At 66.1% G+C, this 103,642-nt stretch carries 97 protein-coding genes and 1 pseudogene (1 of these 98 running past the window's edge); 62 read left to right on the top strand and 36 right to left on the bottom strand.

The window, feature by feature from the left end:
* The 7 genes and pseudogenes from JYP50_RS16455 to JYP50_RS16425 all read right to left on the bottom strand — a co-directional run.
* Positions 1-324: pseudogene (locus JYP50_RS16455) on the bottom strand (transposase); the annotation flags it as partial.
* 32 nt (positions 325-356) lie between these two features.
* Positions 357-920 carry a hypothetical protein gene (locus JYP50_RS16450; protein WP_206561642.1) on the bottom strand — a complete coding sequence of 188 codons (564 nt, stop codon included), beginning with the start codon at positions 918-920 and terminating at the stop codon, positions 357-359.
* Positions 921-1,201: 281 nt separating this feature from the next.
* Positions 1,202-1,819, bottom strand: coding sequence for an energy transducer TonB (locus JYP50_RS16445; protein WP_206561641.1), 618 nt, complete (start codon positions 1,817-1,819; stop codon positions 1,202-1,204).
* A gap of 88 nt (positions 1,820-1,907) precedes the next feature.
* Positions 1,908-3,098 (bottom strand): M56 family metallopeptidase, encoded by a 1,191-nt coding sequence (locus JYP50_RS16440; RefSeq protein WP_206561640.1) that lies wholly within the window; start codon positions 3,096-3,098, stop codon positions 1,908-1,910.
* 10 nt (positions 3,099-3,108) lie between these two features.
* A complete protein-coding gene (locus tag JYP50_RS16435; protein WP_206561639.1) occupies positions 3,109-3,498 on the bottom strand; it encodes a BlaI/MecI/CopY family transcriptional regulator in 390 nt (129 codons plus the stop codon).
* Positions 3,499-3,626: 128 nt separating this feature from the next.
* Positions 3,627-4,307, bottom strand: coding sequence for a GTP cyclohydrolase I FolE (gene folE / locus JYP50_RS16430; RefSeq protein ID WP_206561638.1), 681 nt, complete (start codon positions 4,305-4,307; stop codon positions 3,627-3,629).
* An 87-nt stretch (positions 4,308-4,394) separates the two neighbouring features.
* A complete protein-coding gene (locus JYP50_RS16425; RefSeq protein WP_206561637.1) occupies positions 4,395-4,781 on the bottom strand; it encodes a hypothetical protein in 387 nt (128 codons plus the stop codon).
* A gap of 325 nt (positions 4,782-5,106) precedes the next feature.
* Here JYP50_RS16425 and JYP50_RS16420 point away from each other — a divergent pair, with 325 nt between their 5' ends.
* The 3 genes from JYP50_RS16420 to JYP50_RS16410 are packed head-to-tail and all read left to right on the top strand — an operon-like array spanning position 5,107 to position 7,138.
* Positions 5,107-5,511: a bactofilin family protein gene (locus JYP50_RS16420; protein ID WP_206561636.1), complete on the top strand. Its 405-nt coding sequence runs from the start codon at positions 5,107-5,109 to the stop codon at positions 5,509-5,511.
* Between the two features lie 53 nt (positions 5,512-5,564).
* Positions 5,565-6,134, top strand: coding sequence for a hypothetical protein (locus JYP50_RS16415; protein WP_206561635.1), 570 nt, complete (start codon positions 5,565-5,567; stop codon positions 6,132-6,134).
* A 26-nt stretch (positions 6,135-6,160) separates the two neighbouring features.
* A complete protein-coding gene (locus JYP50_RS16410; RefSeq protein ID WP_206561634.1) occupies positions 6,161-7,138 on the top strand; it encodes an LLM class flavin-dependent oxidoreductase in 978 nt (325 codons plus the stop codon).
* A gap of 15 nt (positions 7,139-7,153) precedes the next feature.
* Here the strand turns inward: JYP50_RS16410 and JYP50_RS16405 are convergent, their stop codons facing one another.
* The 5 genes from JYP50_RS16405 to JYP50_RS16385 form a co-directional block, all read right to left on the bottom strand.
* Positions 7,154-7,588: a cupin domain-containing protein gene (locus JYP50_RS16405; protein WP_206561633.1), complete on the bottom strand. Its 435-nt coding sequence runs from the start codon at positions 7,586-7,588 to the stop codon at positions 7,154-7,156.
* A gap of 26 nt (positions 7,589-7,614) precedes the next feature.
* Positions 7,615-8,982, bottom strand: coding sequence for a Na+/H+ antiporter NhaC family protein (locus JYP50_RS16400; RefSeq protein ID WP_206561654.1), 1,368 nt, complete (start codon positions 8,980-8,982; stop codon positions 7,615-7,617).
* The gene (locus JYP50_RS16395) at positions 8,982-10,868 is read right to left on the bottom strand and encodes an NAD(P)-binding protein (RefSeq protein WP_206561632.1); all 1,887 of its coding nucleotides are present in this window, start codon (positions 10,866-10,868) and stop codon (positions 8,982-8,984) included. The genes JYP50_RS16400 and JYP50_RS16395 overlap by 1 nt, the downstream gene beginning before the upstream one ends.
* Before the next feature lie 10 nt (positions 10,869-10,878).
* Positions 10,879-13,326, bottom strand: a complete 2,448-nt coding sequence (locus JYP50_RS16390; RefSeq protein ID WP_241263219.1) for a TonB-dependent receptor — start codon at positions 13,324-13,326, stop codon at positions 10,879-10,881.
* 308 nt (positions 13,327-13,634) lie between these two features.
* Complete coding sequence (locus tag JYP50_RS16385) at positions 13,635-15,239, bottom strand: tetratricopeptide repeat-containing sulfotransferase family protein (RefSeq protein WP_206561631.1); 1,605 nt, start codon at positions 15,237-15,239, stop codon at positions 13,635-13,637.
* Positions 15,240-15,512: 273 nt separating this feature from the next.
* Here JYP50_RS16385 and JYP50_RS16380 point away from each other — a divergent pair, with 273 nt between their 5' ends.
* Positions 15,513-16,841, top strand: coding sequence for an MFS transporter (locus JYP50_RS16380; RefSeq protein WP_241263218.1), 1,329 nt, complete (start codon positions 15,513-15,515; stop codon positions 16,839-16,841).
* 71 nt (positions 16,842-16,912) lie between these two features.
* Positions 16,913-17,656 (top strand): transporter substrate-binding domain-containing protein, encoded by a 744-nt coding sequence (locus JYP50_RS16375; RefSeq protein ID WP_206561630.1) that lies wholly within the window; start codon positions 16,913-16,915, stop codon positions 17,654-17,656.
* 51 nt (positions 17,657-17,707) lie between these two features.
* On the opposite strand, the gene JYP50_RS16370 is transcribed toward JYP50_RS16375, so the two are convergent.
* Both JYP50_RS16370 and JYP50_RS16365 read right to left on the bottom strand, forming a co-directional pair.
* The gene (locus JYP50_RS16370; protein ID WP_206561629.1) at positions 17,708-18,619 is read right to left on the bottom strand and encodes a VOC family protein; all 912 of its coding nucleotides are present in this window, start codon (positions 18,617-18,619) and stop codon (positions 17,708-17,710) included.
* Positions 18,620-18,801: 182 nt separating this feature from the next.
* Entirely contained in the window at positions 18,802-19,734 is a 933-nt protein-coding gene (locus JYP50_RS16365) for a YgfZ/GcvT domain-containing protein (protein ID WP_206561628.1), read from the bottom strand.
* 126 nt (positions 19,735-19,860) lie between these two features.
* On the opposite strand from JYP50_RS16365, the gene JYP50_RS16360 reads away from it, so the two are divergent.
* Entirely contained in the window at positions 19,861-20,124 is a 264-nt protein-coding gene (locus tag JYP50_RS16360; RefSeq protein WP_206561627.1) for a succinate dehydrogenase assembly factor 2, read from the top strand.
* Positions 20,125-20,146: 22 nt separating this feature from the next.
* Complete coding sequence (locus JYP50_RS16355) at positions 20,147-20,500, top strand: protein YgfX (RefSeq protein ID WP_206561626.1); 354 nt, start codon at positions 20,147-20,149, stop codon at positions 20,498-20,500.
* Here JYP50_RS16355 and nadB read toward each other — a convergent pair.
* The gene (gene nadB / locus JYP50_RS16350; RefSeq protein WP_206561625.1) at positions 20,497-22,089 is read right to left on the bottom strand and encodes an L-aspartate oxidase; all 1,593 of its coding nucleotides are present in this window, start codon (positions 22,087-22,089) and stop codon (positions 20,497-20,499) included. The genes JYP50_RS16355 and nadB overlap by 4 nt on opposite strands.
* Before the next feature lie 272 nt (positions 22,090-22,361).
* On the opposite strand from nadB, the gene rpoE reads away from it, so the two are divergent.
* The 17 genes from rpoE (at position 22,362) to JYP50_RS16265 (ending at position 38,607) form a co-directional block, all read left to right on the top strand.
* Complete coding sequence (rpoE, locus tag JYP50_RS16345) at positions 22,362-22,946, top strand: RNA polymerase sigma factor RpoE (RefSeq protein ID WP_206561624.1); 585 nt, start codon at positions 22,362-22,364, stop codon at positions 22,944-22,946.
* A 51-nt stretch (positions 22,947-22,997) separates the two neighbouring features.
* Entirely contained in the window at positions 22,998-23,609 is a 612-nt protein-coding gene (locus JYP50_RS16340; RefSeq protein ID WP_241263217.1) for a sigma-E factor negative regulatory protein, read from the top strand.
* A complete protein-coding gene (locus JYP50_RS16335; protein ID WP_206561622.1) occupies positions 23,609-24,583 on the top strand; it encodes a MucB/RseB C-terminal domain-containing protein in 975 nt (324 codons plus the stop codon). Before JYP50_RS16340 ends, JYP50_RS16335 begins: the two co-directional genes overlap by 1 nt.
* A gap of 1 nt (position 24,584) precedes the next feature.
* The gene (locus JYP50_RS16330) at positions 24,585-25,061 is read left to right on the top strand and encodes a SoxR reducing system RseC family protein (protein WP_206561621.1); all 477 of its coding nucleotides are present in this window, start codon (positions 24,585-24,587) and stop codon (positions 25,059-25,061) included.
* A gap of 58 nt (positions 25,062-25,119) precedes the next feature.
* Positions 25,120-26,523, top strand: coding sequence for a DegQ family serine endoprotease (locus JYP50_RS16325; RefSeq protein WP_206561620.1), 1,404 nt, complete (start codon positions 25,120-25,122; stop codon positions 26,521-26,523).
* A gap of 214 nt (positions 26,524-26,737) precedes the next feature.
* On the top strand, positions 26,738-28,537 hold the full coding sequence (gene lepA / locus JYP50_RS16320; protein WP_206561619.1) for a translation elongation factor 4: 1,800 nt from the start codon (positions 26,738-26,740) through the stop codon (positions 28,535-28,537).
* 2 nt (positions 28,538-28,539) lie between these two features.
* Positions 28,540-29,379: a signal peptidase I gene (gene lepB, locus JYP50_RS16315; RefSeq protein WP_206561618.1), complete on the top strand. Its 840-nt coding sequence runs from the start codon at positions 28,540-28,542 to the stop codon at positions 29,377-29,379.
* A 66-nt stretch (positions 29,380-29,445) separates the two neighbouring features.
* Positions 29,446-29,832 carry a DUF4845 domain-containing protein gene (locus JYP50_RS16310; RefSeq protein ID WP_206561617.1) on the top strand — a complete coding sequence of 129 codons (387 nt, stop codon included), beginning with the start codon at positions 29,446-29,448 and terminating at the stop codon, positions 29,830-29,832.
* A 20-nt stretch (positions 29,833-29,852) separates the two neighbouring features.
* Positions 29,853-30,554 carry a ribonuclease III gene (gene rnc / locus JYP50_RS16305; RefSeq protein ID WP_206561616.1) on the top strand — a complete coding sequence of 234 codons (702 nt, stop codon included), beginning with the start codon at positions 29,853-29,855 and terminating at the stop codon, positions 30,552-30,554.
* Positions 30,547-31,464 carry a GTPase Era gene (era, locus tag JYP50_RS16300; protein ID WP_206561615.1) on the top strand — a complete coding sequence of 306 codons (918 nt, stop codon included), beginning with the start codon at positions 30,547-30,549 and terminating at the stop codon, positions 31,462-31,464. Before rnc ends, era begins: the two co-directional genes overlap by 8 nt.
* Before the next feature lie 25 nt (positions 31,465-31,489).
* Complete coding sequence (gene recO / locus JYP50_RS16295) at positions 31,490-32,215, top strand: DNA repair protein RecO (RefSeq protein ID WP_206561614.1); 726 nt, start codon at positions 31,490-31,492, stop codon at positions 32,213-32,215.
* Entirely contained in the window at positions 32,212-32,583 is a 372-nt protein-coding gene (acpS, locus tag JYP50_RS16290; RefSeq protein WP_206561613.1) for a holo-ACP synthase, read from the top strand. Before recO ends, acpS begins: the two co-directional genes overlap by 4 nt.
* A gap of 80 nt (positions 32,584-32,663) precedes the next feature.
* Positions 32,664-33,560 carry a cysteine synthase CysM gene (gene cysM, locus JYP50_RS16285; RefSeq protein ID WP_206561612.1) on the top strand — a complete coding sequence of 299 codons (897 nt, stop codon included), beginning with the start codon at positions 32,664-32,666 and terminating at the stop codon, positions 33,558-33,560.
* Between the two features lie 14 nt (positions 33,561-33,574).
* The gene (relA, locus tag JYP50_RS16280) at positions 33,575-35,806 is read left to right on the top strand and encodes a GTP diphosphokinase (protein WP_206561611.1); all 2,232 of its coding nucleotides are present in this window, start codon (positions 33,575-33,577) and stop codon (positions 35,804-35,806) included.
* Positions 35,807-35,817: 11 nt separating this feature from the next.
* The gene (mazG, locus tag JYP50_RS16275) at positions 35,818-36,624 is read left to right on the top strand and encodes a nucleoside triphosphate pyrophosphohydrolase (RefSeq protein ID WP_206561610.1); all 807 of its coding nucleotides are present in this window, start codon (positions 35,818-35,820) and stop codon (positions 36,622-36,624) included.
* 133 nt (positions 36,625-36,757) lie between these two features.
* Positions 36,758-37,405 (top strand): adenylate kinase, encoded by a 648-nt coding sequence (gene adk / locus JYP50_RS16270; RefSeq protein ID WP_206561609.1) that lies wholly within the window; start codon positions 36,758-36,760, stop codon positions 37,403-37,405.
* 371 nt (positions 37,406-37,776) lie between these two features.
* The gene (locus tag JYP50_RS16265) at positions 37,777-38,607 is read left to right on the top strand and encodes a hypothetical protein (RefSeq protein ID WP_206561608.1); all 831 of its coding nucleotides are present in this window, start codon (positions 37,777-37,779) and stop codon (positions 38,605-38,607) included.
* 265 nt (positions 38,608-38,872) lie between these two features.
* Here the strand turns inward: JYP50_RS16265 and mobA are convergent, their stop codons facing one another.
* Positions 38,873-39,451 (bottom strand): molybdenum cofactor guanylyltransferase MobA, encoded by a 579-nt coding sequence (mobA, locus tag JYP50_RS16260; protein WP_206561607.1) that lies wholly within the window; start codon positions 39,449-39,451, stop codon positions 38,873-38,875.
* A gap of 103 nt (positions 39,452-39,554) precedes the next feature.
* Here mobA and tsaB point away from each other — a divergent pair, with 103 nt between their 5' ends.
* The 6 genes from tsaB (at position 39,555) to JYP50_RS16230 (ending at position 45,400) form a co-directional block, all read left to right on the top strand.
* The gene (gene tsaB, locus JYP50_RS16255; RefSeq protein WP_206561606.1) at positions 39,555-40,295 is read left to right on the top strand and encodes a tRNA (adenosine(37)-N6)-threonylcarbamoyltransferase complex dimerization subunit type 1 TsaB; all 741 of its coding nucleotides are present in this window, start codon (positions 39,555-39,557) and stop codon (positions 40,293-40,295) included.
* Positions 40,295-41,089, top strand: a complete 795-nt coding sequence (locus tag JYP50_RS16250; RefSeq protein ID WP_206561605.1) for an undecaprenyl-diphosphate phosphatase — start codon at positions 40,295-40,297, stop codon at positions 41,087-41,089. The genes tsaB and JYP50_RS16250 overlap by 1 nt, the downstream gene beginning before the upstream one ends.
* A gap of 118 nt (positions 41,090-41,207) precedes the next feature.
* Complete coding sequence (locus JYP50_RS16245) at positions 41,208-41,798, top strand: TetR/AcrR family transcriptional regulator (protein ID WP_206561604.1); 591 nt, start codon at positions 41,208-41,210, stop codon at positions 41,796-41,798.
* A 53-nt stretch (positions 41,799-41,851) separates the two neighbouring features.
* Entirely contained in the window at positions 41,852-43,168 is a 1,317-nt protein-coding gene (locus JYP50_RS16240; protein ID WP_206561603.1) for a M18 family aminopeptidase, read from the top strand.
* 4 nt (positions 43,169-43,172) lie between these two features.
* Positions 43,173-44,300: a tRNA-queuosine alpha-mannosyltransferase domain-containing protein gene (locus JYP50_RS16235; protein WP_206561602.1), complete on the top strand. Its 1,128-nt coding sequence runs from the start codon at positions 43,173-43,175 to the stop codon at positions 44,298-44,300.
* A gap of 83 nt (positions 44,301-44,383) precedes the next feature.
* Complete coding sequence (locus JYP50_RS16230) at positions 44,384-45,400, top strand: tryptophan--tRNA ligase (protein ID WP_206561601.1); 1,017 nt, start codon at positions 44,384-44,386, stop codon at positions 45,398-45,400.
* 9 nt (positions 45,401-45,409) lie between these two features.
* Here JYP50_RS16230 and JYP50_RS16225 read toward each other — a convergent pair whose 3' ends face one another.
* A complete protein-coding gene (locus tag JYP50_RS16225; protein WP_206561600.1) occupies positions 45,410-47,473 on the bottom strand; it encodes a TonB-dependent receptor in 2,064 nt (687 codons plus the stop codon).
* Between the two features lie 93 nt (positions 47,474-47,566).
* Positions 47,567-48,559, bottom strand: coding sequence for a phospholipase A (locus tag JYP50_RS16220; RefSeq protein ID WP_206561599.1), 993 nt, complete (start codon positions 48,557-48,559; stop codon positions 47,567-47,569).
* Between the two features lie 200 nt (positions 48,560-48,759).
* On the opposite strand from JYP50_RS16220, the gene JYP50_RS16215 reads away from it, so the two are divergent.
* Together JYP50_RS16215 and JYP50_RS21875 are read left to right on the top strand one after the other, a co-directional pair.
* On the top strand, positions 48,760-49,863 hold the full coding sequence (locus JYP50_RS16215; RefSeq protein ID WP_206561598.1) for a phosphoribosylaminoimidazolesuccinocarboxamide synthase: 1,104 nt from the start codon (positions 48,760-48,762) through the stop codon (positions 49,861-49,863).
* Between the two features lie 7 nt (positions 49,864-49,870).
* Entirely contained in the window at positions 49,871-51,094 is a 1,224-nt protein-coding gene (locus JYP50_RS21875) for a TSUP family transporter (RefSeq protein ID WP_241263215.1), read from the top strand.
* A 64-nt stretch (positions 51,095-51,158) separates the two neighbouring features.
* Here JYP50_RS21875 and JYP50_RS16200 read toward each other — a convergent pair whose 3' ends face one another.
* Positions 51,159-52,253 carry a saccharopine dehydrogenase gene (locus tag JYP50_RS16200; protein WP_206561597.1) on the bottom strand — a complete coding sequence of 365 codons (1,095 nt, stop codon included), beginning with the start codon at positions 52,251-52,253 and terminating at the stop codon, positions 51,159-51,161.
* 162 nt (positions 52,254-52,415) lie between these two features.
* On the opposite strand from JYP50_RS16200, the gene JYP50_RS16195 reads away from it, so the two are divergent.
* Genes JYP50_RS16195 through JYP50_RS16185 form a run of 3 tightly spaced genes read left to right on the top strand, consistent with a single transcriptional unit; the run spans position 52,416 to position 55,149 of the window.
* Positions 52,416-53,747, top strand: coding sequence for an amidohydrolase (locus tag JYP50_RS16195; protein ID WP_206561596.1), 1,332 nt, complete (start codon positions 52,416-52,418; stop codon positions 53,745-53,747).
* Positions 53,748-53,750: 3 nt separating this feature from the next.
* Positions 53,751-54,461 (top strand): NUDIX hydrolase, encoded by a 711-nt coding sequence (locus tag JYP50_RS16190; protein ID WP_206561595.1) that lies wholly within the window; start codon positions 53,751-53,753, stop codon positions 54,459-54,461.
* A 16-nt stretch (positions 54,462-54,477) separates the two neighbouring features.
* Positions 54,478-55,149, top strand: coding sequence for a cytochrome b/b6 domain-containing protein (locus JYP50_RS16185; protein WP_206561594.1), 672 nt, complete (start codon positions 54,478-54,480; stop codon positions 55,147-55,149).
* 166 nt (positions 55,150-55,315) lie between these two features.
* On the opposite strand, the gene JYP50_RS16180 is transcribed toward JYP50_RS16185, so the two are convergent.
* Positions 55,316-55,798 carry a c-type cytochrome gene (locus JYP50_RS16180; protein WP_206561593.1) on the bottom strand — a complete coding sequence of 161 codons (483 nt, stop codon included), beginning with the start codon at positions 55,796-55,798 and terminating at the stop codon, positions 55,316-55,318.
* Positions 55,799-56,013: 215 nt separating this feature from the next.
* Here JYP50_RS16180 and JYP50_RS16175 point away from each other — a divergent pair, with 215 nt between their 5' ends.
* Positions 56,014-57,741: an FAD-binding protein gene (locus JYP50_RS16175; protein ID WP_206561592.1), complete on the top strand. Its 1,728-nt coding sequence runs from the start codon at positions 56,014-56,016 to the stop codon at positions 57,739-57,741.
* Here the strand turns inward: JYP50_RS16175 and JYP50_RS16170 are convergent.
* The 3 genes from JYP50_RS16170 to JYP50_RS16160 all read right to left on the bottom strand — a co-directional run bounded on the left by JYP50_RS16170 (position 57,738) and on the right by JYP50_RS16160 (position 59,924).
* On the bottom strand, positions 57,738-58,325 hold the full coding sequence (locus JYP50_RS16170) for a HupE/UreJ family protein (protein WP_206561591.1): 588 nt from the start codon (positions 58,323-58,325) through the stop codon (positions 57,738-57,740). The genes JYP50_RS16175 and JYP50_RS16170 overlap by 4 nt on opposite strands.
* 6 nt (positions 58,326-58,331) lie before the next feature.
* Entirely contained in the window at positions 58,332-58,916 is a 585-nt protein-coding gene (locus JYP50_RS16165) for a HupE/UreJ family protein (protein WP_241263214.1), read from the bottom strand.
* Positions 58,917-59,003: 87 nt separating this feature from the next.
* Entirely contained in the window at positions 59,004-59,924 is a 921-nt protein-coding gene (locus JYP50_RS16160) for a LysR family transcriptional regulator (protein ID WP_206561589.1), read from the bottom strand.
* A 129-nt stretch (positions 59,925-60,053) separates the two neighbouring features.
* Here JYP50_RS16160 and JYP50_RS16155 point away from each other — a divergent pair, with 129 nt between their 5' ends.
* Both JYP50_RS16155 and JYP50_RS16150 read left to right on the top strand, forming a co-directional pair.
* Positions 60,054-61,382: an aspartate aminotransferase family protein gene (locus tag JYP50_RS16155; protein WP_431311305.1), complete on the top strand. Its 1,329-nt coding sequence runs from the start codon at positions 60,054-60,056 to the stop codon at positions 61,380-61,382.
* 30 nt (positions 61,383-61,412) lie between these two features.
* Positions 61,413-62,381: an AEC family transporter gene (locus tag JYP50_RS16150; RefSeq protein WP_241263213.1), complete on the top strand. Its 969-nt coding sequence runs from the start codon at positions 61,413-61,415 to the stop codon at positions 62,379-62,381.
* Between the two features lie 63 nt (positions 62,382-62,444).
* Here JYP50_RS16150 and JYP50_RS16145 read toward each other — a convergent pair whose 3' ends face one another.
* The gene (locus tag JYP50_RS16145) at positions 62,445-63,581 is read right to left on the bottom strand and encodes an acyl-CoA dehydrogenase family protein (protein WP_206561587.1); all 1,137 of its coding nucleotides are present in this window, start codon (positions 63,579-63,581) and stop codon (positions 62,445-62,447) included.
* A 171-nt stretch (positions 63,582-63,752) separates the two neighbouring features.
* Here JYP50_RS16145 and JYP50_RS16140 point away from each other — a divergent pair, with 171 nt between their 5' ends.
* From JYP50_RS16140 to JYP50_RS16120, 5 genes are all read left to right on the top strand, one after another.
* Positions 63,753-64,766 carry an AraC family transcriptional regulator gene (locus JYP50_RS16140; protein WP_206561586.1) on the top strand — a complete coding sequence of 338 codons (1,014 nt, stop codon included), beginning with the start codon at positions 63,753-63,755 and terminating at the stop codon, positions 64,764-64,766.
* Between the two features lie 76 nt (positions 64,767-64,842).
* On the top strand, positions 64,843-66,270 hold the full coding sequence (locus JYP50_RS16135) for an aldehyde dehydrogenase family protein (protein WP_206561585.1): 1,428 nt from the start codon (positions 64,843-64,845) through the stop codon (positions 66,268-66,270).
* Between the two features lies 1 nt (position 66,271).
* Positions 66,272-67,762: a glycerol kinase GlpK gene (gene glpK, locus JYP50_RS16130; protein WP_206561584.1), complete on the top strand. Its 1,491-nt coding sequence runs from the start codon at positions 66,272-66,274 to the stop codon at positions 67,760-67,762.
* 86 nt (positions 67,763-67,848) lie between these two features.
* Complete coding sequence (locus tag JYP50_RS16125) at positions 67,849-69,129, top strand: pyridoxal phosphate-dependent aminotransferase (RefSeq protein ID WP_206561583.1); 1,281 nt, start codon at positions 67,849-67,851, stop codon at positions 69,127-69,129.
* 62 nt (positions 69,130-69,191) lie between these two features.
* On the top strand, positions 69,192-69,377 hold the full coding sequence (locus JYP50_RS16120; RefSeq protein WP_206561582.1) for a hypothetical protein: 186 nt from the start codon (positions 69,192-69,194) through the stop codon (positions 69,375-69,377).
* A gap of 18 nt (positions 69,378-69,395) precedes the next feature.
* On the opposite strand, the gene JYP50_RS16115 is transcribed toward JYP50_RS16120, so the two are convergent.
* Positions 69,396-70,058 (bottom strand): TetR/AcrR family transcriptional regulator, encoded by a 663-nt coding sequence (locus JYP50_RS16115; protein ID WP_206561581.1) that lies wholly within the window; start codon positions 70,056-70,058, stop codon positions 69,396-69,398.
* Positions 70,059-70,216: 158 nt separating this feature from the next.
* On the opposite strand from JYP50_RS16115, the gene JYP50_RS16110 reads away from it, so the two are divergent.
* From JYP50_RS16110 to JYP50_RS16100, 3 genes are read left to right on the top strand one after another with little or no spacing between them, the layout of a single operon-like run.
* Positions 70,217-71,296 (top strand): HlyD family secretion protein, encoded by a 1,080-nt coding sequence (locus tag JYP50_RS16110; protein WP_206561580.1) that lies wholly within the window; start codon positions 70,217-70,219, stop codon positions 71,294-71,296.
* The gene (locus JYP50_RS16105; RefSeq protein ID WP_206561579.1) at positions 71,296-72,873 is read left to right on the top strand and encodes a DHA2 family efflux MFS transporter permease subunit; all 1,578 of its coding nucleotides are present in this window, start codon (positions 71,296-71,298) and stop codon (positions 72,871-72,873) included. The genes JYP50_RS16110 and JYP50_RS16105 overlap by 1 nt, the downstream gene beginning before the upstream one ends.
* A gap of 1 nt (position 72,874) precedes the next feature.
* The gene (locus tag JYP50_RS16100) at positions 72,875-74,320 is read left to right on the top strand and encodes an efflux transporter outer membrane subunit (RefSeq protein ID WP_206561578.1); all 1,446 of its coding nucleotides are present in this window, start codon (positions 72,875-72,877) and stop codon (positions 74,318-74,320) included.
* Positions 74,321-74,336: 16 nt separating this feature from the next.
* Here the strand turns inward: JYP50_RS16100 and JYP50_RS16095 are convergent, their stop codons facing one another.
* The 4 genes from JYP50_RS16095 to pspF all read right to left on the bottom strand — a co-directional run bounded on the left by JYP50_RS16095 (position 74,337) and on the right by pspF (position 79,069).
* Positions 74,337-75,656, bottom strand: coding sequence for an aminotransferase class III-fold pyridoxal phosphate-dependent enzyme (locus tag JYP50_RS16095; protein ID WP_206561577.1), 1,320 nt, complete (start codon positions 75,654-75,656; stop codon positions 74,337-74,339).
* 25 nt (positions 75,657-75,681) lie between these two features.
* The gene (locus tag JYP50_RS16090) at positions 75,682-77,145 is read right to left on the bottom strand and encodes a succinate-semialdehyde dehydrogenase (RefSeq protein WP_206561576.1); all 1,464 of its coding nucleotides are present in this window, start codon (positions 77,143-77,145) and stop codon (positions 75,682-75,684) included.
* A gap of 80 nt (positions 77,146-77,225) precedes the next feature.
* A complete protein-coding gene (locus JYP50_RS16085) occupies positions 77,226-78,059 on the bottom strand; it encodes a LuxR C-terminal-related transcriptional regulator (protein WP_206561575.1) in 834 nt (277 codons plus the stop codon).
* A complete protein-coding gene (gene pspF, locus JYP50_RS16080) occupies positions 78,056-79,069 on the bottom strand; it encodes a phage shock protein operon transcriptional activator (RefSeq protein ID WP_206561574.1) in 1,014 nt (337 codons plus the stop codon). Before pspF ends, JYP50_RS16085 begins: the two co-directional genes overlap by 4 nt.
* Before the next feature lie 222 nt (positions 79,070-79,291).
* Between pspF and JYP50_RS16075 the strand changes: the two genes are divergently transcribed.
* From JYP50_RS16075 to JYP50_RS16055, 5 genes are all read left to right on the top strand, one after another.
* A complete protein-coding gene (locus JYP50_RS16075) occupies positions 79,292-79,498 on the top strand; it encodes a hypothetical protein (RefSeq protein WP_206561573.1) in 207 nt (68 codons plus the stop codon).
* Positions 79,499-79,510: 12 nt separating this feature from the next.
* Positions 79,511-80,203 carry a phage shock protein PspA gene (gene pspA / locus JYP50_RS16070; protein ID WP_206561572.1) on the top strand — a complete coding sequence of 231 codons (693 nt, stop codon included), beginning with the start codon at positions 79,511-79,513 and terminating at the stop codon, positions 80,201-80,203.
* A 69-nt stretch (positions 80,204-80,272) separates the two neighbouring features.
* Positions 80,273-80,530: an envelope stress response membrane protein PspB gene (gene pspB, locus JYP50_RS16065; protein ID WP_206561571.1), complete on the top strand. Its 258-nt coding sequence runs from the start codon at positions 80,273-80,275 to the stop codon at positions 80,528-80,530.
* 66 nt (positions 80,531-80,596) lie between these two features.
* Positions 80,597-81,085, top strand: a complete 489-nt coding sequence (locus JYP50_RS16060; RefSeq protein WP_206561570.1) for a PspC domain-containing protein — start codon at positions 80,597-80,599, stop codon at positions 81,083-81,085.
* Positions 81,086-81,257: 172 nt separating this feature from the next.
* Positions 81,258-81,434: a hypothetical protein gene (locus JYP50_RS16055; protein WP_206561569.1), complete on the top strand. Its 177-nt coding sequence runs from the start codon at positions 81,258-81,260 to the stop codon at positions 81,432-81,434.
* 84 nt (positions 81,435-81,518) lie between these two features.
* On the opposite strand, the gene JYP50_RS16050 is transcribed toward JYP50_RS16055, so the two are convergent.
* Positions 81,519-82,205, bottom strand: coding sequence for a GntR family transcriptional regulator (locus tag JYP50_RS16050; protein ID WP_206561568.1), 687 nt, complete (start codon positions 82,203-82,205; stop codon positions 81,519-81,521).
* Between the two features lie 349 nt (positions 82,206-82,554).
* Here JYP50_RS16050 and JYP50_RS16045 point away from each other — a divergent pair, with 349 nt between their 5' ends.
* The 8 genes from JYP50_RS16045 to JYP50_RS16010 all read left to right on the top strand — a co-directional run bounded on the left by JYP50_RS16045 (position 82,555) and on the right by JYP50_RS16010 (position 94,040).
* On the top strand, positions 82,555-84,207 hold the full coding sequence (locus tag JYP50_RS16045) for an amidohydrolase family protein (RefSeq protein ID WP_206561567.1): 1,653 nt from the start codon (positions 82,555-82,557) through the stop codon (positions 84,205-84,207).
* A gap of 12 nt (positions 84,208-84,219) precedes the next feature.
* Complete coding sequence (locus JYP50_RS16040; RefSeq protein ID WP_206561566.1) at positions 84,220-85,311, top strand: YkvI family membrane protein; 1,092 nt, start codon at positions 84,220-84,222, stop codon at positions 85,309-85,311.
* Positions 85,312-85,390: 79 nt separating this feature from the next.
* On the top strand, positions 85,391-86,398 hold the full coding sequence (locus JYP50_RS16035) for a DUF1611 domain-containing protein (protein WP_206561565.1): 1,008 nt from the start codon (positions 85,391-85,393) through the stop codon (positions 86,396-86,398).
* 35 nt (positions 86,399-86,433) lie between these two features.
* Complete coding sequence (locus JYP50_RS16030; protein WP_206561564.1) at positions 86,434-87,411, top strand: dipeptide epimerase; 978 nt, start codon at positions 86,434-86,436, stop codon at positions 87,409-87,411.
* 38 nt (positions 87,412-87,449) lie between these two features.
* On the top strand, positions 87,450-89,636 hold the full coding sequence (locus JYP50_RS16025) for a TonB-dependent receptor (RefSeq protein ID WP_206561563.1): 2,187 nt from the start codon (positions 87,450-87,452) through the stop codon (positions 89,634-89,636).
* Positions 89,637-89,784: 148 nt separating this feature from the next.
* On the top strand, positions 89,785-90,654 hold the full coding sequence (locus JYP50_RS16020; RefSeq protein WP_206561562.1) for an alpha/beta hydrolase: 870 nt from the start codon (positions 89,785-89,787) through the stop codon (positions 90,652-90,654).
* A 66-nt stretch (positions 90,655-90,720) separates the two neighbouring features.
* Positions 90,721-92,274 carry a serine hydrolase gene (locus tag JYP50_RS16015; protein ID WP_206561561.1) on the top strand — a complete coding sequence of 518 codons (1,554 nt, stop codon included), beginning with the start codon at positions 90,721-90,723 and terminating at the stop codon, positions 92,272-92,274.
* Between the two features lie 47 nt (positions 92,275-92,321).
* Positions 92,322-94,040: an N-acyl-D-amino-acid deacylase family protein gene (locus JYP50_RS16010; RefSeq protein WP_206561649.1), complete on the top strand. Its 1,719-nt coding sequence runs from the start codon at positions 92,322-92,324 to the stop codon at positions 94,038-94,040.
* 26 nt (positions 94,041-94,066) lie between these two features.
* Here JYP50_RS16010 and JYP50_RS16005 read toward each other — a convergent pair whose 3' ends face one another.
* The 6 genes from JYP50_RS16005 to JYP50_RS15980 all read right to left on the bottom strand — a co-directional run bounded on the left by JYP50_RS16005 (position 94,067) and on the right by JYP50_RS15980 (position 100,414).
* A complete protein-coding gene (locus JYP50_RS16005) occupies positions 94,067-95,287 on the bottom strand; it encodes a CynX/NimT family MFS transporter (protein ID WP_206561560.1) in 1,221 nt (406 codons plus the stop codon).
* A gap of 17 nt (positions 95,288-95,304) precedes the next feature.
* Complete coding sequence (gene fghA / locus JYP50_RS16000) at positions 95,305-96,159, bottom strand: S-formylglutathione hydrolase (RefSeq protein ID WP_206561559.1); 855 nt, start codon at positions 96,157-96,159, stop codon at positions 95,305-95,307.
* Entirely contained in the window at positions 96,159-97,265 is a 1,107-nt protein-coding gene (locus JYP50_RS15995) for an S-(hydroxymethyl)glutathione dehydrogenase/class III alcohol dehydrogenase (protein WP_206561558.1), read from the bottom strand. The genes fghA and JYP50_RS15995 overlap by 1 nt, the downstream gene beginning before the upstream one ends.
* Before the next feature lie 74 nt (positions 97,266-97,339).
* Positions 97,340-98,443, bottom strand: a complete 1,104-nt coding sequence (locus tag JYP50_RS15990) for a PA0069 family radical SAM protein (protein ID WP_206561557.1) — start codon at positions 98,441-98,443, stop codon at positions 97,340-97,342.
* A 104-nt stretch (positions 98,444-98,547) separates the two neighbouring features.
* Entirely contained in the window at positions 98,548-99,657 is a 1,110-nt protein-coding gene (locus JYP50_RS15985; RefSeq protein WP_206561556.1) for a sugar-transfer associated ATP-grasp domain-containing protein, read from the bottom strand.
* Positions 99,658-99,664: 7 nt separating this feature from the next.
* A complete protein-coding gene (locus JYP50_RS15980) occupies positions 99,665-100,414 on the bottom strand; it encodes a methyltransferase domain-containing protein (protein ID WP_206561555.1) in 750 nt (249 codons plus the stop codon).
* 209 nt (positions 100,415-100,623) lie between these two features.
* On the opposite strand from JYP50_RS15980, the gene JYP50_RS15975 reads away from it, so the two are divergent.
* The 3 genes from JYP50_RS15975 to JYP50_RS15965 all read left to right on the top strand — a co-directional run.
* Complete coding sequence (locus tag JYP50_RS15975; protein WP_206561554.1) at positions 100,624-101,463, top strand: alpha/beta fold hydrolase; 840 nt, start codon at positions 100,624-100,626, stop codon at positions 101,461-101,463.
* Complete coding sequence (locus tag JYP50_RS15970; RefSeq protein WP_206561553.1) at positions 101,463-102,692, top strand: nucleoside recognition domain-containing protein; 1,230 nt, start codon at positions 101,463-101,465, stop codon at positions 102,690-102,692. The genes JYP50_RS15975 and JYP50_RS15970 overlap by 1 nt, the downstream gene beginning before the upstream one ends.
* Before the next feature lie 179 nt (positions 102,693-102,871).
* On the top strand, positions 102,872-103,642 hold the 5' portion of the coding sequence (locus JYP50_RS15965; protein WP_206561552.1) for a universal stress protein. The gene runs 99 nt beyond the window's last position; 771 of the gene's 870 nt are visible here — the first part of the coding sequence; the start codon lies at positions 102,872-102,874; its stop codon lies beyond the right edge, outside the window.

Raw genomic sequence — 103,642 nt, 5'->3', positions numbered from 1 at the left:
TCTTCTTGTGTCGGGTGATGAACGCGTATTTCACCGCGTTTCCTTGGCAAAGAAGACCGTTGCCTTTTTTAAGATGTCTTTCTCCATCTTTAAGCGGCGATTTTCTTCCCGGAGCTTCCTGATTTCAGCCTGCTCCGCTGTGAGTTTGCCATTGCCACGAAAGGCCTTTCCATCGTCCTCTGTGTGTTCTTTGATCCAGCGGCCCAGCATATTGGCATTGATCTCCAGGCTGCGGGCGGCTTCCGCACGGCTATAGCCTTGCTCCAACACGAGGCTGATCGCGTCCAGCTTGAATTCCTTCGAATATTTCTTTCTCGACTTCATGTAGTACAGTCTCCAGTTGAGGGTATTGTCCCTTAACTGGGCTGGTCACATCCATTGAACCACTCCATTTGTATCTCTACGCAATCAAAGCCAGCCTTGACCGCAACTTCAGCTGCACCGCAGTAATCCGACAGCAGGCCCTGGATCTGCTTGTGGGACATACCAATTGCAAATGGTCTACCGTTGGGTGCTCCGAGTTTATTGAAATGAAATGAGGGTGCTAAAGTGAAGCGAGTGCTTCTCGGTTTGTTCTGTTTGAAAAATCCACAGTGTGTCAATTGAGCGGATATCTTGGCGCCGGCACTATGCACTTCATCGCTGAGTTCCTTTAGACTCTGATGTAGGCCTGAGTGTAAATACATCTGGTTGTCTAGGTTTCGGGCATCTACAGATACATTGCAGCACCCCACGGTGGTCATGGCTACGCCGCCGCGAGCAAATTCTGCATGAAATTCTATGAGTGCTTTGGTCGGATGTCCTTCGGGAGTTTTCCCTTCGAAAGTTGCTGATTTTATCACGCGGTTCTTGAGAATAATTGGACCTAATGCGGTTGGGCTGGCCAAAACCTCTAACCCTTCAACGGTCATGGTGGTCATTACATTTCCTAAGCCTTGCTGTGATTTCCTTTGGTTAGCTTAAGAGCAGTACTATGGAGTTTCATGGGCCATTTGGCCTATCTGGAACGGTAGGGTGTATGAGGCGGTAGAGGCCTTTAGTAGGCACAATACGGTCCCGCGTCATAGCATAATGTGTCTATTACGGACATTTTATGTTGGAAGCGAAATCTACCACCTCAGGCGAACCGTCGCTTGGTCGGCCCCCGGACGCCTGAACTGCCCGGGGGCCGGATTAACCCCACGAAGCCCCCACCGTTTCCTCACTCCTCCAAGCGAAAACTGATACGCGTGGTCATATCCCTCTGGCCATAGGGCACCCCGTCCTGTATTGGCGGCTTGTACTTCCACTTGCCTAAAGTACGGATGGCGGCGTTTTCGAATACGCCCTCGGGCTGCGCGTCTAGCACCCGGATGTTTTCGGTTTTGCCGCTGGCGGAGACGTCGAAGATCAGGTCGACATGGCCCTCGATGCCGCGGCGCAGGGCCCGGGGCGGGTAGTCGGGGGCGATGCGGAAAACCGGGACGATGGTCGAGGAACCGCTGCCGGCGTTGATGTCGCCCACATCTGTCGGGGGTTCAAAATTGCCGACGCGGGTGAGGGGGCCGTCGATCAGGTCGGTTGTCGTGGTGGGGGTTTCCCACTTGGGTGTCTCCTCCGGTTTCTCGGGCTTCTCCACCCGTTCGTCGGGCCTGACCTCCGGCGGTTTTCTTTCCGGCATGGTCACGTCCGGGCGCAGCGGCACCGACGACTCCAGTACCGGAACCTCGGTGGCGATCAGCGCCTGCATCAGCAGGAACAGGGTGGCGGTGACGGCCACCGACAGGGCGGCGGATGCGCCGCGGCGCAGGGCGATGGGTGCGTGGATTGTGGTGCTCATGCTCAACTCCCCGGGCACGGGGGTGCCCTCCAGTAAAAATCCGGTGACAACTGCATGTTGTGAAAGGGGTGATGCGCCGGCGGCGCCGTCAGGGTGGCTTGTCCGGGGTGGCGATATCGCTCGCCGGGAACTGGAATGTCACCCGCCAGTTATTGCCGATGGGTGATGGCGGTGGTGCCGAGCCCCGTGCCGTAAGCGCGTCCGGCCGCTCGGGCTCCACCGCGGGCGGTGGCAGGGGGCGCGGCCGCGGCGAGGCGTACTCGGTCAGCGCAGCGGTGGCGTCGCTGGTGGCGGTCGACCACGGTTGCAGGGGCCTGGACGGGGAGCGCTCCCGGGCCTCGGCCGGCGCGGGGGCGAGCTGCAGGCCCGCCAGGGGCAGGGTCAGCAACAGGCACAGCGGCAGTAGCCAGGGCCAGCCGGTGTTCATCACCGAATGGTCGTGGCCCGCGGCACAGATGTTGCGAATGCGCACCGCCAGCTGCGACTGGCGGCTGAAGGGCACCGCGGCGCGCAGCCGGTGACCGCGGGCCTGGGCCAGCAGCAGGGAGGCGTAGTCGGGGGCATGGTCGGGGGCATTGTTGTCCTGGGCCAGCACGTGGTTGTCGCAGGCTTGCTCGGATTCCAGGGCCAGTTGCGCCAGGGTGTGGCGCAGGCCGGGGATGGGCCAGTAGAGCACGCCCACGATCCGCCCCAGCAGGTGCGCCAGCCAGTCACCGCGGTGTACGTGACCCAGTTCGTGTTGCAGCGCCATGCGCTGCTCCCGGGGGCTCATTCGCGCGGCGAGGGGTACCAGGATGACGGGTTTGAGGTAGCCCCAGGTGAGCGGCGAGTCTATGGCCGCGCTGGCACGCAGGCGCAAGCGGGCGGGCGGGTCCAGGGCCGCGAATTGTCGCCGCCACGCCAGCGGGGCGGGCGCGGAGCGCAGCGTTGTTATCAGCAGGGCAAGCAGGTCGCGCAGCAGTTGTCCCCCTCGCCAGGCCACGCCGGCGAGATAGGCCAGCAGCAGTAGGGCCAGCAGTTTGTCGAGCGGGCCCGGCGCGCCCGCGGTACCGGTGTGGAGCGCGGGCAGTTGCCAGCGGGGCGCCACCCAGGCCAGCAGCGGCAGCAGCGCCAGGCAGAGCAGGGTGGCGAAGCGGGCGCGGTGGCGCACGGCGGCGGCGCTCAGGCCGACATCGTCGGCGAGCAGGGCGCCCAGCAGCAGGATCAGCAGGGCCTTGGCGAACAGCAGCAACAGGCCGCCGCCGGGGAGCAAGGCCTGCACATCCGTGATCCAGCCCATGATCATCCCCCTACTGGCGCCGCCGGGCGCGTTCCCGCTCGATCAGCGTGGCCAGCTCGTCCAACTCCTCGTCTTTCATCTGCGGCGCGCCCATGCCCAGCAGGGCGTTGGCGGCGCCCAGCGTGGAGCCGCCGAAAAAAGTCTTGATCAGTCGCCGCAGGGCGCCCTGGCGGGCGTGGTTGAGGGGTTGCACGGGGGCGTAGATATAGCGGGCCCCGTCCTGGCGGAAGCTGGCCTGGCCCTTGTCCACCAGGATGGCCAGCAGGGCGCGCACCGCGGAGTAACTCGGCGCCTCGGGCAGCGCGCCGTGGATATCCCGGGCGGAAGCCTCTCCCCGCTCGTAGAGCAGGTCCATGATCTGCCGTTCGCGCCTGCTCAATTGTTGAGCGGTCTTTGCCATAGGTGCCTGCTAATTTATTAACACTGTGCTAATAATTTAGCAGGCGCGACCGGCTTGTCAAGCGCCTCGCCAGGCGCCTCGCCACGCCCCAGGGTGAGTGCAAGCGCTGTGCGGGGGCGGGGCCGCCGCTAGCGCAGGAACTCGTTGCGGGTACTGGCGTCGTTTTTGAATGCGCCGCCCAGGGCGGTGGTGCGGGTGCGGGAGTTGCCGTCCATTACCCCGCGCGCCTTGACGCAGTAGTGCGTCGCGTTGATGGTGACCGCCACGTCCTCGGTGGCCAGCAGGGTTTGCAGGGCCACCAGGACCTGCTGGGTGAGGCGCTCCTGCACCTGCGGGCGCTGCGCGAAAAAGCGCACGATGCGATTGATCTTCGACAGGCCGATGATGCGCTCGCCCGGGATGTAGGCGACCCGGGCGCTGCCATCGATGGTGACGAAGTGATGTTCGCAGGTGCTGACCACGCCGATGTCATCCACCAGCACCATTTCCTCGACGCGCATTTTGTTTTCGATGACCGATACCCGCGGAAATTGTCGATAGTCGAGCCCGGCAAACAGTTCGTCCACGTACATCTTCGCGATGCGCGCCGGGGTGTCGCGCAGGCTGTCGTCGGTCAGGTCGAGGCCCAGGGCCGTGGCGATGTCGGTGAATGCCTCGCGGATGCGCCGCCGCCTGTCCCCGCTGTCGAGGTGGTTGGCCACCAGTGGCGTCTCCAGGCCGCGCGCGAGGAGGGCGGATCGCACGCGATGGGCGTCGTCTGTCAGGTCGTCATCCAGGTGTGGCAGGTTCCGGGCGAGGGCGGCTTCCATGATTTACTCCTTGTCGGTGTCCGGTTTGGTACGCGGACCCGGCGGGAGTGGATTCCAGGGGCGGTGGAAAAGGGCCGGGCGTTCGGGTCAGGAGTCGTAATCCAGGCGCCGGCGGCCCCGGTTGTGGCGCTGTTCCGGGCCGTCACAGCGCGCGCTTACAATGGCGTCCAGGATCTGCAATTCGCGGCGGTCGCCGTTGGTGCGTCGGTCCGGGTGGTGGGCATAGGTACAGTGGCAGCGCTCGCGGTCGCATTCCGGTAGCGGCAGCATCGGGGGCGTGTCCAGCAAGAAACGCCGTCCGCGCAGCGCCTGCGCCGGCGCGCAACCGCGCTCCCCGGGGTGGATGGAAACCGCGCGATAGCGGAAGGGGGCCGCGCGAGCCTGGCGCCGGTGGGAGTTCCCCTGGCGGCCCCGCGCAATCAGTATCAACAGCAGGGTCGCCGCCAGGGCAAAGAGGCCGAGCAGTACCGCCACGCAGACCGCCTTCCCGCAAGGGGTGGATAAAAACTGTACAGTAGGCAAGTTTAGGTGACGGAGCGGCGCTGTCCCGGGGGTCGGCCCTTAATCCGGAAAAAGTGTGATTTGGATCACAGAATGCTAGAGATGGCGTTGACAGGCTGATAGCATTATTCGCCCACATTGAGTGAACGTGGTAGTGCTTATGTTTGATCGCAACAAAGACAAGGGCAAGCAGGCCGGGCGACAGACGCCCCCGCCTCCACCGGAACCGGCTGCCCCGGCTCCCAGCCCGTCTCCCGCCCATAATTATGCAGAGTTGTCGCCATCCAGGAGTGCCGCAATGATTGGACCGAGCATCAAAATCAAGGGAGAGGTTACCGGCGACGAGGACCTGGTGATCCGGGGCAGCGTCGAGGGCACCATCGACCTCGCCGCGCACGAAGTCACCGTCGGTGAATCCGGCAAGGTCAAGGCGGATATCAAGGGCAAGGTTGTCACCGTCAACGGCGAGGTGACCGGCGACATTACCGGCGGCGAGAAGGTTATCATTGCCAAGACCGGCCATGTGCGCGGCAATATCGTCGCGCCGCGCATGACCCTGGAGGATGGCGCGGTGTTCAAGGGCAGCATCGACATGGACCCGGGCGAGGTCGCCAGCCGCAAGGGCCCGACCCCCGCGCCCCAGCCCAAGGCCACCACCTCCGCCAACAGCGAGGCGCCCAGCCTTGACCTGAAAAGCGGTTGACCGCGGTCGTTTCTCCCGGCGGGTCGCCAGCGGGCGGCTCGCCGGGCAGTAGCATGAAAACCCAGGCTTCGCGGCTATTGCCGTCGCTGTTCGAACAGGTCGACCAACAATGGCCGCTGACCGTGTTGAACGTGGGGCCGGCATTGCCGGAAACCGTGGAGTTTTTCTCCGCCTACCGCTGCAAGATTCACTTCGCCGACCTCTACCCCGAGCTGCCGCTGCGGGCGGACGAGGACCGGGGCATCACCCTGGACCGGTGCCTGGAGGATGCGCTGGAGCTGCCGGGCGGCGCCTTGTTCGACCTGTGCTTTTTTTGGGATGCCCTGAACTTTCTCAGTAACGAGGCGGTGGGTGCGCTGGCGGCCAAGCTGCGGCCGCACCTGCACCCCGACAGCCGGGCCCACTGTTTTGCGGTGCACAACAGCAAGACCCCGGCGGCCACCACCTTTCACGGCATCGCCGACGCCGGGCATTTCAGCGTCCGCACCCGCGTCGTCCAGCCCCCGGATTACCAGCCCCATCCCCAGGGAGAGTTGGTATCCCGCTTGCGTTTTTTCCAGGTGGACCGCAGTGTGTTGATGCCGGACAGGCGCATCGAGCTGGTGCTCAACGCGCGATTGTAGTTGTTAGTCAATCCCCTGGATCATTCATGAAGTTATCGGTACTGGACCAATCCCTGGCGCGCTCCGCCGACGAGCCCGACGTGGCCCTGCAAGAATCGCTGGACATGGCGCGCTGGTGCGAGGCGCTGGGCTATGAGCGCTTCTGGGTGTCCGAGCACCACGCCTTCCCGGCGGTGGCGGGCAGCGCGCCGGAAGTGCTGCTGGCGGCTCTGGGCGCGGCCACCTTGCGGATTCGCCTCGGTTCCGGCGGCATCATGCTGCCGCACTACAGCCCCTACAAGGTCGCGGAGTGTTTCTCCCTGCTGGCCAACCTCTATCCCGGGCGTATCGATTTGGGAGTGGGGCGGGCGCCGGGGGCGGATATGGCCACCGCGGTGGCGCTGGCGACCGACGGGCGCCCCAAGTTCGAGCGCTTCCCGGAGCTGGTGACGCGCCTGGACGACTATTTGCGCAACCCGGCGGCGCGGCCCCTGGTCAGCCCGCGGCCGCCGGCGGATTTGCCGCTGTGGATGCTGGGCTCGAGCCCGGACAGCGCGCTGCTGGCGGCGGAGCGCGGCCTGCCCTACAACCTGGGCCTGTTTATCAACCCCCAGGCGGCGCCGGAACTGGTTCACCTGTACCGGGCGCGGTTTCGTCCCAGCGCCCGGCTGGGCGCGCCCTACGCGATCATTACCACCAGTGTGTTCTGCGCCGACGACGAGCCGCGGGCGCGAGCGCTGCAGCTCACCTACGATCTCAACCTCTACCGTTTCGTGACCGACCAAAGCATTGGCCGCTCACTGACGCCGGGCGAGGCCCTGGACTACCCGCTGGGGCCGCGGGAGCAGGCCTTTATCGCCAGCCGCGGCAGCAACCGTGCGGTGGGCACGCCCGGCCAGGTGCGCGGGCAGCTGGAAGCCCTGGCCGAGCGCTTTGCGGCGGACGAGATCATGGCGGTCAGCAACATGTACTACCTGGAGGACCGCAAGCGGTCCTTCGAGCTGTTGATGGACGCCTTTAAATAGCCCGCCAGGCTCCCGTTAAAGCCCGGAGCCGTCCTGGGAATAGATAACCCAGATCTTGGTATAGCCCTCGGTTTCCCACATCCCGGTCCACTCTTTGGGAATGGTGACCGCCTCGCCGGCCTCGATCACCTGCACGCTGCCGTCGGCGGAAGTCAGGGTGACACTGCCCTCCAGGAAATACATGAATTCGTCGACGCCGTAGGGCTCGTCGATTTCCCAGCGCGAGGGTCCCGCCCGGTACATCCCCGAGGCGAACTTGCCGTCGCTGCTGAGCAGCGAGGTGACATCCAGTACCTCGTGGCCGTTGCGTTCGGTCTTTTCCGTGTCGGGGTGTTGGAACAATTTGCCGTCGAGGTCCGCCCGATTCATCTCGGCGGGTTTGACGGTATCGCCGGCAAAGGCGATGGCGCTGCCGAGCAGGGCGGCGCAGGCGGTGGTGACGATACGCATGGAGCTCTCCTTGTGTTGGCTGATGGCTACAGGTAGGCGATGCCCAGGTAGCCGATCACGGTGATCAGCGCGGCAATCAGCGCGTAGGGAATCTGGGTCAGGGCGTGTTGCAGCGGCGTGCAGCCGGTGGCCTGGGCGGTCAGCACGGTGGCGTCGGAGTAGAAACAGGCGTGGCTGCCGAAGGTGCTGGCCGAGAGCGTGGCGCCGATCACCAGGGTCATGTCGGCGCCCAGATTGTGCGCGAGGCTGGTGACGATGGGCAGCACGATCACGAATACCCCCCAGTTGGAGCCGGTCATGAAGGACACCAGGCCCATGCTGACGAAGATCGCAGCGGGTAGCAGCTCGGCGGTCAGCAGCGGCTCCATGGTCGACACCACATAGGCCGGCAGGCCCAGGGCGTCGTTCACGTCCTTGAGGATAAAGGCCGCCACCAGTACCGCCAGTGGCTCGATCATGGTCTTGAAGCCATCGATGACGGTGTCGAAGGTTTCGTGCAGATCCAGCAGGCGCAGCCCCAGCACGATGGCCACGGTCGCCCCGAGGGTGATGTAGATGCCGATCAGGAAGTCGTTGTCGAAGGCCATGGTGGTGCCCACCAGGGTCAGCATCGGCAACACAAACAGCCACACCCGCGGGCGAATGCCGGGCTTGGGCTGCACCGCCTGGTTGGCGCGCTCAATGTGCGCCGCCTCCGGTGGCACGGTCACGCCGGTCTCCCGCGCCCGTTGCTCGGCGGCCTTCATCGGTCCCAGGGCCGGCAGTCCGCCGCAGATGGCCACCGGCACCAGGATCACCGCCACCCAGGCGTAGAACATGTAGGGAATCGCCGAGATGTATACCGCCAGGCCCTGGCCTTCCCCGGCCAGGCCGTTGGCCACCAGCAGGCCGCCGAAGAAAGCGCCCCAGGTGGAATAGGGGATGATGACGCTGATCGGCGCGGCGGTGGAGTCGACCACGTAGGCGAGCTTCTCCCGCGATACCCGGAACTTGTCGGTCAGGTTGCGCATCGCCGCGCCCACCGCCAGGGAATTCAGGTAGTCGTCCACGAACATGAAGATGCCCAGGCCCCAGGTGGTGAGCAGGGCACCGCGGGCGGTGCTCACCCGGTCCGCCAGCGCCGCGGTAAAGGCGCTGGTGGAGCCGGTGCGGATCAGCAGGGCGATCAGGCTGCCCATGAAACCGCAGACCAGGATTACCCAGGCCACGTCCTCGTCGGTGAGTACGCGCAGGGAGGTGTCGGCGAAGCCACTGACAAAGTCCGCCCCGTGCAGCATGCCCAGCCCCGCGAGGCCACCGCAGATCAGCGACTCGATGGGGCGCCGGGTCCACACCGCCAGCACGAAGACCAGGGCGGTGGGCAGCAGGGAGAGCAGGGTACCGCTGGCTTCCATCACGCGACCCCCAGTTGTTCGCCGGTGGCGCGCCAGGCGGCGTCGATGGCGCCGTCGACGAAGGCGTAGGCCGCGGCGTCGGAGTTGGCGATGGAGATGCGGCCCAACTGCCGCGCCCCCAGCAGGTGGGGGCCGTTATCGGGCCCGTATTCCGGCGGGTCGGAATACTCGTTGTATTCGTAGGCGTAGCCGTGGGGCCAGCGATTGACCGTAATGGCGGCGATGTCCCGCTCCGGGTCGAAGCCGCCGCCGGCCAGGGCGCCGCCCAGGGTGTCGACGATGTGCGCCTCGAATTGCGCGAAGGAGGTTTCGTACACCGCGCGGCGGCCGATGACGTGCTGCTCCCTCGCGGAGAGCCCGCGGTCCGGCGCGCAGGGTACGTAGGAACCGTGCAGCACCGTGGGGCGGTCCGGGTTGCCGGCGTAGCGGTAGCCGCCCATGCTCACCGGGAAGTCCAGGCCGATGGAATGCATCATCTGCGGCCGGGGAATGCTGAAACTGCTGTAACCCAGTTCGGCGAAGGCGCGCCAGTTGCGCACCGCGACGCTCATGTACACCAGCGGCACCTTGGTGGAGTAGTCGATGGCCTCGCGCTGCTCGGCGGGCAGCTCCGGGCAGATGTGGGGAATGATGTCGTTGTAGCAGGCGAGCACGGTGTGCCTGCCGCGCACGCGGTGGACATTGCCCCGGTTGACGTAGGTGATGTCCACGTGGCGTTGGTCCGCGGTGTGCCGCACATCGACCGCGGTGCTGTTGAGGCGGATGCGGCAGTTGGACCCGGCGAGGTCCAGTTTGCCGTAGTCCGCCCGGGCCAGCACCAGGTCTTCCATGCTGCTGCCGGGAATGGCGTCGGGCAGCAGGGCGCGCACCAGGGCGCGGGCGACCCCGGCGTTGCCGTCGGGGAAGTGGAAAATGTAGGGCTCGTCGCGCTCCGGCTCGCCGTTGGCGTCGATCTCCCCGAGGTCGAGGGCGGCGGTGCCGGGCATGCCCATGCGCGCCGCCTCGAGGGCGGACTGGGCGTCCCAGCCCACGCCCCACCAGCCGCGTATGTTGTCGCGCAGCAGCAGGTAGACCGGCTCGGGCACGCCCGCGTGATCCAGCAAAAAGTCGCGGTAGGTGATGCCGCGCAGGTAGTCGATCTTCTGTTCGCGGGTGCGTGGCGCCAGGACGTCCCGCGGTGCGTCGAGCAGTTGCAGCAGGGCCGTGCGCGAGGCCGCGTCCAGCGGGTAGCGCGCCACCTGCGCCGCGTTGTGGGCGGCGGCTTCCGGCGAGCCGTCCCGCCGCAGCTCCGCGGCCACCGCGTGGCGCCCGTAGCTGGCCTCGCTGAAGTACAGGCCGCGCTGTAGCTTGTGGCGGTCAGAGAATTCCCGGTCGAAATACTCGTAGAAGCGGTCGGTGTGGATGCCCACGTCGCGCAGCAGTTGCGCGGCGGCGGGGGAGTAGCTGCCGGGGGTGTCGATGGACTGGCTGCCGCCGTAGCCAATCAGCTGCTCGCCATCGACGTTGAACTCGTTGCGCTTGGCGTGACCGCCGAAGTCATCGTGGTTGTCGAGGATCAGGATACTGGCCCCGGGTCCCATTTTCTGGCGGTAGAAGTGGGCCGCGGCGAGGCCGGAAATACCGCCGCCCACCACCACGAGATCGTAAACCGGATCGGTGAGCCGCGCCGGCGCCGGGTAGCGCTTGCCCGCCCAGGCCACCGAGTGGGCGACCTCGAAGGAGCCCGGGTGGCTGCCGCGCATGCCGGTGAGGGATGGCGGGTAATCGGCGCCGCCGGATTCCGCCGGCGCGGCCATGCCGCGCAGCGGTCCGAGGCCGGCGGCGGAAGCGCCAAGCGCCAGCCCGCCGAGAAAGTCCCGGCGGGTGATGTGCAGTAGTTTCGACATACCCGCCCCGTCAGAGTCCGTAGGAAAAGCGCAGGCCCACGGTGCGCGGGCGGCTGGGGCCGATGTCCGATTGTACGTAGGGGGAAGAGGCGGATGTAATGCCGTTGCCGCTGTCGTAGTACTCGTCGTCGAACAGGTTTTCGACGTAAAGCGCCAGGGCCCAGCCAGTCGGCGAGCGATAACCCGCGGTGGCTTGCACTTCGGTATACTCGCCGACTTCGCGCCAACCGGCGGCGCGGGTTATGGCATTTGACGGCTCCCAATCAGCGGGGGCGCCATCTTCCCAGCTGGCAACAACGTTGCCGAACAACTCGCCGTTGTCCAGCGGATAGTTGCCATTCAAGCTTGCGAACGCGGTGTATTCCGGCACGCCCGGGATTGGCGAGCCCTCGCAGGCCGAGGCATCGTCGAGCCATTCCTCGCCGCCACTACAAAACGCCTCGATGCCGCTGCCTTCGCTGTCGAACCAGGAAAAGCCCACGCCCAATTGCCAGTTATCCGACAGCGCCAGATTCCAGTTGCCCTCCAGTCCCTGGCCCTTCACCTCACCGGTGTTGCATACCACAACCACCGGGGAGCCCGGTTCGCTGCAAGTGGCTTGAAGATCCTCATACTCGTAATAGAACGCCGTTAACTGCAGTTGGCTCATGCCGTCCCACTGGCTACCCTTGTACCCGATTTCGTAGGAAACCACGGTTTCGGCGTCAAAGGTCGACGGTACATGCACGCCGGGAAGGGCTTCGACGCCGCTGAATGGACCGCCGGGATCGACTGAATAGCTGTTGTAGCCGCCTTGTTTGTAGCCATTGGTGATGCTGAAATACAGCAGTTGATCATCCCCGGGATGCCAATTGACGACCGCCCGATAGGTGGGTTCACTCCAGGACTGGGTATCGGATACCGGGCCTTGCGGCGTGGTAAAGCCGGTCTGTACCACCTGGCCGAGAATGCTCTGGTTGCGGCCGGCCAGCACCTCTTGCGACATCTCTTTTTCGTCGTCGTTGTAGCGTACGCCGATGGCGGCATCCCACTGCTCGGAGAACTGGAACTGCAGGTCGATATAGGCCGCCCAGCCGGAGAAGGTGCCCTTGGTGCGGTTCCAGTCGTCGATCAGGCCGTTGGGGCTCGGGGTCCATTGATAGGTGCCCCAGTAGTCGTAGAGGATGTAGGCGTAGGCGCCGTCGTAGTAGATGTTGTTGTAGTAGTCGAAAACGTCCTCGCAGGCTTGGCCCCAATACACGTTGCAATACAGGTCCTCGTCCTGCTGGCCGAGAAATTCGGTGTCGATTTCCTCCCGGTAGTAGGACACACCGGCGTACCAGTTGAACATGCCCTCGTTCTGGGAGGTCAGGCGCAGTTCCTGCTCGAAGTACTCCCCGGACTGGATCTGCTCGTAGTTGAAGATGGTGATCGCGGTGGCGTCGAAGTCCTCGGTGTAGTGGTAGTCGTGGTCCTTGTAGCCGGTCAGCGAGGTCAGGGTGGCCCAGCCCAGGTCGTAGTTGACATCGAGGCCGACGCTCCAGATTTCGCCGTTGTCGATAATGCCGTTGCGGGGCTCGTCAATGCGCACGTCGCGGAAGTCTCCCGGCAGCGGGATATCGCCGTAGATGTCTTCCAGGAACTGATAGGACGGACCTTTTCCGGTCGCGCGGTAAATCGTGCCCGACTGATCGCGGTCTTCGTATTCAAGGTACAGGTTGGCTGTCAGCGCGCCACCCGCGTCATACGAGCCCGTGACTCGAATACCGGCCTTGTCGTGTTCAATGTGTTCCTTTCCGGTGATTTCATTGTCGACATAGCCGCCCTCGGTGGAGTAGAAGCCCGCTACGCGAATGGCCAAGTCATTGGTGACATCGAAGTTCGTGCCGCCCTCGACGCGAAGAATGTCGCGTTCCGCGATACGCAGATCGAGATAGGTTTCGCTTTCGCCCTGGGTGGGTTTGCGGGTAATGATATTGAGTGCGCCAGCGATGGAGTTGCGGCCAAATAGAAAGCCTTGGGGCCCCCGCAGAAATTCCGATCGCTCCAGGTCGTACAGGCTGGTCACCCCGGAGCCATTGCGCCCCTGGTAGAAACCGTTCTTGTACACGCCGAGGGAGGGGTCGCCGCCGTTGCCGAAGTCGTTGGTGACAATGCCGCGCACCGCGATGGAGTCGAGGAAGCTGTCCTTGGAATTGCCGGTTACGCCCGGAGTAAAGAACACCAGGTCCTTGACGTCGTCGAGATTGACGTCGCGCACGAAATCGCCGGACAGGGCGGTGACCGCCAGCGGCACGTCCATCACCGATTCCGCGCGCTTGGTGGCGGTGACGATCACCTCCTCCAATTGCTGCGCCTGGGCGGAGCCGGCCACCAGCGCCGCGGAAACGGCAGCGGCGAGGCCGCGTCGCGGGCTGCGTGGCGGACGGTATAGTGGCGCGGACACTGGCCGGCCGCGTTGCAATGGATTCTTGCTCATGACTCCCCCTCTCTATCGAGAACACGTCTATCGAGAACACGACCCCGGTCCCTCGAGGGGCGGGGGCATAGACTGATTGTCGCGGGCGTCATCACTTCCCACCCGAAACGTTATATTGCATTTATCGTCATTTCGGCGGGCTAAACCTGCTGTTGTACAGCTTTAAGTCATGTTTTTGGTTTAGCCCAATCGGGCGGATTTCAGGCTACGAAATCGACCGGGGCAATGCAATACGCCGGGCACAAAAACCCCTACCCCCTTGGGGGTAGGCGTCGAAGGGGGGCGAGAGCCGTGCCCGGGGCGGCGGGTCAGCTGCCGGTCTCGAGGGGGATGTCCAGCGCCGTCAGCGCCTGGCGCAGCGGCGCCAGCTGTGTTTCGTAGCGATGCCAGCGCCCCACCGAGCGGGTGTGGGCCGCCTCTCGCACCTGCACCACGCTGGCGGTGGTGACCGCCCCTTGCTGGCGATGGAAATCCAGGCAGGCGTCCTCCCAGGGGAGTTCAAGGAATTCCAGCAGCGTCCTGGCGTGGGGTTCCGGATTCGCGGCCACGTCCTCGTAGCGCAGCTCGAGGAAGCGTTCGCCAAAGCGATCGCGCCAGCATGCCATCATGCGGTAGTAGCGCGCGTGGTGGCGCGCCATTTCCGCCTGGTCGTAGGAGTGGGGGTAGGCGTCGGCGAACAGCTGCTTGAAGCTGGCGAAACAGGCGTCCATGGGGTCGCGACGCAGGTGGATGATCTTGGCCCGGGGCAGCGCCGCCAGGATCAGCGGCAGGTAGCGGTAATTGGTGGGCAGCTTGTCGACGAAGCGCGGCAGTTCGCCGCGCAGCTTGCGGCTGGTACTGAGGTAGGCCTCGCCCAGGCGCCGCATGTCGATGTCGCTGGCGGCGTGGGCGAGCGCCGCGCTGTGGCGCGCGTTGCCGCGGTAGTTGACCAGGCGGCGGATGGCGCCGTCGAACTGCCGCAGTTCGCCCGCTGAATGCACCTGGGAGTGACTGGTGATGATGCGCTCCACCAGGGTCGTGCCGGTGCGCGGTTGGCCGACAATGAAGATCGGCGACGGGTCCGGGCAGCCGGCGGGTCGCGCGTCCAGCCATTGCCGGGTGAGCACCTCCTGTAGCGCGTCGAACATGGCCACTTCCGCGGCTTCGTCGTAATCGAGTGTGCGCCGGCGCGCCGCGGCGCCGGCGGCGAAAGCCTCGAAGGCGGCGGGCCATTCGCCGAGGTCCTCCAATTCCTTGCCCAGGCCGTAGTTCAGGTAGGCGAGGTCGCGGGGGTTGCCCGGGTTGTCGGCGAGCAGGCCGCGCAGTTGCTCCACGTGTTCGCGATCGTCGGCCTTGCGCAGGTTGGACAGCAGCCAATGCGCATTGGCGTTGCGGGGGTTCACCGCCAGGGCGCGCCGCAGGCAGTCCTCGGCGGCGTCGAAGTCGCCCAGGAACATCTGGTTGTTGGCGCGGTTAACCAGCAGGGGCAGGTTGTCCGGCTGTTGTCGCAGCGCCCGCTCCAGCCACGCGGCGGACTCCTGCTGGTCGCCCAGCTGGCTGTACACGGTGGCGATGGCATCCTGCACCACGGGATTGCCGTCCTGGTGTTGCACCGCTTTGGCGAGGGCGTCGTCGGCGCGATTCACATGCCCCATGCGCATGAACAGCCGCGCGAGTTGCGCCCAGGCGGCGCCGTGTGACGGGTCCAGTTTGGTCACCGAGCCGAATCCCTGTACCGCGGTGCGCAGGTCGTTGCCGTCCTGGGCCACCAGTCCCACCAGGAAGTGGGCCTCGGCGAGGTCGGGCCTGGCGGACAGCAGCTTGCGGCAGCATTCGGCGGCGCCGCGGTGGTCGCCGCGGCCCAGGGCGGTGTAACCCTGGCGCAGGGTGTCTTGCATCCAGGGGGCGGTGGCGGGTGTTTGGGCTCGATTCATGTCGACTCTTATCGCTATGGGTAAGGGCGGAAGCTCCGGCCGCGTGCCAGTCGCCGCCGGGGACGAGGGCGGCGACGCGCCCCCGCGTGTGGCGTTTGCCGCCGCTGGCGCGGCGCACGGCGGCGGGGCGGCTCCCGATTATGCCAGCCAGCGGCCGCGGCAGTCACCCCGTGCCCGGCCGCGAACTTGCCGCGAGGCGACGCGGCATTGCAGAATCGCTGGAGCGCGGGGCGCCAATCCGGCGCGGGTCACTCCACGTAGTCAGGGACAATGATGAACAAACCGGCATTTTCCGAACGTGTGTACAGCGTCCTGGTGGAGGAAGAGGACGCGCGGGTATGCCGGGACATCCCCGAGGCGGCCTGTAGCGGCCAGCCTCTCGCCTTCACCCGGCAACTCGCCGCGCAGACCTGCACCAAACTGGGGGACGCCCTGACCAGCAGCCGCCTGGTGCTGGCCTGGATGCTGTCGTCGCTGGGCGCGCCGGCGGTCTTCATCGCCCTGTTGGTGCCGGTGCGCGAGTCGCTGTCACTGTTGCCGCAACTGTTTGTCGCCCAGGCGGTACGCCGGCATCCGATCCGCAAGACTTTTTGGGTCTGGGGCAGCATGGGGCAGGGCGCGTGCCTGGTGCTGATGGTGGCCGCGGTACTGTTGCTGGAGGGGGCGGCGCTGGGGGTGGCGGTGATCGGCCTGCTGGCGTTGTTCAGTCTGTCCCGCGGCGTGTGCTCCGTCGCCGCCAAGGATGTGCTGGGCAAAACCGTGTCGAAAACGCGCCGCGGCAGGCTCACCGGCCTCGCCGCCTCGGTATCGGGCGCGGTGACCCTGTTGGTGGCGGCGGTACTGATGTTGGCGCCGGCGGTTCTGCCCGGCGGCCAGTCGCTGGCGGGTCCCGGCCTGTTCGCGGCGATCCTCGGCCTGTCGGCGCTGTTGTGGTTCGCCGCCGCGGCCATCTATGCCGGTGTCCCGGAAGTGCCCGGCGCCACCGGCGGTGGGGGCAATGCCTTTACCGAAGCCCTGCGCAGCCTGGACCTGCTGCGCAGCGACCCGCGGTTCCGGCGCTTTGTGGTGGCGCGCATGCTGCTGGTTTCCACCGCCTTCGCCATTCCCTACCTGGTGGTGCTGATTCAGCAAAATGCCCGCTCCGGCACCGCGGGCTTCGCCGCGCTGCTGCTGGCGGAGGGTGCCGCCGGCCTGGTGTCGGGGCCGCTCTGGGGGCGTTGGTCCGACCGCCAGTCGCAGCGGGTGATGGCCGCCGCCGCGGCGCTGTCCCTGTTGCTGATGCTGGCAACACTGGCGCTGGCGGCCTGGCATGCCAGCTGGCTTGGCTTGCCGCTGGTGGCGGGGGCGCTGCTGTTCGTGGCGGCGGTGGCCCACCAGGGAGCGCGGGTGGGCCGCAAGACCTACCTGGTGGACATGGCCACCGGCGACAACCGCGCGCAGTACACGGCGGTGAGCAATACCGTGATCGGGCTGTTCCTGTTCAGCGGCGCCGCCCTGGGTTGGGTGGACACGGCTTTCGGCACCGCCAGCGTGCTGGCGCTGCTGGCGGGTGTGGCGGCGCTGGCCACGCTGCGCTGCGCGGCACTGCCGGCGGTGGATTGAGGCGTTGATTGCCGTGCCGAGCCAAGTCTCATACCATGCGGACTGTGCCTTTATCGGTGGAATCTATGAATGTGCTGCGACTGTTAATGCTTATCTCCCTGCTGGGAGCCGCGCCACTGCATGCCCAGGTGTTGAAGGTGGGATTGTCGCCGGACTATCCGCCGCTACAGTACCGGCAGGAGGGGCGCATCGTGGGTATCGAGCCGGACAACGCGCGGGCGGTGGGCAAGATTCTCGGCCGCGAGGTGGAGTTGGTGCCCATGCCCTTTGCCCAGCTGCTGAGCGCCCTGGAGGCGGGGCGCGTGGACGTGGTGATGTCGGGGCTCAGCGTCACTGCGGAGCGCAGTGCGCGGGTGGCCTTCACCGAGCCCTACCTGCGGGTGGGCCAGATGGCCATCCTGCACCTGGACAAGGTCACCCGTTTCGCGCAGCCCTGGGCGGTGTACCGCGAGGGGGTCAGGGTGGGGGTCGAGCCGGATACCACCGGAGACGCCTTTGCCAAACGCGAACTGCCCGACGCCGAGGTGAGTTACTTCGATAACCCCGATAGCGCCTTCGCGGCGCTGCGCGAGGACCGTATCGATCTCTACGTTCACGACGCCCCCACCAGCTGGCAGCTGGCCAACGACAGTCGCAACGGCGACCTGATCAGTCAGTACAGCCCGCTTACCGAGGAAATGCTGGCCTGGGCGGTGCGCGGGGACGACCCGCAACTGCAAGGCGACCTGAATCGCGCCCTCAACCTGATGCGCGCCAACGGCACGCTGTCCTATATCCTCAACCGCTGGATTCCGGTTCAGGTCGAGGTGAACTGAACTGAGCTGAAGGGAGCGAGACCCCGCGAACACGGGGCCCGGAGTGAGGCGCTAGTCCGCGCCGGGGAAGTTGTACTCGTGGCCCCACAGGTCGCCCTCGGTACTGACCGTGGGGGTGTGGTTGTCCCAGTCCACCAGCAGCCCGTCGTAGCCGTATTCCACCGGGATGCCCCCCGGCGCCAGCACGTAGAACGAACACATATTGTCGTTCACGTGGCGGCCCAGGCTGGCCAGCAGCGGGTGGCCGGCGGCTTTCACCCGGTCCAGCGCGAGGCCCACTTCGTCCAGGGTGCTCACTTCCACCATGATGTGCACCACGCCGATCGGGCTCGGCTGGTTATACAGGGCCAGGGAGTGCTGGCGCGGGTTGTCGGCGTGCATGAACACCACCCGGGATTCGGGGGCGCCCTCGGGCATCGGCGGGTAGAGGTCGTCGCTGATCGCCAGGCCGATCAAGCCGGTGTAGAAGTCGATGCTGGCCTCGATGTCCGGGGCGGGCACCACCGCGTGGCCGAAACCCATGTCGCCGGTGAATTCGTCGCCGGTGACGAAAGCCGAGACGCCGGCCGGCGAGTTCAGGGGCACGTAGTCGAGCAGGCGGCCGTAGTACAACTCCAGTGTGTTGCCGCCGGGGTCGGTTACCGTGGCGAAACCGCTGACGCAGCGCCGTTTGGCCTCGGCGGCGTCGCCGTCGCGGACCTCGAAGCCGGCGTCGCGCAGGTCGGCGCAGACCGCCTCCCAGTCCTCGCGGCTGCGGTACTCCAGGCCGCAGGCCAGCAGGCCGTCGCCGTCGCCGGGCTCGATCATGAAGCGGAAGGGGTGGTCGTCCATGCGCAGGAAACGCGCGCCGGCGCTGTCCTCGCGCCGCGCCTCCATCAGGCCGAGGACGTCAGTGGCGAATGCCATCCAGGCGGGGACGTCGCTCGCCTGGATCCGTAGGTAGCCAATACTTGCCAGAGCCATCAGTTCACTCCTTTTGCGGGTGGGTGTTGCGCATGGGTACGCCGCGGCGGGGCGCCGCGAGCCGGGGGCCATTATCCGGCCTTTGCCGGGCCTGTTCAGCCCCGTTCGGCCAATCCACCGTTGCCGGTATAGCTATGGTGACCGGGCTGGCCGGGTATCGTTCCATGCCGCCCGCGGCGACCCTATGGCGCGGCTTCCAGCGGGTAGGGCGGGTTGGAGATCGCCAGCTCGGGACCGGACCCGCTCCCCAGGCGCAGCGAGCCGGCGAGGGATTTTTCCGCCACCGAGGCCAGCAGGTGAACCTCGCCGGCCGCCGCGGCAACGGCGTTGACCACCGTGCCCACGACCTGTTCCTGGGCGGTGTAGACGCTGTCACCCGCCGCCGGCGGGGTTTGAGTGCCGACCCGGGCGATATACATGCGGCGCTTGGATTGGCCCCGGTAGTGCAGGCGGGCGACCACCTCCTGGCCGGTATAGCAACCCTTGCGGAAGCTGACAAAGTCGCAGAGGTCGTAGTTCAGCGCCTGGGGCAGGAAGCTCTCCACCGTGGCCGCTTCCACCCGGCCGATACCCCGTGCGATCTCCAGGGCCCGCCAGTCGTCCGCGGAGCCCGCCTGGGCGGTGTCCGCGAGCGCCCGCGGGAGGTCGGCGCGGGCGGCCGTGTCCAGGTAAAGCTCAAACTGGGCGCCGCCTTCGTCCACCTGCACCAGGTGGAAGCCCTCGCCGCCGACGCAGTCGTGGCGCTCCCGCGGCAGCTCGCCGACAAGCGGCAGCAGGGTGTCGCCGGCGCCCGCTCCCCAGCAGCCGAAGACCCGCCAGTCGCCGGCCGGCGCCAGTTCCGCCTTGGAGAATACGATGTACTTGCCCAGGCGCGCCGCGGTCGCTTCGGCGATATCCGCCCGCAGCCGCAGGCCGTAGTGCCCGGGCCCCAGTTGCAACAGCAGGAAATCCGCCAGCACGCGCCCCTGGGGGGTGCACCAGGCTCCGGGCCGCGCCCGCCGGGCGTCGACCTCGCGCACATCGCAGGTGGCCTGGCCCTGCAGGAAGTTGGCGGCGTCCGCGCCGCTGACCTGCAGTAGCGTCTCGTGGTTCAGGGGGCTGAAAAATGCGGGCAAAACAGTACGCTCATCGGGCAGTAGGAGCCGCCATGGTAAGGCCAGTCAACCGTGGCCGGCAATGCGTGGCCGGTAATGTATGTATAATGCCGCGATCTGATGTTTTGTGGAAAAGCTCCCCGCACTATGATCCAGGAAGAAGAAATCAAGCGCATGCGCTGGGCCAGCCGCCGCGGCATGCTGGAACTGGACCTCGTTCTGGAACCCTTCGTCAACGACTGCTACCCGCGGCTCGACGAGCGGGACCGGCAGCGCTACCGGCGGCTGATGGAGTGCGAGGACCAGGAACTCTTCGCCTGGTTCCTGCGCCGCGAGGAGCCGGAGGATGCAGAACTCGCCGCCATCGTCAGGCAGGTTCTCGAGCACAAGCGAGGTGCGGCTGGCGCTTAGGCGCTCCCGTATCGGCCTGTTAATGCAGCTGGCTTTTTGGCTGGCACTGTTGGCGGTCCCCGCACTGGTGTACCGCGACGGCTACCCCTTGCTCGCGGCGGCGACGGCGGCCTATCTCTGTGGTTGCCTGCTTGTGTCGCGCCGCTCCCGGCCGCGGGCCTTGCTCTGGCGGCGCGGCGCGTGGCTGTTCGATCTGGGCGCGGCGGGCTGGTGCGAGGTGGAGTTGCTGCCGCCGGCCCACTGCCTGCCGTGGCTGGTCTGCCTGCGCTGGCGCCGGCCGGGGCAGGGGGGCGGGCGGTGGCTCTACCTGTGGCCGGACAGCGCCGACCCCGATGCCTTGCGCCGGCTGCGCAAGCGCCTGCGCCTGGCCCGCTAGGCTGTCTCCCGGGCGCTGTTGGGCGGTACCAGCACGGTGTCGCCCGCTTCCGGCAGCAGGTCGGGGTAGTCGAGGGTGTAGTGCAGGCCACGGCTTTCCCTGCGCGCCATCGCGCAGCGGATCATCAGCTGCGCCACCATGGCCAAATTGCGCAATTCCAGCAGGTCGTTGCTGACCTTGTAGTTGCTGTAGTACTCGGCGATCTCCGATTGCAGCAGTTCCACCCGGTGTTCTGCCCGCTGCAGGCGCTTGTTGGTGCGCACGATGCCCACATAGTCCCACATGAAGCGACGCAGCTCGTCCCAGTTGTGGGAGATCACCACATCCTCGTCGGAGTCGGTGACCTGGCTCTCGTCCCAGGAGGGGACCGGTTTGGGGGACGGGGCCGCGGCGATGGTCTCGGCGATGTGGCCGGCGGCGGATTCGGCGTAGACGATGCACTCCAGCAGGGAGTTGCTGGCCATGCGGTTGGCGCCGTGCAGGCCGGTGCAGGAGGCCTCGCCCACGGCGTAGAGGCCGGCGAGGTCGGTGCGGCCGCGGGTGTCCACCACGATGCCGCCACAGGTGTAGTGGGCGGCGGGCACCACGGGGATCGGCTCCGCGCTGATGTCGATGCCAAATTCGCGGCAGCGCTTGCTGACCGTTGGAAAGTGCTCCTCGAGAAAGGCCCTGGGCTTGTGGGAGATGTCGAGGAACACGCAGTCCGCCCCCAGGCGCTTCATCTCGTGGTCGATGGCGCGGGCGACAATGTCCCGGGGCGCGAGTTCGCCGCGCTCGTCGAAGCGCTGCATGAAGGGCTCGCCGTCGGGCAGCAACAGCCGCCCCCCCTCGCCGCGGATCGCCTCGGTGATCAGGAAGGATTTGGCCCGCGGATGGTACAGGCAGGTGGGGTGGAACTGGTTGAACTCCAGGTTGGCCACCCGGCAGCCGGCGCGCCAGGCCATGGCGATGCCGTCGCCGCTGGCGCCGTCCGGGTTGCTGGTATAGAGGTAGGCCTTGCTGGCGCCGCCGGTGGCCAGCACCACGGAGCGGGCCAGGAACAGCTCCACCCGGTCGCTCTCGCGGTTGAGGATATAGGCCCCCTGGCAGTGCCCGTCCTGGACCACCAGGTCCACCGCCACCCGGTGGGTGAAAATCTCGATATTGCCCGCCGCCTGCGCCCGTTCGGTGAGCACCTCGGAGATGGCGCGGCCGGTGCGGTCGGCGGCGTGGATAATGCGGCGGTGGCTGTGCCCGCCCTCCCGGGTGAGGTGGAATTCATCGGCGTGATCCGGCCTGAGGTCGAAATCCACGCCCTGGGCCACCAGCCATTCGACGCAGCGGCGGGAGTTGGACACGGTGAATTCCACCGCTTCGCGCTTGCACAGCCCGCCGCCGGCGATCAGGGTATCCTCCACGTGGGAGTCGACGCTGTCCTTGGTGTCGAGTACCGCCGCCATGCCGCCCTGGGCCCAGTAGGTGGAGCCCTGGTTGAGGTCGGCCTTGGACAGCAGGGCGACGCGCAGGTGGGACGGCAGGCGCAGGGCGAGGCTGAGGCCGGCGGCGCCGGCGCCGATAATCAGCACATCGTGTTGATGGGTGGTGGACATGGGCTGTGCTTGCTGCCTCTCCCGGTGACTTATATGATGCCTGTCAATGACTTACGCAGTGGGCAGTGTGGCCCCCGCGCCGGCGAGTATAAAGCACCGGGCGCGAATTAAGGAAATGCAGCATTGGGGAACTTTTTTAGTTCTGTTACCTCACAGTGTCGGTCCCGTGACAGCGGGAGCGAACTTTCGCCTGTCCGCGCGGTCTATCGGGGCAGCAGTTGCTTGAGTGTTACCAGGGCAGGAATGTCTGGGACTAGGGAGGGGTACGGGACTTGACTGCCGCAGTGACGGACCAGCAGCTTGTTGCCAAGGTGCAAAAGGGTGATTCGCGCGCCTTTGACATGCTGGTTCTCAAGTACCAGCACAAGATTCTGGGATTGATTAGCCGCTACGTACATGATGCCGATGAAGTGCAGGATGTCGCCCAGGAGGCCTTTATCAAGGCCTACCGCGCGCTGCCCAACTTTCGCGGCGACAGCGCTTTCTATACCTGGTTGTACCGCATCGCCATCAACACGGCGAAGAACCACCTGGTGTCCCGTTCCCGGCGTCCGCCGGGCTCGGACGTCGAGGTGGAGGACGCCGAGTACTTCGAGGGCGGCGGCGCGCTGCGCGATATCGAATCCCCGGAGTCGGCCCTGTTCGGGGCCGAACTCAAGGAAGTGGTGGAGCGGGCGATCCGCGAATTGCCGGATGATTTGCGCACAGCGGTAACTTTGCGCGAATTTGATGGTCTGAGTTATGAAGACATCGCCGAGATCATGGCGTGTCCGGTGGGAACCGTGCGCTCGCGCATATTCCGGGCCAGGGAGGCCATCGACAAACAGGTCAGGCAGCAGGTTGACGGTCATGGCTGATGCGGTTTTCATTTACCAACGTTTCGCGCCGGCGCGCGGAGGATGCAATCAATGACTGAGAGAATGCGGGAGTCCCTCTCCGCCATCATGGACGGGGAAGCGGACGACCTGGAGCTGGAACGGGTACTGCGCCAGATCGGCGAGGACTCCGAACTGCGCCAGACCTGGATGCGTTACCACGCGGTGCATGCGGCATGCAGCAGCGCGGCCGGCAATGTCCAACATTTCTCCGACCTGTCGATCGATATTTCGTCCCGGGTACGGGACGCCGTCGCCGGCGAACAAACCGCGGGCGCTTCGCGATGGCAGGGCCTGGTGCGCCCGGTGACCAGTTTCGCGGTCGCCGCCTCGGTCGCCGCCACGGTGGTGTTCGGCGGCCAGCAACTGGCCCAGCTGGGCGGCGCCGCGGAGTCCGCCGATGCCGCGACTATCGCCGGGGGCGTGTCGCCGGTGGGTCTGGTCAACAGCCTCGGCGCCACCTCGGTGCAGGCCAGCCTCGGAACCCAGCCGGTGCCGGTGCTCGAACCGGCAACCCGCACCGCCTATCGCGAGCTGGCGCGCCAGCGTCTGCACCAGTACTCCCAGGAACACGCCGAGCAAGCGGCGCTCAACACGCCCCAGGGCCTGCTGCCCTTCGCGCGCGTGCACCGCATCCAGGAGTGATGCCCGCCTTGAGTACCTGGCGCTCGCAACGACTCCCCCGTACCCCCCGGCGCGGCCGCGCGCTCGCCCTGCTGCTGGCCGCCGCGCTGCCCTTGCCCGGCCTCGCCGCCAGTTGTCCCGAGGCCGATCCCGAAGCCCTGGAATGGCTCGACAAGATGTCCCGCAGCAGTCATCACACCGCCTACCACGGGGTGGTGACCCTGCAGCGCGGGGAGGATATGCAGGTGATGCAGATCTCCCACTCGGTATCCGGCGGGGCCAGTTCGGAGCAGCTCACCAAGTTGACCGGCCAGGGCGCCCAGGTGGTGCGCGAGGAACATCCGCTGAATTGCGTGCATACGGGGCACCGCCTGCTGCAATTGGGCGCCAGGCTGGAGTCCGGAGAGTGCGGGGTGGCCAGCTATTACCGTTTTCAGGTCGCGCCGGGCGAGCGGATTGCCGGTCGCAAGGCGGTGCAGGTCAGGGTGGAACCCCGGGATATGTACCGCTACGGCTACCTGTTGGAACTCGACCGCGAAACCGGCCTGTTGCTGCGTTCCAGTACGCTGGGGCGCGGGGACCTGGTGCTGGAACGCTTCCAGTTCGCCAACCTGTCCTTCGGCGCGCCGATGCCCTCCAGTGGCGATATCGACGTGGTCTACGAAGCCGGACACCCGACACCGTCGCTGGATACCGGCGAGGTTGGTGTCACCTGGACCATCGGCTGGCTGCCGCGGGGCTTCGCCCCCACCGAGAGCGGCCCGGCGGTGTCGGGGCGTCGCACCTACACCGATGGCCTGGCGGCGTTTTCGGTGTTTCTCGAGCCCCTGTCCCGGGATATCCGCTCCGGGGAGGGTGTGGCCCGGGAGGGCAGCACCACCTCCTATACCCGCGGCCTCAGCCTGTCGGGCCAGCCGGTGCTGGTCACGGTGATCGGGGAAGTGCCGGTCAATACCGCCCGCATGGTCGCCGACTCCGTGCGCTGGACACCCTGAGATGCTTGTCGAGAGCGGCGAGGTGGTGGCGGTGGAGCCCGGGGCGGTGTGGGTGGAAACCCTGCGCCGGAGCACCTGCAACAGTTGCACCGCCCAAAAGGGTTGCGGCCACGGCCTGTTAAACCGGGTCGGCGCGGGGCGCCGGCACTATATTCGCGTACTGCCGGGCCGGGTGCAGCCCGCTCAGTGCCGGGTTGGCGATACCGTTGAAATCGGCCTGCCCGAGACCGTGATCCTGCGCGGTTCCCTGTTGGTTTACCTGCTGCCCCTGCTCGCGCTGCTCGCTGGCGCCGCCCTCGGCGGTGCCCTGTGGCCGCAGCAGCAGGACCTGGCGGCCCTCGCGGGCGCCGGGCTGGGGCTGTTTGCCGGCCTGTTGGCGGTGCGCCTTCACGCCGCGCGGCACCGGGAGGACCCGGCCCTGCAACCCACGCTACTGTCCCGCCGTGACACCGGCGCACAGGCGGTGGAGCTGGCCTGAGCGGTTCGCCGCCCCATTCAATTCGTATTTTTTTCAGCAAGGAAGTCCGGACTGACGTATGAAACGACTGAGCCAAACCTTTGCCCCCCTGTTGTTGCTCTGCACGCTGCTGGCCGCCGCTGGCGCCCGCGCCGCGGAGCTGCCCGATTTTCGCGACATCGTCGAGAAGAATTCTCCGGCGGTGGTGAAAATTATCGTCGAGCACACCGGCGACAGCGCGCGACGCGGCCAGGGCCCCGAGGAAATCCCCGAGTACCTGCGCCGTTTTTTCAACTTTCCCGAAGCGCCACCCAGCCAGCGCCGGTCGATGGGCATGGGGTCGGGCTTTATCCTGTCCAGGGACGGCTATATCGTAACCAACAACCACGTGGTGGAGGGGGCCAGCAGCGTGCTGGTGCGCCTCATCGACCGGCGTGAATACAACGCCGAGGTGGTGGGCACCGATCCCCGCTCCGACCTCGCCCTGCTGCGCATTGACGCCGAGGACCTGCCGGTACTCGAGCTGGCCGGGGACGAGGAGCTCAAAGTCGGGGAGTGGGTGCTGGCCATCGGCTCTCCCTTCGGCCTCGATTACTCGGTCACCGCGGGCATTGTCAGCGCCAAGGGGCGCAGCCTGCCGACCGAGCAGGGGGAGAACTACGTACCCTTTATCCAGACCGACGTGGCCATCAACCCGGGTAACTCCGGTGGCCCGCTGTTCAACCTGAAAGGCGAGGTGGTCGGCGTTAACTCGCAGATCTTTACCCGCAGCGGTGGCTCCATAGGCCTGTCCTTCGCCATCCCGGTGAGCGTGGTGCACAATGTGGTGGAGCAGCTCAAGGCCGAGGGGCGGGTGACGCGCGGCTGGCTCGGGGTGACCATCCAGAACGTGGACAAGACCCTGGCGGAATCCTTCGGCCTGGATCGCCCCCGGGGCGCGCTTATTACCCAGGTGGCCGAGGACGGGCCCGCCGACAAGGCGGGGCTGGAGGCCGGCGACGTGATCCTGCGTTTCGATGGCCGTAAAATCGACACCTCTTCCGATTTGCCTCACGTGGTGGGCCTTATCGCCCCCGGCACCAAGGTGCCGGTGGATATCGTGCGCGAGCAGAAGCGCCGCAGCATCAAGGTCACGGTGGGCGGCCTGGACGCCGAAGACAGCTTCGCCCTGACCCCGGGTGGCGAGCGGGAGCAGCAGGGGGGCCGCCTGGGCCTGATGGTGGAACCCGCCAGCCCCGACACCCTGGAGCGCTGGGGCATCGGCGGTGGGGTCCTGGTGCGCCAGGTGAAGCCCGGTTCCGTGGCCGCCGAGGCGGGCATCGTCCCCGGCGACGTTATCACCCTGATCGGCTCCAGGCCGGTGACCAGCGTGGAGGCCTTCGAGCGCGCCGCCGACGACCTCAAGCCGGGCAGCTCGGTGCCCCTGCGGCTAATCCGCCGTGGATCGCCACTGTTTATCGGCCTCAAGCTCGAGGACGAGTGACGCCGGGCCGTTCACGCCGGCTTGTCCGGGGCCGGCCGCCGGGCGGCATGGCCCCGGGGCACGCATTGGGGTACAATCGCGCGTCTTTTGGCTGCCCCGGCGCATGCTCAGGGGGTGCTCGCGCCGGTGCGCCGTTCGCCCTCCGTATGCCGCCCCGCGTTCCGGCGCGGGGTCGCTAGGCAGCCGCAACCGGCCTACTACCGAGCGTTACTGAGTGAGCGACCTCCAACACATCCGCAACTTCTCCATCATTGCCCATATCGATCACGGCAAATCGACCCTCGCCGACCGCTTTATCCAGCACTGCGGCGGGCTCTCCGACCGGGAAATGGCCGAGCAGGTGCTGGATTCGATGGACATTGAGCGCGAGCGCGGCATCACCATCAAGGCGCAGAGCGTTACCCTGGACTACATCGCCCGCAACGGCGAAACCTACCAGCTGAACTTCATCGACACTCCCGGACACGTGGACTTTTCCTACGAGGTGTCCCGTTCCCTGGCGGCCTGCGAGGGCGCGCTGCTGGTGGTCGACGCGGGGCAGGGCGTGGAGGCCCAGTCGGTGGCCAACTGCTACACCGCCATCGAGCAGGGTCTGGAAGTGCTGCCCATCCTCAACAAGATGGACCTGCCCCAGGCCGATCCCGACAAGGTCAAGCACGAGATCGAGGAGATCATCGGTATCGACGCCACCGAGGCCTGCCCGGTCAGCGCCAAGACCGGCATGGGCATCGAGGACGCGCTGGAGTACCTGGTCGAGCATATTCCGCCGCCCGAGGGCGACCGCAACGCGCCGCTGCAGGCCCTGATCATCGACAGCTGGTTCGACAACTACCTGGGGGTGGTGTCGCTGGTGCGGGTGAAGCAGGGCGTGCTGAAAAAGCGCGACAAGTTCGTGACCAAGTCTAACGGCAAGGTCCACCAGGTGGACAACATCGGCATTTTCACGCCCAAGCGGCTGGAGACCGGCGAGCTGCGCGCCGGGGAAGTGGGCTTTGTCGTCGCCGGCATCAAGGACATCCAGGGCGCCCCGGTGGGGGACACCCTGGTCAGCGCCCAGCACGCCGACGTGCCGGCGCTGCCGGGCTTCCAGCGGGTCAAACCGCAGGTCTATGCCGGTATTTTCACCGTGTCCTCGGATGACTACGAGGATTTTCGCGACGCCCTGTCCAAACTGACCCTGAACGACGCCTCCCTGTTCTACGAGCCGGAGACCTCCGACGCCCTGGGATTCGGTTTCCGCTGTGGTTTCCTCGGCATGCTGCACATGGAGATCATCCAGGAGCGGCTGGAGCGCGAGTACGACCTCGACCTGATCACCACCGCGCCCACGGTGATCTACGAGGTGGTGAAGAAAAGCGGCGAAGTCATCCAGGTGGACAACCCCTCGTCACTGCCTGACGTGGGCGACATCGAGGAGATGCGCGAGCCCATCGCGCGCTGCAATATCCTGGTGCCCCAGGACTACCTGGGCAACGTGATCACCCTGTGCGCCGAGAAGCGCGGCGAGCAGCGGGACATGCAGTTCCTGGGCTCGCAGGTGTCGCTCACCTACGACATCCCCATGGCCGAGGTGGTGCTGGACTTCTTTGACCGGCTCAAGTCCGCCAGCCGCGGCTACGCCTCGCTGGACTACAGTTTCCAGCGTTTCGAGGCGGCGCCCCTGGCGCGCCTGGATGTGCTGATCAATGGCGAGCGGGTGGACGCACTGGCGATTATCGTGCACCGGGAGCAGGTGCAGTATCGCGGTCGCGCCCTGACCGAGAAAATGAAGGAGCTGATTCCGCGGCAGATGTTCGACGTGGCGATCCAGGCGGCGGTTGGCGGCAAAATCGTCGCCCGCCAAACGGTCAAGGCGCTGCGCAAGAATGTGACCGCCAAGTGCTATGGTGGCGACGTGAGCCGCAAGCGCAAGCTGCTCGAGAAACAGAAAGCGGGTAAGAAGCGCATGAAGCAGGTGGGCCGGGTGGAAATTCCCCAGTCCGCCTTCCTCGCCGTGTTGAAGGTGGATAGCTAACAATGACAATCGATTTCCCACTGATCCTGGTCATCCTGGTGTTCGGCAGCGGCCTGATCTGGCTGGCCGACACCCTGTTCCTGGCCCCGGCGCGGCGCCGCGAGCTGGCCGCGCTGGAGGCCAAGTACCCCGAACGCGGCGCGCTGGACAGCCCCCAGGCAAAGCAGTTCGCCGCCCAGGCGGAAGCCCGGGCCGCGGAGCCGGTTATCGTCGAGTACGCGCGCTCTTTCTTCCCGGTGCTGGCGGTGGTCTTCGTGCTGCGCTCGTTCCTGGTGGAACCCTTCCAGATTCCCTCGTCCTCCATGGTGCCGACCCTGCAGGTGGGGGACTACATCCTGGTGAACAAGTTCACCTACGGCATCCGGCTGCCGGTGCTGCGCACCAAGGTGCTGGATCTCAACGAGCCAGAGCGCGGCGACGTGATGGTGTTCTTTCCCCCGCACATGAACGACACCTACTACATCAAGCGCGTGGTGGGACTGCCCGGCGACACCGTGACCTATCGCAACAAGCGCCTCTACGTGAACGGCGAGCAGGTCCCCTGGGACTCGCTGGCGATGTTGCCCGAAACCACCGGCCGGCAGGAAGTGGCGCTGGAGCAACTGGGTGACGCCAACCACCTGGTGCAGGTGGATCCGACGCGTCCGGTGCGGGATTTCTCGGTGGTGGTCAAGCCCGGCCACTACTTCATGATGGGCGACAATCGCGACAATTCCAGCGACAGCCGGGTTTGGGGGCAGGTCCCCGAGCGGGATATCGTGGGCAAGGCCTTCGCGATCTGGATGCACTGGGATTCGCTGTTCAGTATCCCGAGCTTCAGCCGTGTAGGCGCTATTGAATAGCTGCTATAGAATAGCCCGTGACACACGACACCAGGCAACACCTGCAATCACCGGGGGAATAACAAAATGAAGCTGCGCCGGCAACAATCGGGGCTGTCCATGCTCAGCATGCTGTGCATCGCCGTCATGGTGGGTTTTTTCGTCATGTGCGGCATAAAAATGGCGCCCAGTTACTTCGAGTATCTCTCGGTCAAGGAAATCATGGCCAAGGTCGCCGAGGAACACGATCCCGAGGAGCAGAACATCGCCGATATCCGTCGGCGTATCGCCAACCTGCTCAATACCAACCAGGTCTACGGGATCAAGCCCCAGGACGTGGATGTGTACCGCAAAGAGGGAAAAACCTACATCGACGCCAGCTACGAGGCCCGCATTCCCATCATGTGGCGCATCGACGCGGTGCTCAAGTTCGACGACCTGAAGTACGAAGCGGGCTCCGGCCTGCCGTTATAGATTGGTCAGCATGGTGAGCAGTGGATAAACTCAATCGCCTACAGCGCCGCCTGGGCTACCAGTTCGCCGATCGCGGCCTGCTGGAACTGGCCCTGACCCATCGCAGTGCCGCTGGCAGCAACAATGAACGGCTCGAGTTTCTGGGTGACTCCATCGTCAACCATGTGATCGCCGAAGCCCTGTTTCACCGTTTTCCCGCCGTGCGCGAAGGCGATATGAGCCGCATGCGCGCGGCCCTTGTCAAGGGCGACACCCTGGCCAGCGTGGCTCGCGAGCTGGAGTTCGGCGAATGCCTGAAGCTCGGCTCCGGCGAGCGCAAGAGCGGGGGGCACCGGCGCGGTTCGATCCTGGCGGATGCCCTGGAGGCGGTGGCCGGCGCCATGCTCCTGGACAGCGACTACGCGACCTGCAGGGCCTGCCTGTTGCGCTGGTTCGAATCGCGGCTGGAGGATATGGAAGACGGCGACGCGGAAAAAGACCCCAAGACCCGCCTGCAGGAGTTCCTGCAGGGCCGGGGCAACCCGCTGCCCAGCTACGAGCTGGTGAACGTGGAAGGGGAGGACCACCGCCAGCAATTCGAGGTGACCTGCCAGCTCAGCCGGCCCGCGCTGGTGGTGCGCGGCAGCGGCAGCAGCCGCCGCAAGGCAGAACAGGCCGCCGCCGCGGCCGCGCTGGAGAGCCTGTCCGGTTCCGCATCCGCAAAGGGTTCCGCAAATGGTTGAGCAATCCCCGAATACCGACGAAGCCGGACGCTGCGGCTATGTCGCCATCGTCGGCCGGCCGAATGTCGGCAAATCGACCCTGCTGAACTATCTGCTGGGGCAGAAAATCAGCATCACGTCGCGCAAGCCGCAGACCACCCGGCACCAGGTGCTGGGCATCAAGACCGAGGGCCGCGACCAGATTATCTTTGTCGATACGCCCGGCCTGCACAAGGTCGAGACCCGCGCCATCAACCGGGTGATGAACCGCGCCGCCAGTTCCGCCATCAAGGACGTTGACGTCGTGCTGTTCGTCGTCGACCGCACCGCCTGGACCGAAGAGGATGAAATGGTCCTGCAGCACGTGCAGCGCTCGGGCCTGCCCGCCATCGTGGTGGTGAACAAGGTGGACCTGCTCGACGACAAGCAGGCCCTGCTGCCGCAGCTCGAATTCCTCGCCGGCAAGGGCGACTTCAAGGCGGTGATGCCGGTGTCGGCCCTGCGCCGGCACAACCTGGAGGCCCTGGAGCGGGAAGTGCTCGCGCTGCTGCCGGTTTCGGGGCATTTTTTCCCCGAGGAACAGGTCACCGACCGCAGCCAGCGCTTCCTCGCGGCGGAGATCGTGCGCGAGAAGATCATGCGCCAGATGGGGGAGGAGTTACCCTACTCGGTGACCGTGGAGATCGAGGAGTTCGCCCAGGAGGGGGCCGTGCTGCACATCTCCGCCCTGGTACTGGTCGAGCGCAAGGGCCAGAAGAAAATGATCATCGGCGAGGGCGGCGCGCGCCTGCGCAGCATCGGCACCGAAGCCCGCCAGGACATGGAGCAGCTGTTCGACAGCAAGGTGATGCTGCGCCTGTGGGTTAAGGTGAAGTCCGGCTGGTCCGACGACGAGCGCGCCCTGCGCAGCCTGGGTTACGATGACCGCTGAATCCCGTCCCTGAGGGCGCGATACCGTGCACGTCAACCTGCAGCCCGCCTACCTGCTTCATGCCCGCGCCTACCGCGACAGCAGTCAGTTGCTGGAAGTCTTCAGTGCCGAACACGGTCGGCTCGGCCTGGTGGCGAAGGGGGTGCACCGGCGGGCGCGCGGCGGCAGCCTGAGTGCCACGCTGCAGCCTTTTCGCCCGCTGTTGTTGTCCTTTGCCGGCCGCGGCGACCTGATGAAGCTGCTGGCGGTCGAGGCCGCCGGCGCCGGGGTGGTCCTGCGCGGCGAGCGCCTGTTCAGTGGTTTGTACCTCAATGAGTTGCTGATGCGCCTGCTGCACCGTCACGATCCCCTGCCCACCCTGTTTGCCCACTACGGCGAAACCCTGGCGGCGCTGGCCGGAGAAGGGCCCGCGGAGGGCGTGCTGCGTGGTTTCGAACTGCGACTGCTGGACGAACTGGGCTACGCCTTCGACCCCGCCCGGGACGTGCACGCCGGGCAGGTGCGCGAGCAGGCCTGGTATCGCTACAGCGAGGGCCAGGGCCTGGTGGCCTGCGAGGGCGACGCCGGTATCCCGGACGGTCGTTTTCGCGGCGAAGACCTGTTGGCGATCGCCGCCGGGGATTTCAGCGGTTCAGCGGCGGCCGCCGCCAAGCACCTGTTGCGGCGGGTGATCGCCGAACACCTGGACGGCAAACCCCTGCACACCCGGGAGCTGTTCCGCCAGTACCGCCAGGGAGGGAGCGGAGCGTGATCGCGGTGGGTACCGACATCCTCGAAATCGAGCGCCTGGAGGCGGTAGTCGGGCGCCTCGGCGAACGCTTCGTGGCGCGCATCCTTACCCCGGACGAACGCGAGGAGTACCGCGCCAGCAAGTTGCCCATGCGCCTGCTGGCCAAGCGCTTCGCGGCCAAGGAGGCGGTCGCCAAGGCCCTGGGCACCGGTATCGGCCGGGGGGTCAGTTGGCAGGACATGGCGATTGCGCACGACGCCAATGGCGCTCCGGAAGTCCATCTCAGTGGCGGCGCGCTGGCCGCCGCCCGCGCCCGCGGCGGCAGTCGGGTGCTGCTCAGCCTGGCGGACGAGAGGCACTATGTGGTGGCCTTCGCCGCGCTGGCCTAGTGGGCCAGTCGTTCAGAATTTGGACTGTCAGTCGCCGTCAAAGCCGATATACTCTGCGCTGAAACGGGTGGTAGTGAGTTATGTCCCAATATCCAACCATTGAGGCCTGTATAGGCAATACCCCCCTGGTGCGCCTGCAGCGTTTGCCCGGCGACACCAGTAACACGATCCTGGTGAAACTCGAGGGCAACAACCCGGCGGGCTCGGTAAAGGACCGGCCGGCCCTGAGCATGATTGCCGAGGCCGAGGCCCGCGGCGACATCGCGCCGGGCGACAGCCTGATCGAGGCCACCAGCGGCAATACCGGCATCGCCCTGGCGATGGCCGCGGCCATTCGCGGTTACCGCTTGACCCTGATCATGCCGTCGCACATGAGTGACGAACGCAAGCAGGCCATGTCGGCCTACGGCGCGCGGTTGGTGGAGGTGACCCAGGAGGAGGGCATGGAGGGCGCGCGCGACCTCGCCCTGGCGATGCAGGAACGCGGCGAGGGGCGGGTGCTGGACCAGTTTTCCAATCCGGACAATCCCCTGGCCCACTACAAGGGCACCGGCCCGGAGATCTGGCGCCAGACCGGGGGTGGCATCACTCACTTCGTCAGCTCCATGGGCACCACCGGCACCATCATGGGCTGTTCGGCCTATTTGAAGGAAATGAACCCGGAGATCGAGATCGTTGGCCTGCAGCCCGAGGACGGCTCCAGTATTCCCGGCATCCGTCGCTGGCCCGAGGCCTACCTGCCGAAAATCTACGACGCCGCGCGGGTGGACAGGGTGCTGGATATTTCCCAGTCCGAATCGGAGGAGACCATGCGCGCGCTGGCGGCCCGCGAGGGTATTTTCTGCGGCGTGTCTTCCGGCGGCGCCGTTGCCGGCGCCCTGCGCCTGTCGGCGACCGTGGAGAACGCGGTGATCGTCGCCATTATCTGTGATCGCGGCGACCGCTACCTCTCCACCGGCGTGTTCGCCGACGGCTGAGCCAGCGCTGTCGTATGGTTCGAGTCAGGGAACAGTCACACCTTACCGACGCCGGCGAGATCGATCTCGAGCGTTGGCTGGGTCAATTGCCGGTGGTCTTCGAAGCCGGCGATCGCGAGCGCCTGCAGCGGGGCCTGCTGCTGGCCCAACAGGCGGCGGCGCGGCCGGGCAACGACGTGCCCGACTGGTCCACCCAGTCCAAGCCCTTTCACGCCGGTCTCGACATCGCCCAGATCCTGGCCGAACTGCACGTGGGCGTGGACGGGCTGCTGGCGGGCCTGCTGTACCGCGCGGTGCGCGAGGAGCGCCTGGATCTCGACGCGGTCGAGGAGGGCGTGGGGCGCGAGGCGCGGGACCTGATACGCGGCGTGCTGCGCATGGCCGCGATCAGCAACCTCAAGAATTCCACCGAGTCTCCGGTCCTGGGCCAGGCCCATGGCCAGAAGGACAATATCCGCAAGATGCTCATCTCCATGGTGGACGACGTGCGGGTGGCGCTGATCAAGCTGGCGGAGCGCACCTGCGCCATTCGTGCGGTGAAGAACGACGAGGCCCGGCGCACCCCGATCGCCCAGGAGGTGTTTGATGTCTACGCGTCCCTGGCACATCGCCTCGGTATCGGGCACCTGAAATGGGAACTGGAAGACCTGTCCTTCCGCTACATTCATCCCGACGCCTATCGCAAGATTGCCCGCCTGCTGGATGGCAAGCGCCTGGAGCGGGACCGCTTTATCAATCGCGTCCGGGACGAGTTGACCCGGGTATTGAAGAACGCCGGGCTCGAGTTCGAGCTCTCCGGTCGCGCCAAGCACATCTACAGTATCTGGCGCAAAATGCAGCGCAAGGGTATTGGCTTCTCCCAGGTCTACGATATTCGCGCGGTGCGCATCCTGGTGCCGGAACTCAAGGACTGCTACGCCACCCTCGGTCTGGTGCACGGCCTGTGGCGCAACATCCCCAACGAGTTCGACGACTATATCGCCAACCCCAAGGAAAACGGTTATCGCTCGCTGCACACGGCGGTGATCGGTCCCGAGGGCAAAATTCTCGAGGTCCAGATTCGCACCCGACAGATGCACGAGGAGGCGGAGCTCGGGGTTTGCGCCCACTGGCGCTACAAGGGTTCCGATTCCGAATCCGGCCTGGCCAGTACCTACGAAGAGAAAATCGCCTGGCTGCGCCAGGTGCTCGACTGGCACGAGGAAACCGGCGACGCCGGCGGCGTGGCCGAGCAATTCAGTTTCGACGTGGCCCAGGATCGCGTTTACGTTTTCACCCCCCACGGCGACGTGGTCAACCTCGCCCAGGGCGCCACGCCCCTGGATTTCGCCTACCACGTGCACACCGAGGTGGGGCACCGCTGCCGCGGCGCCAAGGTCAATGGTTCCATCGTACCGCTGACCTATCGCCTGAAAACCGGCGAGCGGGTGGAGATACTCACCAGCAAGGAGGGGCGGCCCAAGCGCGACTGGCTGCAACCGGGGCTCGGCTACCTGCGCACTTCCCGCGCCCGCGCCAAGGTCCAGCACTGGTTCAAAGCCCAGGCGCGTGAGGACAACATCGACGCCGGGCGTCACTTGCTGGAGCGTGAGTTCAAGCGCATGGCCCTCACCAGCGTGGATTACAAGCGCATCGCCGCCAAGGTGCAGATGAGTACCGTGGAGGATATGTACGCGGCGGTGGGCGCCGGCGACCTGTCCTCCGCCCAGGTGCTCAACGCCGCCCAGGGCCTGGTGGAAAAGCGCAGCGAGCCGAAACTGGAAATCGCCCGCGGCGGCGCCAAGAAAGTGTCCGGCAGCCGGGTCAAGGTCCAGGGGGTGGGCAATCTGCTGACCCATATCGCGGGCTGCTGCAAGCCGCTGCCCGGGGATCGCATCACCGGCTTTATTACCCAGGGCCGCGGCGTGAGTATTCACCGCAGCGACTGCGCGCGCCTGGTCAAGTTGCAGGAGTCGTCCGCGCAGCGCATCATCGAGGTGGATTGGGGCGAGTCGCCCCGGGAAAATTACGAGGTGGACGTGGCCATCGAGGCCTATGACCGCCAGGGCCTGTTGCGCGACATTACCGCGCTGTTCGCCAATGCCAGAATCAATGTGCTGTCGATCAACACCTATACCAACAAGCGCCAGCACACCGCGACCATGCGCCTGCGGGTGGAAGTGCCGGATCTCGGGGCGCTGTCGCGCCTGCTGGAGCGGATCAACCGGCTGAGCAATGTGATTTCAACCTCCAGGGTCTCGGAGTAGGGGAGAAGGCAGTGCGGGACGAGCGCTACACCATCGACGATTTATTGCGGGTGATGGAGCGCCTGCGCGACCCGGAGCGCGGATGCCCCTGGGATCTCAAGCAGGATTTTCGCAGCATCGTGCCCTCGACCCTGGAGGAGTGCTATGAGCTGGCGGAAGCCATCGAGCACGAGGATTTTACCCACGTCGCCGAGGAGCTCGGCGATGTCCTGTTCCAGGTGATTTTTTACGCCCAGTTGGGGCGTGAGCGCGAGCTGTTCAGCTTTCCCGATGTCGTGCACACCCTGGTGGAAAAACTGGTCCGGCGCCATCCCCACGTATTTGCCCGCGGTGACATCGAGGGCGTGGTGGACGGGGCTATCGCGGTGGAGCAGGTCAAGGAAAGCTGGGAGGCGATCAAGCAGGCCGAGCGCAGCGCGCGGGACCAGCACCGCCTGTTGGCCGACGTGCCGCGGGCCCTGCCGGCGCTGCCGCGGGCGCAGAAACTGCAGAAGCGCGCCGCCCGGGTGGGCTTCGATTGGCGCGATGCCGCCGGCGTGCTGGCCAAGGTGGAGGAGGAAATCGCCGAGCTGCGCGAGGCGATCGACGCGGGACGCGCCGCGGCTGTGGAGGAGGAGATGGGCGATTTGCTGTTTACTTGCGCCAACTTGTCCCGCCACCTCGGAGTCGATGCCGAGGCCGCCCTGCGCCGGGCGTCCGCCAAGTTCGAGGGCCGCTTCAACACCATGGAAGACCTCGCCGGGTCAGCCGGGCAGGCCCTGGCGGAGCTGGATTCCGGGGGATTGGAAGCACTTTGGGACAAGGCCAAGCAGTGTTAGCGCGGTGAGATTCCGCCAGGACTTGTGCTTGTCCGGCCCGCTGTGTATGGTTACTGCCCCTTTATAACACCCAAATACCGATTTCCGGGCTGCCTCGCGCCAGCTTCCGGACCACTACCGAGGAACTCCCCGAATGCGATTGATTCTGTTGGGCGCACCGGGCGCCGGTAAAGGCACCCAGGCACAGTATATTTGCGAGAAATACCAGATTCCCCAGATCTCGACCGGAGACATGCTGCGGGCGGCGGTCAAGGAAGGCACCGACTTGGGCTTGAAGGCCAAGGAAATCATGGATGCCGGCGGCCTGGTGTCCGACGACATCATCATCGGCCTGGTCAAGGAGCGAATTGCCCAGCCCGATTGCAGCGGCGGCTTTCTGTTCGACGGTTTCCCCCGCACCATTCCCCAGGCGGAAGCCATGGTGGAGGCCGGCGTGGATATCGATCATGTGGTGGAAATCGCCGTTGACGATGAAGAGATTGTTTCGCGGTTGAGCGGCCGCCGGGTACACCCCGCGTCGGGTCGCGTCTATCACGTCAAATACAATCCGCCGAAGCAGGCGGGAGTCGACGATGAAACCGGTGACGCGCTGGTACAGCGCGATGACGACACCGAGGCAACGGTTCGCAAGCGCCTGCAGGTGTATCAGGAGCAGACCAGTCCGCTGATCGATTTTTACGAAAGCATGGAAGGTGACAAGGCCCCGGGCTATCACCGTATTGCCGGCGTGGGCAGTGTCGAGGAAATCCGCGACAAAGTATTTACCTCGCTGGAAAGCTGATTTCCAGCTAGATCATCGTAAACATTTATTGAAAGAGGAGCGTGGCTCCTCTTTTTTTTGTTTTTTTTCCGCATTTATTTCCCGCTTGTTTCCACGGCATTTTTCTCTACTCCGCGGGTTGCTCGTGCTTCACGTGAGTTAATGCAGTCTAAGCGGTTTGCGCAAAACCCCTTTTTTTATAGTGTTAAACGGCAGCGGTGACTGAAGGCTGAAAGTGGCGCCGTGTGTTTTAGCCCGCCCGCAGTTTGATAATCGTGCTGTCGAGCGTCGCGCAACCGTTGCATTATCGCCGGGGCATTTGTTGTACCTCATTGCTTTTATTGCTATTTTTGGTTTGCGTCACCCGAATAACAACCGTGGAGATTTGCGCAATGGCAACTGCTAAAAAGACAGCGGCAGCTAAATCAAAGAGAACGACTCGTCGGGCACCGGCACGAAAAACCGCCGCAAAAAAAGCACCGAGGAGGAAAGCTGCAAGCGCGAGCGCGATGACGCCGGCGCTTAAACGCGCTAGCGAGGCCCTGGAAAAACTTCAGAAAAGCCTGGCGTCAGAGCAGAAAGCCCTGGCCGATGCGCGCAAACGCGCCGCGGCGGCACGGGCCAAGGCGGACAAGCGCGCTACTCGCGCGGCGACCAATGCCTCGTCCAAGGCGTCGGCGCGCATTAAAGCCGTGCGTGAGCGCATTGCTGCGGCTCGTGCGCGCGTGAAGGAATTGGTCGAGGACGCCAAGCTGAAGGCGGCGCAGGTCGCGGCCAAGGAAAAGCTGGCGGCGAAGAAAGTCGAACTCGCCGCCAAGGCGGAAGCAGATAAGGCGGCGGCGCTGGCCAAGCACGCCGCGCGCTGGGCGAAAACCCGCGCCAAGGCCGACGCCAAGAAACTCTCCACACTGGAGAAGAAGCTGGAACGCCAGTTGAAGGCAGTGGAGAAGAAGGCCGCGGCCAAATTAAAGGCGGCGGAGAAGAAAAAAGCGGCAAAGGCCAAACGCAAGAAAACTACCGCGCGCAAAAAGGCCGCGCCGAAGCAAGCCGCAACCCGGAAAGCGGCACCGAAAAAAGCCACGGCGCGCAAGTCGCCGGCCAGAAAGAAAGCCGCGGCGAAGAAGACCGCCACCAGGAAGGCTCCCGCGAGGAAAACCACCGCACGCAAGGCGGCCACCCGGCGCAAGGCGAGCCCGAGGAAATCGGCGGCTCGCGCTTCCTGACATTGGGCTTTTAACCGTGGCAAAAACGCCGGCGATTTGCCGGCGTTTTTTTTGGTCGAATGAATTCGACCCTACACGGTATGCGGCGCCTCGCCCTCGCCCCATACACGGTACGCGGTGCCTCGCCCCTCCGATTCCGTGCACGGTCGCGCGGTGCCTCGCCTCTCGATCCCTGCACGTTATACGGCGCCGCTCCCCTGTAGGGCGGAATTCATTCCGCCGCTTTTTAACAAGGGCCCGTGTAGCCCGCGACTGCCTCAACCATTCAGTTGTCGGGGGCGATCCGGTTGATATTGTCAAAACAGCCCTCTTGGTCGGAAAAATCGACGCGCTCACGACGCAGGGTCGCATACCAGCCGCGCACCGAACGTTCCCCGCGCGCCAGGTAATCACGCAGGGCCGGCAGCGCCTCGCGGCGCAGGACGGCGGCGAGGTATTGCTCGCGTTCGCCGTCGAAGGCCACGCACAGTTGCAGGGCGGGGTTTTGCATCGGCGCGCTGAGGCGCGACGCCAGGTCAACCGGGACGCGGGGGGTATCGCAGGCGCAAACCAACAGCAGTGGAGTGGTAAGCTTGGGCGCGGCGGTGGCGATACCGGCCAGTGGGCCTTCGAAGCCAGGCAGGTCGTCCTTGAACACGCGATCCGAGAGGCGGGCGTAAAAATCGGTATTGCGATTGCAGCTGATCCACAGTTCCTCGACTTGGGGGCGGAGCCGGTGGCACACATGTTCCGCCAGTGGCGTGCCGTGCCAGGGCAGCATGCCCTTGTCGCGCCCGCCGACACGGCGGCCCGCGCCGCCGGCCAGGACCAGGCCGGTAATGCCAGGGGTATTTGAAAATTGCATAACCGCCACGGTAATCTCGCCGCCACTTCTTCACTGGATGTGCCTGTGGGATAATCCCAGAATCCCGCGCCACGGACAATCTGGCAACCCGCCGGGAGGGCGCTTGCCCGAATTTTTTACGGAACACCAGCGCATGGCCAACTTCCTCGCTATAGATACTTCCACCGACGCCTGCTCCCTGGCCTTGCTGCGTGACGGCGAACTGAGCGAGTGTCACGAGATCGTTCCACGACAACACAGCCAGCGGTTGTTTGGCATGTTGCGGGAGCTGCTGCCCCACGGCCGCTTGCGCGAGCAGGGTGTCGACGCGGTGGTATACGGCGAGGGTCCCGGCTCGTTCACCGGTTTGCGCGTCTGCGCCAGCGCGGTGCAGGGTTTGTGTTTCGCCGCTTCGTTGCCGGCGATTCCGGTGAGCACGCTCACCGCCCAGGCCTACACCGCACTGCGGGAGGGCCTGGCGGGAGACGGCGATTTGCTGTTGAGCACCCTGGATGCGCAGATCGGCGAGCTGTATTGGAGCCTGTGCCGTGTGAGCGGCGAGCACATAGAGCTGGTCGAGGGGCCACGGGTGGCGCCCCCGCACGCCTGCGCCGTCGGCGAGGCGTCCCGGGAATTGGTGGTGGTGGGCTCCGGCCTGGTGCACCGGGAGGCATTGCCGGCGGACCTGGCGGCGCGTATTGGCGCGGCGTATCCCGACCTGCTGCCCCGGGCCCGCGATCTGTTGCCGGCTGCCGGGCGGGCCTGGGAGGCGGGCCGCGTGCTGCGGGCGGATGCGGTGCGCCCGGTCTACGTGCGCGATGAAATTACCTGGAAAAAAATACCACAACAGGGACGGCCGGATTGATGGAACCCTTACAGGCGCTGGTTCTTGCCCTTCTGCAGGGCCTGACGGAGTTTTTGCCCATTTCCAGTTCCGCCCACCTGGTGATTCCGTCGCTGGTGCTGGGCTGGCCGGACCAGGGGCTGGCCTTCGATGTCGCGGTGCATGTTGGCACCCTGGCGGCGGTGGTGATTTTTTACCGACGCGATCTGATGGCCATGGCCGGGGGGTGCCTTGGCATGGGCGCGCCGGAGGCGTCGGCGGCGCAGCGGCGCCTGGTGGTATTGCTGGCCTTGGCGACCGTGCCCGCGGTGCTGTTTGGTTTCGCCGGCGACGACTTCATCGAAAGCCATCTGCGCTCCCTGCCCGTGATCGCCACCACCACGCTGGTATTCGGTCTCCTGTTGGGGTTGGCGGAGTGGCGTGCGCCGGCGAACAGCGTGCAGCTCACCTGGCGCCTGGCATTGCTGGTGGGGCTGGCCCAGGCCGTGGCTCTGGTGCCCGGTGTGTCCCGTTCGGGGGTCACCATTACCGCGGCGGTGCTACTGGGGCTGTCGCGGCCCGATGCCGCCCGCTTTTCCTTCCTGATGTCCATTCCGGTAATCGCCGGTGCGGGCTTGCTGAAAACCCTCGATCTGCTGGAGGCCCCGTCCCCGGTGGACTGGTTCTGGCTCGGGGTCGCCAGCCTGGTGGCAGGTATCACCGCCTATGCCTGTATCCGGGTATTCCTGGGCTTGCTTGAGCGGATAGGGTTGATGCCCTTCGTATACTACAGGGTTATCCTTTCCCTCCTTCTTTATGCCATCTGGATCGCCTAGTTAAAAAACTTGCCTGCAACATTTCTGGCCTTTGCTACACTCTGTATTGGGTGTATGACTGTAGGTGGGTGTAAAAGATCTTTCGAGCTGCAATGGTATCCCCGGGAGGGTTGTTGCCATGCCAAAGATAGTTGATCACGACGAACAAAGGCTTCAGCTCTCGGCAACCGTAGCGCAGGTGGTGGCGGAAGCCGGACTGGAGCACACGACTCTGCGCACCGTTGCCGCGCACCACGGCTGTACCAAGGGCATGGTGCAGCACTATTTCGCCGACAAGGACGAGCTGCTGCTGGCGGCGCTGAATTTCGTCGAGGACCAGTGCGAGGAGCGCTTGCCCGATGAAGACAGCGGCCACGAGGGCCTCGACCTGCTACACGCCCGCCTGGCTGCCCTGCTGCCGGTAAATGACGAGTTGGTGGACGAGTGGCGGGTACGGCTGGCTTTCGTGACCCTGGCGGGGCAATCGGACGACGTCCAGGCGATTATCGCCGAACGCCAGGCCACCCAGCAGGCCGAGGGTGTGCGCCTATTGCGCCAGGCCCAGCGGGCCGGCCAGCTGAAAAAGGGGGTGTCGCCCGTCAATGCCTATCGGCTGCTGTCGTCCCTGGTCAACGGCCTGGGCGTGGCGGCGGTGGTGGGGGACGGGCAGTGGAGCCCCGCGGTGCAAAAGGGCCTGCTCAAGGGAGCGGTTAACGACTTGCGTCGCTGAGCCCGCGCCACTACCCTAGCGGGCTTCGCATCGCCAAGCAGGTACCGCAGGTCATGCCGCTGCCCGACAACGCCCAGTTCAATCGCGCGCTGTGCGATTTCCTCGCCCGCGCCACTACCCCTTTTCACGCCGTGCAGGTCATGGCCGAGCGCCTCGCGGCCGCCGGATTTCGGGCCCTCAGGGAGGACCAGGCCTGGCGTCTGGAGCCCGGGGGCAAGTACTACCTGACGCGCAACGGCAGCTCGATTATCGCCTTCAACCTCGGCAGTGCCGCCGGGCCGGAGCAGGGCATGCGCATGGTCGGTGCCCATACCGACAGCCCCTGCCTGATGGTCAAGCCGCAACCGGAGAAGCTGCGCCAGGGCTACTTCCAGCTCGGGGTCGAGGTATACGGGGGGGTATTGCTCAACCCCTGGTTCGACCGCGATCTGTCCCTGGCGGGGCGGGTCACCTACGCCGATGGCGGCGGGGCGATGCGCTCGGCGCTGGTCGACTTCCGGCGCGCCATCGCCACCATCCCGAGCCTGGCGATCCACCTGGATCGGGAGGTGAACCAGAACCGCAGTATCAACCCCCAGACCGATATCCTGCCGGTGCTGACCCAGCTCCAGGGCGACAAGGCTCCGGATTTCCGCGAGCTGCTGGCGGAGCGCCTGCGCGCCGAGCACCCGGGCATCGACGTGGCGCGGGTGCTGGATTACGAACTGTGCTTCTACGATACCCAGCCGGCGGCGGAGTTGGGCCTGGAGGGCGGGTTCATCGCCGGGGCCCGGCTCGACAACCTGCTCAGCTGTTTTACCGGCCTGGAAGCCTTGCTCGCCGCCGGCGGCGAGCAGAGCGCGCTGCTGGTGTGCAACGACCACGAAGAGGTGGGTAGCCTGTCGGCCGCCGGCGCCCAGGGGCCCTTCCTGAGCTCCGTACTGCGGCGTATCAGCGGCGATGAAACCGCCTACGCCGGGCTCACCGATCGCTCGATGATGATCTCCGCCGACAATGCCCACGGCATTCACCCCAACTACGCCGACCGCCACGACGACAACCACGGCCCCCGGCTCAACGCGGGTCCGGTAATCAAGATCAACGCCAACCAGCGCTATGCCACCAACAGCCAGACCGCGGGGCTGTACCGTCTGCTGGCGCGGGAGGAGGAGGTGCCGGTACAGGCCTTCGTAGTGCGCACCGATATGGCCTGCGGCAGCACCATCGGCCCGATTACCGCCGGCGGTACCGGTATACGGACACTCGATATCGGCGTACCGACCTTCGGCATGCACTCCATCCGCGAGCTGGCCGGCAGCCGCGATGCCTGGGACTTGAGCCGCGTGCTGCGGCGCTTCTACGACGTCGACGGGCCGCTGTTCCCCGCCTGATCCGGTGCGGGTACTGCTACTGTCCGCCTACGACGCCGGCAGCCACCGCTACTGGCGGCGGGGCCTGTCGAAGATGTTGCCGGACTGGGAGTGGCGCGGTTTGGCTCTGCCGCCGCGCCACTTCAGCTGGCGGGTGCGCGGCAACCCCCTGTACTGGGCCCTGCGCGAGCGGGAGCGGCTCGAATGCCGGCCCGATCTCGTGGTGGCCACTTCCATGGTCGACCTGGCCACCCTGCGCGGCCTGGTGCCGAGCCTGGCCGCGGTGCCGACCCTGTTGTACTTCCACGAAAACCAGTTCGCCTACCCCGAGGGCAGTGGTCGCCACGGCTTGCTGGAGGCGCAGATGGTCAGCCTCTACGGCGCGCTCGCGGCGGATCGCCTGGCCTTCAACAGCGCCTACAATCGCGACAGCTTCCTGCGCGGCGTGGACGCGCTGCTGGCGCGGCTGCCGGATTATGCGCCGCGGGAGGCGGTGGATCATCTCGCCCGGCGCAGCGCCGTGCTGCCCGTGCCCCTGTTGCCGGGGGACGACGCGGCGGCGGGCGAGAGTTGTTGGCCGCCGGTCCCGGCCGTTGGCGCGCGCCCGCTGCGCCTGCTGTGGCCGGGGCGGCTGGAATACGACAAGGGCGGGGAGGGGCTGGAGCGAATCCTGTCGCGCCTGGAGGGGAGCGGCCTGGACTACCAGCTGGCACTGGTGGGCCAGGAGTTTCGCCGCTTGCCCGCGGTGTTTGGGCGCATCCGCGAGCAATACCGTCACCGGCTGGTGCACTTCGGCTGGTTACAGCGGGTGGCGGATTACCACCGCCTGCTGGAGGAGGCCGACATGGTGCTGGGCACCGCCCTGCACGAATTCCAGGGTGTCGCGGTGATGGAGGCGGTGGCCCGGGGCTGCGTGCCGGTGCTGCCCGCGCGCCTGGCGTACCCGGAATTGTACCCCGCGGAGTTTCTGTACGATTCCCGGCCGGACGACCCCGGGCGCGAGGCGGACGCGGCCTGTGAGCGCCTGCTGGACCTGGCCGCCGCGTGGCGCCGGGGAGATGTCGCCGGCCCGTCGGTGTCGGACTATAGCCTCGAGAAGCTGGCGCCGCGCTATCGCGCGATCCTGCAACAGCTCGCCAGCCGTTCAGGCTGATCGCGGCCGGGGCGAAGTCGGGCGGGATAGCCGCGGGCGGCGAATCCCGCTAGAATTGCCGCTTTTTACGAGCATGTCCCGCTATGAGCACCCCGGCCAAAAAACGCGTCCTGACCGGTATCACCACCACCGGCACTCCCCACCTGGGCAACTACGTCGGCGCCATTCGCCCGGCGATTGCCGCCTCGCGCGACACCAGCAGCGATTCGTTTTTTTTCCTGGCGGATTACCATGCCCTGATCAAGTGCCAGGATCCGGAGCATGTGGCCAGCTCCAGCCGGGAAATCGCCGCCACCTGGCTGGCCCTGGGGCTCGATACCGAGCAGGCGGTTTTCTACCGTCAGTCGGACATTCCCGAGATCACCGAACTCACCTGGGTACTGTGCTGTAGTGCCGCCAAGGGCCTGATGAACAGGGCCCACGCCTACAAGGCGGCGGTGCAAGTGAACGAGGAAGCGGGGGAGGACCCCGACTTTGGCGTTACCATGGGCCTGTTCAACTACCCGGTGCTGATGGCGGCGGACATTCTCATGTTCAACGCGCACCAGGTGCCGGTGGGCCGGGACCAGATCCAGCACCTGGAAATGGCGCGGGATATCGCCCAGCGTTTCAACCACAATTACGCCGAGCTGTTCACCCTGCCCGAGGCCGTGGTCGACGATAACGTGGCCGTGTTGCAGGGCCTCGACGGGCGCAAGATGAGCAAGAGCTACAACAACACCATTCCCCTGTTCCTGCCGGAAAAGCAGCTGCGCAAGCATATCAACAAGATCAAGACCAACCTGCTGGAGCCGGGCGAGCCCAAGGACCCGGACGATTCCACCGTCTTCCAGGTGTGGTCCGCCTTCGCCTCGGCGGAGGAAACCGCGCGCATGCGCGCCGAGTTCGCCGCCGGTATCGCCTGGGGCGAGGCCAAGAAGCAGCTGTTCGAGCTGGTCAACGACGAACTGGCCGCGGCCCGCGAGCGCTACAACGCGCTGATGGAGGACCCGGGCTATATCGAGTCGGTGCTCAAGCGCGGCGCCGAGCGGGCGCGGGAACACAGCGCGCCGCTGCTGGCGAAAGTGCGCGAGGCGGTGGGCATCCGCGCCATGGGCTAGGCGGGCAGCCTAGCCGCCGATCAGGTAGCTCAGCTCCAGGTAGACACCGCGGGGCTGACCGACAAAGTAGCGGTACTCGCCGAAACCAAAGTCGGCGCGTTCGGCGTAGTCTTCATCGAGCAGGTTGGTCACCCGTACCGCGGCCGAGAGCCCGCGGCCAAGCGCGGTGCTGGCCCGAAGGTTGAGCAGCTGGTGGCCGTCGTAGCGGAAGCGGTTGGTGGGTTCCAGGTAGTATTCGTCCAGGTACACCCACTCCAGTTCCGCCCGCGCGCGCGCGCCCAGCCAGCCCAGGCGGGCGCTGCCGAAGCGCCGCGGGGCGGTGTCGATATCGTTGCCGTCGATATTCCCGTCGACGCCCAATAGTGGTGCGTCGCCGTCGTAGGTGTGCCGGGCCACGGTGAAATCCAGGCCGGTGTACCACTGCTCGCCCAGGCGGTAGTCCAGCGACAATTCCGCGCCCCGGTGGCGGGTGCTGGCGCCGCTGACGTTCTGCCGGTCGGCATCCTGGAAGATCACGTCATCCTTGTGCATGTGGTACAGCGACAGGCTGTACTCGAGGCCGTTGTCCAGCGCGCCGCGAATGCCCAGCTCAATGTTTTCGATTTGCTCGGAATCCAGGTCGGCCACCCGCTGCCCGGCCTGTAGCCGGTACAGCTCCGCGGTCTCCGGGGCGCGAAAGCCGTTGGCGAAGCGGGTGAACAGGTACTGCCGCTGGCTGAACTCGTAGCTCGCCCCCAGGTTCAGGGACCAGTCCTGGAAACGGTCGTCGCGGTCGGCGGGGCGGTAGAAACGGCAGGCGCTGGCTTCCGTGCCGCAGGCGGGGCCGTCACCGGTGTGGTTGTCGTAATCGTAGCCGGTGTGCTCCAGGCGCAGGCCGCCATCGAGAGTCCAGCGCGCCGCCGGTTGCCAGCTCAGTTGGCCGAACAGGGCCGCGTTGAGCGCGTCCACCGTGTAGTCGTAGTGCACGCCCGCGGGTTGATTGGGGCTGAAGGGCTCGGCCTGGGTCTCCTTGAGCCAGCCCTCGGTGTATTCGGCCTCGGCGCCGGCGATCCACCGCCAGTTGTCGCTGTCACCGGCTTCGCCGCGCAGCAGGGCGCGCAGGCCCAGGCTTTCGTGGCCGTTCTCCTCCACCGCCTGCCAGGGCAGGAAATGCTGCAGGAACGCCATGCCGTTGTTGCGGTAGTAGGGGGTGAGTTGCAGCTGTGCGCCGCCGGCCAGTTCAGTGGATGCCTGGCTGTAGGCGCGCAGTGACCAGGCGTCACGGTAGGCCTCGGGATTGGGGTTGGTGGTGCGCAGGTCATCGTCCTCGTAGACCTTGTAACCCTGGATGAAGCCCGCGGTCTCCTGGTTCAGGTTGCTGCCTTCCAGCACCGAGCGCAGGCGCCACCGCGGGCCCTGGTAATCGTGGCGCAGGCTGAGTTTCTGCTGGTCGTAGCCGGCGTCGTCGAGATAGCCGCCATCGGTGGTGCCGTTGGCGCGCAGGCTGAAGCCGTGGGCGCCGTGGCGGCCGCTGTAGCGGTAGCGGCCGCGGTAGTAGTCGTCGGGCCCGGCCTCCATGGACAGTTCCTGCTCGGGTACCTCGGCGGGCCCCGGGGACAGCACATTGATCACGCCGTGCATCGCGCTGGTGCCGTAGAGGGCGGTGGCGGGTCCCTTGATCACCTCGATGCGGCCGGCTTGTTCGGTATTGGCCTCGAACAGCTGGTTCACGTTGCAGAATCCCGGCGCGCGCAGGCTGATGCCATCCGCCGCCATCAGGAACGAACCGCAGCCGCCGGCCCCGGTCAGCACCGGCGAGCGCAGGGCGGTGAGGCTCTCCTGGCCGTTGCCGCGACTGATCCAGGTGCCCGGTACCCGCTGCATGATTTCGTTGGGGTGCACATGTCCGGTCAGGGCCAGCGCCTCGTCGTCGATGCTGGTATAGGACAGGGGAGTGGGCAATCCGTCCTGGGCGAGGCGGGTGGCGGTGACCAGGATGTGCTCGGGGTTCCGTGGTGTTTCTTCCGTCGCCAGCGCTGGCTGGCTGGCCGCCAGCAGGGCCGCGATCAGGGTGAGTTCCGGGGCATTGTTCATTGTCGTCCGCTTATTGTCTGAGAGTGTCCCTGCGCTATATTTTAACGGGTCTCGCGGGGAGTAACAGGGCGATGGTCCCCGCGCCGCCGGGCGCTACAGCAAATCGGTGAGCGACAGGCCCACCCCGATGCGGTTGGTGATGTGGTCGTAGTCGACCATGCTCTCGCCGTAACCGTGGAAGTACTGTATGTAGCCCTTGAAACGGGGGCTGATGGGGAAGGTCCACTCCAGTTCCACCGCGCCTTTGTTGTCGCTGCGCAGGTTGTTGCGCAGCATCACCGAGAACTCGTGCTGGTGGTATTTCCACACCCCGGTGAGGTCGCCGTAGCCGTAGTAGTCGAGAATGTCGGGGTTGTCGTCGTCTTCCCGGCTCTCTGGCAGGCGATACCACAGGCGCGCCCCCAGGGTCATGCGCTGGCGTTCGAACACGGCGCCGCCGATGATCCGGTTCCAGCTGCGCGACAGGTCGCCGCCCTGGCCGTTGGACTGGTGGTTGAGTCCCAGGGTCAGCAGGGTGTTGGTGAAACCCAGCGCTTGCCAGTCGTTCTCGAAGGTAAAGAACACCTCCGGCTGGTAGTTGGTCTCGCGAAAGGGCGATGACTCGTTGTAGACCTGCCACCAGTTTTCCTGAGTGTATCCGCCCCACAGGCTGTTGCCCTCGCCGAGCAGGTCCCCCCAGATCAGGGCCTTCACGCTGAACTGGAATTTGGCCTCGACTTCCTGCATGTCGTCGTCGGGATACTGTGCCCGCCAGGGTTCGTCGTTGATGCGGCTGTTGTAGGTGACCGGCAGCAGGTAATTGCGCCGGTGGGGCGTAAGCACAAAGGCATTGTTGGCGACCGCCTGCTCCTGGCGCAGGCGCTCTCCGGCAAGCAGCTCCTTGCGACCCGGACCCTCCTGCCTGACCACTTGCTCGGCCAGCGCGTTGGCGTCGGTCGGGGTGTCGTCGCTGGCTTCCGCCTCCGCCTTGGCCAGCGCGTCGTAGCAACCCAGTCGCAGCGCGTCGTCCTGGAGCAGGGCGCACTCGGCCAGGGAGTTGGCGGCGCCGGCGAGCGGGGCCAGGACGCCGGCCAGAACGGGGAGCACGAGGGAAGCTGTTACCGGGCGCATAGCGGCAGTACCAAAAAGCGGGAGAGGGCCGCCATGATAGTGGAAGGCGGGCGGCCGGGACAATCGCGGCGCCGGGATGCCCGCGGCAGAGGTTTTTGCTAGAATTCGCGCTTTTCCGGTGCCCGGGCCGCGAGCCCGTGCGGCCTCTTCTTCGTATGAACTATCGGGACATTCAAATGAGTCTTGCAGACAAGGTTTTGGCGGTAAACAACGACCTGCCCATCCGTACCGACGCCCCCATCCACAGCGGCAAGGTGCGATCCGTGTACTGGCTCAGCGCCGCCGACAGTGCCCGGCTTATCGCCGAGCGGGGCTACGACGTGGCCGCCGACGCGCCGCTTGCCATCATGGTGATTTCCGATCGCATATCCGCTTTCGATTGCATCTGGCACGGCGAGGGTGGCATGAACGGCGTCCCCGGCAAGGGCGCGGCGCTGAACGCCATCTCCAATCACTGGTTCCGCCTGTTCCGCGAACGGGGCCTGGCCGACAGCCATATCCTGGAAATCCCGCACCCGCTGGTGTGGATCGTACAGAAGGCCCGGCCGGTGATGATCGAGGCGATCGCCCGGCAGTACATCACCGGTTCCATGTGGCGCGCCTATGCCAAGGGAGAGCGCGAGTTCTGCGGTATTGGTATTCCCGACGGCCTGGAGCGCGACCAGAAATTGCCCGAGCTGCTGATTACCCCGTCCACCAAGGGCATCCTCGAGGGCATCCCCGGCGTGCCGGCGGTGGACGACGTGAACATTACCCGCGGCGATATCGAGGCCAATTTCAAGGCCTTCAATTTTTCCACCGAGGCGGACATTGATCGCTACGAGACCCTGCTGCGCGAGGGTTTCGAGGTCATCGGCGACGAACTGGCGAAGCTGGACCAGATCTTCGTGGATACCAAGTTCGAGTTCGGCTACGTGACCGACGCCTCGGGCGCGGAAAAACTGATCTACATGGACGAGGTGGGCACGCCCGACTCCTCGCGCATCTGGGACGGCCCCGCCTACCGCGAGGGGCGGATCGTGGAAAACTCCAAGGAAGGCTTCCGCCAGTTGCTGCTGAACCACTTCCCCGACCCGGATGTCCTGCTCGACAAGGACCGCATGACCCAGCGCCAGGCCCTGGCCCGCGACCACGCGCTGCCCACCGAAGTGCTGATGGAGGTTTCCGCGACCTACACCGGTATTGCCGAGCGCATCACCGGCGAGCCCCTGAGCATCGCCGACAATCCCCGGGCGGAAATCATCGATGTGCTGGGGCGCGAGTTCGGCCTGATCGACTGACCCGCCCTTGCTGACCGACCCCTATTTCTACCTGGTCAGCGTTCCCGCCGTACTGCTCTATGGTATTGCCAAGGGCGGCTTCGGCGGTGCCATCGCCATGGTGTCGGTGCCGATGATGGCGCTGGTGATGTCGCCGACCCAGGCCGCGGCGATCCTGCTGCCGATCCTGGTGGTGATGGACGCGGTGGTGGTGAAAACCTATTGGGGGCACTTCGACCGGCGCGCCCTGCGCATTCTGCTGCCGGGCGCCCTGTGCGGCGTGGCCCTGGGTTACCTGAGCGCCGAGTCCATGAGCGAGGACTGGATGCGGGTGCTGATCGGCATTGTCGCGCTGGTCTTTGGCGCCAATTTCCTGCTGTCGCGCTCGGCGGCCGCGCACAAGCCCCACAACCGCGTGTCGGCGGCCTTTTTCGGTGGCCTCGCCGGCTTCACCAGTTTCAGCATTCACGCGGGGGGGCCTCCGCTCACGGTCTACCTGCTGCCGCGCGGCCTGGCGCCACTGTTGTTCGCGGGCACCGCGGGCATGTTTTTCGCCGTGGTCAACGCGGTGAAGCTATTGCCCTACTACCTGCTCGGCCAGTTCAGCGGCGACAACCTGCTGTACTCCCTGGCGCTGGTGCCGCTGGCGCCGCTGGGGGTGTGGATTGGTCGCTTCCTGGTGGAGCGCACCGAACCGCGGCTGTACTACGGCATTATCAGCGCCTTCCTCGTCCTGGTGGGCCTGCGCCTGTTGTGGCTGGGGGCGAGTGGTGTGCTCGCGTCCCCAGCAGTTACAATGCAAGCGGAATCGGTACTGAATGCAATCCAGGGTGTACACCGTATGAATATCGTGGAACTGGCCCCGGGCGTGGGCGCCTCCGAACAAATTGATCCTCGGGACATGCCGGCCATCGCCGCCGCGGGCTACAAGGTCGTATTGAACAATCGCCCCGACGGCGAGGTGCCCGGCCAGCCGGGCAGCGCGGAAATTGCCGCGGCCGCGGCGGCCCACGGTTTGGAATACCGCTATCTGCCGGTCACCGCCATGAATTTCCCGGGGGCTGCGCTCGCGGACGTGGCCGCGGCTTTTGACGGCGACGGCCCGGTACTGGCTTATTGCCGTTCGGGCACCCGTTCCACCAACCTGTGGGTGGTGTCGCGCCCCGCCGGGGAGCGGGCGGATGCCCGTGAGCGGGCGCGTCAACTCGGGTACGACTTGTCCATGGCCGACCGCCTGCTGGCGGGCCACTGACTACGCGCCGCCTGATAGCGGCGCGCGGGCCCGTTCTCCGGGACCCGGTGTCGAGCCAGTGGGCCTAGATGGGGACGGGGTCGGCGTATTCGCGCAGCAGTGCCCGGGCGCGGCGCCAGACCGAGGCCCGGTCATTCGCCAGCTGCAGCAGGGCGGGCAGCAGCTGCGCGCTGAAGTCGGTACTGGCCTCGGCGGGTAGCAGCGATGACAGGTTGTCGATGGCGATCAGGTGCAGCAGTGGCGCGGGCACCCGCAGGCGCAACGCGGGGGCGGCAAAGGAGGTCGCCTCGCGGTAAACGGGCAGCGGGTTGCGGGGATTGCCGGGGTCGCAGCTGACATCGACGATGACGCGCAGCGCACGCCGCGGTCGCCGCAGTAGCCCGGGCGTGAGGAAGGGCGGTGTCGCGCGCTGTAAACGCACGCAATTGACCAGGATGTCCTGCGCCAAAATAGTATCGAAAGGGCCCCCGCCAACGGTCTCGTCGATGTCCCAGCCGTCGCAGGGCAGTTGCAGTGCTTCCAGCAGGGCCCGCGCGCCGCTGCCGCAGCGGCCCGCGGAGCCGATGACCAGGCTGCGAGGCGGCGCGGCGCGCTCCAGGGCCCGTTCCAGTTCCGGCTCCAGGGCGCCGAGCAAATCCGCGCGCGAGTGGTAGGGCGCCAGCGGTGGCAGGCAGGGTTCGATGGCCAGTGACTGTCTGGCCCAGGCCCGTATCGCCAGGGCGGCGCCGGCAAAGCCCGCCCAGTAACCGAAGGCCGCCAGGCGACGTTCGCGCTCGTCCACCAGGTATTCCAGGTCGAGTAGCTCGCCGCCGCCGTGACGCAAGCGGGCGAGCAAATCCGCGGCGCCCGGCTGGTCTTTGTCGGCTCGGGCAAAATAGATGTGCCTGTGCCGCAGCGCGACGGGGGGCGGCGGCAGCTCCCTGAGTCCCAATATAAACGCGTTCGCGGGTGCCTCCCGCCACTGGCCGGGCAGGGCGATGCGGCAGCCCATGGCCAGGTAGGCCTCGTCGCCGAAGCAGCGCTGTGAGGAGCGTTCCACCACCACCGTAAAGCCCGCGCTCACCAGGCGGCCAGCGTCCGTCGGCGTGAGCGGGCTGCGCGCCTCTTCGTCGCGGTTCTCGCAGCGCAACCACAGCAGGGTTTTGTCCGTTGTTGTCATGGACGGTCTCCAGCAAAAGCGGCCACTGTACCGCAAGGACCCTGTATTGTCCGCGCCGCGGTTGCGCGCTTTCGTTTGGGGTCGCCCGAGCTTGCGCTTTTACACGGCTCTGATAGCCTCGGTGATACCCGAACCGAGTGAGCCAGAAAAGGAAAAACCGGAATGCATCGACCACTGAGATACCTCGCGGCGGCCGTCATCGGCTGTGCTTTCGTCGTGCCCACCCTGCACGCCGACGAACTGGCCGATGCCGTGGCGGCTGACTATCGCGCCCACCTGGGAGACCTGTTCGACTATTTCCACCGCAATCCCGAACTCTCCGGCATGGAGCACAAGACCTCGGCCCGTTTGGCGCGAGAGCTGCGTGACGCGGGATTCGAGGTCACCGAGGGGGTGGGCGGCACCGGCGTGGTGGCGATGATGAAAAACGGTCCCGGCCCCCTGGTTATGATGCGCGCCGACATGGACGGCCTGCCGGTGGAGGAAAAGTCCGGCCTGGCCAATGCCTCCCGTCACAAGCAGGTGGACTGGGACGGCAATGAGGTCTTCGTGATGCACGCCTGTGGACACGACGTGCACATCACCAGCCTGGTGGGAACCGCCAGGGCGATGGCCGCGCGCAGGGATGAGTGGTCCGGCACCCTGATGTTGATCGGGCAGCCCGCGGAAGAGCGTGTCGGCGGCGCTAAAATGATGATGGAGGACAATCTCTGGCAACGCTTTGGCCAGCCCGACTACGCCATGGCCTTTCACGTCACCTCGGAGCTGCCCACCGGCAAGATCGGGGTGACCGATGGCTCCCCGTACTCCGGGGCCGACACGGTGGATATCATCGTGCACGGGGTCGGCGCCCACGGCGCGAGCCCCCACCGAGGCGTGGATCCGGTGGTCCTCGGCAGCCAGATCGTGCTCGCGCTGCAAACCGTCATCAGTCGCGACAAGCCGCCGCGCTATCCCGGGGTGATCACCGTGGGTTCCTTCCACGCCGGCACCAAGCACAATATTATTTCCGACCGCGCCCACCTGCAGCTAACGGTGCGCAACGACGACCTGGAGACGCGGCAACTGCTACTGGATGGCATCAAGCGCGTGGCGGAGAACATGGGTCGCGTGGCCGGCCTGCCGGAGGACAAGCTGCCCGAGGTAATCGTGTCCGAGGAGTGGGTGCCGCCCACGATCAACGACACCGGGCTGACCCAGCGTTTGCGCGCGCTGTGGGTGGAGGAACTGGGCGCCGAGGTGATCGCCGAACCGGAAAAGCGCAAGGGCATGGGCGCGGAGGACTTCCCCTTCTTTACCACCGACCCCTATATTCCCAGCACCTACTTCGCGGTGGGCGGTACGCCGCAGGCGGATTTCGACCGCGAGGAAGCGGGCGGCACGGCGGTACCTTCACACCATTCCCCGCTGTTCAAAATCACGCCAGAACCAGCGGTGACCCTCGGTGTCGAGGCAACCGTTACCGCGCTGCTCGACCTGCTGCGGGAGCAATAGACGATGGACAAGGCGGTGTTGGCCCGTCCCGCCAGCACGGTGGTGTTGTTGCGGGATGGCGCGCGGGGGCTGGAAACGCTGCTGCTCAAGCGCAACAAGGCGCTGATGTTCGCGGGCGGAGTGTGGGTGTTTCCCGGCGGGGCCATAGAGGCCGCCGACCGGACCGCCGCGGCGGACGACCCCGATCGGGCGGCGCGATTGGCGGCGGTGCGGGAGGCGCGGGAAGAGTGCGGCCTGGCGCCGCTTCCCGAGCGCATGCAACTGATCAGTCGCTGGATCACGCCGGAGGTGGAGCCCAAGCGCTTCGATACGCGCTTCTACGCGGCGCCGGTGGATGGCGCCGGCGACGTGGTGATCGACGGCAGCGAAATTCACGATGCCCGCTGGCTGCCGGTGCGCGAGGCCGTGGAATTCCAGGAGCAGGGGGAGCTGGGCCTGCTGCCGCCCACCTTCATCACCCTGTGTGATCTCGCCCGATTCGACAGCCTGGCGTCCTTCCTTGCGCGGGGTGAGCGCGCGGCGCCGCCGCAAGTCATGCCGGTGATCGGCAAGGAAGACGGGCAATTACTGGTCATGTTTCCGGGCGACGCCGGTTACGACCGCGGTGACGCCACCACGCCGGGTCCCCGGCATCGCGCCGTGCTGTGCGAGGGGCGCTGGCACTACCGTTACCAGGGCGTCGACGCGGCGTGGCCCTCCCTGGTTCACGGCTAGCGAGGGGAGGAGGCTGATGTCATCGAAACGCTACCCGCTCTGGGACTGGCCGACGCGCTTGTTTCACTGGATCTTGGTGCTGGCCATTCCCCTGGCCTGGTGGACGGGAGAAGAGGGCCTGACCGATTGGCACGAGCGCCTTGGCTACACTGTGCTGGTACTGGTGTTGTTCCGCCTGGCATGGGGATTCTGGGGCAGCCGGGCATCGCGCTTTGGCGCTTTTCTTCGCGGGCCGCGCGCGGTTGCCGGCTTTGTCCGGGATGGCCTGCGCGACAGGGACGGCGCCGCGTCGGGACACAATCCGCTGGGGGGCTGGTTCGTGGTTGTCGCCCTGGCGTTGTTGCTGTTGCAGGTGGTCAGTGGCCTGTTCAATTCCGACGATATCCTGTTCGACGGGCCGCTGCACCACCTGGCGAGCGGCGCCTGGCAGGACCGCTTTGGCGCGGTGCACGAAGTGGCTTTCAACGCCTTGCTGGGCCTGGTCGCGCTGCACATCCTGGCGGTGGCCTGGCACCAGTGGGCAAGGGGAGAGAAGCTTGTCCAGGCGATGGTGAAGGGTAGTGTCGCGGGCCGGGAAGGGGCCGCGCCCCCCGCGCCGGCGTGGCGGGCATTGTGCTTCCTGGCCTTGGCCGGGGCCGGCCTGTGGCTGTTGCTGGAACTGGTGCCGGCGCCGGTCAGCCCCTGGTAGCGTGTTTGCCCGTGTGTTGAACTCAAAAAGGCCTCGCGAGGCCTTTTCAAGCCCTGTTTGCGGCGCGTGGCCGCCGACAGGGACAGGAAAAATCAATCTGCCGGCTGATTGATTCCGTTGCCGGCCCCTGCGAGGCTCATCGCGCGGGCGGCCCGGTGAGCGCCGGCTAGTAGAGGTAGTCCTTGGTCTTGTAGTCGTCGTGGCAGGCCTTGCAGGCCTTGCCGGTCTCGCCCACGGCCCGGGCGATGGCCGCGCGCTCGCCGCCATCCTCCACCACGTCGTCCAGGGCATCCACCGCCTTGCGCAGGTCCTCGAACTTGTCGGCGAAATCCTCCTGGTTTTCCCAGATTTCCGGTTTGGCACGGGTGGTGCCCCGCTCCGAGCCGGCGGCGAAACCGCGCAGCAGGTCGAGCTCCATCAGCGTATCCAGGTTTTCCGCATAGGCCTGCATTTTGGCATCGTCCCAGGGCATGTCGCCCTTCACCATGGCGCCCATTGGACCAAAGTTGGACGCAACCAGGGCAAAGTAGGACTGGCGATAGGATTGCATCGGCTCCTTGTCGTCGAAGTGGGACAGGGCCAGGGGCGCGAGGGCGATCCCGGAAAGGCCGGCGGCGGCCAGCAGAGTGCGGCGGAGCGAGTTGCGCATGTGCGAATTTCCTTGTGCGGGTGGTTGTTGTCGGCTTTCGACCCATCTTAGACAGCGCGGTTCCGGGTAGGCAAGTATTCCCGTGGTGCAGCTTTTTATTCCGCGCCCCCGTTGGCGACCAAAATGTTGAACCTTCCCGGCTTTCGCCGCGCGGCGCGGGCGGAAATGGCGCCGGGCTGGGCTACCATGGCGCCAATTATTGATTGAGGTGCTTCATGGCGACTGCGCAACAATGGGACTACAGCTTCGACGTGGTGGTTGTCGGCTCGGGTAACGGCGGCCAGACGGCGGCCTTGTGCAGTTACGAAATGGGCACCCGCGATGTGCTGGTTGTGGAAAAATCCCACCTTTACGGCGGCACCAGTTCCATATCCGGGGGCGGGGTCTGGATTCCCTGTAACCGCTATGCGCGGGAGCAGGGCGTGGAGGACTCCATCGAGGATGCGCGCCACTACCTGCGACAGCTCATCTCCACCGAGGAGGTGCCGGACTACCAGCTCGATGCCTTCCTGGAGAACGGTCCCAAGATGGTGGACTTCCTTCACCAGCGCACCCAGGTGCGTTACGTCTCGCTGGCCCACTACCCGGACTACTACACCAACCTGGAGGGCTCCCGGGTCGGGCATCGCTCCATGGAGCCGGAAACCTTCAACGCCGACCGGTTGGGCGAGGAGTGGCGTCGCCTGCGGCGCACCCACCCGATGATGCACCTGGGCGGGCTGATCGGTATCACCCAGGTCGAGGCCGCCCTGTTGGTGGGGCAGCAGCCCGGCTGGTGGAAGGTGGCGGCGAAGCTGGCGCTCGACTACCTCATCGACATCCCCTGGCGCCTCAAGGACAAATTCCACCGCCGCCTGGCCACCGGCTGCGCCGGCGTTGCGCGCTTGCGCGCCTCGCTGCTGGACCGGGATATACCCCTGTGGCTGAACACGCCGATGACCCGGGTGATCGACGACAACGGCAAGGTCCTGGGCGTGGAGGTGCGACGCGACGGCCAGACCCTGCGTATCCAGGCGCGCAAGGCCGTGGTACTGGCCGCTGGCGGTTTCGAGCACAACCAGGCAATGCGCGAACAGTATCTGCCCAAGCCGACCGACCACCGCTGGAGCGCGGGCACCCTGGACAACACCGGCGACGCCATCCGCGAGGGTCAGCGCCTGGGGGCGAAGATGCACCGGCTGAACGAGGCCTGGTGGTGCAATACCCTCTCGGTGCCGGGGGAGGACATTCCGCGGCTGAGCATCATGGAGAAATCCTACCCGGGCTCCATCGTCGTCAATCCGGCGGGGCAGCGTTTCGGCAACGAGTCCCAGAACTACATGGCTTTCCAGCAGGAGACTTTCCGCAAGCACAGCGAGGACAGTCCCTGTAATCCCGCCTGGCAGGTCTTCGACGCCAACTTCCGCGCGCGCTATTTCGTCGGGCCCCTCTACAACAGCCGTTTCCGTCCCGACTGGGCGCTGCCCAAACGCTACGAGGCGGAGGGTTTTTTCGCCAAGGCAGACTCCATCGCCGAGCTGGCGCGCAAGATCGACGTCGATCCCGCGGGGCTGGAAGACACCGTGGCGAAAATGAACGAGTATGCCAAAACCGGGGTGGACCCGGATTGCAAGCGCGGCGACTCCGCCTACGATCGCTACTACGGCGATCCACGCTTCGCGCCCAACCCCTGCCTCGGCCCGATCGACAAGCCGCCGTACTACGCGATGAAAGTCGATCCCGGTGATTTCGGCACCCAGGGCGGCATGGTCATCAACGCCGACGCCCAGGTCCTGCGCGAGGACGGCTCGGTGATCGAGGGGCTGTACGCCATCGGCAATTGCAGTGCGCCCACGCTGCCCTGCTACCCGGGCCCCGGCGCCACCCTGGGGCCGGCGATGACCTTCGCCTACCAGGCGGCCAAGTCCATCACCGGCTACAGCGACGAACCCGCGGTGGGCTAGGCGCCCCGCAACGCCAGCGCGAGCACCAGAATCGCGCTGGCGCTGCCCCAGGAGCCCAGCACCCTGACAACCACCCGTTGCCAGGGACGGGTGAACAATTCCACCAGGCCCGCGATTACGATCAGCGCAACCACGGCCCCCAGCCAACAGCCGAGCAGTGCGGCGAAAGTCTGCTGCCGGCTCAGGCCCTCAACCCCGGAATCCGCCCCGACCACCAGCCCGATCACCGCCCCGAGCAGGGTGAACGCGAACAGGGGGGGCGACCACTGCAGGGCGACCAGCACGCCGCAAGCCGCGGTCAGTGTCAACAATACCGGCTCGCTGGCGATACCAAGCGGAATGGAAAAGCCCGCCAGCACCAGGCCGATGGCCAGGGTCGCCAGGAAGGGCGGGTAGCCGACCTGCATCGCGCGCACGCCGCGCTGGCCCACCAACAGGGCAAAGGCCAGCAGGCACAGTGCGTGAGGCAGTACCAGCAGTGGGTGGAGCAGGCCGCCGTAAAATTGCCCGATACCCTCGATGGGACTGTGGGCGAATACCGGGGCGGAGACGCCGGCCAGGGCCGGCGCCAATAACTTCCGCACCGCGGGCTAGACCGCGCGGATCAGGAATATCGCGCCCGCCAGGGCGATCACCGCGCCGCCGGCGCGCACCAGGGTCTTGCCGAAACGCCAGCGTGTCAGCAGGCCGAAGGCGATGCCGCACAGGTGCAGCAGGCCGGTGGCGAGCACGAAGCCGACGCTGTAGGCCAGGGGGCCGGCGGCGTGGGGCAATTCGGTGCCGTGGGCGTGGCCGTGGAACAGGGCGAAGACGCCGACCAGGGTCACCGCGACCCACAGCGGCGGGCGCAGTGCCAGCAGCACCATTGAGCCGAGTACGATGGCGGATGCGGCGATGCCGATTTCCACGCCCGGCAGCGGCACGCCCGCGACCCCCAGGGCACCGCCGACCGCCATCACCAGGGGAAACACCACCGGCAGTAGCCAGATCGCGGGGTTCTTGAGGAAGGCGCCCCACAAACCCACCGCCACCATCGCGGCGACGTGATCCCAGCCCAGCAGGGGGTGCATGAATCCGCTGGAAAAACCGCCACCGAAACCGGTGGTTTCGTGGGCGCTGGCGCCGCTGGCAAAGCCGAGCAGCAGGGTGGCGACGGCGAGAAGGTGTGCGGGCATGGTCATCTCCGTATGGTTGTCGGGCGCGGGATTGTTTTCCAGCGCCGCAGGATAGCGAATTCCCGCGCCGCCGGACAGGGCGCGGGCTCAGTGCGCCGCGACCAGCGCATCCAGCAGGGCCTGTACAATCCGGCTGGGTGGCGGCGCGCGGCGCACGATGGCGCTGAATTTGCACACATACTGGAAGCTTCCGGGAAGGACCGGGCACATGGCGCCCGCGTCGACGAAACTGGCGGCGTAGTGTTCCGGCAGGTAGCCCAGGTAGCGCCCCGAGAGCACCAGGTGGGCCACTGCCTCCTGGTCGTAGGCGGTGGCGTGCCGGGTCTGGCCCAGTTGCCGGGTGACTTCCATATTGGGCGAGTGGTAGCCGATGCCGACGTATTTGCCGGCGCGCACCTCCTCGATGTCGACAGGGTCCCGCGCCCGGGCGCGCGTGAACAGCGGGTGGCCTCGGGCGCAGTAGAGGTACATCTGCTCGTCGAACAGGGGGTAGTATTCGAGGCTGCTGGAGGGGCGGTGGTTGGGGATGACGCCCAGGTGGTAGCGCCCCTCCATGACGCCGCGCTCGATGGCGTTGATCGGTTCCACGTGCAGTTCCGGGTGCACGCCGGGCGCCAGCCGGTCGAACTGGCCGAGGGCCTGGTGAATGCGGCAGGCGGGATTGGAGGCGGTCTTGTCGAACAGGGCCAGGGTCACGGTGCCGGTCAGGCGGCGGTGCAGGTCGTTGACCTCGTGCTGGAAGTCGTCCATCGAGGCCATCATCTTGCGCGCGCTGGCGTGGACCTGGGCGCCTTCCTCGGTCAGCGCGAAGCCACCCCGGCCGCGCCGGCACAGGGTCATGCCCAGGCGCGTCTCCAGGTCCTTGATATGGCGCGAGATGGTGGAGCGGTTGATATTGAGTTCCAGCTCCGCCGCGGCGAAACCGCCACAGGCCACTACCGCGTGGAATACGCGCAGCAGGCGCAGGTCATTGTCGGTGACAGTGCCCAGCAGGGCGCGCTTTTTCATCCGCCGTCCCCGGTGTTAGAAAGTTTCATATTGGTGAAACTTAGTGTAGCTAATTATTGATCTTTGAAACAATGGGCGCGGGCTAGACTTGCCCGATTGTCAGCAACGTACGAGCAGGTCATGACCCACATGCCAGATACCCAACGCCTGAGCCCCGCGCAACTGGAAGCGCACTGGATGCCCTACACCGGCAACCGCCAGTTCAAGGCGGACCCGCGAATCATCACCGGGGCCGAGGGCTGCTACTTTATCGACGATCGCGGACGCCGGGTGCTCGATGGCCTGTCGGGCCTGTGGTGCAGCGGGGCGGGACACAACCGGCCGGAGATCGCCGAGGCGGTGCACCAGCAATTGCGGACCCTGGATTACGCCCCGGCCTTCCAGTTCGGTCACCCGCGCTCCTTCGAGCTGGCCAACCGCATCAAGGACCTGACCCCGGAGGATCTCGACTACGTTTTCTTCACCAACTCGGGTTCCGAGTGCGCCGACACCGCGTTGAAGATGGCGCGGGCCTACTGGCGCCTGAAGGGGCAGCCGGCCAAGACCAAGCTGATCGGTCGCGCCAAGGGTTACCACGGGGTCAATTTCGGCGGTATTTCAGTGGGGGGCATCGGCGCCAACCGCAAGCTGTTCGGCCAGGGGGTGGACGCCGATCACCTGTCGCACACCCTGTTGCCGGAGAACGCCTTTACCCGCGGCATGCCCACCAACGGCTGGCAGCTGGCGGACGAGTTGCTGGAGTTGATCGCGCTGCACGACGCCTCCAATATCGCCGCCGTCATCGTGGAACCGATGGCGGGCTCCGCCGGGGTGATCCCGCCGCCAGCGGGCTATCTGCAGCGGCTGCGGGACATCTGTGACGCCCACGACATCCTGCTGATCTTCGACGAGGTGATCACCGGTTTTGGTCGCTGCGGGACCCTGTTCGGCGCCGAGGCCTTCGGCGTGGTGCCGGATATCATGAACGTCGCCAAGCAGCTCACCAACGGCGCCGTACCGATGGGCGCGGTGATTGCACGGACGGAGATCTACCAGACCTTCATGGCCCAGGGCGGGCCGGACTACATGCTCGAGTTTCCGCACGGCTACACCTATTCCGCCCACCCGGTGGCCTGCGCCGCGGGCATCGCCGCGCTGGACATCCTGGAGCGGGAGCGCCTGCCGGCCCGGGTCGCGGAGCTGGCGCCGCACTTCGAGGCGGCGCTGCATGCCTTGCAGGGCGTGCCCCACGTGAGCGATATCCGCAATTTCGGCTTTGCCGGCGCGCTGCAGTTGCAGCCCTACCCGGGCGAGCCCGCCCGCCGCCCCTTCGAGGTGGCGATGAAAATGTGGGACAAGGGCTTCTACGTGCGCTACGGCGGCGACACCATCCAGCTGGGCCTGCCCTTTGTCATCGAAAAAGCGGAAATCGACGCCCTGCTGGGCGCGCTCGGCGAGACTCTGCAAGAGCTGGCATAATGGTCGTTTTACCCGTGACCGTTTTGCATTTTGCCGTCCGCTGACCCACTCGACCTGATACTGACCTCCCTGTCCGTCAGTGGCCCCACCTTCGGGTGGGTGCTGCTGGGGGTGGTGTTGCGCCGCCTGGGCGCGCTGCGCCAGCGGCACATCGACGCGGTGTCGCGACTGGCCTTCAACGCCGGGCTGCCGGTGCTGCTGTTCTGCAGCGCGGCGGCGGTGGACTATTCGCGACTGGCGGGGGCGCGCTACCTGCTGGCGGGCGTGGTGGCGACCTTCGTGTCGCTGCTGGCGAGCTGGGCCTATTGCCATTGGCGCGGTTTCACCAGGCCGGATACCGGCGTGTTCGTGCAGGCCGCCTTCCGCTCCAACCTGGCCATTGTCGGCATCGCCCTGTGTCACGCCGCCTACGGCGAGGCGGGCCTGGTGCTGGCGGCCCTGCCGGTGGCGGTGATGACCGCCCTGTACAACGTGCTCGCGGTGTGGGTGCTCAACGTCAACCTGGGGGGCAGCCGGTCGATCGCGGGTCTGCTCGGCGGCATGGCGCGCAATCCGCTGCTGATCGGCATCGCCCTCGGCGTCGCCGTGGCCTTGGCGGTCGACGAACTGCCTGCCGTGGTGCCCCTGGCGGGGGACATGCTGTCGAGTTACTTCCTGCCCCTGACCCTGGTCGCCATCGGCGGCTCCATTCAGCTCAACACCCTGCACCGCCTCGGGCCGCTCACCTGGGAGGCCACTGCCTGGCGCCTGTGCGTGGCGCCGGCGATGGCGGTGCCGATCGCCCTCGCCCTGGGGGTGGAGGGGCGCCCCCTGGGGGTGATTTTCCTGTTGCTCAGCGCGCCGGTGGCCGCGGCCAGTTTCGTCATGGTGGTGGCCGCGCGCGGCAATGGCACGCTGGCGGCCAACATCATCGTGCTGACCACGCTGCTGTCCTGCGCCACGGTCACACTCGGTTTTACCGCGCTGGTCTACCTGGGGCTGGTTGGCGATCTGGCCTAGCCGGCCGGAACAGGCGGCTTGGTGAAAGGGCGGGAGGGCCGGGAAATCCCCGGCCCGGAAGGTTTAGCGGCCCAGGATCGAGCGCGCCACCAGCTCGCGCATGATCTCGGAGGTGCCGCCGTAGATACGCTGGATGCGCGCATCGGTGTAGTAGCGCGAGATCGGGTACTCGGTGGTGTAGCCGTAGCCGCCGAACAGTTGCAGGCACTCGTCGATGGTCCTGCACTGCATCTCGCAGGACGCCAGCTTGAGCATGGCGGCCTTGTCCGCGGTGAGTTCGCCGCGGGCGTACTCGTCGGCGCACTGCTCGTAGAGCGCGCGGTTGAGGGCGATTTCGGTGCGCACGTCGGCGAGTTTGAAGCGGGTGTTCTGGAAGCTGCTCACCGCCTGGCCGAAGGCCTTGCGCTCCTTGACGTATTCAATGGTGTGTTCCAGCGCCCCCTCGGCGGCGGCAATCGCCTGGGCGGCGATCCCCAGGCGCTCCCGGGGCAGTTCCTCCATCATGATGACGAAGCCCTTGTTCTCCTCGCCCAGCAGGGCGCTCGCGGGTACGCGCACGTCCTGGAAAAACAGCTGCGCGGTGTCGGAGGTGTGCTGGCCGATCTTCTCGATCTTCTTGCTCTTCTCGAAACCGGGCAGGCTGGCGTCCACCAGGAACAGGGAGGTGCCCTTGGCGCCCTTGCCGGGGTCGGTGATGGCCGCCACGATCACCACGTCGGCGTGGATGCCGTTGGTGATGAAAATCTTGGAGCCGTTGATGACCCACTCGTCGCCATCGCGCACGGCGTTGGTGCGGATGCCCTGTACGTCGGAGCCGGCGCCGGGCTCGGTCATGGCCAGCGCGCCCACCGCCTCGCCGCTGACCATTTTGGTCAGCCACTGTTGCTTCTGCTCCTCGGTGCCGTGGCGGCTAATGTAGGGCGCCACGATATTGGAGTGGATGCCCACGCCGGTGGCGACACCGCCGAAGCCCATGCGCGAGAGTTCCTCGATCAGGGCCAGGGTGACGTGGGGCGTGGTGCCCGCGCCGCCATAGGCCTCGTCCGCGTCGGGGCACAGCAGTCCGGCGGCGCCCAGGGTGTTCCACATCTCCCGGGGCACTTTGTGCGCTTCTTCCCAGGCTTCGAAGTGGGGGGCGATTTCCTGCTCGAAGGCCCGCCGGGCCATGTCGCGAAACAGGGTCAGTTCTTCGTTGTTCATCGGGGGACTCTCCATCCGGATCGACTGTCGGGGGAGGCCGAAGTGTGCGCAAAAGCCGATCCGGTTACAATGACGCAAACCGCCAAAACTTAATCCTACACGACAGCGTGTGGTTAATCACTGCGCAATATCGCCGGACAAACCCCCGCTGCCAGGAGAAATTACCCCTAGATGACAGTTCTCGCCGACCTGCGACGCCCCGGTATCGCCACCCACTTCGCCCGGGTCCTGACCCTGCGCGCCGCCGAACTGGGGGTGCCGGAAGAGCGGCTGCTGGGGGCGGTGCGCCTCAACCGGCGTTTGCTGGAGGAGGACCGGGTGCGCATCAGCCCGGTGCAGCTGGGCGCGCTGATGCGCACGGTGTGGCGGGAGCTGGACGACGAGCTGATGGGGCTCGGCGCCGGGGCTCACCGCTTTGGCACCTTTGCGCTGATGGCCCGGCAAATGGTCGACAGCGCGACCCTGGGGGAGGCGCTGCGCTATTCGGTGCGCTTTTTCAACCTGACCTCGCCGGCCCTGCGCTGGCAGCTCAGTGAGTCGCCCCACTGCCAGCTGGCCCTGCGCCTGGTCGAGCCGGAACGGGATCGGGAACACCTGTTGGAGGAGTTCATGCTGCTGGTGTTGCATCGATTCTGCAACTGGCTGGTGGGCGAGCGCATGCCCCTGCGCCTGACCGATTTCGCCTTTGAGCCACCGCCCCACCGCGGCGAGTACCGCCTGATGTTTCCCGGTCAGTTACGGTACCGCAGGCCGATCAGCGCCATTACCGTCGACGCCGCCTGGCTGGAGGCGCCGGTGATCCGCTCCCGCCATGACCTGCGACGCTACCTGCAAGTCCTGCCGGACGAGTGGTTTATCAAGCAGATTTTTGACGGCAGTGTCAGCGCGCGGGTGCTGCGTGCCCTGGCGGAACATTCCGCCGCGCTCAACCTGGACGAGTTGGCCCGCAGCTGGCATGTGAGCAGCCGCACCCTGCACCGGCAGCTCAAGCGCGAGGGCAACAGCTTCCGGCGCCTGCGCGAACAGTACCGGCGCGAGCGCGCGGAGACGCTGTTGCTGGAAGATAGCTGCGCGGTGGGCGAGGTGGCGCGCGCGCTGGCAATGACGGAACCCGCCTTCAGCCGCGCGTTCAAACAGTGGACGGGGATGTCGCCGCTGGCGTATCGCCGGGCGCGGCGTCGATAACCCCAAGGGGTGGTACTCACACATCTATTGGGTGCTACACTTACCGCCTTTCATTCCAGTACACGGAGAATTCAGCATGCACCAGTACACGCAGTTTTACATCGATGGCCAGTGGGTCGATCCGGTTACCCCGAAGACCCTCGAAGTGATCAACCCGGCGACGGAAGAGACCTGCGCGGTGATCAGCATCGGCTCCGAGGCGGATGTTGACAAGGCCGTGGCCGCGGCCCGCAGGGCCTTTGAAAGTTACGGCTACAGCCCGCGCCAGCAGCGGGTGGAACTGCTGGAGGCCTGCGTCGCGGTGTACCAGAAGCGTTTCAATGACATCGCCGCGGCGATCAGCGAGGAGATGGGCGCGCCCAAATCCCTCGCGGTAACCGCCCAGGCCGGCACCGGGCTGGGCCACCTGAAAGAGGCGGCCCGGGTGCTCAAGAACTTCGAGTTCGAGGAGGACCTCGGCCAGCATCGCGTGTTCAAGGAGCCCATCGGCGTGTGCGGCCTGATCACCCCCTGGAACTGGCCGGTGAACCAGATCGGCTGCAAGGTGGCCCCCGCGCTGGCGGTGGGTTGCACGATGATCCTGAAACCGAGCGAAGTGGCGCCGCTGTCCGCCTATGTCTGGACCCAGATCATTGAAGAGGCCGGCGTGCCGGCTGGCGTGTTCAACATGGTCAACGGCGACGGCCCCGGGGTCGGCACCGCGCTGAGCAAGCATCCCGGCGTGGACATGATGTCCTTTACCGGTTCCACCCGCGCCGGCACCCTGGTGGCCCAGAACGCGGCGCCCACGGTGAAGCGGGTTGCCCAGGAGCTGGGCGGTAAGTCCCCCAATATCGTGCTCGACGATGCCGACCTGGAGAAAGCGGTGACCCAGGGTGTCATGCACATGTACGTGAACACCGGCCAGTCCTGCAACGCGCCCTCGCGCATGCTGGTGCCCCGGGCCAAGCTGGAGCAGGCCGAAGCCATCGCCCGCGCGGCGACCGAGAAGGTCGTGGTCGGCAATCCCGCCAGCGACGAGACCACCATGGGCCCGGTGGTCTCCGAGTTGCAGTTCAACAAGATCCAGGACCTGATCCAGAAGGGCATCGACGAGGGCGCCAAGCTGGTGGTGGGCGGTACCGGCCGGCCGGAGGGCCTGGAAAAAGGCTACTTCGTCAAGCCGACGGTATTCTCCGGCGTCAACAACGAGATGACCATCGCCCGGGAGGAGATCTTCGGCCCGGTGCTGGTGCTCATTCCCTACGACAGCGAGGAGGAGGCCATCCGTATCGCCAACGATACCCCCTACGGTCTGGCGGGCTATGTGCAGAGCGGCGATATCGATCACGCGCGCCAGGTAGCCTCGCGCATCCGCGCCGGCAATGTCCACATCAACGGTGCCTCCGGCGGCTTCAACGTGCCCTTCGGCGGCTACAAGCAGTCCGGCAACGGTCGCGAGTGGGGCCATCACGGCTTCACCGACTTCCTGGAGATCAAGGCGGTAGAGGGTTACGCCGCCTGATATGGGGGACTTCATCCTCGCCATCGATCAGGGTACGACCGGTAGCACGGTCGCCCTGATGGATGCCGGTGGCCGGCTGCGGGCCAGCGTTAACCACGAGTTTACGCAGCATTACCCGCAGCCGGGCTGGGTGGAACATCGCCCGGCGGATATCTGGGCGTCGGTGCGCAAGGGCATCCGCGCGGTGCTGCGCAAGCGCCTGTGCCGGCCCTCTGATATCGCCGCGATCGGCATCACCAATCAGCGCGAGACCGCCATGCTGTGGGACCGCGATTCTGGCGAGGCCCTCAACAATGCCGTGGTCTGGCAGTGCCGGCGCACCACCGACTTTTGCGAAGCATTGAAGTCCGCCGGGCATGAAAAAATGGTCCGGCGCAAATCCGGTTTGTTGCTGGACCCCTATTTTTCCGCCAGCAAGTTCCGCTGGCTGCTGCGCAACACCCGCGGGGTGGGGCGCAAGCTGAAGGCGGGAAAGGTGCTCGGCGGTACCGTCGACAGTTACCTGGTGTGGCAGTTGAGTGGCGGCGGGGCCCACGTCAGCGATGTCTCCAACGCCTCCCGCACTTCGTTGATGAACCTGGGCAGCCTGGGCTGGGACAGCGAACTGCTGGAGCTGTTCGAGGTGCCCGCGGACATTCTCCCGCGCATCGTGCCCTCCAGTGGCGTGCTCGCGCACACCAGGGGCGTGAAGGGCCTGCCCGACGGCATTCCCATCGCCGGTATCGCCGGGGACCAGCAGGCGGCGCTGTTCGGCCAGGCCTGCTTCACCCCGGGCGACGCCAAGTGCACTTTCGGCACCGGCTCCTTTATTGTCATGAACACCGGCGGCGAGCTGCTGTATTCCCGCTCCAATCTTCTGACCACCCTGGCCTGGCAGCTGGGCGAGACCGGCAAGCCGGTCTACGCCCTCGAGGGCGGCGCCTTTGTCTGCGGCGCCGCCGTGCAGTGGCTGCGTGACGGGTTGCAGATCATCAAGCGCGCCGGCGAGGTGGAAACCCTCGCCCGCCAGGTCGAGGACCACGGCGGTGTCGAGTTTGTACCGGCCCTGACCGGGCTCGGCGCGCCACACTGGGCGCCGGAGGCCCGCGGCATGCTCTGCGGCCTGACCCGCGGCAGCGGGCGCGGGCATATCGCCCGCGCGACCCTCGACGCCATGGCGCTGCAAAACGCCGATATCCTGATGGCCATGGAACGCGACCTCGGCAAGCGCATGAAGCCCCTGCGGGTGGACGGCGGCGCCGCCGCCAACGACCTGCTGATGCAGATCCAGGCGGACGTGCTGGGGCGCAAGTTGATCCGGCCGCGGGTGATCGAAACCACCGTGGCCGGCGCCAGCTACCTGGCGGGGCTCGGCGTGGGCCTGTGGAGCGGCGTGGGCGAGATCCGCAAGATCTGGGAGGCCGAGCAGGAATTCCGGGTGAAAATGACGCCCCACCGGCGGCGCCAGCGTTTCGCCAGCTGGCAGAAGGCGCTGGAGCGCACCTTGCTCTGAGCGTCTACAATCCCTTGAGGCAGCCGAAGACTGCATAGGGTTCCTGCAGTCCTTGGCAGGCATTCATTCGCGCACTCGACATCGCCATGACTGAACAGCGCTCCCCCGAGGTCTACCTCAATCTCAATGTCCGGGGCATGGGCCATTCGGCCACCCTGGCTATCAACGAACACTCCCGGCGGTTGCTCGCCCAGGGCCGGCGGGTATATCGCCTCGGTCTCGGGCAGTCGCCGTTTCCGGTGCCGGAGCATGTGCGAGACAGCCTGGCGCGCAACGCCCACCAGAAGGACTACCTGCCGGTCATGGGCCTGCAGGCCCTGCGCGAGGCGGTGGTCGCCTGGGTCAAGCGCACCGAGGGCCTGGACTACGCGGCGGACAACGTCCTGGTGGGCCCCGGCACCAAGGAACTGATGTTCCTGATGCAGCTGGTGTACTACGGCGACCTGGTGATCCCCTCGCCGTCCTGGGTTTCCTACGCGCCGCAGGCGCGTATTATCGGGCGCCACATCCACTGGCTGCGAACGCGGCCGGAAGCGGGCCTGGGGGTGGAGCCCGACGCGCTGGAGGAATTGTGCGCGCGGGACCCCAATCGCCCCCGCTTACTGATATTGAACTCGCCGGGCAATCCCACCGGACATTGCTACGACGCGGCGCAATTGCAGGCCCTGACAGCGGTGTTGCGCAAATACCGCGTGTTGGTGCTGTCCGACGAGATCTACAGCGGTACGCATTACACGAACCAGCACGTATCCCTGGCCCGCTACTATCCGGAGGGCACGATAATCAGCAACGGCCTCAGCAAGTGGTGTGGCGCCGGCGGCTGGCGCCTGGGCTTCCTGGTTTTTCCCGAGGGCCTGTCCTGGCTGGCAAAGGCCATGGCGGCGGTCGCCAGCGAGACCTTTACCTCCACCGCCGCGCCGATTCAGTACGCCGCGGTTACCGCGCTGGAGGAGCGGCCCGAGATGCGCGATTACCTGGCGCATAGCCGGCGGGTACTCGGCGCGCTGTCTTCGCATGCCAGGCGCACTTTGACCGCCGCGGGGGCGACGGTGAATCGCGCCGCCGGCGGATTTTACCTCTTTCCCCATTTCGAGCGGCACCGGCCGCGCCTGGAAGCCCGGGGCATCGTCGATGGCGCGGCGCTCTGCCAAACGCTGCTGGAGGATACCGGCGTCGCGGTGCTGCCCGGCCAGTGCTTCGGACGGCCGCCGGGGGAGTTGTCAATGCGGCTGGCGATCGTTGACTTTGACGGCGCGGGGGCGCTGGAGGCGGCTGTCGGGGAAGCCGTCGATGACGCCTTCGTGACGCGGCATTGCGCGCGCGTTACCGACGCGGTCGAGCAATTGGCGCGCTGGGTCGAGCAATAGCGATCCCCGGGCCGGCCGCACTGCTACAATGCCCTGGACTCAAATAGCCTGACGGGTGGACCATGGCCGATATCCTGCCTTTTCGCAAACCTTCCCCGGCGTCCAGGAATAAGGGCGGTACCCTCTGTCGCCACGGCCACCACAAATGGGTGGTGGACAAGGAGAAGCAGTTCGACGTCAGGCAGGGCAAGCTGGTGACTCGCTATCGTTGCAGTCGCTGCGGCAAGGAACGGGTAAAAGCCCACTGACAGGACAGCGGGCGTCCGTCAGCAGTCCGTTCTTGCCCCCTCCAGGAATGCCGACACCGCCGCCTCGACGTAGCGCTGTTGTGTTTCCCTGTCCGCCACCTCGTTGTGGAACAGGGCGCGGAAGTGCAGGTCGCCCTTGGCCAGCTCCAGGAATTGGCGCGCGCTGATTTCCGGGTCCGAAAGCGTGAGTTGGCCGGCGTCGATGGCGGCGCGGAAATACTGCAGCATCAAGTCGTAGGTGCGCTCCGGTCCCGAGGCCATGAAAGTCCGGCCCAGTTCCGGGCAGTGCGTGGACTCGGCGATGACCAGACGCAGCAGCGCCATGCGTCGCGGGGAGATCAACCTTTCCAGGAATTGCCCGCCGACCAGGCGCAGGGCCTGCTCGGGCGATTCCCGCAGGAGTTGTTCCGGGCTGGGGAGGGACTCGAACATGTCCCGGCAGGCCTCGGAAACCGCGGCGCGCAGCAGGCCCTCCTTGCCGCCGAAAGTCTGGTAGATCGTGCGGCGCGACCCCCCGGCCCGTTCAATGACCCTGTCCAGTGAAGTCGCCGCAAACCCGTCTTGCAGGAACAGGTCCAGCGCGGCCTCCAGCACGGCCTTGCGTCGCTGGGCGCCCCGGCGAGTGGGGGCCCCGATGATGTCTTCCTGGCGACTGATCGCGGCCCCGGCAGATTTAGGCATGCAGTTACTCCTGTTCTCGTTTTGTGGATGTTGGCACATCGACGGGATGAGTGAATGGTAACAAAGGTTCTTGACCAGGTACGGTACTATACAATACCATCTTCGGCGCAATTGGTACCAGTCGGTACCAAAAGGTCGCCGACAGGGAGTGCGATGCAATGACTACCGATTCCGCCAGGCTGAAACTCGTGCTGCTGGCGCTCGTGCTGGCGCTGGCCGGCGCCGGCTTCGCCGTGTACTGGCTGATGTTCAGCCGCTTTATCGAAACCACCGACAATGCCTACGTGGAGGCCGATATGTCGGTCGTCGCGCCGCGGATCGCGGGTTATGTGGCGGCGGTGCTGGTGGCGGAAAACACCGCCGTGGAGGCCGGCCAGGCGCTGCTGCGCATCGAGGACGGCGACTACCGCGCGCGCCTGGATCGGGCGGCGGCGGTGTTGTCGTCCCGTCGCGCGGCCCTGGCCACCCTGGAGAGCGAGATCGATCTGCAGCACTCGCTTATTCGCCAGGCGGAGGCGGACGAGGCCAGCGCCGTGGCCGAGCAGCGGCGGGCCAACAGCGACAGCCAGCGCTACGCGGACCTCGTCGACGCCCGCGCCGCCAGTCGCCAGCAACTGGACAGCGCCATTGCCCAGGCGAGCCAGGCCGCGGCGGGGGTCGATGCGACACGCGCCAAGCTCGGCGCCGAGCGCCAGCGCCTGGCGGTGATGCGGGCGCGGCGCGTGGAGATCGAGGCGACCCTGGCGGAGGCCCGGGCCAACCTGGAGCTGGCGCGTATCGACCTCGACAACACCGTGATAAAGGCGCCGATGGATGGCGTGGTGGGTAACAAGCATGTGGAGGTCGGGCAATACCTGCAGCCGGGGGTTCAGGTACTGACCGTGGTGCCTCTCGGGGCGGTGCACGTAACCGCGAATTTCAAGGAAACCCAGCTGGCCGGGATCGCTGTCGGCCAGCCCGTGACGCTGGCGGTGGACGCCTACGGCGGCACCGAGGTGGAGGGGGTTGTCGAAAGTTTTTCACCCGCCGCGGGTTCGCGCTTCAGCCTGTTGCCGCCGGAGAACGCCACCGGCAATTTCACCAAGATCGTGCAAAGGATTCCGGTGCGCATACGCATTTCGGCGGATAGCGCGCTGGTCGGACGACTGCGCCCGGGCATGTCGGTCGTGGCCTCGGTGGATACGCGGGAGGCGCAAAGCCCGCTCGCCGGGCGGCTCGCCCAGGCCGGCGGCCGGTAGTGAGCGCGACCGCACCCGCGTCCGCTGGCGGCGCTGAAGCCGCCGCCGGCATGTCGACGCCCTTGCTGGTGGGCTGGGTGGCGATGGTGGTGGGGATGTTCCTGGCCATCCTCGATATCCAGATCGTCGCCAGTTCGCTGTCGGAAATCCAGGCCGGTCTCGCGGCCAGCCCCGACGAGATCAGCTGGATCCAGACCGCCTACCTGATCGCCGAGGTGATCATGATCCCCCTGTCCGGCTACCTGGCGCGGATGTGGGGCAGCCGGCGCCTGTTTGTGCTCTCCGCCGCGGGCTTCACCCTCGCCAGCCTGGCCTGCGCCTTCGCCTGGTCGCTGGAGTCACTGATCGTCATGCGCGCGATCCAGGGCTTTATCGGCGGCGGCATGATCCCCTGCGTGTTCGCTTCGGTCTACCTGGTCTTTCCCGCCGCGCGCCAGCCGGCGGCGAGCGTGGCGGTGGGGATGATCGTGACCCTGGCGCCGGCGGTGGGCCCCACCCTCGGCGGTTTTATCACCGAGTCCCTGTCCTGGCACTGGCTGTTCCTGATCAACGTGGTGCCGGGCCTGGTGGTGATCCTGCTGGTGTCGTCGATGCCGGACTTCGATCGCGGCGATCCCTCCCTGGCCCGCGGCTTCGACAGCCTCGGCCTGGTGCTGATGGCGCTGTTTCTCGGCGGCCTGGAATTCGTGCTCGACGAGGGCCCCCGCGACGACTGGTTCGACGAGCCGGTGATCACCCTGTGGTCGGCGATCAGCCTGCTGGCGGGCGCGCTGTTCCTGTGGCGCTGCTTCAGCTATTACCGGCCGATTGTCGACTTGCGGATATTCGCCAACCGCAACTTCGCCCTGGGTTGCCTGCTAGCCGGCGTGCTGGGACTCGGCCTGTTTGGCGGCGTGTATATCACGCCCCTCTATCTGTCGCGGGTGCAGGGGTTCAACGCCTACCAGATTGGCATGGTGATGAGCGTCATGGGGATCTTCATGTTTATCACCGCTCCGGTGGCGGGCAAGCTCGCCGAGCGGGTGGGGACGCGGGCCGTACTCTTCGTCGGCATCCTGCTGGCGGGCATCGGCCTGCTGGGCGCGGGTTCCTTCAGTGCCGATTCGGCGCGCGACGCTTTGTTCTGGCCGCAGGCGCTGCGGGGAATGGGCCTGGTCACAATGATTGTGACGCTCAACAAGGTGGCCCTGGCCACCCTGGCGCCGGAGCAGCTGAGCAATGCCAGCGGCCTGTACAACCTGGCGCGCAACATGGGCGGCGCGCTGGGGCTGGCGGCGATCAATACCCTGCTGGACGGCCGCTTCGATCTGCATTTCGCGAGGCTGGGTGATTGGCTCGATCCCGCGCGGCCGGAATACCAGGCCTTTGGCCAGCGCGTCGGCCAGGCGCTGGGCGGCGACCCCACGGCGCAGGGTGGGGTTGTGTTGGAAATGGCGCGCCAGCTGGCCCATCGCGAGGCCCTGGTGATGACGTTCAATGACGTACACACACTGATGGGGCTCTGTTTTGCCCTGGCGCTATTACTGGTGCCATTGCTGAAGCGCCCCCGGCAGTTGCTAACCGCAGGAGCTCACTGAGGTGAATAGGACATGTAGGAAACCAGGCGCCGACAGGCGGCGAGTCGGCTCCCGTTGCGCGGCAACGCTGTTGGCGGGCGCGCTGTTGGCCGGCTGTGCCGTCGGGCCGCGGTACCAGCCGCCGTCTATCGATGCCCCCGGGCAGTGGCAGGGGGCCGCGGCCCGGTCCGCGGACCTTGAGGACGCGCAATGGTGGCGCGCCTTCGGCGACCCGCAGCTCGACGCGCTGGTGCAGCGCGCGCTGGAGGCCAATCACGACCTGCGGATGGCGGCACTGCGCGTGCAACAGGCCCGCGCGATCCGCGCGTCCACCGCGGGTGGCGCCTATCCCTCCGCCGATCTCGGCGCCGGTGCCCGTCGTCAACGCTTCAGCGGCAACGGCCCCGACCCGGTGGCTTTTATCCCGGGGCAGTCGTTGAATCAACACGGCTATCGCATGGGGCTGGACCTGGCCTGGGAGCTGGACCTCTTCGGCCATACCCGCCGCCAGGTCGAGGCCGCCGACGCCCGGGTGGAACAGAGCGCGGCGCTGGCGCGGGGCACCGGGTTGATGGTGTCCGCCGAGGTGGCCGCCGCCTACTTCGAGCTGCGCGGCTTGCAGCGCCGCCTGGCGATCACCGCCGACAACATCGCCCTGCAGCGCTCCACCGTCGAATTGGTGGAACGGCAGCTGGGCGCCGGCTTGGTCAGCGAGTTCGATCTCGATCGCGCCCGGGCGCAGCTGCAGCGCACACGCGCCCAACTGCCGGAACTGCGCGGCCAGCGGGGTGCGCTCGCCAATCGCCTGGCGGTGCTATTGGCGCGCACGCCGGGAGAGGTGGCGAACAGCCTGTTCTCCAGCGCGCCGCCGGCGCTGCCGCCGCGGCGCATTCCCGCGGGCCTGCCGTCGGAGGTACTGCAGCGCCGGCCCGATGTGATGGCCGCCGAGCGCGCCCTCGCCGCCGCCACCGCCGATATTGGCGTGGCCACCGCCGCGCTGTTTCCGCGTTTCTCCCTGACCGCCGGACTGGGTCGCGCAAGCAGTCACAGCGACAACTGGCTCGGCAGCGCCAGCGAAACCTACGGCCTGGGCGTGGGGCTGGACTGGCCGGTGTTCGCCGGCGGCGCGCTGCGCGCCGATATCCAGGTGGCCGAGGCGCGCAACAGTGAAGCGGCGCTGCGCTACGAGCAGGTGGTATTGCAGGCACTGGCCGAGGTGGAGACCGCATTGCTGCGCTACAGTGAATCGCTGAACGCCCGCGCCGAACTGGACCGGGCCAGCGATACCAGCGCGCGGGTGGTGCGGCTGGCCAGGCGTCGCTATGAGGAGGGCGTGACGGGCTTTCTCGACGTGCTCGATGCCGAGCGCGAGTTGCGCCGGGCCGAGGACCAGCTCGCCCGGGCGGAAACCGAGAGCCTGCTACAGCTGGTGGCGCTGTACCGGGCTCTCGGCGGTGGCTGGAGCTAGCAAGGAAGGGGGGCGGTTAGCCCAGCACTTCGTTCACACTCTTGCGGAAGCGCTCCGCGAACAGGTCGATCTCGCCCTCGCTGATCGACAGGGGCGGCGACATGACCATGTGGTCGCCCACCGCGCGGCACAGCACGCCGTTGTCGTAGCAGCGCTGGTGGATTTTCGGCCCCAGGGACTTGGCGGGCAGGTCGCCGCTGTCGAAACTCACCGCGCCGAGCAGGCCGTAGTTGCGCACGTCGATCACCTGGGGCAGGTCGCGCATGGCGTGCAGGGTGTCGGCCCAGTGCTCGCCCTTGGCGCCGCCGGCGCAGGTAAACAGGCCCTCGCGCTCGTAGATATCCATGGACGCCAGGCCGGCCGCCGCTGCCACCGGGGTGCCGGCATAGGTGTTGCCGTGGAAGAACTCCGGCACACCCGCCGGGGCGCTGTCGAAGATCGCCTGCTGGATTTCGTCCTTCACGAACACGCCGCCCATCGGCACGGTGCCGCCGTTGATCGCCTTGGCGCTGGTCATGATATCCGGCGTGACGCCAAATTCGGTGGCCGCGAAGGCCGAGCCGGTGCGGCCGAAGCCGGTAATGACCTCGTCGAAGATCAACAGGATATCGTGCTGGTCGCAAAGCTCCCGGGCTTTTTGCAGGTAACCCACCGGCGGCGGCACCATGCCGCCGGCGCCGGAGACAGGCTCGATAATCAGCGCGCAGATGCTGTCGGCGCCGCGCATGGCCACGATCTGTTCAAAGGCCTGCGCCATGCGTTCGGTGCCGTGCTCCGGGCAGCCGCGGCTGAAGGCGTTGCGCGCGATGTCGAGCATGCCCGGGAGGAAATCCACTTCCTGCAGCAAGGGGAAGCCGTGCCGATTGTTGGGCAGGCCCTGCACCGAGGTGCCGCCGACGTTCACGCCGTGATAGCCCTGCTCGCGGGAAATGAAGCGGCTCTTGCCGCCCTTGCCCCGGGCGAACTGGTACAGGTGGGCGATCTTCAGCGCGGTGTCCACCGCCTCGGAACCCGAGTTGGTGAAAAACACCCGGTTGATGCCCTCGGGCAGGTGCCCGGCGATGCGCTCGGCGAACTGGAAGGCCGGGGGCGTGCCGAACTGGAAGGGCGGGGCGTAGTCCAGTTCCATGAGTTGCTTGTGCACGGCGTCGGCGACTTCCCGGCGGCCGTGGCCGATGTTGCAACACCACAGGCCCGCGGTGATGTCGAGGACTTCCTGGCCGTCCTCCTTGTACAGGAAGCTGCCCTCGGCGCGGGTGAAGATCCGCGGGTTGTCGCGGAAGGCCCGCACGTTGGTAAAGGGTTGCCACCAGTTGTCGAGATTGAAATCGCTCATGTCTACTCCTTCGTTGGGGGGCTGGCTAGCGGTCCAGTCCGCCCATCAGCATGTATTTGATTTCCACGTAGTCGTCGATGCCGTACTTGGAACCCTCGCGGCCGCTACCGGACTCCTTGACGCCGCCGAAGGGCGCCATTTCGTTGGAGATGATGCCCTCGTTGATGCCGACGATGCCGTACTCCAGCGCCTCGGCCACGCGCCACACGCGGCCGATATCCCGGGTGTAGAAATAGGAGGCCAGGCCGAACTCGGTATCGTTGGCCATGCGGATCGCGTCCTCCTCGGTGGCAAAGCGCACCACTGGCGCCACCGGGCCGAAAATCTCGTTGCGAAATACCGCCATTTCGGAGCTGACTTCCGTCAGTACGGTCGGCTGGTAAAAGCAGCCACCCAGTTCGTGGGGCGCGCCGCCCAGGGCGACCTGTGCCCCCGAGGACACCGAGGCCTGCACCAGTCCGTCCACGTCGGCGACCGCCTTGGCGTTGACCAGCGGGCCGACGGCGATGCCGTCCTTGAGGCCGTCGCCAACAGTCAATGCCGCGGTGGCCTTCACCAGTTTTTCCACGAAGGCGTCGTAAATGCCATCCTGCACGAGCAGGCGGTTGGAGCAGACGCAGGTCTGGCCGGCGTTGCGGTACTTGGAGGCCACCGCGCCCTGAACCGCGGCGTCGAGGTCGGCGTCGTCGAAGACGATAAAGGGCGCGTTGCCGCCTAGCTCCATGGAGGTCTTTTTCATGGTGGCCGCGCACTGGGCTTCCAGCTGCTTGCCCACCGGCGTGGAGCCGGTGAAGGTCAGCTTGCGCACGATGGGATTGGAGGTCATCTCGCCGCCGATCGCGGAGGAGCTGCCCGCGAGCACATTGATCACCCCGGCGGGTACGCCGGCGCGATGGGCCAGTTCCGCCATGGCGAAGGCCGACAGGGGCGTCTCGCTGGCGGGCTTGATCACTATGCTGCAGCCCGCCGCCAGTGCCGGCGCGGCCTTGCGCGCGATCATTGCGTTGGGGAAATTCCAGGGGGTGATGGCCGCGACCACGCCCACTGGCTGCTTGATGCAGACGATGCGCCGGTCGGCGGTGGGGCCGGGAATGACGTCGCCATCGATGCGCTTGGCTTCCTCGCCGAACCATTCGACAAAGGCGGCGCCGTAGGCCACCTCGCCGCGGGATTCGGCCAGTACCTTGCCCTGTTCCGCGGTCATGATAATGGCCAGGTCCTCCTGGGCGGCCATCATCAGGTCGAACCACTTGCGCAGGATCTGCGCCCGCGCCTTGGCGGGCTGCTGTTTCCACGCTGCCATCGCGCGGTCGGCGGCGGCGATGGCGCGCGCGGTTTCCGCGGCGCCGGTTTTGGCGACCTGCGCGATCTCCTCGCCGGTGGCGGGGTTGTTCACCGCGAAGGTGTCGCCGCTGTCGGCGTCAACCCACTGGCCGTCGATATAGGCCTGGGTTTTCAACAGGGAGGGGTCGGACAGTGAAAGCTTCATGTTCGTATCCTTCTAGATCGGAGTGGCTTTGTTATCAAGCTAGCATAGTGCGCCCGGGGGTGGGGCGGCTATACCTGAAGTCAGGTAGTGGTGTTGATCGCGACCAGGGGGTCGACCCCCGGGCGCAGCGGCTGCGCCAGGGCGTCGAAAAACAGGGAGAACAGCTGGTTGTGGGAAGACAGGCCCAGCTTCTGGTAGATGTTCTTGCGGTGGACCTGCTCGGTCTGGGCGCTGATGCCCAATTCGCGGGCCACGGATTTGGACGGGTAGCCGCGCAGGATCAGCTGCACCACGTCGCGCTCGCGGGGGGTCAGCAGGCTGCTGCCGAAGGCCTGAAGGACCTGCTGTACCTGCCGGTGCAGGCCGCCCTGCTGGCTGGCTCCGGCGGCGAGGCCGCCCGGCCAGTGGCGGCGCGCCAGCGCGGCGACCGTGGCCGCCAGCGCGCGCAGCGCGGCTTTGTCCCGCGACGAGAAGGGCGGCATGGCGGGCGTGCGCTCCAGGGAGATGGCCAGGGGAGTGCCGTCGCCGGTCTCCACCAGGAAGCTGGTGTGGTCGAGCACGCCGTTGTTGCTGTAGTAAAGGGCGTAGTACTCGCTGTCGCGGAAATTGTCCGGCGCGATATCGAGGATGTGGAAGAAGCCGCGCACCCCGGCCTTGGCGCTCAGGTAGAGGGGGGAGAGCAGCCACAGGCCGTCGCGGTAGGCGCCGCCGAAGCCCGGCTGGTCGCCGGCGTGGAGGGCGTTGTGCACCACCAGCAGTTCACCGCTGTCTGGGTAGCCCATGATCACCCCGCTATCGAAGGGGGCCGCCGCGTCGATCAGCGCCAGCAGCGCGGGGCAGAAGTCCTCGCCGCCGAGGGCGTCGATAGCGGGGGGGAGGGCGTCGATGCAGCGCTGCGCCGGGGTCTTGCTCATGATCGGCTCCGGCGGCGCCGGCCGCCCAGTCGGTGTTTGCGTATCAGGCCGCGCAGCTGGTCGTAACTCAAACCCAGGGCCTCGGCCGTCCGGCGCTGATTATGCCCGTTTTCCGCCAGGGCTTCCTCCAGCAGGCGCTTTTCGAAACCCGTCAGGCGCGCGGTGAAATCCGCCGCTGTTCCGTCGTCGCGGGGCGCCTCCGGTTCGGCCGGCGGCGGTGCGTCGCCGGCCGGTTCAAAGGGCGAGACAAAGGGGTCGACCACCACTTCGGCGACCGGCGCGTCCGCCGCGCCCCAGCGGTGCAGGGAGCGCTCCACCGCGTTTTTCAGTTCGCGGATGTTGCCCGGCCAGGGGTAGTCGATGAGGGTCGCCATGGCATCGTCCCCGAAGCCGGGAAAAAACTCCCAGCCGAGCTCCGGGCACATCTGCATGGCGAAGTGCTCCGCCAGCAGGGGAATGTCCTCCCGCCGGTGCCTGAGCGCGGGCAGGTGAATGACGTCGAAGCTGAGGCGGTCCAGCAGGTCGTGGCGAAATTCGCCGCGCTCGGCGAGCTGTCTCAGGTCGGCGTTGGTCGCCGCCACCACGCGCACGTCCACCCGCAGGGTGTCCTGCCCCCCGAGGCGCTCGAATTCGCCGTACTCGACCAGGCGCAGCAGTTTCTCCTGCAGGCGCGGCGACATGGTACCCAGCTCGTCGAGGAACAGGGTGCCGCCGTCGGCGCGCTCGAAGCGGCCCCGGTGGCCGCGGGTGGCGCCGGTAAAGGCCCCGGGTTCGTGGCCGAACAGTTCCGATTCGAGCAGCGACTCCGCCATGGCGGCGCAGTTGACCTTGAGCAGCGGCGAGTCCCAGCGCGGTGACAGGAAGTGCAGGCGCTCGGCGATCAGTTCCTTGCCGGTGCCCCGTGCGCCCAGCACCAGCACCGGCCGGTTGATCGGCGCCAGGCGCGAGACGTGCTCGAGGGCCTGGGCGAGGGCGGCGGAATTGCCGATGATGCTCTCGGGGTGTCGCATATAGGTAAATATAGCCTCTATTTAAAGGTCAATATAGCCTTATTGGAGTTAAAAATGCCTGGTATAGCCTTGGAGTTGACCTGAGATTCGAGTGGAGTTTTTATAACCCTTTGAAATAAAAGAAAAAACTAATTCTGGCACGAATTCTGTAATGGAAGAAGTGTCGTGCCATCAGGGCACAGAACCCGGTGTATGAAACGCCACAGGAAGGGAGCAGGAAGCATGAACGGCATCGAAGAACGGTTTCTGATTTACACGGCGCTGCTGCTGGTGTGCAGCACGGCGGGCGTGTTTGTCGGCTGGCAGGCCGCCCTCTGGACCCTGGTTCAGATAGCCTGCGTGGTGGAGCTGGTGTACTGGCTGGGTCGTGCGGCCGGCGACAGGATCAATGACAACACGGCGGATTGCATTCGCGACTATCGCGTTTAAAGGAGTAGAACCATGGGTATTTTTTCCCGCATGAGCGACATCATCAATTCCAACATCAACTCCCTGCTGGACTCCGCCGAGGACCCGCAGAAGATGATCCGCCTGATCATCCAGGAGATGGAGGACACCCTGGTGGAGGTGCGCAGCTCCTCCGCCCGGGTGCTGGCCGACCGCAAGGCCGCCGCCCGCCGCCTGGAGCAGGTGCGGGCCGAGGCCGAGGGCTGGGAACAGAAAGCCAAGTTGGCGGTGAGCAAGGGGCGCGAGGACCTGGCCCGCGCCGCGCTGCTGGAGAAACGCGCCATCGAGGAGGAGGTGGCGGTGGTCGAGGCCGAGCTCGTCGCCCTCGACGAGCATATTGAGCAACTCGGCGAGGAGGTGGCGCAGTTGCAGCAGAAGCTGGGTGACGCCAAGGCCAAGCAGAAGGCGATGATCATGCGCAGCCAGACCGTGGAGTCGCGCATCAAGGTCAAGCGCCAGATGCAGCGCGACGCCCTCGACAACGCCTTCACCCGCTTCGAGCACTTCGAGCGCCGCATGGACAACCTGGAGAGTCAGCTGGAGTCCATGGACATCGGCCGCGACGTGCCCCCGGACCTGGCGGCGGAAATCAACGCCCTGGAGGAGGATGAGCGCATCAACGAGGAGTTGCAGCGCCTGAAGAAGGAGCTTGGTGGCGACCCGGCGGGGCAGGGCGGCAAGGACTGAACCCGCTTGGCGATTCACCACGACGGTGGCAGCATGGCCCGAGCGACCGGCTGCCCAAGGAAGTAAAAAATGGAATTTCTGCAATTCATGTTTGTCCCGACCATCCTGTTCATGGTGATCGTGGCGCCGATCTGGATCACCATGCACTACCGCAGCGTGAACCGTTCGTCCCGCGGCCTGAGCGAGGATGACCGCGAGTCGGTGGAGCAGATGCTCGAAACGGTGGACAAGCTGACCGAGAGAATTGGCGCGCTGGAAGCGATCCTGGATGCGGAGCACCCGGACTGGCGCGCGAAGATGAGCCGCGAATCGCGGCGCGAGGAGTAAGTCATGGGTCACAGGCACTATCGCAGACAAGAGCGCAGGCATAGCCGCGGGCACGACGAGCGTTTCATGGACGGGACCCGTCGCTGCCGCCGCAGCATCCGCTCGCGGAAAAAGAGCGGTTGGGGCATGAACCTCTACCGCAACACCCGCCAGGGCAAGATCGCCGGCGTGGCCGCCGGGCTCGCCGATCACTGGGACGTCGCCCACTGGGTGGTGCGGCTATTGTGGGTGGGCGCTTTTCTGTTCACCGGCACCCTCGCCCTGTGGGCCTACATCGGCGCCTGGATACTGCTGGCGCCGCGGCCCACCCGGCGCGCCGGCGACGCCGACCCCTACATCGACGACCCCCTGGACGACCCGAACCTGGAGATGGAGTACGACGAACGGCATCACCACTACCGGCCGCGCAAGGTCTTCCAGTATTCCGAGCCCTCCAGCGTGCGCCTGCAGCGCGCCCGCGAGCGGCTCAACGCGGCGGTGCAGCGGGTGGAGGACATGGAGTCCTACGTGACCTCGCGGCAGTACCAGCTGAACAAGGAGTTCTCCCGGCTTTAACAGGGCGTTGAAAAAGCCCAATGGGCTTTTTCAAGCCACGTTTGCGGCGCATGTCCGCAATCGTGGACGCCGGGGTCACTGCGCAGTCCGGGTGGGCCGCACCCGCAACACTTAAGCCACACATCTATTGATAGTGCGCCGATCCGCGCCATTGCGCGGGTACGGCGGGAGTTTGCCCGATAACAACGACGACCCCGCGGGGGGCAAGGGAATGCTGGTAGTAATGGATATCGCAATCTGGCTCGACCTGCCGGCCTGGGCGATGGAGCTGGCGGCGGGGAACGGTAGCGGTCATTGGCAGGTGGCCTGGGCCTGGCTGGATCTCAGCCTGACCCTGGTGTGTTACTGAGTTGCCGATGCTTCGGGGGGCATTGGCGCCGCCGCTTGCGTGGGAAAGACGGAATTGGCGGGCGGCGGGGTTTCCGGATGCGCACTACACAGTAAGGTCCTGGTTGTAGAACTGCTCATGGGTAAAGATGGCGTTCAGAATCCGCTCCTCGGTCTGCGACAGGGTGGACAGAATGGCCGCCTGGATCTTGCTGGACTCGTCGCTTTTCATTACATCGAGGATCATGCCCTGTTGGTCGCTGGAGTAGGGGAAGTGGCCGCGCGTTTTGACATAGAGCCAGTAGATGCGCATCGCCGTATCCTCCAGCTGTTGGGCCCAGTCCAGCATTAGCGGGTAGCCCGCCTGCGCGCACAGGGTAAGGTTGAGCTCCTTGTTCTTTTTCAGCACCTCCAGGGCGGTGGCGTCATCGCGGACAGGCTGCATTTTCTGGATTTTGCGGTTCAGCACTTTCAGCTTGTCGTAATCGAGGTTGGCCGCCGCCAGGGAAAAGGTCGCCGGCAGCAACACTTTGCGCAGGGTGAAGTTCTGCTTGATCTCCAGCAGGGTCAGCGGCGCCACCACCGTCACCCGGGGCGACAGCGGGGTCAGGAAATGCTTGGCGGTCAGGCGCTCGATCAGGTTCCTGGCCAGGGTGCGGCTGAAGCCGAACATGTCGCTGAGAATGTTCTCCGACACTTTCTGGCTGGGAGCCAGCGCCTGGGTGACGATGGCGTCCATCACCCGTTCCGTGGCTTCCGCCGCTTCGTCCTTTTTGGTTCTTTTCTCCGTCATGGTGCGATCTCCAGCAAGTTCAACGCTGTTCTTATACCAATAGTAACGCTTGTTCAATGATTAAAGGCATAAGAGAGTCTAAATATAGCAGCCAAAAAAATATATAAGGCAGCCAAAAATATATTGTAAATAAAATAAGGCTGTATTAATGTGTTCGAACAATCAGAAAACCTGGGTGTTGGAGCAGTGGCCGGTCGTGTGAAAGCGGTTTGCGGGCATTGTGGCGCACACTTCGGCGGGCTGTTGTCGAGGGCGGGCGGAAGGCGCTCCGCCGGCGGCCGCGATTCACCGGGGGCGTGCCGCCAACACACCGATAACACAGAAAAAGCAGACGGAGAGATAACCATAAATGCTTAAACCGGTACTCACCAGAACACTCCCGCGGCTAGCGATGGCGGCCGCTGCATCGATGCTGGCGCCCGTGGCCCTGGCGGCGCTCGATATCGCCATTGTCGGCGGACGGGTGGTTGACCCAGAGAGCGGCCTGGACGCGGCGCGCAACGTCGGCATCGAGGACGGGCGCATTGTCGCCGTGACCACCGATCCGCTGGAGGCCGATCGCGTGATCGATGCCAGCGGGCGCGTCGTGGCGCCGGGCTTTATTGATATGCACGCTCACGGGCAGTCCATACTCGCCGGGCGGATGCAGGCGATGGACGGCGTTACCACCGCCCTCGACCTCGAGGGCGGCTCGTTGCCGATCGCCGACTTCTATGCGCGGGCCGGGGAGGAAGGGCGTCCCATCAATTACGGTGTTTCGGTCAACTGGGCCTACGCGCGTATCGCGGTATTCCTCGATACCCAGCCCGAGGCGAACGCCGGCTGGTTCTTCAAGTATTTTCATGTGCCGAAGTGGCAGCGGGAACAGGCCGACGAGCAGCAGCTCGGCGATATCCTCTCCATGGTGGAAGAGGGTTTGGAGGAAGGCGGCCTGGGCGTCGGCGTGCTGCTGGGCTACGCCCCGGACAGCGGTCGCGAGGAATACTACCGGGTATCCGAGCTCGCCGCCCGTTACGGCGTGCCCACCTACACCCACGCCCGGTACCTGTCGATGATCGAGCCGGGCAGCTCCTTCGAAGGGGTGGCCGAGATCGTGGCAGCGGCGGCGGGCACCGGGGTTCACGCACATATCGTGCACTTGAATTCCACCAGCCTGCGCGAGATCGACGCCATCGGCGGCCTGATCCGCGGCGCGCGTGAACGCGGTTTGCGGGTCAGCACCGAAGCCTATCCCTATGGCGCGGGCTCTACCGGCATCGGTGCGGCCATGTTCCGCGGGCCTTTCTGGCGGGAGCGCGTTGGCGGGGCCAGCGCGGCCAGCTTCGAAGTGGATGGCAAGCGCCTTACCGAACAGGAGTTGGAGCGTCTCCAGCGTGACAATCCCGGCAAAGAGGCCGTGATTCACTTCCTGGAGACCGATCACGCCGAGGATCGGGCCTATCTCGACCAGGCGGTGTTGTTCCCCGGGGGCGTGATCGCTTCCGACGCCATGGGCTGGATGATCAATGGCCGGCCGGCCCCCGATAGCGCCTGGCCCGCACCGGCCGAGGCCCGAAGCCATCCGCGCAGTGCCGGCGCCTATTCGCGCTTCCTGCGGCACTATGTGCGAGAAGAAGGCAAGCTGTCGCTGCTTGAGGCCATCGAGCGGGTGAGTTATGGTCCCGCGCGCATTTTGCAGGACGGTGTACCCCAGATGCGCCGCAAGGGGCGGATACAGGCCGGGGCGGATGCCGATATCGTGGTGTTTGACCTCGACACGGTCACCGATAACGCGACCTATGCCGAACCCGCGCAAACCTCCTCCGGCTTTGACTACGTGCTGGTGGGCGGTGTGCCCCTGGTTGACGATGGTCAGCTGGACACGGCGGTGCTGCCCGGCCGCGCGGTCCGCAACACCGGGCGCGATACCCCTGTGCCGGGCGCCCCTATGCCGGGCGCCCCTGTGCCGGGCGCCCCTGAGCCGGGCGCCCCTGTGCCGGGCGCCGATGAAAAGCTGAAATAGGGGGGATCAACGATGGCATGGTTTAGAACGTTCATTCTGCCGGGATTGATTTTCCAGTCGGTTATCATCGGCGGCGGTTACGCCACCGGCAGGGAACTGATCGAGTTTTTCTTTCCCCAGGGCCCCCTCGGCGGCGTACTCGGTCTGTTGACGGCGGCGCTGGTCTTTGGCGTGGTGCTCGCGGTGGGCTTCGAGTTCGCGCGTGTCACCGGCAGCTACGACTACCGCCGTTTTTGCCGTTCGCTGCTGGGGCGGGGCTGGCCGGTTTTCGAGGTGGCCTTCATCATCCAGTTGTTGCTGATCCTGTCGGTTATCGGCTCGGCGGCCGGTGAGATGGTCCAGTCGACGCTTCAGTTGCCGACCCTGTGGGGCACGGTGGCATTGATGGTATTGATCGCGATCCTCACCTTCAACGGTTCCGAGGTGATCAAGGTGGTGCTCTCCGCCTGGTCGGTGGTGCTCTACGGCGTGTACCTGTTGCTGTTCGCACTGGCCTTCGCCAGTTACTCCGGTGTCATCGGCGATACCTTCGCCAGCCAGCCGGTGGGCGAGGGCTGGGCCAAGAGCGGCGTGCTCTACTCCGGCTACAACCTGGCGCTGTTGCCGGCCGTACTGTTCGCCGTGGTCCATCTGCGCAGCCGCCGCGAAACGGTTGGCGCGGGCTTGATGGGGGGGCTGCTGGCGATCATCCCGGCGCTGTTGTTCTACATCGCAATGATGTCCTTCTACCCGGAGATCGGCGACGAACCCCTGCCGGCCACATTCCTGATGAGCCAGCTCAATAACGGCTGGCTGAGCGTGCTGTTCCAGATTGTGGTTTTCGGCACCTTTATTGAAACCGGCACCGCCCTGCTGCACGCGGTAAATGAACGGCTCGACGCCAGTGTGCGCGAGCGCGGCGGTGAATTGCCGCGTTTCGCCCGGCCGGCGGTTTCGCTGGCTTTCCTGGTGGTGGCGATTTTCGCCGGGGAAGTGGTGGGAATTATCGATCTCATCGCCAAGGGCTATGGCCTGCTGACGCTGGTCTTTATCGCCGTGTTGATCCTGCCGCTGCTGTCATTGGGCGTGGCCAGGATCGTCCGCGCGCCGGCGCTGGTTCGGTGAGCGGTCGTTGTGTCACCGTGCGCGACCCGATGCCCGGTTTTATCCAGTTTAAATTGAGTATCACAGCAAGGAATTGATTATGAAAGTTGTTGAAATCAGACCTCCCTACCTGATCTTCCTGGGTAGCGAATCGCGCGCGACCTACGCCAAGACCGGCGCCGGTCTCGCCCAGTGGCGGCCCGAACTGTGTAGCGGTCAGTTGCGCCTGGCGGCCGATACCGTGGACCTGGGCCTGCCGGACCTGACCCTCGAGCAGGCCGCCGAGGCGGGTGTCGGCTCGCTGGTCATTGGCACCGCCGCGGTGGGCGGCGGTATCCCCGAGGATTGGTACCCGGTGTTGCGCGAGGCCTTGAGCCGCGGCATCGACGTGGTGGCCGGCGCCCACAAGCGACTCGCCGAGGTGCCGGGTTTGAGCGAGTCGGCCGCGGCAGGGGGCGCCCAACTGGTGGATGTCCGCGTGCCGCCGGCCGAGCTGCCGGTGGGCACCGGCAAGAAACGCCGCGGCAAGCGCCTGCTGATGGTGGGCACCGATTGCGCCGTCGGCAAGAAATACTCCGCGCTGTGCCTCGAGCGGGATATGCGCGCGGCGGGAATGAAGGCGGATTTTCGTGCCAGCGGCCAAACCGGGATCATGATCGCGGGTTGCGGCATTCCAATGGATGCCGTGGTGAGCGACTTCCTCAGCGGCGCGGCGGAAATACTGTCACCAGACAATGACGACGATCACTGGGATGTTATCGAAGGGCAGGGCGGACTCTTCCATCCCGGGTATTCCTCGGTCAGCACCGGCTTGTTGATCGGCTCGCAACCCGATGCCTTCGTGGTTTGCCACGAGGCCGGCCGCGAGCGAATTTCCGGCTGGGACGACTTTCCCCTGCCCTCCATCGAGGACGTGATCGCGCGCACTGTCGAGCTTGGTGTGCTGGTGAACCCCGCGATTCATTGCGTGGGCGTGTGCGTGAATACCTCTTCCCTGGCGGAGGACGAGCGCAAAAGCTACCTGGCGCAGTTGGAGAAGCGCCTGGTCCTGCCCTGTGTCGACCCCCTGATCGACGGTGCCGAGGCTATTGTCCGGGGGCTGCGCTGAGGCGCCCGGAACTGGATCAAATGGAGAGATAGACGATGCAATTGGCGATAGAACACAAACGATTCCCCCTCAAGGCCCCGTTTTCAATTACAGGCTACACCTTCGAGCACGTCGACGTGGTCCAGGTGGTCCTGGCCGATGGCGGCACTGCCGGCCTGGGCGAGGCCGTTGGCGTGTATTACAACGATGAAACCGTGGCATCGATGCACGAGCAGCTCGAGCTGATGCGCGGCCATGTCGAAGCTGGTATCACGCGCGTGCAGCTGCAGGAGCTGATGCCGCCGGGCGGCGCCCGCAACGCGCTTGACTGCGCGCTGTGGGATTTGGAGGCAAAGCGCGCCGGCAAATCGATCTGGCAGCTGCTGGATATCCAGGCGAAACCGCTGGTGACCGTATGCACCATCGGCATTGGCAGCCCCGGGGAAATGGCTGAAACCGCCACGCGTTACGCCCCCTACGGCAAGCTCAAGGTCAAGCTCAGCGCCGAGGACCCCATCGCCCGGCTGGAGGCGATACGCGCGGCCCGCCCCGATGCGAGCATCGTGATTGATGTGAACCAGGGCTGGAGCTTCGAGGAGCTGCGCGAATACGCACCGGCGGTGGCGCGGCTCAACGTGGCGATGATCGAGCAGCCATTGCCGCGCGGCGGTGACGAGGCCCTGGATGGCTATAGCAGCCCGGTACCGCTGGGCGCGGACGAATCCTGCCTCAGTCTGGCGGAGTACCCGGAGGCGGCCAGGCGCTACGACGTCATCAACATCAAGCTGGACAAGTGCGGTGGCCTGACCGAGGGCCTGCAGATTGTCGATCGCGCGCGCAGTGACGGCAAGGGCCTGATGGTGGGCAACATGATGGGCAGCTCGCTGTCGATGGCGCCGGCCATGGTGGTGGGCCAGTACTGCAGCTTCGTGGACATCGACGGGCCGCTGTTGTTGGCCAGCGATGTCGACAACGCACTCGATTACAGAACGGGAGGCGAGGTAGCGCTGCCCAGCCCGCAACTGTGGGGATAAGCAAACAGGCTAGAACAACTCATTAAAGGGAGTCTGCTATGAACACAATAAAATCCGAACAATGGCTGGCCGCGAGCCTGGCACTGTTGTCGATGTCTGGTGTCAGCCACGCCCAGCAAGCCGCGGGGAATGAGGGCGAAACGCTCGCCATCGAAACCGTACTGGTGACCGCGACCAAGCGCGCGACCGACCTGCAGGATACCGCCGGGAGTATCTCGGCCCTGGGCGCCGAGCAAATCGACAACAAGTCGCTGGTGAGTATGGACGACTACCTCAACACGCTGCCCAGCGTGAATTTTCTCGAGCGGGGCGTGGGTGAAAACCAGATCATCATCCGCGGCATCGGGCTCGCGTTCGGCGAGCGCGCCACCGTGGGCTCCTACTTCGGCGAGGTGCCCCTGTCCAACCCGATCATCGCCACCTCCACCGACATGAAGCTGGTGGACATGGAGCGGATCGAGGTGCTGCGCGGTCCCCAGGGTACGCTTTACGGCGGCGGCTCGATGAGCGGCGCGGTGCGCAATATACCCAACGCGCCCTACCTCGAAGAGTTCGAGGGGAGGGTTTCCGTCGAGTACTCCGCCACCGACGGAGCCGACGGTGGCAACAGCAATGTCACGGCGATGGTCAATTTGCCCCTGGGCGACGAATTGGCCCTGCGCATGGTCGGTTATCGCTTCGATAACGCCGGCTATGTCGACCTGGTCAGCACGCCGACCCTCGAAGCCCGTTCCGCCGCCACCGGCACGCCGGTGGCGAACCAGGACGGCGTCGGCGGCAACCGCTTTACCGGGGCGCGCGCCTCACTGCTGTGGCAGCCCAGCGATGAGCTGGATGTCACCCTGATGCTGGCCCACCAGGAACTGGAGGAAGACGGGCGCAACGATGTGACTATCTCCCGGGAGGCCTTCGAGGCCTCGGCGCTGGCGACCGGTGACGAGTACAAAACCGATGAGTTGAGCCTGTTCAACCTGCTGGTCAACTACGACCTGGGGTGGGGTGTGCTGACTTCCTCGACCTCCTGGGTCGACGGCGACACCGCGGACTCCTCCGATCTCGGCCGGGTCATCGACTGGGCCGCCGTCGGTTTCAGCGAGCGTGACAAGGAGGGCCTGGTGCAGGAGCTGCGCGTGGCCTCCCAGCTCGACGGCAAGCTCCAGTTCACCGGCGGGCTCTACTACGAGGATTTCGAGTCCTTCGAGCGCTGCTGCTGGCGCTGGACCGGCGACCAGGAATTCAATCCTTTCGGCACCGAAAACCTGCGCACGGTGAATACCCTGTCGACCATCGACCAGGTGGCGGTGTTTGGCGAGGTGGATTACCAACTGACGGACGCATTCTCCCTGACCGTTGGCGGGCGCTGGTTCGACTATGAGCGCGAGGACGAGATCGACGAGTCCGGTCCGCTGGCGGCGATTCCCAGCAATCTGTCCACCACCGAGTCGGGCAGCCGCTACAAGGCGGGGCTCGATTACAAGCTGAACGACGATGCCCTGCTGTATGCTCTCTGGTCGGAGGGCTTCCGCCTGGGCCTCGGCGTGGCCACCGCGCCACCGGAAATCTGTGACGTCGACAATGACGGCTTGATGGACGGCACCAGTATCTCCCTGGGGACCTCCAGTATCGATTCCGACACCACGGAAAACTTCGAACTGGGCGGCAAGTTCAGCCTGTGGGACAACCGCGTGCGCCTGAACAGCTCGATCTACCGCATTGACTGGACGGACATCCCCGTTGGCGCCGTCGGCTCCAACCCGGTATGTTCCGCCACGGTCAACGGCGGCGAAGCCCGGTCACAGGGCGTGGAGCTGGAGGCCCAGGTGCTGCTGACGGCCAGTCTGAGCCTGCAGCTGTCGGCCTCGTACACCGACGCCGAGTTCACCAACAACCAGGGTGGCAACGAGGGCGATCGCCTGCCGATGTCGCCCGAGCACAACGCGTACATGGGCTTGCAGTACGACTGGTTCCTGGCGGACTATCCCGCCTTCCTGCGCGCCGACGTCACCTATGTCGGAGCCTTCAACACCGGAGCTACCATTCCCACCGAGTCCGGCGACTACGTCACCCTGGATCTCAACGCCGGGGTGTTCCTCGACGACGTCGAGTTGAAGGTTTACGCCTCCAACCTCACCAATGAAGACGACGTCACGGTGAGCTTCTTCCTCGACCGCGGCTGGCGTCTGCGCCCGCGGACCCTGGGTGTCCAGCTCGCCTATCGCTTCTAGCGCAATACGTTTCACTGTGAATAAACCGGGCCCGGGAGGGCCCGACCCATACAAGGTTATGAGAGACGGTTTTATGAAGCATTGTGTTGCACTTTTCCTAAGCCTGCTGCTTGCCGGCGCCGCGCCCGCGATGGCACAGGGCAAGAACATGCCTGACAACATTGCCCCACGGGATTTCCCCCTGATGGGCATGCAGGCCTTCAGTTTCCAGTCCAAGGTGATGGGCCGGACCTACGATATTGTGGTGCGCTTCCCCATGGCCTACCTGCAGTCGCCGGATCGCCGCTTTCCCGCGCTGGTGATCAGCGACGGCAACCGCTTTTTCGGCGGCGCGGCGTCGGCCCTGATGGCCGTTGAAGCGGAGCTCGAGGAGCCGATGATCCTGGTGGGTGTCGGCACCCCCTTCGAGGAGGGGCAGGCCGCCTACAATGTCCGCCGCGTCCATGAATTTTCCCCGCCCGGCTGGGATCTCAAGGACGCCTTCGGCAAAACCGTGGCGCAAACCTGCGAGCAGAACGACGTCGCCAAGCGCGATTGCATCGGCGGCGCGCCGCGCTACCTCACGTTCCTGTCGCGCGAACTGCTGCCCTTCCTCGCCGGCGGCCTGCGTGTCGATCCCGAAAAGCTGACCCTCGGCGGCGTTTCCGCCGGCGGCTACTTCGCCGCCTGGGCCATGTTCCAGGAAGGCTCTCCGTTCAAGAACTACATCATTTCCAGCCCGGCGATGGCCTATGGTGACGGCGAGATCTTCCGCGCCGAGTCCGCTTACGCCAAGAAGCACGACAACCTGGAGGCCGGCGTCTACCTGGGTTCGGGTTCCCTGGAGCTGTCCGATGCCTACCTGGAGGGCGTGGGGCAGGTCGCCAGTGGCCAGGCGCGACTGGGTGGTCTGTTGCGCTCGCGCGACTACCCGGGCCTGAGCCTGCACAGCGAGATCCACCAGGGGCTCGGCCACCTCGACGTGGTGCCGGTGTCCTACGCGCGCGGTCTGCGGCTGCTGTTTGGCAAGCAGGACTGAGCTTACGCGGGCTCGCTCGTCGGGGCGGGCCCCCCACGATAGCGCAGCGCTAATTGAGGAGGACGCGTGCGAATCATACTGACAGTATTACTGGTCCTTGCCAGCGGCGTCGGCACGGCCTTTGGCCGGCCCGCCGGGTCGGTGGCCGCCGATCTGGAAGGGCTCGACACCCACGTTAACGAGTTGTTGTCACTGAGCCAGGTGCCCGGTGTGGCGGTGGCCGTGGTGAAAACGGGGGAAGCCCCCCTGGTGCGGGGCTATGGCAGCCGTATCGTCGACGGCGAGTCGGATGTGGACGGCGACACCGTGTTCGCCATCGGCTCGATGACCAAGCACATTACCGCGACCGCCCTCGGTATCCTGGTGGAGGAGGGCAAGCTCGACTGGGAGGCGCCGCTGACGGGCTACCTGCCGGAGCTGAGCTTCTCCGATCCCTACCTGTCGGCGAATCTCAACCTGGTGGATGCGCTCAGTCACCGCAGCGGCCTGGCCCGGGCGGACCTGATCTGGTTCGCGCGTCCCGGCGCGTCCCGTTCGGAGATGCTGTCTGTCATTGAACGCATTCCCGTCGAGCAGGCCTTTCGCGCCAGTTACCTGTACAACAATTTCCTGTACCTGGCGGCGGGGCAGACCATTCCCCGGGTGACGGATGGCAGCTGGGATGATTTTCTCGCACAGCGCCTGTTCGAGCCGCTGGCCATGGCGCGCAGCGGTACCAGTAACGCGTCGCTTGGGTCACTGGACAACGTGGCGATGCCGCACTATTTCACCCCCGATGGCGCGGTGACCACCGATTACTTTGACCTCGCCCATGTCGGTCCGGCGGGCGCGGTGTATTCCTCCGCGGCGGATATGGTCAAGTGGTGCCGGGCGCAGCTTGAACCGGAGCAGTGGGAGTCGCGCATCCCGGGATTGACCGCGGCCCTGCGCGCCACCCGCCAGCCGCGGAACTTCATGGCCCTGGAAGACGAGGGGCATGCCGGCAATCGGCACAAGGCTTACGCCCTGGGCCTGGAGCGCATGAACTACGGGCCGTCCCAGGTCATGTACACCCACGGCGGTGCGATCCAGGGCATGGCCTCGAACATCGCCTTCGTTCCCGAGGCGGGACTTTGCGTCGCGGTGCTGACCAATGGCGAGACCGGTTCCGGCGTGCGCTATGCGCTGACCGACTGGATAATGGACCGCCTCCTGGGCCTGCCCGCGGCCGACGACAGCGCGCTGCGCGCCAAGCTCGAGCAGCAGCGTGGTCGCTATCTGGGCGCGGGTCAGTTGCACGCCGCGGCGCGCGATCCCTCCGTCGCGCCCCCGTTCGCCCTGGAGGCGATGGCCGGCGAGTACGACAATCCCGTCTACGGCCGGCTGTCCATTACCCTGGAAAACGGTGTTTTGCGTACCCGCTACGGTTCGGCCTTCCACGGCGAACTGCAGGCGTATCGCGGTGCAACCTTCGATGTGGTGCCCGACGACCGGGCTCGACGCCAAACCATGCCAGCGCCCTTCAGCCTCAGCGCTAACGTGGAGAAGAGCGGGGTTGTCGAGTCCGTACTGCTGCAGATGCCAGGTCCCCAGAAAGACGGGATTCGCTTTCAGCGGGTGCCCGAAAACGCGGAGCGCTGAGCCGCTCCGCCACCGAATTCACGACAAGGAGAATCCTATCCGTGCGTATGACAAGTGATCGATCCAGGCGGCCCGCCGGCCTGCGCCGCCGGCTCGCCGCCGCGGCGCTGTGCCTGTTTCCGCTGGCGGTGCCGGCGCAGCAGGCGCAGGTTTACGACGTGCTGATCAACAACGGCGTTATCTACGATGGCAGCGGCGCGCCCGGTGTCGCCGGGGATATCGCGGTCAGCGGTGATCGCATCGTGGCGATTGGCGACCTGGACGGCGCCCGTGCCGAGGTGGTAATCGATGCCGGGGGACGCGCCGTCGCCCCGGGCTTCATCAATATGCTCAGCTGGGGCGCGGACGCGCTGATCGAGGACGGCCGAGGGCTGTCGGATATCGCCCAGGGCGTCACCCTCGAGGTCTTCGGCGAGGGCTGGTCCATGGGCCCGCTGAACGAGCCGATGAAGGCCATGAGCAAGGCCCGCCAGACCAATATCCGTTACGACATCGAGTGGAACACCCTCGGCGAATTCCTCGACTATTTGCAGAATCGTGGCGTGTCGCCGAACATCGCCTCTTTCGTGGGCGCCGCGACCATTCGCGTCAAGCATCTGGGCGCCGACAACCGCGCCCCCAACAGCGAGGAGTTGGCGGCGATGCGCGCCGACGTCGCGCAGGCCATGGAGGAAGGGGCGATGGGCGTCGGTTCGGCGCTGATCTACCCGCCTGGCTCCTTCGCCTCCACCGAGGAACTGATCGCCCTGACCGACGTGGCCGGGGACTACGGCGGCTACTACATGGCGCACATGCGCTCCGAGGGCGACCGCCTGCTTGAGGGCGTGGACGAGATGCTGGAAATCGCCCGCGCCACCGGCGCCGCGGTGGAGATTTACCACCTCAAGGCCGCCGGTCGCGACAACTGGCCGAAGATGGATCGGGCGATCGCCACCATCGAGGCGGCGCGCGAGGCGGGTGTCGATATCCGCGCGAACATGTACACCTATGTCGCCGGCAGCACCGGTCTCAGCGCGGCGATGCCGCCCTGGGTGCAGGAGGGCGGCGTGGCGGCCTGGATGCAACGCCTGCGAGACCCGGCGCTGCGCGCGCGGTTGCTGCGCGAGATCGAGAATCCTGGCGAGAACTGGGAGAATGTCTACGTGGCATCCGGCGGCGCCGACAACGTGATGCTGGTGGGTTTCCGCAAGCCCGAGTTGCGCAAGTACCTGGGCAAGACCCTGGCCGAGGTCGCCGAGCTGCGCGGCCAGACGCCGGCGGAGGCGATCATCGACCTGGTGGTGGAGGACAACAGCCGCGTGGAGGCGGTGTACTTCATGATGTCCGAGGACAACCTGCGCAAGCAGATCGCCCTCGACTGGGTCAGCTTCCAGTCCGACGCGCCGGTGCTCGCCCCCGAGGGCGTGTTCCTCGAGCAGAGCGTCCACCCCCGTGCCTACGGCACTTTCGCGCGCTTGCTCGGCAAGTACGTACGTGAGGAGCAGGTGATTTCACTGCCCGAGGCCCTGCGGCGGCTGACCTCCCTGCCGGCGAGCAACCTGAAGATCCGCGACCGCGGCCTGCTGCGCGAGGGCTACTTCGCCGATATCGTGGTGTTCGACCCCGACACGATCCAGGATCACGCCACGTATACCGAGCCGCAACAGCTGGCGACCGGCGTCGACCATGTTCTGGTCAATGGCGTGCCGGTACTGCGCGACGGCGAGCACACCGGGGCCAAACCGGGCCGGGTGGTGCGCGGCCCGGGTTACAAACGCCCCAATTGACCCGTTGTCGCCCCCACGGACAGTGATTACCTTCCGTGGGGGCGTGTGACCACCGCCCCGGAATCCTCGTCCACCACCAGTTGCAGGCGCCGGCCGGCGAGAACGCCGAACAGCATCGCCAGCGCCACCACCAGCGCCATGACGGCGCCGATACCCCCCAGGCTCACCTGTAAGTCGAGCAGCAGGCCCACCGCGAAGGGGCCCAGCGCGGCGATGCAGTAGCCGATCCCCTGTGCCATGCCCGAGAGCTGGGCGGCGATGGCCGGATTGGAACTGCGCAGCACCAGCAAGGTCAGCGCCAGGCTGAAACACCCTCCCTGGCCCAGCCCCAGCAGGATCATTGACGGCCACAGCAGCGTGTCGGGCCCGACCAGGGCGAGCACCAGCCCGCCACCGCTCATCGCCAGCAGGCACAGCAGGGCGGGGCGCTGGTCGCGTCCCAGGCGCCCCAGCCAGGGGGCGGCCAGGGCGGAGAATATCTGCATCAAAACGGACACTCCCAGCATTGTCCCGGCCAGGGATTCACCGATGCCGCGCAATTGCAGCAGGGTGGGCAACCAGCCGAACACGATATAGGCCAGCGAGGACTGCAGTCCCATCAGCCCGGTCACCTGCCAGGCCAGGGGATTGCGTGCCAGCCCCGGGTATTTTTCGCGGCTGGCGCCAAGCCCGCCAGAGGGCCAGGGGTGCGGCACCAGCAAGCGCCAGGCCAGCAGCGCCACCACGGCCAGCGCCGACCAGCTGGCGATGCTGGGCGCCCAACCCCCCAGCCACTGCGCCAGGGGCACGCTCAGGCCCGCGCCGAAGGCGCCGCCCAGGCACAGCGACATGGTGTAGACGCCGGTCATCAGGTCGGCGCGCTCGGGCATTTCGCGCTTGACCAGCACCGGCAGCAGGGTGCCGCCGATGCCGATGGCCGCGCCGGCGAGCATGGTGCCGGCGAACAGGGCCACCACCTGGTGTTGCGCCCGCAGCAGCAGGGCCGCCGCCAGCAACAGCAGCGCCAGCGACAGGGTGCGCTCCAGGCCCAGGCGGCGGGAGAGCCGCGGCGCCAGCGGTGCGAACAGGCCCAGGCACAGTACCGGCACCGTGGTGAGCGCGCCGATGGTACTCGGCGACAGCGACAGGCTTTCCTGTACCCGGCTCAACAGCGGCGCGAGGGAGGACAGGGCGGGGCGCAGGTTGAGGGCCACCAGGATCATCAGCAATAGCAGGGTGGCCGGCCGCAGGCCGGTAGGGGTGGTCATGGGCGGGTTGTCCGTCGCTAGTCGTCGCTGACCGACTTCTCGAGCTCGCGCGCGTGGAAGGCGATATGGCTGCCAATAAAACTGCTGATGAAAAAGTAGCTGTGGTCGTAGCCCGGCTGGCGGCGGATGGTGGCCTCGTAGCCGGTGTCCGCGCAGGTGGCTTCCAGCAGCTCGGTCTTCAGTTGCTCCTCGAGGAAGTTGTCGGCCTCGCCCTGGTCCACCAGCATCGGCAGTTGCAGCGCGCCGGCTCGGATCAGCTCGCAGGTATCGTAGTTTTTCCAGGCCTCGCGGTCCGGACCCAGGTAGTGGCCCAGTGCCTTTTCCCCCCAGGGGCAGCGCGTCGGCGCGACGATGGGCGCGAAGGCCGACACCGACTGGTAGTGCGCCGGGTTGCGCAGGGCGATCACCAGGGCGCCGTGGCCGCCCATGGAGTGGCCGAAGATGGAGGCCCGCTCGGTGTCCACCGGGAAATGCCGCGCCAGCAGCGCGGGCAGCTCCTCGCTGATGTAGTCGTACATCCGGTAGTGACGGGACCACGGGGCCTCGGTGGCGTTGACGTAAAAGCCGGCGCCGAGGCCGAAGTCCCAGGCGCCCTCCGGATCGTCCGCGACCTCGTCCCCCCGGGGGCTGGTATCCGGCGCCACGATCGCCACGCCGTGCTCCGCGGCGTAGCGCTGTGCGCCGGCTTTTTGCACGAAGTTCTCGTCGGTGCAGGTCAGCCCCGACAGCCAGTACAGCAGCGGCACGTTGCCGGCGCGCGCGCCGGGGGGCAGGTAGAGGGAGAAGTGCATGTCGCAACCCAGGCTCTCGGCCCGGTGTGCCAGGCGCAGTTGCTCGCCCTCGAAACAGCGGTTGTTGGCTATTGTTTCCATCAGTAGACCACCACCGAGCGAATACTCTCGCCCTTGTGCATTAAATCGAAGCCCTGGTTGATGTCGTCGAGCGGCAGGGTGTGGGTGATCAGATCGTCGATATTGATCTTGCCGTCCATGTACCAGTCGACGATGGTGGGCACGTCGGTTCGCCCCCGGGCGCCGCCAAAGGCCACGCCGTGCCAGGAGCGGCCGGTGACCAGCTGGAAGGGGCGGGTGCTGATTTCCTGGCCGGCCCCGGCCACGCCGATGATATAGGATTCGCCCCAACCCTTGTGGCAGCACTCCAGAGCCTGGCGCATGACATTGACGTTGCCGATGCACTCGAAACTGTAGTCGGCGCCGCCCCCGGTGATGTCGAGAATGGCCTCCACCACGTCGTCGACCTCGCCGGGGTTGATGAAGTCTGTCATGCCGAATTTCATCGCAAGTTCGCGTTTGGCGGGGTTGAGGTCGACGCCGACGATTTTGTTGGCGCCCACCATGCGCGCGCCCTGGATCACATTGAGGCCGATGCCGCCGAGGCCGAACACCACCACATTGGCGCCGGGTTCGACCTTCGCCCGGTAGACCACCGCGCCGATGCCGGTGGTCACCCCGCAGCCGATGTAACAGATCTTGTCGAAGGGCGCGTCCTGGCGCACCTTGGCCAGGGCGATTTCCGGCAGCACGGTGAAGTTGGAAAAGGTGGAGCAGCCCATGTAGTGGCGCAGTGGCTTGCCGTCCAGGGAGAAGCGGCTACTGCCGTCGGGCATCACGCCCTGGCCCTGGGTTTCGCGGATCGCCTGGCACAGGTTGGTCTTGGGGTTGAGGCAGAAATTGCAGGTCCTGCACTCCGGCGTGTACAGGGGAATGACATGGTCGCCGGGCTTTAGCGAGGTGACGCCCGGGCCGACTTCGCGCACGATCCCCGCGCCCTCGTGGCCGAGAATGGCGGGAAAGGCGCCCTCGGGGTCGTCGCCGGACAGGGTGAAGGCGTCGGTGTGGCAAATGCCGGTGGCCATGATCTCCACCAGCACCTCGCCGGCGCGTGGGCCCTCCAGGTCGACCTCTATGACTTCCAGGGCTTTGCCTGCTTCAAAGGCAACGGCGGCGCGGGTTTTCATGCCGGGACTCCTCGGGTATGGGTTTTTGGCCGGGTCTTGGGCCGAAGGCGGTTTTTCAGCCTACTGTAGCAACTCTAGTCGAACAGGTCGGCTTGTGCACTGACGTTGTGCCGCGGGTTGCGTGCCGGTCGTGGCGGTGTAAACAAATCGCAACGCGCCTCGATCTCACGCGCCATGTTAAAGCCCAGCTTTTTGCAGGACAAGCGGAAGCGTTGCCCAAGTAACTCCGCGAACGGTCCCGTGCCGCGCATGCGCAGGCCGAAGCGGCTGTCGTAGTCCCTGCCGCCACGGCTCTGCCGGATCAGGCTGAGTACGTGGTCGGCGCGCAGCGGGTAGTGCTCCCGCAACCACTCCTCGAACAGCTCGCGGATTTCCAGCGGCAGGCGCAGCAGTATGTAGGCGGCGCGGCTGGCTCCGGCCTCCCGGGCCTGGGCAAGAATGCGCTCCATCTCGCTGTCGTTCAGGGCCGGGATCACCGGGGCGAACAGTACGCTGACCGGCACGCCGGCGGCGCTGAGCTCGGCCATTGCCGCCAGCCGGGCGCGGGCGGAGGGGGCCCGCGGCTCCAGGCCGCGCTTGAGGTCCGCATCCAGGGTGGTGAGACTGATCGCCACCGAGACCAGGCCGTCGGCGGCCATGTCGGCGAGCAGGTCGATGTCGCGGGTGATCAGGGCGCCCTTGGTGATGATGGACACCGGGTGGCGGCAGGCTCGCAGCACCTCCAGCACCTGGCGGGTGACACGGTAGCGGCGCTCCACCGGCTGGTAGGGGTCGGTATTGGCGCCCAGGGTGATGCTGCGGCAGTGGTAACCCGGCCGGGCCAGGGTCTCGCGCAGTCGCTCGGCGGCGTTGGCCTTGTAGGTCAGCCGGGTTTCGAAATCCAGCCCGGGAGACAGGTCCAGGTAGGCGTGGGTGGGGCGGGCGTAGCAGTAGATGCAGCCGTGCTCGCAGCCCTGATAGGGGTTGATGGATTGCTCGAAGGGGATGTCCGGCGAGCGGTTGCGGGCAATGATGTTCCCGGCCCGCACCGGCCGGCACTCGGTGACCGGGCTGGGGCCGGCGATGCCGTCGTCCCACTCGCTGTGCCGGGGGCGGTAGCGGCAGTCGCGATTGCTCAGGGCGCCGCGACCCTTGCGCGGGGTGCGCTGGGCGAGGATCAGGTCCGGTTCGTTGGCCATGGCGATTTCGCAAATACTGTATGGATAAACAGTATATGCGCGACCGCGGGCTTTGCAAGCCGGGCGCCAGGGTGTCCTGGCCGCTCGATCGCGGCCGGGGCGCCTCACCAGGTCAGCAAGTCCCCCAGGGGGGCGCCGAAATTGCGCGCGCTGATGGCGGAGGGTTCCAGGTTCAACTCAACAATCAATGGCCCGGATTCGGTGATAGCCATGTCCAGGCCGGCAAAGTGCGCCCGGGGGAACACTCGCAGCGCTTCGCGCGCCAGCGCCAGGCAGGCGTCGAACAGAGGCACTTCCTGGCCCTCGATCTGGACGCCGGAGTCGGGGTGTCGACTGAAGGTGGCGGGAAACAGGTCCCCGGTCTTCGCCCTTGCCAGGCGCCCACTCGCCAGGTCGACCTGGGCGAGAATGCCGCCGTTGTGCGTGTTGTCCACCACTTCGCCCTGGCGGCCGATGCGCAAGACCATCCCCAGCACCCGCACCTCGGCTTCCTGTCGCAGCACCCAGATGCGCAGGGTGTTCAGGCTGCTGGGATTGAACCGGGCCATTTGCGGGTGCTGTTCGACGTAGCGCTCGATCAGCAGGCCGGCGGCTACCCGGGGTTCGAGGTGCTGCGAATAGAACTCGGCCACCCGCTGGAACTCCGGGCCGGCCGGCAGGCGGCGCAGCTGGACATCGCCGGCCTGAAGGCGGATCTCGGCCGCGATAAAACCTTCGCCACCCAGGCCCTCGGGCAACTTGAAACAGACGCGGGACTCTCCGAGCTCCCCCAGCAGCGCCTCGAGTTGCCTCGGGTTGGTCAGGGGACGGCAGCGCGTATCACTGCCCTGGTGGGGGTGAAGGTGGCCGAGCAGTGGCGCGGTGGGAACGCCCAGGCTCTGCAGTAAAGCCTTTTCCGCCAGCTTGTTGTCCGACAGCTTCCTGTAGACGGGGGGGTTCAGGGTATGCACCCGGTGCACGAACTCCGCGTTCTTCAGGTGGCGACGCTTTTGCGCCAGCGAGAGTTCGCGCCGCCACAGCGCATGCTCGTAGTACATCAACGGGCCAAAACGCCGGGTGAGGTAAAGGTAGGCGATCTCCAGGTACTGGCGGGTACGGCTTATACCCTCCCGGCTTGCGATGGCGCCGCCGAGCTGCCAGACATAGCGCAGCTTCGCGCCCAGCCTGGCATTGTAGCTGAGCGTTGCGGGCGGTGGATCGACAACAGAGGTCACGGTGTGTTCAGTCTTTGGCGGCGGTGATGTAGACCAGTTGCCAGTCGAAGCTGACGCCCTGGGCATCCTCGCGCAAACCCAGGTATTCCTCCGCGCCGCCGATGATGTCCTGGTCCGCGGCCCGGTCGAGGCCGAACAGGTGCCGGCAGAAATCAATGAGGTTCGCGCGGGAGGCGAATGACCAGGTGAGCGGCGGCCGGTCGACGGCTTTCAGACTCAGGCCGCACTGGTCGACATCGTCGATAAAAGCCGCGTCGATAAAATGGCCCTTGTGGCCCATGGAGTTAAAGCGGTCCACGAATTCGTTCAGGAAAGCCGCTGTCCTGGTCCCCGCCTCGACATCGGCCACGACCACCTGGCCGTCACCCCGCAAGATGCGGCTGAACTCCTTCAGGAGTCCGTGCTTGTCGTCCACGTGATGCATCGCCGCCAGTGACAGGATTCTATCGACACTGCCAGCGCCGAGGGGGAGCGATTCCAGCGCGGTTTCCAGCACCCGCTGGTCGGTGTTGCGCGGGCACTGCGAGGCGAATTCACTGGCGGTTTCCAGGCACAGCAGAAACAGGTCGTCCCGCGGCAGGTAGTCGGCCAGATAGCCGCCACCGGCCGGCACGTCGCAGAGGTCGCAACCGGGCTGGAGGTCCAGGCGCGCGACCGCCAGCTCGAATTCCTGGCGCCTGGCGAGGGGAAAGGCCGCCATCGCCGCATGATAGCGATCGGCGCGCTCCTGAAAGATCTGCTGATAGGTATCGAACACCGCTGCCCCTGAATTGTTGTTTTTTCAGTACAGTTGAGGCGGGCAGTATAACACCCGTTGGGCATGTCAAACCTGAACCCGGTCACAGATTGCAGGCGACAATCACCCGCGGGCTAGCGGGCTCTATCGGCCTTTGCAAGCTTTTGCATTGGTCGCGTTTGCATTAGTCTGGGCGCCTTCGATTCTGATTTCCTGGAGCATCTGCACGTATGGAAGACCGCCTGGAGTCCTTTGGCGGCTCGGGAACCCCCCTGGTTTTCGCCCACGCCAACGGCTACCCCCCGGGTAGCTACCGCCAGTTCCTGGCGCCACTCGCGGAGCACTGCGAGGTGATCGGCTATTGCCACCGGCCACTGTGGAGTAACCAGCCCGCGCCGCTGCGGGCGAATTGGCACTTGTTTGCCCGGGACCTGGTGGATACGCTCGAGCGCCGCGCCGCCGGACCGGTGTGGATGATGGGGCACTCCCTGGGCGCGGTGGTATCATTGCTGGCGGCGCTCAAGCGCCCCGCGCTGTTTCAAGGCCTGGTACTGCTCGACCCGGTGTTCCTGCCGTCGCGCCAGGCCCTGTCGGTACGCCTGGCGCCACACAAGACCCTGCGCCGCCTGCCCATGGTGCGCAAGGCCCTGGGGCGGCCGCATCGCTTTGGCGACACCGCGGAGGCTTTCGAATTTCACCGCGGCAAGCGCGCGTTCGCCGGCATGAGTGACGCGGTGCTGTGGGACTATGTGCGTGCCGGTACCCGTACCGCCGGCACCGGGGTGGAGCTGGCCTGGTCCCCGGCCTGGGAGGCGGCGGTGTACACCTCGGCCCCCCTGGTGTGGCCGCGACTGTTGCGCATGCGGCTGCCGACCCTGGGTCTGCGCGGCGAGACCTCGGATGTCCTCTCCGCCGCCGCCCTGCGGCGCTGGGCCCGCCTGCAACCCAATGCCGAGTTGCACACCTGCCCCGGCGGCCACCTGCTGCCGCTGGAGCGCCCCGGGGAGACGGCGGCGTTGGTGCTCGACTTTCTCGGCCGCCAGGGCGCCCTGGGCCCGCGCGACGCCTGATGCTGCACCGGATCTGGCTCGGCTTCTTCCTGCTGGCCTTTGCCAGCGGCCTGTACCAGTGGTTGGCGGTGGGGGACGCCGAGGTGTTCCAGCGCATGGTCTCCAGCCTGTTCGAGATGGCGGGACTGTCGGTGGAGCTGGCGATCGGCCTGGTCGGCCTCATGGCCCTGTGGCTGGGCGTGGTGGCGGTGGGGGAGGCCAGCGGCCTGGTCGACAAGTTGGCGCGGCTGCTGTCGCCGCTGTTCACGCGCCTGATGCCGGAGGTGCCCCGCGGGCATCCGGCCATTTCCTCGATTACCCTCAACCTGTCGGCCAACGTGCTGGGCTTGGATAACGCCGCCACCCCCCTGGGCATCAAGGCGATGAAGGACCTGCAGACCCTGAACCCGACACCGGAGGTGGCCAGCAATGCGCAGATCCTGTTTCTGGTGCTCAACACCTCGTCGGTGACCCTGTTCCCGGTCACCGTTTTGCTATACCGGGCGCAGATGGGCGCCGAGGACCCGGCCGCGGTGTTCCTGCCAATCCTGATCGCCACCAGCTGCTCGACCCTGGCGGGCCTGCTGGTCACCGCCTGGGTGCAGCGCATCCGCCTGTGGGATACGGTGGTGCTGGGTTTTCTCGGCCTGGGCTTCGTCGCGCTGCTGTCGCTGGTGGCCTACCTGGGTACCCTCGGCGCCGACGAGTTGCAGCGCCAGTCGAGCCTGGTCAGCAACCTGATGATCTTCGGTTTGGTGATCCTGTTCCTGGTGGTGGCGCACCGGCGCGCGGTCAATGTGTACGAGGCTTTCATCGAGGGGGCGAAGCAGGGCTTCGAAACCGCCATCGGCATCATCCCCTACCTGCTGGCCATGCTGGTCGCCATTGGCTGTTTTCGCGCCAGTGGCGCCCTGGACCTGGTGCTGGGCGCGCTGCGCGACGGAGTGACGCTGCTGGGTTGGGATACCCGCTGGGTGGATACCATGCCGACGGCTCTGATGAAGCCGCTGTCGGGGTCCGGCGCGCGGGCGATGATGATCGATACCATGAACACCTTCGGCGTGGATTCCTTCCAGGGACGCCTGGCGGCCACCCTGCAGGCTTCCACCGAGACTACCTTCTATGTGCTGGCGGTGTACTTCGGCGCGGTGGGGATACGCCACGCCCGCCACGCCCTGGCCTGCGGCCTGGCGGCCGACCTGGCCGGCATTCTCGCCGCCATTGCCGTGGCTTACTGGTTTTATGCCTAGCGGGCCACGCAGTGGCCGAAGACAAAATCAACCACCTTCAGGGCGGTGCCCCGGCCCGGGTCGATACCGCCGCCTGGGCGCCGGCTGATATAAATCAACGAATCGGGTGGAGAATGGCTTAACCTCCCGTCGCCTGGCCCTCTATAATCCGCGGGACGCAAACACCAAGAGGGAGCACCATGGGCAAGATGCTGGTCATCGCCGATATCAACACATCCAACGCCGCCGTGTCGCGGGGTCTCGAGCTGGCGCGCCGGCTGGGGCTCGCGGTGGAGGTGGTGGCCTTTGCCTGGGCTTCCCTGAAGGGCCTGGAGCTGGGCGCCGGCGACAAGGCGGAGGCCAGGCAGCGACTGTTGAACGCCCGTGAGCAAGAGGTAGAGGAGCGCATAGCCAAGTACCGCAAGGAGGGGCAGAAGGTATCCCTCAAGGTAGTGTGGAACAAGGATATCGTGTCCTGGGTGCTGCGCCGCGTCGAGGGCGGCAAGTACACAATGGTGGTCAAAACCGGTAACCGCTCCGAGACCCTGGTGCACACGCCGACCGACTGGCAACTGCTGCGCGAGTGCCCGGTGCCGGTATTGATCGTGGCCCGGGACAAATGGGTTCGCACCAAGCCGGTACTGGCGGCGCTCGATTTGGGCACCACCAACCGCGACAAGCGCAAGCTGAATCACCAGGTGGTGGCGGAAGCCAAGCGCATTGCCGAGGTTTTGGGCGCGGAACTGAAGCTGCTGTCGGCGGTTGAGGTGCCGACATTGCTCGACGAACTGGACATGGTCGACCCGATCAGTTACGTCAAGAAGCAGAAGCAGGCGATGCAGTCCCATATCACCGAACTCGCCGAGGCCCACAACCTGCCGCGCAGCGCCTTCCAGGTCAAGCGCGGGCCGGTGTCCAGGGTGATCACCAGCGAGGCGGCGCGGGTGCGCGCGCAGCTGGTGGTCATGGGG

It is taken from the genome of Parahaliea mediterranea (assembly GCF_017255185.1).
In the GTDB taxonomy this organism is placed as follows: domain Bacteria; phylum Pseudomonadota; class Gammaproteobacteria; order Pseudomonadales; family Halieaceae; genus JAFKCZ01.
This window is presented reverse-complemented; position numbering and strand designations above follow the sequence as displayed.

What these genes read in the sequence shown, in the direction of transcription:
- JYP50_RS16450 (WP_206561642.1), bottom strand. Translation starts at nt 920, where the DNA reads ATGACCACCATGACCGTTGAAGGGTTAGAGGTTTTGGCCAGCCCAACC.
- JYP50_RS16445 (WP_206561641.1), bottom strand. Translation starts at nt 1,819, where the DNA reads ATGAGCACCACAATCCACGCACCCATCGCCCTGCGCCGCGGCGCATCC.
- JYP50_RS16440 (WP_206561640.1), bottom strand. Translation starts at nt 3,098, where the DNA reads ATGGGCTGGATCACGGATGTGCAGGCCTTGCTCCCCGGCGGCGGCCTG.
- JYP50_RS16435 (WP_206561639.1), bottom strand. Translation starts at nt 3,498, where the DNA reads ATGGCAAAGACCGCTCAACAATTGAGCAGGCGCGAACGGCAGATCATG.
- folE (WP_206561638.1), bottom strand. Translation starts at nt 4,307, where the DNA reads ATGGAAGCCGCCCTCGCCCGGAACCTGCCACACCTGGATGACGACCTG.
- JYP50_RS16420 (WP_206561636.1), top strand. Translation starts at nt 5,107, where the DNA reads ATGATTGGACCGAGCATCAAAATCAAGGGAGAGGTTACCGGCGACGAG.
- JYP50_RS16415 (WP_206561635.1), top strand. Translation starts at nt 5,565, where the DNA reads ATGAAAACCCAGGCTTCGCGGCTATTGCCGTCGCTGTTCGAACAGGTC.
- JYP50_RS16410 (WP_206561634.1), top strand. Translation starts at nt 6,161, where the DNA reads ATGAAGTTATCGGTACTGGACCAATCCCTGGCGCGCTCCGCCGACGAG.
- JYP50_RS16405 (WP_206561633.1), bottom strand. Translation starts at nt 7,588, where the DNA reads ATGCGTATCGTCACCACCGCCTGCGCCGCCCTGCTCGGCAGCGCCATC.
- JYP50_RS16400 (WP_206561654.1), bottom strand. Translation starts at nt 8,982, where the DNA reads ATGGAAGCCAGCGGTACCCTGCTCTCCCTGCTGCCCACCGCCCTGGTC.
- JYP50_RS16395 (WP_206561632.1), bottom strand. Translation starts at nt 10,868, where the DNA reads ATGTCGAAACTACTGCACATCACCCGCCGGGACTTTCTCGGCGGGCTG.
- JYP50_RS16390 (WP_241263219.1), bottom strand. Translation starts at nt 13,326, where the DNA reads ATGAGCAAGAATCCATTGCAACGCGGCCGGCCAGTGTCCGCGCCACTA.
- JYP50_RS16385 (WP_206561631.1), bottom strand. Translation starts at nt 15,239, where the DNA reads ATGAATCGAGCCCAAACACCCGCCACCGCCCCCTGGATGCAAGACACC.
- JYP50_RS16380 (WP_241263218.1), top strand. Translation starts at nt 15,513, where the DNA reads ATGAACAAACCGGCATTTTCCGAACGTGTGTACAGCGTCCTGGTGGAG.
- JYP50_RS16370 (WP_206561629.1), bottom strand. Translation starts at nt 18,619, where the DNA reads ATGGCTCTGGCAAGTATTGGCTACCTACGGATCCAGGCGAGCGACGTC.
- JYP50_RS16360 (WP_206561627.1), top strand. Translation starts at nt 19,861, where the DNA reads ATGATCCAGGAAGAAGAAATCAAGCGCATGCGCTGGGCCAGCCGCCGC.
- JYP50_RS16355 (WP_206561626.1), top strand. Translation starts at nt 20,147, where the DNA reads ATGCAGCTGGCTTTTTGGCTGGCACTGTTGGCGGTCCCCGCACTGGTG.
- nadB (WP_206561625.1), bottom strand. Translation starts at nt 22,089, where the DNA reads ATGTCCACCACCCATCAACACGATGTGCTGATTATCGGCGCCGGCGCC.
- JYP50_RS16340 (WP_241263217.1), top strand. Translation starts at nt 22,998, where the DNA reads ATGACTGAGAGAATGCGGGAGTCCCTCTCCGCCATCATGGACGGGGAA.
- JYP50_RS16335 (WP_206561622.1), top strand. Translation starts at nt 23,609, where the DNA reads ATGCCCGCCTTGAGTACCTGGCGCTCGCAACGACTCCCCCGTACCCCC.
- JYP50_RS16330 (WP_206561621.1), top strand. Translation starts at nt 24,585, where the DNA reads ATGCTTGTCGAGAGCGGCGAGGTGGTGGCGGTGGAGCCCGGGGCGGTG.
- JYP50_RS16325 (WP_206561620.1), top strand. Translation starts at nt 25,120, where the DNA reads ATGAAACGACTGAGCCAAACCTTTGCCCCCCTGTTGTTGCTCTGCACG.
- lepB (WP_206561618.1), top strand. Translation starts at nt 28,540, where the DNA reads ATGACAATCGATTTCCCACTGATCCTGGTCATCCTGGTGTTCGGCAGC.
- JYP50_RS16310 (WP_206561617.1), top strand. Translation starts at nt 29,446, where the DNA reads ATGAAGCTGCGCCGGCAACAATCGGGGCTGTCCATGCTCAGCATGCTG.
- era (WP_206561615.1), top strand. Translation starts at nt 30,547, where the DNA reads ATGGTTGAGCAATCCCCGAATACCGACGAAGCCGGACGCTGCGGCTAT.
- cysM (WP_206561612.1), top strand. Translation starts at nt 32,664, where the DNA reads ATGTCCCAATATCCAACCATTGAGGCCTGTATAGGCAATACCCCCCTG.
- relA (WP_206561611.1), top strand. Translation starts at nt 33,575, where the DNA reads ATGGTTCGAGTCAGGGAACAGTCACACCTTACCGACGCCGGCGAGATC.
- adk (WP_206561609.1), top strand. Translation starts at nt 36,758, where the DNA reads ATGCGATTGATTCTGTTGGGCGCACCGGGCGCCGGTAAAGGCACCCAG.
- JYP50_RS16265 (WP_206561608.1), top strand. Translation starts at nt 37,777, where the DNA reads ATGGCAACTGCTAAAAAGACAGCGGCAGCTAAATCAAAGAGAACGACT.
- mobA (WP_206561607.1), bottom strand. Translation starts at nt 39,451, where the DNA reads ATGCAATTTTCAAATACCCCTGGCATTACCGGCCTGGTCCTGGCCGGC.
- JYP50_RS16250 (WP_206561605.1), top strand. Translation starts at nt 40,295, where the DNA reads ATGGAACCCTTACAGGCGCTGGTTCTTGCCCTTCTGCAGGGCCTGACG.
- JYP50_RS16245 (WP_206561604.1), top strand. Translation starts at nt 41,208, where the DNA reads ATGCCAAAGATAGTTGATCACGACGAACAAAGGCTTCAGCTCTCGGCA.
- JYP50_RS16240 (WP_206561603.1), top strand. Translation starts at nt 41,852, where the DNA reads ATGCCGCTGCCCGACAACGCCCAGTTCAATCGCGCGCTGTGCGATTTC.
- JYP50_RS16230 (WP_206561601.1), top strand. Translation starts at nt 44,384, where the DNA reads ATGAGCACCCCGGCCAAAAAACGCGTCCTGACCGGTATCACCACCACC.
- JYP50_RS16225 (WP_206561600.1), bottom strand. Translation starts at nt 47,473, where the DNA reads ATGAACAATGCCCCGGAACTCACCCTGATCGCGGCCCTGCTGGCGGCC.
- JYP50_RS16215 (WP_206561598.1), top strand. Translation starts at nt 48,760, where the DNA reads ATGAGTCTTGCAGACAAGGTTTTGGCGGTAAACAACGACCTGCCCATC.
- JYP50_RS16200 (WP_206561597.1), bottom strand. Translation starts at nt 52,253, where the DNA reads ATGACAACAACGGACAAAACCCTGCTGTGGTTGCGCTGCGAGAACCGC.
- JYP50_RS16195 (WP_206561596.1), top strand. Translation starts at nt 52,416, where the DNA reads ATGCATCGACCACTGAGATACCTCGCGGCGGCCGTCATCGGCTGTGCT.
- JYP50_RS16190 (WP_206561595.1), top strand. Translation starts at nt 53,751, where the DNA reads ATGGACAAGGCGGTGTTGGCCCGTCCCGCCAGCACGGTGGTGTTGTTG.
- JYP50_RS16185 (WP_206561594.1), top strand. Translation starts at nt 54,478, where the DNA reads ATGTCATCGAAACGCTACCCGCTCTGGGACTGGCCGACGCGCTTGTTT.
- JYP50_RS16180 (WP_206561593.1), bottom strand. Translation starts at nt 55,798, where the DNA reads ATGCGCAACTCGCTCCGCCGCACTCTGCTGGCCGCCGCCGGCCTTTCC.
- JYP50_RS16175 (WP_206561592.1), top strand. Translation starts at nt 56,014, where the DNA reads ATGGCGACTGCGCAACAATGGGACTACAGCTTCGACGTGGTGGTTGTC.
- JYP50_RS16165 (WP_241263214.1), bottom strand. Translation starts at nt 58,916, where the DNA reads ATGCCCGCACACCTTCTCGCCGTCGCCACCCTGCTGCTCGGCTTTGCC.
- JYP50_RS16160 (WP_206561589.1), bottom strand. Translation starts at nt 59,924, where the DNA reads ATGAAAAAGCGCGCCCTGCTGGGCACTGTCACCGACAATGACCTGCGC.
- JYP50_RS16155 (WP_431311305.1), top strand. Translation starts at nt 60,054, where the DNA reads ATGCCAGATACCCAACGCCTGAGCCCCGCGCAACTGGAAGCGCACTGG.
- JYP50_RS16145 (WP_206561587.1), bottom strand. Translation starts at nt 63,581, where the DNA reads ATGAACAACGAAGAACTGACCCTGTTTCGCGACATGGCCCGGCGGGCC.
- JYP50_RS16140 (WP_206561586.1), top strand. Translation starts at nt 63,753, where the DNA reads ATGACAGTTCTCGCCGACCTGCGACGCCCCGGTATCGCCACCCACTTC.
- JYP50_RS16135 (WP_206561585.1), top strand. Translation starts at nt 64,843, where the DNA reads ATGCACCAGTACACGCAGTTTTACATCGATGGCCAGTGGGTCGATCCG.
- glpK (WP_206561584.1), top strand. Translation starts at nt 66,272, where the DNA reads ATGGGGGACTTCATCCTCGCCATCGATCAGGGTACGACCGGTAGCACG.
- JYP50_RS16125 (WP_206561583.1), top strand. Translation starts at nt 67,849, where the DNA reads ATGACTGAACAGCGCTCCCCCGAGGTCTACCTCAATCTCAATGTCCGG.
- JYP50_RS16120 (WP_206561582.1), top strand. Translation starts at nt 69,192, where the DNA reads ATGGCCGATATCCTGCCTTTTCGCAAACCTTCCCCGGCGTCCAGGAAT.
- JYP50_RS16115 (WP_206561581.1), bottom strand. Translation starts at nt 70,058, where the DNA reads ATGCCTAAATCTGCCGGGGCCGCGATCAGTCGCCAGGAAGACATCATC.
- JYP50_RS16110 (WP_206561580.1), top strand. Translation starts at nt 70,217, where the DNA reads ATGACTACCGATTCCGCCAGGCTGAAACTCGTGCTGCTGGCGCTCGTG.
- JYP50_RS16095 (WP_206561577.1), bottom strand. Translation starts at nt 75,656, where the DNA reads ATGAGCGATTTCAATCTCGACAACTGGTGGCAACCCTTTACCAACGTG.
- JYP50_RS16090 (WP_206561576.1), bottom strand. Translation starts at nt 77,145, where the DNA reads ATGAAGCTTTCACTGTCCGACCCCTCCCTGTTGAAAACCCAGGCCTAT.
- JYP50_RS16085 (WP_206561575.1), bottom strand. Translation starts at nt 78,059, where the DNA reads ATGAGCAAGACCCCGGCGCAGCGCTGCATCGACGCCCTCCCCCCCGCT.
- pspF (WP_206561574.1), bottom strand. Translation starts at nt 79,069, where the DNA reads ATGCGACACCCCGAGAGCATCATCGGCAATTCCGCCGCCCTCGCCCAG.
- JYP50_RS16075 (WP_206561573.1), top strand. Translation starts at nt 79,292, where the DNA reads ATGAACGGCATCGAAGAACGGTTTCTGATTTACACGGCGCTGCTGCTG.
- pspA (WP_206561572.1), top strand. Translation starts at nt 79,511, where the DNA reads ATGGGTATTTTTTCCCGCATGAGCGACATCATCAATTCCAACATCAAC.
- pspB (WP_206561571.1), top strand. Translation starts at nt 80,273, where the DNA reads ATGGAATTTCTGCAATTCATGTTTGTCCCGACCATCCTGTTCATGGTG.
- JYP50_RS16060 (WP_206561570.1), top strand. Translation starts at nt 80,597, where the DNA reads ATGGACGGGACCCGTCGCTGCCGCCGCAGCATCCGCTCGCGGAAAAAG.
- JYP50_RS16050 (WP_206561568.1), bottom strand. Translation starts at nt 82,205, where the DNA reads ATGACGGAGAAAAGAACCAAAAAGGACGAAGCGGCGGAAGCCACGGAA.
- JYP50_RS16045 (WP_206561567.1), top strand. Translation starts at nt 82,555, where the DNA reads ATGCTTAAACCGGTACTCACCAGAACACTCCCGCGGCTAGCGATGGCG.
- JYP50_RS16040 (WP_206561566.1), top strand. Translation starts at nt 84,220, where the DNA reads ATGGCATGGTTTAGAACGTTCATTCTGCCGGGATTGATTTTCCAGTCG.
- JYP50_RS16035 (WP_206561565.1), top strand. Translation starts at nt 85,391, where the DNA reads ATGAAAGTTGTTGAAATCAGACCTCCCTACCTGATCTTCCTGGGTAGC.
- JYP50_RS16030 (WP_206561564.1), top strand. Translation starts at nt 86,434, where the DNA reads ATGCAATTGGCGATAGAACACAAACGATTCCCCCTCAAGGCCCCGTTT.
- JYP50_RS16025 (WP_206561563.1), top strand. Translation starts at nt 87,450, where the DNA reads ATGAACACAATAAAATCCGAACAATGGCTGGCCGCGAGCCTGGCACTG.
- JYP50_RS16020 (WP_206561562.1), top strand. Translation starts at nt 89,785, where the DNA reads ATGCCTGACAACATTGCCCCACGGGATTTCCCCCTGATGGGCATGCAG.
- JYP50_RS16010 (WP_206561649.1), top strand. Translation starts at nt 92,322, where the DNA reads ATGACAAGTGATCGATCCAGGCGGCCCGCCGGCCTGCGCCGCCGGCTC.
- JYP50_RS16005 (WP_206561560.1), bottom strand. Translation starts at nt 95,287, where the DNA reads ATGACCACCCCTACCGGCCTGCGGCCGGCCACCCTGCTATTGCTGATG.
- fghA (WP_206561559.1), bottom strand. Translation starts at nt 96,159, where the DNA reads ATGGAAACAATAGCCAACAACCGCTGTTTCGAGGGCGAGCAACTGCGC.
- JYP50_RS15995 (WP_206561558.1), bottom strand. Translation starts at nt 97,265, where the DNA reads ATGAAAACCCGCGCCGCCGTTGCCTTTGAAGCAGGCAAAGCCCTGGAA.
- JYP50_RS15990 (WP_206561557.1), bottom strand. Translation starts at nt 98,443, where the DNA reads ATGGCCAACGAACCGGACCTGATCCTCGCCCAGCGCACCCCGCGCAAG.
- JYP50_RS15975 (WP_206561554.1), top strand. Translation starts at nt 100,624, where the DNA reads ATGGAAGACCGCCTGGAGTCCTTTGGCGGCTCGGGAACCCCCCTGGTT.
- JYP50_RS15970 (WP_206561553.1), top strand. Translation starts at nt 101,463, where the DNA reads ATGCTGCACCGGATCTGGCTCGGCTTCTTCCTGCTGGCCTTTGCCAGC.